We start from the raw sequence: 89,359 nt of genomic DNA on the forward strand, positions 1-89,359 counted from the left end.
CGCCCCTTCGCTCCTGGTCGCCGCGACGGCCGCGACCGCCCATGCCGAGACCGCCCGCGGGGTCGCCGCACCCGCCTGTGCCCGGGCGACGCTCGGCTACGACGCCCACGCCCTGCCGCCGATCGCGAGCAGCGTCGTCCTCGTCACCGTCACGAACAAGAGCGGCGCCGCCTGCACCGTCGACCGGTTCCCCACCGTGACCTTCGCCGGTCTGGACGGCGCGGCTCGGCCGGTGCCGCCCACCCAGAGCGGCCCGCACCTGCTCCCGGCCAAGGGCCGCCTGTACGCGGCGCTGCGCACCGATGACCGCGGCGGCTCGGCCCGTTACGTCCCGAGCCTGGCCGTCGCCGCCAACCCCGCTCACCCCGGCACCCGGTTCACCGCGGCCGCCATCGGCGCTCCCGCACCCGGCATCGCGGTGTCCGACCCCGTCACCACCCTGTGGAAGAAGACCGTGGACGAGGCGGTCGCGGCGCTCCCGGACGACCCTTCCTGACCCGGGTACCCGGTACGCGGTGCCCAGGGCGGTCCGGACCCGGCCCCGGGAGCCTTCGGCGGGAACGCCCGGACGGGGCGGGGCCCGCGTACGCTGCGGGGGTTCGCGAAGTCGTGGAAGGGGGGACCGGCATGTCCTTGCGCAAGGGTGCCAACGTACCGGTGGACAGTGCCCGGGTGCGGGTGGAGCTGGGCTGGCGGGGCGGGCCCGGGGCGCCCGAAGTGGACGTGTCGGCGCTGTTGTTGACGACGGCGGGCAAGGTGCGGTCGGACGAGGACTTCGTCTTCTACAACCACCTCGTGCATCACAGCGGCGCGGTGCGCCACGAGGGAAGGCGCCAGGACGGCGCGGGCGTGCTCGAAACGGTCTCGGTGACGCTGTCGGCGGTGGAGCAGGAGATCGGGACCGTGGTGCTCGCGGCGTCCACCGACGCCACGTTCGGTCAGGTGTCGGGGCTGTTCGTGCGGGTGCTGGACGCGGAGAGCGGGGTCGAGACGGCGCGGTTCGACCCCACGGGTGCCACCTCGGAGACGGCGTTCGTGCTCGGCGAGCTGTATCGGCGCGGCGGAGCGTGGAAGTTCCGGGCGGTGGGGCAGGGTTACGCCTCCGGGCTGGCGGGGCTCGCCACCGATTTCGGCATCACCGTCGACGAGCCGGCGGCGCCGCCGGCACCCGTACCCGTATCCGCGCCCGTGTCCGTGCCCGTCCCCGCTCCCACACCCGCCCCGCAGGTGCCGCCCGCCCCGCGGCCGGTGCGGCTGTCGAAGATCACGTTGACGAAGGCCGCGCCCACGGTGTCGCTGACCAAGCAGGGGGCCACCTCGGGCGCCATGCGGGTCAACCTCTCGTGGAGCGCCGCCCGGCCGCCGCGCGGCTGGATGAACAAGGGCAAGGGCGCCGTCCGGCTGGAGGACGTCGATCTCGACCTCTCCTGCCTGTGGGAACTGCAGAACGGCACGACGGGGATCGTCCACCCCATCGAGGACCAGTACGGCTCCTTCGACCAGCCGCCGTACGTCCGGCTGGACCAGGACGACCGGACCGGACGGAGCGAGACCGGCGAGAACCTCCTGATCAACCTCGATCACGCGGCCGCCATCAAGCGCCTCTTGGTGTTCGTCGTCATCTACGACGGGGCCACCAGCTTCGCGGGGCTGCACGGGGTCGCCACCCTCTTCCCGCCCGCCGGTCCGCCGATCGAGGTGCTCCTGGACGAGTGCACCGTCGTCTCGCCCGTCGCCGCCATCGCCCTGATCGAGAACGTGGGCGGAGAGCTCATCGTCCGGCGCGAGGCGAAGTACATCCAGCCCGCGCCCGGCGTCTTCAAGCAGCAGGCCGCGGACCTGGAGTACGGCTGGGGCATGTCCTGGCACGCGGCCGGCAAGGACTGAGGACCGACGGGAACCGACCGGGCGGACCGGCCCCACCAGGCGTTCGGCCCGCCCGTGTGCGCCCGTTCGGGGTGCCCGGTATCGTCCCTTACGTGCGATCCGCCCGATCCACGGCCCTGCCGGCGACGGCGGCCGCCGCGGCTGCCCTGGTCCTGCTGACGGGGACCAGCCCCGGGCCCGCCGGCGCCGCAGCCGTGGCACCCGATGTCCGGGCACCCGCCGAACGGTTCGTGCCGGGTGCCTGTCCCGAGACCACCGAGCCGGTGGCCGCGCTCGACCACGCGCGGTGCGGCTTCCTGGAGGTCCCGGAGAACCGCTCGCACCCCGGGCGCACCATCCGTCTCCCCGTCGCGGTGATCCCCGCCGCGTCGGGGAAGCCCGCGCCTGACCCGCTGGTGTACATGGCGGGCGGTCCCGGGGGCGATGCCTTCGACGACATCCCCTTCCTCGTCGACGCGGGCCTGAACCGCGACCGCGACCTGATCGTCATGGCCCAGCGCGGGAACCTCCACGCACAGCCGAACCTCGCCTGCCCCGAGATGGACCGGTCCTCGGCGGGGGCCGTCGGCCTGCGGTACGACGACCCGTCCGCCCGGCGCCTCCTGGTGGACGCGGCGAAGCAGTGCCGCGCCCGGCTCGCGGCCGCCGGCATCGACCTGAGCGCCTACAACACCGGGGAGAACGCGGCGGACTTCGCCGCCCTGCGCACCGCGCTCGGCATCCGCCAGTGGAACGTCTACGCGTACTCCTACGGCACGAACCTCGCCCTCACCTACCTGCGCGAGCACCCCTCCGGCGTCCGCGCGATGGCGCTCGACTCGGTCACCCCTCCGCAGACGGTGACCCTGCCCTGGACGTGGAGCAGCGCCCGGGAGGGGATCGACACGATCCTGCGGGCCTGCGCGGCGGAGCCCGCCTGCGGGAGCCGCTACCCGGACGTGGCGCGCACCCTCACGGAGCAGGTGCGGAAGCTGGAGGCGCATCCCCTGACACTCGACGCGGCGGCGCCGGGCGGCGGGAAGCCCGTGAAGGTGGTCCTCGACGGCGGCACGCTGGTGAACCTGCTGGTCGCCAACTCCGTCCCGGCCGCCGACGTCCCGGCGGCGCTCGACGAGCTCGCCCGCGGGCATCCGGAGCGGTTCGCGCGGGCGCGCGCGGCCGACGCCCGTCCCGCCGTCGGCCGCACCGCCCACGGTCTGACGGAGTCGGTGGCGTGCGGCGAATGGGTGCCGGGGCACGGGCAGTCGGAGGTGCTGGCGGCGGGGCACAAGGCCTTCCCCGGCTGGCCGGACACCGTCCTGGCCCAGGCGCCGCAACTCCCGTTCCAGTACGACGTGTGCCGGGTCTGGAAGGTTCCCGACCGCAGCGCCGCCCAGCGCCTGGCGGCCTCCGGCCCGGTGCCGACGCTCCTCGTCTCGGGGACGTTCGACGCGAAGACCGGGGCGAGTTGGGGGGCCCGCACGGCGGACGGGCTGTCCCGCTCGACCGTCGTACGGATCCCCGGGATCGGGCACTTCGTCGTCCCGCAGTCACCGTGCGCGCAGCGCGTGCTGGCCTCCTTCCTCGCCCGCCCCACCTCGCCCGACACCGGCTGCGTGGCGGACCTGAAGCCGAAACCCTTCACGATCGTCCCGAAGTGACCGGGAGGTCCCCGATGGCACCCCACGTCCTGCCCCGCCGCTCTCGCCGCACCGGACGCCGCCTGCGAGCCGTCCCGGCCGGGATGGCGGCCGGGCTCCTCGTCACGGGGCTCGTCGCGGTACCCGCCCACGGCGCGGCCGGCGGCCTCGCGGGCGGGGCGCCCACCGGCACCGCCGCCCGGGCGGCGGGCGACGCCCGCTATACGCCCGGCCCCTGCCCGAAGACGCCGGAGCCGATCGCCGCCCTCAAGGGCGCCCGCTGCGGCACGCTCACGGTGCCCGAGAAGCGTGGCACGCCCGGCGGCCGGATGATCAGCCTCGGTGTCGCGGTCGTCCCGGCGGCCTCGGGCCGGGCGAAGCCGGATCCGGTGGTGTGGTTCGCCGGCGGCCCCGGTGACGACGCGGTCGGGGAGGCGCAGATGGCGATCGACGGGGGCCTGAACCGCGACCGGGACGTCATCTTCATGTCGCAGCGCGGAACCTACTCGGCCGATCCGGTGCTGACCTGCCCCGTCGTCGACGCGTTCAACGCGCGCGCGGTGGGCCTCGTCTACGACGCCCCGTCCACCGGACGCCTGCACGTCGACGCCACCCGGACGTGCCGGGACCAGCTGGCGGCCGGCGGGGCCGACCTCGCCGCGTACGACAGCACCGAGAGCGCCGCCGACTACGCCGACCTGCGCCTCGCGCTGGGCCTGAAGCAGTGGAACGTGTTCGGCATCTCCTACGGTACGGACCTGGCGCTGATCTACCTGCGCGACCATCCGGAGGGGATCAGGTCCGTCGGCCTCGACGGCGTCCTGCCGCCGTCCACGGCGGGGACCGCGCTCACCTGGTCCAGCGCCCGCGAAGGGTTCGACGGCCTGTTCCGGGCGTGCGCCGAGCAGCCCGCGTGCGCGCGCCGGTACCCGAACCTGTCGGCCACCTTCGACCGGCTCGTGCGGCAGCTGGAGGCCCGGCCGGTCACCACCACCGTCAAGGTCCCTGGCCACGCGGCGCCGGTCAAGGTCGTGCTGGACGGCGGGACGCTGGTGAACTGGCTGACCTCGGCCACCCATCTGGCCGTCGGCGTGCCCCGTTCCCTCGACGAGCTGGCCCACGGCCGCCCGCAGCGGATCGCCGAGCAGTGGGCGGGCGGCAAGGTCAGCCCGCAGGCCGTGGGACGGATCGCCCACGGACTCGCGTACGGCGTGTTCTGCCGGGAGTGGGTGCCCTTCGAGAGCCCGGACGACGCGGTCCGGGCGGGCCGGGAGGCGTTCCCCACCTTCCCCCGTTCGGTCCTGGAGCAGCCTCCGCAGCTGACGTTCCTCACCGCGGACTGCGCCGCCTGGCGGGTTCCCCCCGCACCGCGCTCCGTCCGCGACGTCACCCGCAGTGACGTCCCCACCCTCGTGATGTCGGCCGGGTTCGACGCCCAGACCGGGGCGCGCAACGGACCGTACGTCGCCCGTACGCTCAGCCGGGCCACGGTGGTGACCATCCCCTACGTCGCCCACGTGGCGTTCGCCGCATCGCCCTGCGCGCAGGAGATCACCCGGTCCTTCCTCGACGCGCCGACCGCTCCGCGGACGGGATGCGTCGGCGGTCTGCGGCCGCCGGAGTTCGACACGGGGCCCACGACCTGACGGGGCCCGGGCCCGGCGGGGGTCCGGCGCTCGGCGTGCCGGACCGGCCGGGTCCCGGCAGGCTGGAGACATGGCGGACCAGACGGAGATCGTGGTTCATCCCGTGTCGCCGAAGGGCGGACGGAAGGTCACCGTGCACGCGCTGGGGGTGGACGCCGACCTCGGTCGCGCCCACTCGCCGGCCGACGTGTCGGAGTTCCTGCGGCGGGCGGGCCTGGAGGACGTGGACCTGTCCGAGGACGGGCCCATCCGCTGGGAGGGCGGCGGCCCCGAGGTGTGGCGGCGCGCCGCGACCTAGGCCGGCGGCGCGCGGGCGCGCTGCGACCCTCCCGTGGGGAGGCCGGGAGGGTCGCCGCGCCCGGGGGGGGCCGGCGAGGGCCACGGTAGACCCGACGGGCCCGGCGGCGATAGGCATATGACAGCGACATCCCGGAGCCGCCCGGCCGTGCGGGCCGGTCCTCCCGGTCCGGCGACCGCTCCGGCGACCGGTCCGGCGACCGGCCGGGTGACCTCGCGGCCGCGTACGGCGGCGTCGGACCGGCCCCCGGGCGAGGATGCACAGGTCCGTTTCCCGATTTCCCGCGGTTGGAGTCCTCCGTGCTCGAACGCAAGCGCCTCAAGGGCCGTACCCAGGTCACCTTCATCCTTCCCGAGCACACCCCGGACGGACCGGTCAGCGTCGTCGGCGACTTCAACCACTGGAACCCGGCGGCCCACCCGCTGGAGCCGCGCGGTGACGGCACCCGCGCCGCGACCGTGGCCCTGCCCGCCCACAGCGCGCACTCCTTCCGCTACCTGGCGGCCGGTGACTACTGGTTCAACGACGAGCACGCCGACAGCCACGACGGCAGCAACAGCCGCCTGCACACCTGACCCGCGCATGCCGGGGCCCGGCGTCCCCGGCATCCCCGGCATCCCCGGCGGACGGTTCCGCATGGCGGCGGCGGGCCCGGGCAGACGGTGACGTACGGTCCCGGGTCTGCGCGCGGGACAGCACGACGAGGAAGCGATGGGTGGCCGCATGCGAAGCGTGGGCGTGGAGGAAGAACTGCTGCTGGCGGACGCGGACAGCGGGGAGCCCCTGGCCGTGTCGGGAGCCGTGCTCGCCGCGGCGGACCGGGCCGACGCCGCCGGTGAGGGGCCCGGGGCGGCCGGCGAGGGCCACACGTTCGAGGCGGAGCTCCAGGAGGAGCAGGTCGAGTTCGCCACGAAGCCGGTGTCGGACATGGGCGAGCTCCAGAAGGAGATCGTCCGGTGGCGGGCCGAGGCCGCCCGGCACGCCGCGACGGCGGGCGCCGTGGTGGCGGCGCTCGGTACCTCCCCGCTGCCCGTCCGGCCCTCCATGTCCCCGGGCCACCGCTATGACTGGGTGGCCCGCCAGTTCGGTATGACCGCCCAGGAGCAGCTGACCTGCGGGTGCCACGTCCACGTGTCGGTCGCCTCGGACGAGGAGGGTGTCGCCGTCCTGGACCGGATGCGGCCCTGGCTGCCCGTGCTGACCGCGATGAGCGCGAATTCGCCGTTCTGGCAGGGGGAGGACACCCGCTACGGCAGTTACCGCAGCCGGGTGTGGAACCGGCTGCCCGCGGCCGGTCCCGTGGACGTGTTCGGCTCCGCGGCCCGCTACCACGCCGAGGTCGGGGCCATGGTGGATTCGGGGGTGCTGCGCGACAAGGGCATGGTCTGGTTCGACGCCCGGCTTTCGGCCACCTATCCCACGGTGGAGGTCCGGGTCGCGGACGTCTGCCTGGACGCTTCGACGCCCGTTCTGCTGGCCGCGCTGGTACGGGGCCTGGTGGAGACCTCGGCCCGGTCCTGGAAGGCCGGCGTGGCCGCGCCGCGGGTCAGCACCAGCATGCTGCGGCTCGCGTCGTGGCAGGCGGGCCGGTCGGGACTGGACGGTCCGCTGCTGCACCCCGAGACGATGCGCGCCACCTCGCCGGAGGCCGCCGTCGAAGCGCTGCTGCGGCACGTGGGCGACGCCCTGGCCGACTCCGGCGACGAGCACCTGGCCCGCACTCAGGCCGCCCGGCTGCTGGAGCTGGGCAACGGCGCGCGTGTGCAGCGGGAGCTGCTGCGGTCGGAGGGGGACCTGGCCTCGGTCGTCCGGCACTGTGCGCGCAGGACCACGGACGGCGCCGACCGGGTCGGCTGACCGCCCCGTCGGCCGCCCGTCGGCCGCCCGTCGGCCGGACCGCCCCCGCCGCCTTCCGCTACCGGCCCCTGACGTCCCACGGGGGCGCGGTGGCGGTGGGTCCGTAGAGCTCGTAGTAGTCCTGGAGCAGCCCGGACTCCTCCAGGACGGCATCGGCCCACGAGGGGTCCAGGCCGGGCGGGGCCTGTCCGGCGGCGACGGCGACGGCTCCGGTGAGCATGCCCGCGTAGACGAGGTCGGAGTGCAGGTTGCTGATGCTGTCCGTCTCGTGGAAGTTGACGGGCCGGCCGCCCGCCAGCACGGTGACGTCGACGCCGCCGGGGAGCGTGTGGGTACGGGACGAGGGGCGGGCCACCGGCCCCGACGTGCGGTCCCGCGCGGCGAGGGCTTCGAGGGCGGGGAGGTCGAACTCGATGTCGCGGCTGCTGACGCTCGCGAGGTAGGCCGGGCGCCTGAGGGCTTCGAACTCGCGGGTCGACATGCTGGTGCGTCCGGTGGCTCCGAAGACGAGCAGGGGTTCGTGCCGGGTCAGCAGGGTGCTCAGGTCGCGGGAGGTGACGTAGCCGCTCTCGTGGGCGTTGATCAGCTGGAGGATGTCGGCGTCGTGGACGGCGACCCGCATGCGGCGCTGGGTGAGGAGCGCGGCGATGTGGGCGCCCACGTTGCCGTGGCCGATCACCAGCGCGGGCTGCCCTTCCGTCTTGAGGACGGGGAGCAGTTCCAGGGCCGTGGCGACGGCCTTCTCGGCTATCCAGTACGACTCGATGCGCCCCTTGAGGCGGGACTGGGCCACCGAGAACACCGGGAAGGGCAGCTCGCCCTCACGGCCCCGGAGTTTGTAGATCCCGGACATGGTCTGTTCCACCACCCCGGTCCACTCCCCCGCGGCGGCGCCGGCACCGGGCCGCGTACGGGCCTGGTCCAGCAGCGCGGGCGCGACGTAGCCCCCGTCGTCCAGGGCCAGGCAGCGCAGCCCCTTGCGGCGGGCGCGGTCGGTGTGGTCGCCGACGGCCCGGGGGTCGGTGGCGTCCACCACGCGGACGCCCTGCTCCTCCAGGTGGCCGTGGACGCGGTGGCGCCACTGGTACGCGTAGTCCTTGCGCAGGACCGTCATCGCGTCGAGCGGCGCCCCCAGTTCGGCGAGGCAGCGCACGAGGTGGACGAGGTCGGTCAGGAAGTGTCCGGTGACCAGCACCGCGGAGCCGGCGAGCGGCTGGGCGTGGCGCAGCCGCGCGACGGCGGCGTTCATGAGCGGGAGCTCCCCCGCGACCCGGTCGGTCTCCGGCGCGGAGAGGGCCTGGCGGTGCCAGACGTCGGCCCAGTGGTCCAGTGAGGCGGCCGGCGGCTGCGTCGTGCCACGGCCCGACAGGCGCAGGTTCAGGCGCAGCAGGGAGGTTCCCGTGCCTTCGTGGCGCATGTCGGTGGAGACGAACATGGCCGCGTGCAGGCCCGGTTCGAGCCGTGCGGTGAGTTCGCCGCCGGAGTGTCCCAGCACGGCGTCCGGTCCGGCGGCGGCGCACAGGCGGCGGGCGGCGGCGCGCAGCAGCCGGGGGCCGTCGGCGGGATCGGCGGTGACCTCGACGGCCGTCGCCGTGAAGGAGACCAGGCCGTCGGCGGGCCACGGCGCGTGCGGGACCGGAGGTCTGACGGTGGTGACGGTATTGAATTCCCGGTCCATTTCGAAATTCCTATCCGTATTCCCTGACGGCGACTATCGGCCTGTCCGAGAATACGGTCGGCGTGAAAAATGCCGCGGCATTATCGCTGGAATCTTCCTGGAATTCCTCTGGAACCCGGGGCGCGAGGAAATCCCGAGGGGCGCTCGATGGACGACGATGGCGTGGACCGCGTAAACCGCGTGGACCTCACGTAAACCCACCGTCCGGAGGAGAACACCGTGCCCACGGCGCAGCATTGGATCGACGCACTCGGCCTGGAACCGCACGTGGAGGGCGGGTACTTCCGGCGGACCTTCCAGTCCGACCACCGCCCTCCGATCGCGACGCCCCACGGCGACCGCTACACCCTCACGTCCATCCACTACCTGCTCACGCACTGGTCGCCGGTCGGGCACTGGCATCTGAACCGGTCCGACATCCTGCACTTCCACCACCACGGCGATCCGGTGACCTACCACCTGATCCACCCCGACGGCCGCCACACCACCGCCGTCCTCGGCCAGGATCCCGGGCGGGGGGAACTGCTCACCCTCGCCGTCCCCGGGGGCGTATGGAAGGCCTCCCACCTCAGCGCCGGGGACCACGGACTGATCAGCGAGGCGGTCGCCCCCGGTTTCGACTTCGCGGACATGACCCTCGGCCGGATCGACGCCCTGACGGCGCGCTTCCCCGAGCACGCCGAACTGTTCCGCCGCTTCTGCGGCCCGGCGGAGCCCTCCGGCACCGACGCCCCTCGCTGACCGACGCCGCACGCCTCGCGCCACCGCCGCCCGTCGGCCGTGGCCGCGGCCGCGGCCGATCAGTGGTCCGGCGCCCAGAAGGCCGTCAGGCGGCCCGCGCCGGGGGTCAGGCCGTCCCAGCCGCCCGGGAGGTCCACCACCACGACCCCGGAGGTCGGGAAGCCCTCCCCGAGCCGCTCCCGCAGCTTGCGCGGGCCCGACCCGCACAGCGCCGAGGCCAGCTCGTGGATGCCGGGATTGTGTCCGACCAGGGCCACGCACCCGAGGCCCCCCGCACTCTCCGCCAGTACGGTGACCAGCGCGTTCGGCGTCGCCGCGTAGAGCCGGCCGTCGTGCACGGCGGGGGGCGGCTCGGCCAGTTCCGGAACCAGCAGCTGCCAGGTCTGCCGCGTGCGGCGCGCCGGGGAGCAGAGCGCCAGGGCGGGCGCGTAACCGGACTGCGCCAGCCACCGGCCCGTCCGGTGCGCGTCGGCCCGGCCGCGCTCGCTCAGCGGCCGCTCGGCGTCCTCGGCGGGGTCCCCCTTGGGCACCGCCTTGGCGTGCCGCACCAGCAGCAGCCGGCAGCCGAGGTCCCCTCCGGTGGCCGGGGAGGTCGGGTGTGGCGCGGGGCCCGGGGTCATCGCCGTCTCCTTCGCCGCGGGGTACGCGTACACGGCCATGGTGCGGCGGCCCGGGAAGGTGTGCACCCCCACACCGGGCGCGGGGCGTGTGCCAACCTGTCGGGACGGCCCGTGAGCGAAGGGAAGTCCCGACCGTGGTGCATGTACTGGGCAGCAGGATCCTCTTGACTCCGACCGATCCCGAGCGGTCGCGCGCCTTCTACGGCGACACCCTCGGCCTCCCCGTCTACCGCGAGTTCGGGACCGGCCCGGAGCGCGGGACGGTGTACTTCCTCGGCGGCGGCTTCCTGGAGGTGTCGGGGCGCGCCGAGGAGCCGCCCGCGCCGGGGATGCGGCTGTGGGTGCAGGTCGCCGACGTGCGGGCGGCGTACGAGGAGCTGAGCGGCCGGGGTGCGCAGGTGCTGCGGCCTCCGGTGCGCGAGCCCTGGGGGCTGATCGAGATGTGGGTCGCCGACCCGGACGGCGTACGGATCGCCGTCGTGGAGGTACCGGCGGACCACCCCCTGCGCTACCGCCCCTGAGCCGCGCCGGGGCGCCCGCGCCCGGATGCCCGCGCCCGCCGCCGGCGGGCGCCCGGGGTCGCGGCGGCCGGATGCGGGTGATCCACTGGTCGGCATGGACGCGGACGCGGCGCACTCCCGGGCGGGAGCAGGGTGAGCGCGCAGCGGCCCGGCCGGCGGCGGGGGTGGCTCTTTCCCGAGGGGCATCCCCAGGCGCGTCTGGGGCCGCTCCTGCTGGTGCTCACGTTCGCCAGCGGCCTGGTCGACTCGGTGAGCTTCCTGGGGCTCGGGCAGGTGTTCGTGGCGAACATGACCGGCAACGTGGTGTTCCTCGGCTTCGCGCTGGCCGGTGCGGGCGGGCTGTCCGCCGCCGGGTCCGCGACGGCCCTGGCCTCGTTCCTGGGCGGGGCCGTGGCGGGCGGGCGCTGGCGGTGCGCGCACCCGGTCCGGCTGTTCGCGCCGCTGGTGGCCGGGCAGGCGGCCCTGGTCGGGGTGGGCCTGGCGGCCCTGGCCGGGGGACTGGGGCGGTACGCGGTCCTGGTGCCGCTGGCGGCCGGAATGGGTCTGCAGAACGCGGTGGTGCACCGGCTCGCGCTGCCGGACCTGACCACCACCGTGGTCACCCGCACGCTGACGGGGCTGGCCGCGGATCCCTGGCGGCCGGCCGGGATGCGGCGCGGGCTCTCGGTGGTGGTGCTCGCCTGCGGGGCGCTGGCCGGGGGGCTGCTGCACACGGGGGCGGGGCCCGGGTGGGTACTGGCCCTCGTACTGGTGCTGCTGGCGGGGGTGGCCGCGGCGGCGGGACGGCAGGGAGGGCGGGCCGGCGGACCGCAGCCTGACGTGCCCCCGCCCTCCCCGGATTCCGGTCAGCCGTAGGTGACCGACACCCGGTCGAAGCCCAGTGACCGCAGCAGGCCCTCCAGCATCAGCGTGGTGTTCTTCTCGGCGCGCTGGGTCAGTCCGCTGTCCCGGGCCGCCGTGCCGATGTGCTCCACCGCGAGCTTCTGCACCGCCTGTTCGCCCGCCGGGTTGCCCGAGAAGAGGTCGCCGAGCCGGTCCAGCAGTCCGCGCTCCTTGGAGACGGCGTACGAGCGCGCCGGATCCAGGGCGGGAGCGCCGAGGGCGGCGTGCGGAAGGCGCAGGACCGCTTCGGTGCGGTCGGCGTTGACCGATACGGCCCGCTCGTCGAGACCGCCCAGTTCCACGTACGCGGAGACCGAACCGGCGCCGACGTACAGGGTCCGCGTGCCGCGCACGGCGTCCGGCAGGAAGGGGGCGTCGTGCTCCAGGTCGACCACGACCTGGTAGTCGCCCGCCGCGCCCTCGAAACGGCTCATGTCGCGCAGGGCCTTCAGCACGGCCGGGCCGGTCCGGTCGTGGGTTCGCGTTCCGAACAGGTCGCCCAGGGCGGGCAGGGCGAAGAGCCGGCCGGCGAGGACCAGCAGGGCGGCCAGGACCACGAGCGCCGCGAGGGCCCGGGCCACCCGCCGCCCGGTCCGGCGCGTACGGCCGGTCCGCCCGCCGGCGCCGGGTCCGGTGGCCGGCCCGGTGTCGTTCGCTTGGATGTCCATGGTGAGCGGATGCCCCGTCAGTTCATGGTCACCCCTTGCCTTTCGGGGGTGGTGAGGGCCAGCCGGGGCAGGGCCTCGGGGTGCTTCTCCGTCAGCCAGGTGATCAGCCCCTCGCGCACGGCGCAGCGTACGGTCCACACGTCGGAGGCGTCCTTCGCGGTCACGACGGCCCGGACCACGATGGTGGAGGGGGTGGTCTCGGTGACGGCGAGGTCCCAGCCCCGGCCGTCCCATTCGGGACAGCCGAGCAGGATCTCGTGGAGCCGCTCGCGCATCAGGGCGACGGGGGCGCTGTGGTCGCAGTGCAGGAAGACGGAGCCGGTCATCTGGGCGCCGCCCCGCGACCAGTTCTCGAAGGGGCGGTTGGTGAAGTAGGAGACGGGCATGGTGATGCGGCGTTCGTCCCAGGTGCGGACGGCGAGGAAGGTGAGGGTGATCTCCTCCACCACGCCCCACTCCCCCGACACCACGACGGTGTCGCCGATGCGCACCATGTCGCCGAAGGCGATCTGGAAGCCCGCGAAGATGTTGCCGAGGGTCGACTGGGCCGCGATGCCGGCGACGATGCCGATGAGTCCGGCGGAGGCCAGCACGGAGGTGCCGAGGGCCCGGAAGCCGGGGAAGGTCAGCAGCATCCCGGCCAGGGCGAGGACGGCCACGGCGGCGGTCACCACGCGCATGATCAGGCTGGCCTGCGTACGGACCCGGCGCACTCGGGCCGGGTCGCGGGTGCCCGTCGCGTAACGGGCGTACGCGGACTCGACGATGGCGGAGGAGGTGTGCACCACGAGCCAGGCCCCGGCCCCGATGAGGGCGAGGGACAGGACGTGGGCGATTCCGGCGCGGTGCTCGGTCAGGGGCGGCCAGTCGATCCCGCCGTGCGCGGCCCGGAGCAGCCCGGAGAGCAGGGCGGCGATCAGGACGATCTGCAGGGAACGGCGGCAGCGGCGCAGCAGTTGCCACAGCGGGGTCTCGGGGTGCCGCGCGTCGGCCCTGCGCAGGAGGAGGTCGGCGGCCCATCCGGCGGCGAGGGCGAGCAGGACGGAACCGGTCAGGGCGGTCAGCAGTCGGACGACGGTGTTCATGTCTCCTCGGGGGTGTCGTGGGCACGGACCGTGCGCGTCCGCCTTCCGGGCAGCGTGCCGCGCCCCCGCGGGGGCCTGCCGACGGGGCCACGGGCCCCGGGCGGGCGCCACGGGGGGCGCGTCGCGCGTGCCGGGCGGGAGGGCCGTTACGGGCGGGGCGGGGCGGTATTGTGCGCGGTGCGCTCCTCGTCGCGCAGCACCGGGGTGATCTTGGCGGCGTGCAGGGTGAGCCGCTGGATGCGCGTCTCGTGGTTCGACGCGGTGGTGCTGGCGCCGTGCAGGCCCGCCGGGACCGCGTCGGCCAGTTCCCAGGTGGTGACGACCGCCCGGCCGGTGGCGTCCGGCTCGTCCAGGGTCACGCGCCGGGGGCGGCCCCGCTCTTCACCGAGGGCCCAGGCGGCGGCGCGCGGGGTGTCGGTCAGGACACAGCCGGTGAGCGTCACGGTGAGCTCCTGACCGGGGAGGCCGCCGTCCCCCTGGGGGCCGAGCCCCTGGACTTCTTCGCAGGTGAAGCGTTCTCCGTCGACGGTGATTCCGAACTGGGCGGGATGCGTGCTGAAGTGGTCCATGGGCCCGCGCCTGCCCGGGGCCCGGCACCGTATGCGGCGGGTCCGGTCAGTCGTGGCGGTCGTCCGGGTGCCGGTGGGCCCACGGGTGGCGCAGCCGGATCCAGATGTCCCGCGCCTGCCGGCCGGCCGCGCTGCGGCTGTGGGCGACCAGGCGGCCGGCCTCGGCCGGGGTTTCGACCATGGGTCCGGAGCCGCGCAGCGGCTTGCCCGCCGTCTCGTGCAGGAACAGCGTGGACACGAAGCCGATGACCCCGGCCGCCATCAGGTAGTACGCCGGGACCATGTCGTTTCCCGTCAGCTCCACGAGGGCGGAGGTGACCAGCGGTGTCGTACCGCCGAACAGGGAGACGGAGATGTTGAAGGCGATGGAGAGCGCGGCGTAGCGCAGCCGGGTGGGGAAGAGGGCGGGCAGGGTGGAGGCGGCCGTGCCCGCGAAGCAGACGAGCAGCAGGCCGAGGACGGCGCAGCCCACGGCGGGCAGCAGGACGCCGCCCGCCCGGATGAGCAGGAACGCCGGGATCGCCAGCACGACGAGGGCGACGCTGCCGGCCAGGAAGACCGGCCTGCGGCCCCAGCGGTCCGAGGTGTGACCGACGGTCGTGATGGTCAGGACGACGAGCAGCATGGTGCCCAGCACCAGCAATTGGGCCGTGGTGTCGTTCTGCCCGAGGGTGATGGTCATGTATGTCGGCAGGTACGAGGTCACCATGTAGTTGGTGACGTTGTACAGCAGGACGAGGCCCATGCAGATGAGCACCGCGTGCCAGTGCCGGGTGAAGATCTCCTTGAGGTTCCCGCGGGCCGTGGCCGGTGCTTCGGCGGCCGTGTTCCCGGCCGCGCCGTCCTGGGCCCCGCCCTCGGCGGCGGCGTAGGCGGCCTCCTTCTTGAAGGCCGGGGTCTCCTCCAGTTTCAGCCGCATGTAGAGGCCGATGAGTCCGAGCGGGCCCGCGAGGAAGAAGGGGATGCGCCAGCCCCAGTCCTGGAGGCCCTGCTCGCCGAGGGTGAGCGTGAGGACCGTGACGAGGCCCGAGCCCAGGGCGTAGCCGACGAAGGTGCCGAAGTCGAGCCAGCTGCCGAGGAATCCGCGCCGCCGGTCGGGTGCGTACTCGGCGATGTAGGTGGTGGCTCCGGCGTACTCGCCGCCGGTGGAGAAGCCCTGGACCAGCCGGCACACGAGGAGCAGCAGCGGCGCCAGGAAGCCGACCGACGCGTAGGTGGGGAGGAAGCCGACCGCGAAGGTGCTTGCCGCCATCATGATCATCGTCGCGGCGAGCACCTTCTGACGGCCGATCCGGTCGCCGAGGGGGCCGAACACCAGCCCGCCGAGCGGGCGCACCAGGAAGGCCGCGGCGAAGGTGGCGAAGGTGGAGACGACCTGGGCGCCCGGGGAGCTCGACGGGAAGAAGACCTTGCCCATGGTCCCGGCGAGGTAGGCGTACACGCCGAAGTCGAACCATTCCATGGTGTTGCCGAGCGCCGCGGCGGTCACCGCGCGGCGCACCTGGGGCTGGTCGGCGACCGTCACGTCCGCGCTGCTCAGCGCCCGCTTGCGGCGGCGCAACAGCGTGCGCAGCATCCGGTCGGTGCTGGCGTGCCCGCTGCGCGGCCCGGGCGGGCGGCGAGTGGGTCCTGGCATGGTGACGGCCTCTCTGCCGGGGGCTCCGCTGCGCCGGTGACCTCCCATGTTCCGGTTCCGTACGCGATTCGGCACATCGGCTCGTCCGTCCGGGTGGGCGTAGGGTCCCCGGGCGACCCGACGGCGCCGCGAGGTGCGGCGCCGGGACACCCCCTAGGCTCGCGGCATGGATCATGGGGACACCGGGGCGGCCGGGAGTCGGCCCGGCCGGGCCGAGGACGCCGGGAACACCGCCGCCGGAGGGACCGCCGCCGAACAGGCCGCCGCGGCCGCCGCGCGGCTGAAGGAGCGGCTGTACGCGACCATCACGATGATCTCCGTGGTGATCGGCCTGGCCGTGTCGGAGCACGCCGACGCCATCGGCACCACGGCCACGGTGCTCACCGCCGCCGTCGGGCTGTGGCTGGCGAGCCTGGTGGCCGACCAGCAGGCCCACCGGGTGGTCCACGGACGGCTCGCCACGGGCGCGGAGCTGCGGCGCATGCTGTGGGTCGGGAGCCCCCTGCTGCTGTCCGCCGTCGGGCCGCTGATCCTGATCGGCTCGTCCGCGCTCGGCGTGATGGAGCTGCGGACCGCCCTGTACGCCGCGGCCGGGGTGAACGTCGCCAGCCTGTTCGCCTGGGGGTGGTACGGCGGCGTCCGCATGGGCAGCGGTCCGGCGGTCGCCCTGCTGGCCGGCGCCCTCGACGCGGCGATCGGCCTGGCCGTGGCCCTGGTCAAGGCCGCCGCCGGGCACTGAGGTCCGACCCTTTCGGGGATCATTCGTCGTTCACCGAATCAATGGGGCATCCTGGTGGCATGAACGACGTACATCCAGGAGCCATCGGGGCCCCCGCCGACGAGCCCGCCCCCGCGGCCCGGCTGGCCGCCTTCGCCGCCGCCCTGGCCGATGAGACGCGGGCCGCGATCTGCATGACGCTGCTGGAGGGCCGCGCCTGGACGGCGGGTGAGCTGGCCCGGAGCACCGCCGTGGCGCCCTCCACCGTCAGCGGCCATCTGACCCGGCTGCTCGACGCGGGGATCTGCGTCACCGAGCGGCAGGGCCGGCACAGCTACGTACGCATCGCCGACGCGGCCACCGCCCGCCTGGTCGACGAACTCGCTTCGTACGCGGTCCCGGACCGGGACGGGGCCCACTCCGTACCCGTCGTCGCCGCGCCGGACCCGCTCGCGCGCGCCCGGACCTGCTACGACCATTTCGCCGGCCGGCTCGGCATGGCGGTGACCGACGCGATGGGCAGGCGCGGGCTGCTCCGCACGGAGGGCGTGTTCGAGCTGACGGAGGACGGCCGGGCCTGGTGCGTCGCCGCCGGGGTCGCTCTGACCGGTCACGGGCGCAGGCCGCCGGCCAGTTCCTGCCTGGACTGGACCGAGCGGCGCCGCCACCTGGGCGGCCTCGCCGGGGCGCGGCTGTGCGCGCGGGCGCTGGAGGAGCAGTGGGTGGTGCGCCCGGCGGGCGGCGGACGGGCCCTGGAGGTGACGGCGGCCGGGGAGCGGGCCTTCGAGGACTTGCTGGGGATCACCCCCGAAGCGTGGCGATGAGTACCGAGGCCGCAATCCAAAGCCGATCAACATTTCGGTCGACACCGAAATGTTTCGGCCCTAGGGTGGAGCCATGACGTTCCGCCCGAGTCTCCTCCCGCCCGGCGTACTCACGGTCGGCGCCGTTTCCTTCACGGTGCTCTCCTGGGCCTCCGCCTTCGTCTCCATCCGCAGCGCCGGGGCAGCCTTCTCCCCCGGCGCCCTGGCCCTCGGCCGGCTGCTCGCCGCCTCGCTGGTGCTGGCCGTCCTGCTCCTCGTACGCCGCCAGGGCCTGCCCCCGCGCGAGGCGTGGCGGGGCATCCTGGTCTCCGGTGTCGTGTGGTTCTGCGGCTACACGGTCGCGCTGAACTGGGGCGAGCGGCTGGTCGACGCGGGCACGGCCTCCCTGCTCGTGAACACCGGCCCCATCCTGATGGCGCTCCTCGCGGCCCGCCTGCTCGGCGAGGCGCTGCCGCCGCGGCTGCTCGCGGGCATGGCCGTCTCCTTCACCGGGGCCGTGGTCGTGGGCCTGTCCATGTCCTCGGGGGACAGCGGCTCCACCTCGGTGCTCGGCGTCGTGCTCTGCCTGCTCGCGGCCGTGGCCTACGCGAGCGGCGTCATCGCCCAGAAGCCGGCGCTCTCCCACGGCAGCCCCTTGCAGATCACCGCGTACAGCTGCCTGGTCGGCACCGTGGCCTGCCTGCCCTTCGCGGGGCAGCTGTTCGAAGAACTGCCCGCGGCGCCGCTGTCCGCGACCCTCAACATGGTCTACCTGGGCGTGGTCCCGACCGCCCTCGCCTTCACGACGTGGACGTACGCGCTGGCGCGCATGCCCGCGGGCAGGCTCGGCGCGACCACGTACGCCGTTCCGGCCATCGTCGTCCTGCTGAGCTGGGCCCTGCTGGGCGAGGTGCCGGCCTGGCTGACCCTGCTCGGCGGGGTGCTCTGCCTGGCCGGGGTGGCGGTGTCGCGGTACGCGCCGCGCTCCCCCCGCAGTGGCTCGACGACCGCCCCTTCCCACGAAAGGCTCACCTCATGAAGATCCTCACGGTCGGCGCGGGCGCCGTAGGCGGCTTCTTCGGCGCCCGGCTCGCCGCCGCGGGCGAGGACGTCTCGTTCCTGGTGCGGCCGGCCCGGGCGAAGGTGCTCCGGGCCCGCGGCCTGCGCGTCGAGGGCCAGGGCGAGACGCTCCGCCTCACGCCGCGCCTGGTGACGGCCGAGGCCCCGGGCGGACCGTACGACCTGGTCCTGCTCTCCGTGAAGGCGACCGCCCTGCACACGGCCCTGGCGGACATCGCGCCGGCCGTCGGTCCGGACACCGCCGTGGTGCCCCTGCTCAACGGGATCGCCCATCTCGACGCGCTCGTCACCCGCCTGGGGGCCCCGGCGGTCCTGGGCGGGGTCGCGAAGGTGGTCACCACGCTGAACGCGGAGGGCGACATCCTCCGCATGGCCCCGCCCGCGGTCGTGCTGACCGGCGAGGTCGACGCCCGTCCCTCCGCCCGCGTGGACGCGATCCGCGCGGTGCTGGCCGGGGCGGGCATCGATGCGCCGGCGACCGAGGACATCGTGGCGGCCATGTGGCACAAGTGGGTGTTCATCTCCACCCTGGTCGCGCTGACCTGCCTGATGCGCGGCACGGTCGGGGAGGTGAACGCCGTCCCCGGCGGCGCGGAGCTCGGGACGGCCCTGCTCGCCGAGGCCGCGGCGGTGGCGGAGGCCGCCGGGCACCCGGTTCCCGAGGGTGAGCGCGCCTTCACCGAGGCGACCGTCACGACGCCCGGCTCCCCCCTGACACCGTCCCTCTACCGCGACCTCGTCGCGGGGGCGCCCACGGAAGCCGACCACGTCCTGACCGACCTCACCGGCCGCGCCCGCGCGCTGGGGGTGGCCACCCCCCTGCTGGACCTCGCCGCGCTGCACCTGCGCGTCCACGAGGGGCGGCTGGCGGCCGGCCGCTGAGGGGCGGGGCGAGGGGCCGGGGCGGGAGGGGCGGTCAGCCGGCGGTGTCGATGCCCGTGACGACCGCGGGCCCCAGCGGGGCGTCCTTCTCGGCGAGACCCGATTCGGCGAGGGCGGAGGCCGCGATGCGCAGTGCGGCACCCTCCGCCCGGCTCCGGTCCGCCGCCTCGACTTCGAGGCGCAGGCAGAACGTGCCGTCCTCGTTGACGGTCAGCAGGCCCAGCTCCTCCACCTCCCGGAGGTCCGAACGGGCGGGGTCCTGCCGGCGCAGCCGCCGCGCCAGCTCGTCCCGCACGGCGTCGGGCACGTCCGTCAGGAACGTGCCGGGCACGGTGATCACGTAGGCGGTCACGAAGGCCTCCTCGAAGGTCGGCTCGGCCGGGCACCGCGCCGCGGCCGTACGGAGCGCCTGCCCGCAATCCCGGCTTCGACACGGAGGGACACCGCCCGGCAGCCGGCCGTGGGGTGCGTGGCGGTCCCGGCCGCTACGGTGGCGGCATGGAACAGCGGATCAGCCTGGTCACCCTGGGGGTCACGGACCTCGCCCGCGCCAAGGCCTTCTACGCGGCGTTGGGGTGGCGGGGCACCGAGGTCGAGGAGACCGTCTTCCACCAGGCGGGCGGCATGGCCCTGGTGCTGTGGGACCGGGGGAAACTGGCGGCGGACTGCGGACTGCCCGAGGCCCCGGGCCCGGCCGGCTTCGGCGGGATCGCCCTGGCCCAGAACGTCCGTACGGACGCCGAGGTGGACGCCGTCCTCGACGCGGCCGTCCGGGCCGGCGGCCGCGTCACCCGGCCGGCCGCCGTCAACGCGATCGGCTTCTACTCGGGGGTCTTCACCGACCCCGACGGCCACGCCTGGGAGATCGCGCACAACCCCGGTTTCACGCTGGCCGGGGACGGCTCCCTGATCCTGCCCGACTTCGAGACCGGGTGAGGTGACGGCCCGTCGGGCGGCCGTACGCCGGAGGGCGTCAATCCGGCGGACGGGGGCAGACGCGCCGTATGACTCCGTATCCGTTCACCTCCCAGGCCCTCACCGCGGCGCCCGGCCCCGCCTGGATCCACCTGGTCGTGATGGCCTTCGCGCTCCTGGTCCTCGTCCGCTCCCTGGCCCGGCACCGCTAGCGGCTATCCGGCGCGCACCGACTCCAGTACCCGCACGCCCAGTTCCAGCGCCTCGTCCGGTTCGCGGACGCACCGCTGGAGGTCGATGAAGCAGCTGTCCGCGCCGGTGTCCCGGATCCCCGCGAGGACCTTCGCGATCCGTTCGTACGAGGTGCCCGGCTCGGCGTTGAACCGGATGTTCCGTCGCAGCGCGCCGGGATCGCGGCCGGCCTCCTCGGCGGCCCGTACGGCCGTCGCCCAGAGCCCGCCGAGCACCTCGGGCGGCAGGACCGTGCCGACCCAGCCGTCCGCCCGGCGCCCGATCCGGCGCATCGCGGCCGCCGAGAAGCCGCCCAAGTAGACGGGCGGGTGGGGGCGCTGGAAGGGGCGCAGGCCCACGTGGGTGCGCGGGATGCGCCAGTGGGGCCCCGCGTGCTCGAACTCCTCCTGGGTCCACAGGCCCAGGACGATGTCGAGGATCTCTTCGAGCCGCTCGCCCCGCCGGGTGAACTCGGCGTTCACGGCGGTGTATTCGTCGCGCAGCCAGCCGATGCCGAACCCCGCGTCCAGCCGGCCGCCGCTCACCCGGTCCAGCGAGGTGAGGCTGCGGGCCAGCAACAGGGGCGGGTACCAAGGGGCGTTGAGGGTGCTCGTGCCGAGCCGGGCGCGGGTGGTCGCGGCGGCGGCGACGGTCAGGACCGTGAGCGGGTCGAGGAAGGTCCGGTACTCGGGCGGGTACGGGTCCTGCTCCGTATGGCCGGGGTAGAGGTCGCTGGGCTCCACGGGGGCCAGCGAGCGGTCCCCCACCCAGAGCGAGTCGAACCCGGCGCCCTCCGCGTCGCGCGCGAACCCGGCGATGCGGTCCGCCCGCGCATGGGTTCCGTACTGGGGCAATGCGATGCCGATCTCCATGCCCCCATCGTGGGCACGGGGCGGCCCGGGGACCCAAGGGCTCCACACGTGACACGAGTCACACGTGCTCCCCGCCCCGGGGGCCGGACCGAATGCGGCGGAACACGCCGTAGGTCAGGTGAATGCCCGTCGGGAGGGGCATCCAGGCGGTGTGATGCCGGGGTTCGACTTTCCGTCATCGACCTTGGAGTGACATGCGCATTCGTACCGCGATCGCCGCCACCGTTCTCGCCGCGGCCGGCATCCTGGGCGCCTCCGGTGCCGCCGTCGCCGATGCCCACGCCGAGGGTGCCGCCATCGGCTCCCCCGGCGTCCTCTCCGGCAACGTCATCCAGGTACCGATCCACGTCCCGATCAACCTGTGCGGCAACAGCATCAACGTGATCGGCCTGCTGAACCCGGCGGCCGGCAACACCTGCATCAACACCTGATCCCCGCGGGGCCGTACCGGCCCGCGCGTCCCGCCCGCCCGGGGAGCGACGGCCTCGTGCCGCCCCGGGCGGGAGCGCCGGGTCCCGGCGGTGGGCGGTCAGCGGTGCAGCTGCCGCATCCAGTCCTGCGGGACCCGGTCGCCGGGGCCCGGCACCGGCTGGTCGGCCGGGTGGGAGGCCGGGGGCGCGAGGGCCGGGCCGGACTCGTACAGCTCGTCGGTGCCGTAGTTCCAGAACCAGTCCTCGCCCGGTTCGAAGCTCTGCACCAGGGGGTGGCCGCTGGACTTCCAGTGCGCAGTGGCGTGCTGGGCCGGGGAGGAGTCGCAGCAGCCGATGTGGCCGCACTGGGCGCAGCGCCGCAGGTGGAACCACCAGCCGCCCGTCGCCTCGCAGTCGCCGCAGCCGGGTCCGTCGGGCGCTGCGCCGGGGTCGATTCCGCTGATCTCGCTCATACGGGCTCCTCGGGATGGTGGGGGGCGGTTCGCGCGGTGTCAGTCGCTGTCGGCGTCGGCGTCGCGGTCCGAGTCGGCGTCGGCGTCCGGGTCGGGGTCGGTCAGCGGCAGCAGGACCTGGAAGCGGGTGTCGCCCGGTGCGGACTCGACCTGGAGGCTGCCGTGGTGCTTGTTGACGACGATCCGCCAGGAGATGTCCAGGCCGAGACCGGTGCCCTCGCCGACCGGTTTGGTGGTGAAGAACGGGTCGAAGATGCGGCTGCGGATGTCCGCCGGGATGCCGGGTCCGGTGTCGCGGAACTCCACCAGCAGCCGGTCCCCTTCGCGGGCCGTGCGGACGGTCAGGGTGCCCTCGCCACCGGTGCTCTCGATGGCGAAGACGGCGTTGTCGACGAGGTTGGTCCACACCTGGTTGAGTTCGGCCGGGTAGGCGGGCACGGCCGGCAGCGTGCGGTCGTAGTCCTTGACCAGCCGGATCCGGGGGCCGATCTTGCCGGACAGCATCAGCAGCGTGCTGTCGAGGAGTTCGTGGACGTCGACGGACCGGTGCGGGGCGCGGTCGAGCTGTGAGTACTGCTTGGCGGCGTCCACGAGGTGGGAGATCCGGGTGGTGGAGTCGTCGATCTCGTCCATCAGCAGCTCGGTCTCGACCGTGTAGTTGAGCCAGCCGATGGCGCCGGGGAGGATGTCCTCGGCCACGGTCGCGGCGACCTGCTCCAGCCAGTCCGTGTCCAGTCCGGCCTGGACGAAGGTCGGCGCGATGCGCCAGCCCTCGGCGATGCCGTGGTCGTCGAGCCAGTCGGTGAGCCGGTCCTCGCGGTCGGAGGCCTCCAGGGGGCTCAGCACCGGCGCCTTGGCGACGCGTTCGGCCGTCCGCTCCTGGATCTCGATGAGTTCGGCGAGCGCCTCGCGGGAGTAGGGGCCCTGGGCGATGACGGCCAGCTTGTGGCGCATCTTGCCCACCCGTTCCCGCAGGGTCGCGGTGGCGCGGACGGCCGCCGCGGCCGGGTTGTTGAGTTCGTGGGTGAGCCCGGCGGACAACGAGCCGAGGGCCAGCAGCCGTTCGCGCTGTCCGATGGCCCGCTGGGTGTTCTTCGAGCCGAAGAAGAGCCCTTCCAGCAGGTGCGCGGCCATCGGGAACCATTCCCGCATGACGTCGGCGAACGACTGGGCGGGCAGGACGAAGAACCGGGTCCACTCGGTCACCCGCATGGAGTTGGTGTACACCTGCGGCACCCGGTCGCCCAGGTAGGCCTGCATGGCACCGGAGTACACGCCGCGCTGCGAGGTGCGGCCGACCTCCACGTCGTCGACGCCGACCCGGCGGGACAGGACGACGGTGCCCTCGATCATCACGTAGAAGCAGGTGGCCGGGTCCCCCTCGGTGTACACCGGCCCGGCTTCGAACCGCTCCACCCGCCCCTCGGCGCAGAGCCGTCCGAGCTGTTCCGGGGAGAGCTTCTCGAACAGGAACAGCGAGGCGATCTCCTGCGGGCTGCACGGCATGACCTGGCCGCTCATGACTGCTCCAGGTACCGGTGGACGAGCATGACTGCCATGGCTCCCTCTCCGACGGCCGACGCGACGCGCTTCGCGGACTGGGCCCGGGCGTCACCCGCCACGAACACTCCGGGGATGTTGGTCTCCAGGTGGTAGGGCGGCCGGTCCAGTTCCCAGGCGGCCGGCGGCCGCCCGTCCGGGGTGAGGTCCGGTCCGGCCAGGATGAAGCCGTGCGCGTCGCGCAGCACGGTGCCGTCCAGCCAGTCGGTCAGCGGGGCCGCGCCGATGAAGACGAACATCCACTGGGCGTCGACGAGTTCGGTCGTGCCGCTGTCCACGTCGCGCAGTGTCAGCTGCTCCAGGTGCCCGTCGCCGTGGGCGGCGTCGATCACGGTCCGGGTCCGGACGGTGATGTTGGGGGCTTCCTCGATCTGCTGGAGGAGGTAGTACGACATCGACGCCCGCAGGGACTCGCCGCGTACGAGCAGCGTCACCGATTTGGCGCCCCGCGCCAGGTACATCGCGGCCTGTCCGGCGGAGTTGGCGCCGCCCACGATGTACACGTCCTGGCCCTGGCAGGAGGCGGCCTCGGTGAGGGAGGAGCCGTAGTACACCCCGCAGCCGGTGAGGTCGTCGCAGCCCGGGGCGTGGAGCTGGCGGTAGGAGACGCCGGTCGCCAGGATGACGCTGTGGGCGGCGATGGCCGTGCCGTCGGAGAAGCGGACGACGCGGGCCGCGCCGTTGACCTCCAGCCCCGTGACCTCGCGGGCGGTGAGGATCTCGGCGCCGAACCGGCCGGCCTGGCGGCGGGCGCGGTCGGTGAGCTGGGCGCCGGACACGCCGTCGGGGAAGCCCAGGTAGTTCTCGATGCGGGAGCTCTGTCCGGCCTGCCCGCCGGTGGCCGAGCGCTCGACCAGTACGGTCCGCAGCCCTTCGGAGGCCCCGTAGACGGCCGAGCCGAGTCCGGCGGGGCCGCCGCCGATCACGACGAGGTCGTAGAAGTCGGCGGCCGGTGTCGTGGCGAGGCCGACGTGGGCGGCCAGCTCGGGCGCCTCCGGTTCGACCAGGACGGCGCCCTCGGGGGTGATCACCAGGGGCAGCCGCCGGCCGTCGGCCCCAGCCGCCTCCAGCAGCCGTTGTCCCTCGGGTTCGTCGGAGGAGTACCAGCGGTAGGGCACCTGGTTGCGGGCGAGGAACTCCCGTACGGCGGAGGAACGCGCCGACCAGCGGTGTCCGACCACCTTGGTCGCGGGGACGGGCCGGTAGTCGCTGGAGCGCCAGGCCGTGAGCAGGTCGTCCACGACCGGGTAGAGCTTCTCCTCCGGCGGGTCCCACGGCTTGAGGAGGTAGTGGTCGAGGTCGACGACGTTGATGGCGTCGATCGCCGCGTCGGTGTCGGCGTACGCGGTCAGCAGGACGCGCCGCGCGCCCGGGTACACGTTCAGTGCCTGTTCGAGGAACTCGATGCCGTTCATCTGCGGCATGCGGTAGTCGGCCAGGATGACGGCGACGAGGTCGCCGCGCAGTTTGAGCTCGCGCAGCGCCTCCAGCGCGGACTCGCCGGATTCGGCGCGCACGATCCGGTACGAGGCCCCGTAGCGGCGGCGAAGGTCCCGGGCGACGGCGCGGGAGACCCCCGGGTCGTCGTCCACGGTCAGGATGACGGTCCGTGCTGTGTCGGCGACCTCTGCCATACGACTCCCACCCGAGCGGCGGCGCCCCGGAGTGGTGGGACGGCGAGCCGCCCGGCGCCGGTTCCCGCCCATCGTATGTTCGATCGTCCGGGTCCGCTCCGGGACCCGGCAGCCCGCGCACGCCCGGTGCGCGGGCCGTCGCGCGCGGTCAGCGGTGCTCGTGCGGCGGCGGGGCCGTCCGGCTGGGTCTCGACCAGAAGCGGCGCGTCGAGCGCGTCCACGAGATCCTCGCCGCCCACCCCGGCCACCACTGGATGCGGTCCGATCGCCGAGCGGATCCGGGAGGCGACCGGCATGGACGCGCTCACCGTGCTCGGCGGGGTCGGCTCGGGGGCCTCGACCGGCGCCCTGGCCCGCTACCTGCGCGAGGGCGGCGGCCGCGGTGCGGGCGCGCCGGACGTCGAACCGGTCGGCGTCCAGCCGTACGGGAGCGTCACCTGCTGCGCCGGCACGCGGTCTTCGCGGGGCTGTCGGCCGGGGCCGCGTACCTCGCGGCCGGGCACGAACGCGAGCGCGCGCCGGGGCGGACCGTCCTCTTCATCGCCGCCGACACCGGCCACCGCTACGCGGACGCCGTCCACGCCCGGTCCGCGAGGCCGCTCCGGTCGCGGACCGCGACCGGAGCCGGCTGGCCCTGCCGTGGTCGCGGATGGCCTGGGACCGCGCCCCGGGCGCGAGGCCGCTCACGCGCGGGCCGGCCGCGGCGGCTCCGTAACGGGCGGCCGGGGCGCGGGCAAGGCGCGGGTGGGAGGGAGCCGACGCACGCGCCGCCAGGACCCGCGACAGCGGGGTCCTGGCGGCGGGTGACGGCCGGCCCGTCGTCCCGGGAGCAGGTCAGCGCGCCGCTACTGCGGCGGCGGCGGAGGCGGCGTCGTGCCGCCCTGCCCCTCGTTGCGCAGCTGCTCCTTGAGCCTCTCCTGGGCCATGTCGACCTGGCTGCTGTACTTGCCCTGGGTCTTCCCGTCCACGAAGTCGCCCGCCTTGTCGACGCCCTGGCCGGCCTGCTCCTCGTGGCCCTTCAGCATCTGCTTGAGCTTGTCCATCATCGACATGGTGATCCCTTTCACAGTGATCCGACACCTCCAGCATCGCGGGCCGTCCCACAAACCGCATCCGCGCGTCGCGGGCGCGTATTCCCGCCGGTTCGGGGGCCGTGCGGCGCGGACGGGCACCCTCACCGCCCCCTCGGGCCGCATACCCACCGCTGGGGTGCACAGTCGTTTACCTTGGGGGTGAACATTTGTGCACCCCCGTGTGTCCCGCTCTCCTCCCGTGTCTGGAGCAGCATGCCCCCCGCGATACCCGCACCCGGTCCGGCCCCCGACACCGCGCCCGCGCCCCCACCCGGCTCCCGCTCCCCGCGCCCCCGGCTCGTCATGCCCGTCCTCGCCTTCTGCGGCATGATCGTCGCCGTCATGCAGACCCTCGTGGTCCCGCTGCTGCCGCACGTCCCCGACCTGACGGGGGCGAGCCCCGGCGCCGCCGGCTGGCTGGTCACCATCACCCTCCTGACCGGCGCGGTCTTCACCCCGGTGCTCGGCCGCGTCGGCGACATGTACGGCAAACGGCGGGTCCTGGTCGCCTCGCTGGGAGTGCTCACCGCGGGCTCCGTCCTGTGCGGGATCAGCTCCGACATCGGCGTGCTGATCACCGGCCGGGCCCTCCAGGGCGCCGCGCTCGCGGTGATCCCCCTGGGCATCAGCATCATCCGCGACGAGCTCCCCGCCGACCGGGTGCTGTCGGCGATCGCGCTCATGAGCTCGACGCTCGGCATCGGGGCGGCGATCGGCCTGCCGGTGGCGGCCGTGGTCATCGAGAACTTCGACTGGCACACCATGTTCTGGGCGTCGGCCGCCCTCGGGCTGCTCGACCTGCTGCTGGTGCTGTGGATCGTCCCCGAGTCCGCGGTCCGCTCGCGCGGGCGCTTCGACCTCCCGGGGACGCTCGGGCTGGCCGGCACGCTCGTCGGGCTGCTGCTCGCGATCACCCGGGGCTCGGACTGGGGCTGGAGCTCCGCGCGCACGCTCGGGCTGCTCGGCGCCTCCCTGGCCGTGGGCCTGCTCTGGGGCTGGTTCGAACTGCGCACCCCCTCCCCCATGGTCGACCTGCGGGTCTCCGCCCGGCCCGCCGTCCTGCTCACCAACGTGGCGGCCCTGCTGATCGGTTTCGCCTTCTACGCGAACTCCCTGGTCACCGGCCAGATGGTGCAGGAGCCCACCAGCACGGGGTACGGGCTCGGCGCGTCCATCGTGGTGAGCGGGCTGTGCCTGTTGCCGGGTGGTCTGGCCATGGTGGCCCTCTCCCCCGTCTCGGCCCGGATCTCCGCCGCCTACGGGCCGCGGACCGCGCTCGCGCTGGCGGCCGTCGTCATGGCCGCCGGCTACGTGGTCCGCTTCTTCACCAGCCACAGCCTCTGGCTGATCGTGGCCGGAGCCACCGTGGTGGCCTCCGGCACCGCCATCGCGTACTCGGCGCTGCCCGCCCTGGTCATGCGGGCCGTGCCGGTGAGCGAGACGGCGGCGGCCAACGGGCTCAACACCCTCATGCGTTCCGTCGGCCAGGCCTGTTGCAGTGCCGTGGTCGCCGCCGTGCTGGCCCATGTGACCTTCGTGGCCGGGGGCCGCAGCGCCCCGACCCTGCACGCGTACCTGCTGATCTTCCTGATCGCCGGGGGGACGGCGCTGGCCGCCCTCGTGGCCACGCTGTTCCTGCCGTCCGACCGCACCGGGCGCGGCCGCGGCCCCCTGCGCGGGCGCGCCTGCGGGGGCGGTACGGTCACCGTGTCAGCGACCGTGACCGCCGCCCGGGAGAGCGCATGAGCACCAGCGGGGAACCCGTCACCGCCCCGTCCGGCACGGCCGCCGGGGCGGAGGCGGAAGCCGGTTCCGGACGCGAGGCCATCGTGCGCGCCGCCCGCCGGGCGTTCACGCTGCGGCCGTACGCCGAGGTCACGATGCGCGGCATCGCGGCCGCCGCCGGGGTGAGCCCGTCGCTGATCGTCAAGCGTTTCGGCAGCAAGGAGGCCCTGTTCAACACGGTCGCCGACTTCGGGGCGGCCGCCGACGAACTGTTCGCCGCCCCGCCGCCGGTGCTCGGGCGGCACCTGGTCCTGACGATGGTCGAGCTGCGCGACCGGTTCCGCGGCGACCCGCTGCTGCGGGTCGTGTTCTCCCTGGGCATCGAGGACGAGCGCACCCTGCTGCGGGACCGGTTCCGCGAGCAGGTCACCGACCGGCTGGCCGCCACCCTGAGCGGCCCCGACGCCCTGCTGCGCGCCGAGCTGATCGCCGGCCAGCTGCTGGGCCTCGGCGCCACCCTGAGCCTGCACCGCCCCGACGGCGCCGGGGCCCGCGCGAGCGCCGACCGGCTCGCGGACCTGTACGCACCCGGGCTCCAGCTGCTCATCGACGGGCCCGGGGCGCCGGACACCCCTTAGCGGCCGCGCTGGATCTCGAAGTGGTCGATGCGCTGCCCCGTCTCGGCGAGGGCGCTGACCTTCAGCTTCGGGGAGCGGCCGGTCTCCACCTCGACCGCGAGGAAGGAGTAGTTGGTGTACCGGACCCGGGACCACTCGACGGTCTCGGTCGCCTTCGTGCCGCCCTTGACCCAGTGGTAGGTGTCGACGCTGTCGCGGTCCGCGACGTGGCCCTCGTACGAATCGGGTACGGGGAAGCTGTACAGCGAGCGGCCCGCCGCGCCGGCGGTGACGTAGACGATGCCGTCGCGGGTCGGGTCGGTGCGCTCGCCGATCGGGACCTTGCGGCCGACCTTGTTGCCCTTGATGGCGTCGGTGCGCTCGTACACGTGGTTGTGGCCGTTGATGACCAGGTCCACCGTGTGCTTCTCGAACAGCGGGACCCACGCCTCGCGGACGCCGCCCTCGGAGGCGTGCGCGCTGGTGGTGGAGAACGCGCAGTGGTGGAAGAACACCACGATGAAGTCGACGTCGCGGTTGTGCCGCAGCTCGCCGAGGCGCCGGTCCAGCCAGGCGGTCTGCTTGCCGCCGCTGATGTCGAAGTTGGCGGGGATCTCGTACGAGACGTCGTTCGCGTCGAGCGCGACGACGCCGACGTTGCCGTGCACGAAGGAGTAGACGCCGGGCTGGTTGACCGGGTCCGGGCCGTTGTCGGGCAGGGACCAGCGGGCGTTCTGGCCGCCGTAGCCCTGCGGCGAGTACCAGGCCTCCATGTCGTGGTTGCCGGTCGTCACCATCCACGGGACGGTCTTGGCCACGGATTCGGTCTGGGCGAGGAACTGGTCCCAGGTGCGGGCGTCGTAGGTGTCGCCACTGCCGCCCGAGCCGGAGGAGTCGGCGTAGCAGATGTCGCCCGCGTGCAGGTGGAAGGCCGGGTTCTGGGCCATCAGCACCGCGTCGTTGCCCAGCGCGTGGTAGCTCACGCCCTGGTCGCCGAAGGCGGTGAAGGTGAAGTTCTCGGCGCGCGCGGGGGCCGTGGTGAAGGTGCCGAGCGTGCCCGCGTTGCGGTGGTCGGCGGGGTCGAAGCCGTCGTGGCCGACGCCGTAGTAGTACGTCTGGCCGGGCCGCAGCCGGTCCAGGCCCACGTGCAGGTAGAACTGCTCGGCGCCCGCGATCTTGCCGCCGTTCAGGACGGGGGTGGTGAGGTGGCGCACCTCGGCGTCGATCTTCCGGCTCAGCGCCCAGGGGCTGGTGCCGATGCGCAGGTAGGGCTTCCGCACCGCGAAGGGCACCTGCCAGGAGACCCGCATCTGGGTCTTGGGGTCGGCGCCGTACTGCAGGTGACGGGCGAACGGCGCGGTCAGGGAGCCGTCGACGCCGCGGCGTTCGGCGGAGGTGCGCACCACGGCCGGGGCCGCGTACGCGGGCGAGGCGGTCCCCGCGCCGAGCCCGGCCCCGGCGACGGCCGCGGTCACCGCGCCGGCCCGCAGGGCGCCGCGCCGGGTGAACCGGGCGCGCAGGTAGTCGTGCTGCTCCGCCATGCTCATGCGGGAGGCGAGCTTCTGGGGGATACCGAAATCGGGAAGGTCCATGACGCGAAACATCCTCTGTTCGGGCGAAGCGGATCCCACCGCCGGGTGAACGAGGGGGATACGAACCCCCATGTGACTCCCAGAAATCTTCGCGAGCGGCCCGCGGATCGTGGAGGTGACAGGCCGTAGGACGGCGTACGGACCCCACCCGGCCGCACAGGGGGCGTTTTCCGCCAGATCCTCCGTTCCGCGCCCGGCGCCGGGCGTGATCAGTAGCGTGGACCGGGCTAGAGGTCACGGCGCCGGGCGGGTACCGGCGCCGGGCACGGACGTGTGACGTGAGGGAGCGGGCGCCGATGGCGAATGTGGAAGTGTCCCTGAAGGAGATCATGACCTCGGTCGAGGGCGCGCTGGGAGCCGCTCTCGTCGACTACACCAGCGGGATGGCGCTGGGGACCCTCGGCGGGGGCAAGGACCTCGACCTGGGGGTCGCCGCCGCGGCCAACACCGATGTGATCCGGGCGAAGGTCCGCACCCTGGAGATGCTGGGACTGCAGGACGGGATCGAGGACCTGCTGATCACGCTCGGCACCCAGTACCACCTCATCCGCCTGCTGGGGGGCAACGGCATGCAGAGCCTGTTCCTGTACCTCGTCCTGGACAGGAAGAACTCCAACCTGGCCATGGCCCGCCACCAGCTCAAGCGCATCGAGGCGGCACTGGAGCTGTAGCCGCGGTCCTCCGGGCCCACGCATGCCCACGAGTTGCAGACTTCTGCAACTGGGCACATCCGAAACTGGCCGAACCCGGGCAGGCGTGGGCCCCGCGGACGCGATGATGGGCGAGGCGGCTCCCGGACCGGAACTCCGGTGCCGGGAGGCACGGTCGAGGGCGATGGCGGGAGCATGCGGCGTGGGAATGCAGGTACCCCTGTACCAGGCGAAGGCCGAGTTCTTCCGCATGCTCGGGCACCCCGTCCGCATCCGGGTACTGGAGCTGCTGCAGAACGGTCCCCGGCCCGTGCGCGAACTCCTCGCCGAGATCGACATAGAGCCGTCCAACCTCTCCCAGCAGCTGGCGGTGCTGCGCCGGTCGGGCATCGTCGTCTCCATCCGCGAGGGCTCGACGGTGAGCTACGCGCTCGCCGGCGGCGACGTCGCCGAGCTGCTGCGGGCGGCCCGTCGCATCCTGACCGAACTCCTGGCCGGCCAGAGCGAGCTCCTCGCCGAGCTCCGGCAGGGCGAGCCCCGGAGCGCGTGGACGGGCCCGGGCGGGTGACCGGCAGCGCGGGCCGGCGCCCCGGGGGCCGGGAGCACGCCGGCGATTTCCGCTGACCCGCCCGGTGCGGGGAGGGGGGCGGGCAGGCGGGGAACCGGGCGGCCCGTCAGCCCTCGCGGTCCATGACGCGGCGGGCCGCCTCGGCCTCCGCCGCGGGCGGGGACAGTTCGTCGAGGGTGTCGAGCTCGTCGTCAGACGCCAGCTCGCGTTCCCAGGCGGCCGCGAGCCGCTCCCGCTCCTCGCGCGGTCTGCCGGCGACGGCCTCCCGGTGGTCCGGGTCCAGAGCCGCGAGGAAACGTCCGACCGCGTCCATCGGCATGCCGTACTCCTTGTCGCCGTGCGGGAAGGGCGGCGGTCACCGCGCCGCCGTGCCCGGCCCAGGATCGCGAACCCGGCCCCCCGCGGCCGCCCGACACGGCGCGCCACCACCCGAATGCGGGCAGCGGCCCGTCAGTTCCGCACCAGCAGCGCCACCGCGCCCAGGACGACCGCCAGGAGGAGCGCGAGGACCCCGTGCACGGGCCGGTGCTCGCGCAGGACCGGCAGGGCGCGGTCCAGCGCGAAGCGGCCCGGGCCGGTGAGGGCGAGGGTGACGGCCGCGGCGATGATCAGGGCCTCGAACTCGACGCCCGTCAGCCCGAACACGGCGCCGGTCCACTTCACGGCGATGGCGTTGATCATGACGCCGACGACGGCCGCGGCAGCCAGCGGCGTGAGCAGCCCGAGGACCAGCCCCAGACCGCCCAGCACCTCGGTCAGGCCCGCGAGCGTCGCCATGGTCCGCCCCGCCGGATAGCCCGCCCCGCTGAAGAACGCCCCCGTGCCCGTGATGCCGGGGCCGTTGAACCACCCGAACAGTTTCTGGGTGCCGTGGACGGCCATGATCGCGCCGAGTACGAGGCGCAGCACCGGCAGGCCCACGTCGTAGGAGGTGGTGCTCTCGGTGGTGAAGCGGGGTCCAGCGGGGTACCGGGTCGGGGCCATCGGATCACTTCCTGTCGGGGGCGCGGGGAGGGGCGGTCAGGGTGACGCGGTGTGCGGGGACGGGGACGGGGACGGGGACGGCGGCGGCGGGGGCGGCGGGGGCGAAGGCGGGGGTCGCCTTGCCTGCGCGGTGCGGTGGCCCGCGCGGGCCGAGGGGGCCGGGTCGTCGTCGGGGTGCAGGCCGAGCATGTCGATCAGCAGCAGGAGGCCGGCGGGGTCGGTGGCGTGCGCGGCGACCGTGCGGCGGGCAGCCTCACGGTCGCCCGCTCCGGCCGGTGCCAGGAGGGACGGGTCGTCACAGCCGAAAGGGTCCTTCATGCCCCGATGCGATCAGCTGCGCGGCCGGGGCGCAGCCCGGCCTGCTCCACCCGGCCCCGGCGCCGCGGGGCGCGTCAGTCGCCGTTCGCGGAGAAGTGCTGGTAGTCGGGCTCGGCCCAGCGGGCGCCCCAGGACCAGCCGGCCTCCTCGAAAGCGCTGGTCAGCACGGATCCCGGGGTGATCATGCCGGGGCCGGGGCGGTCGCGGTCCAGGTGACTCCGGCCGTTCGGCGGGTAAGTCGTGCCGTGGCGGTCGACGTACGGGTTCTCGACGGGGTTGATGTCGATGGCGTCGCCCCAGGCGTGCCGCGACCTGCGTTCGGCGTCGCCGGTGACCTGGCGGCAGTTGAAGGCGGAGGTGTTGTCGTCGGCCATGGCCCGTTCGTCGCTGCCGCCGTACTCGGCCGTCACCCGCATCCGGCGGATCGGGAAGCGGGCCTCGAAGGCCTTCGCGAACACGCGGAGCAGGGGTTCCACCGCGTCGCGGTGGACGATGAGCTCCCCCTGGTGGACCCTGCCGTCGAAGCCCCAGTGCTTCATCCGGACGAGTCGCAGCAGGTCCGGGGGGACGGGGCAGTCGGGCCGGTAGCCGACGCCCAGCTTCGCGGCCGGGACGGCCGAGACCTCGGCGGCCAGCTCCGCCACCGGGTTCCCCGGCGGGACCGCCCGGAACCCGGGTGCGGCTGCCTCCGGTACGCCGCAGGACGACGTGGACACGCAGATCGCGGCGGTGAGGGCCACGGCTGCGAGGCGGTAGCGCACCGCTCCACCGTAGGCCGGTCGGGCGCACCCGGCACGGCGGAGCGGCGGGGCCGGGATCAGCCCCGGTCGGGGGAGAACGTCACCGGAAGGCTCAGCGGGCCGCGAAGGCCGCCGGGACGCCAGCGGATCTCCTCCGGCGGGACGGCGAGCGCGAGCCCGGGGAGCCGGTCCAGGGCGGTGCCGATGGCGATCTGCCCCTCCAGCCGGGCCAGCGGCGCGCCCAGGCAGTAGTGGATGCCGTGGCCGAACGCCAGGTGGGTGTTGTCCCGCCGGGTGATGTCCAGCCGGTCGGCGTCGGGGAAGCGGGCCGGATCGCGGTCGGCGATGGCCGAGGCGATCAGCACGGTCGCGCCGCGCGGGATGCGCACGCCGGCGATGTCGAGGTCCTCGCGGGCGAAGCGGGCGATGCCCGGGCTGACGGGGCCGTCGTAGCGCAGGAACTCCTCGATCGCGCCGGGCAGCAGTCCGGGGTCGGAGCGCAGCCGGTCGAGCTGGGCGGGGTGGGCCAGGAGCATGGCGATGCCGCCCGCGATCAGGTTGACGGTGGTGATGTAGCCGGCGGCCAGCAGCAGGAAGACCATGGCGATCAGCTCGTCCTCGGTCAGCCGCTGCTCCTGGTCACGGGCGGTGATCAGGCCGCTGAGCAGGTCGTCGCCGGGGTCGGCCCGTTTGGCCCGGATGAGGTCGCCCACGTAGCCGCGCATGTGCTGCCACGCCTCGTTGACGACGGCGGGGTCCGGGGGCTGTGCGCCGCGCATGATCATGCGGTCGGTCCAGCGCTGGAAGTCGTGGCGGTCGTCGACGGGGACCCCGAGCAGTTCGCTGATCACCGTGACCGGGAGCGGCAGGGCGAAGTCCTCGACGAGGTCGGCGCGGCCGGCCGCCACGATCTCGTCGAGGAGCCCGTCGGTGACGGCCTGGATCCGGGGCCGCAGGCCGGCGACCCGGTGGGCGGTGAACGCCTTGGAGACCAGGCGGCGCAGCCGGGTGTGGTCGGGCGGGTCGCTGCGCAGCATGTTGCCGAGCATGGACTCGCGTTCGGTGCCGGGCAGCTGTTGCAGGAGCCGGGTGTCGGAGGCGTCGCGCACGTCGCTGCTGAGCCGGGAGTCGGAGAGGGCCGCGAGCCCGTCCTCGTAGCGGGTGACGACCCAGGCCTCCAGTCCGCCCGCGATGACGGCACGGCGCACGGGGCCGTCCTCGCGCAGTTGCCGGTAGAGCGGGAAGGGGTCGGCGACGAAGGCCGGATCGGCGTAGGGCAGAAGGACCGGCCGCTCAGTCATGTCGCCTCCAGGCGTACGTCTGCGTCGCCCCGCCGGGACGGACAGCGGGGACACCCAGGTCCAATTCTTACCGAATGCCGGTTTCGGTTCCCGTCCGCCGCGTCTCCGCGTCCGCGTCGCCGGTGGCGCCCCCTCCCCGGCGCGCGGTCCGTCCAGCGCGTAACGAACTTGTTCGTAACGAACATGTTCGTTACGCTCGTCGCATGACATCGAGCACCCCCGCGCGCCGCAGCCGCCGCGAGCGCCCCGCCAAGCCCGCGCTCACCCTCGACGGCATCGTCGCCACCGCGGTCGCCCTCATGGAGACCGAGGGGCTGCAACGCGTCACGATGCGGCGCCTGGCCCAGGAGCTCGACACCGGGCCGGCCTCGCTGTACGTGTACGTCGCCAACACCGCCGAACTGCACGCGGCCATCCTGGAGGAGCTGCTCGGCGCCGTGGACCTGAGTGCGGTGACCGACGAGGGCGACTGGCGGGACCGGCTCGCCGCCGTACTCGGCTCGTACACGGCCGTCCTGTTCGCCCACCCCAGCCTGGGGCTCGCCGCGCTGACGGCCCGCCCCTCGGGCCCGAACTACCTGGCCCTGGTCGAGGGGCTCCTCGCCCTCCTCCACGAGGGCGCGGTCCCCGACGCCCAGGCGGCCTGGGGCGTGGACGTGCTGCTCCAGGTGGCCACCGCCACCGCCGCCGAGCAGTCCACGCGCGACCGCGACCCCGGCGCCGGGGACGACCACGACGCCCTCGCCACCAGGCTGCTGGGCGCCGACCCCGCCACCCACCCGCGCATCGCGGCGATCGGCGGCGACCTGGTCTCCGGCACTCCCGAGGAGCGCCTGGACTGGGTCTTCCGCGCCGTCATCAACGGCGCGCGGGCCACGGCGCGCACCGAACGGCCCGTCACCTCCACCCGGGGACCCGCCGCCCCGTGACCCCGCCGGAAGCGGCCGCCGCCCCGGTACCGAAGCCCGTCCCCCGAGTCGATTCGAGGATTCCGTGCACACCACCCACCACCCCATCGCCGTCATCGGCGCCGGACTCGGCGGCCTGACACTGGCCCGCGTCCTGCACGTGAACGGCATAGCGGCCGCCGTCTTCGATCTGGACGCCTCCGCCGACGCCCGCGCCCAGGGCGGGATGCTCGACATCCACGAGGAGTCCGGTCAGGCCGCCCTGCGCGCGGCCCGGCTCCACGACGGGTTCCGGGCCCGGGTCCATCCCGGCGGCCAGGCCGTGCGCGTGCTGGACCGGCACGCCCGCGTCCTGCACGAGGAGGCCGACGACAGCACCGGCGGCCGCCCCGAGATCGACCGCGGGCAGCTGCGCGACCTGCTCCTCGGCTCGCTCCCCGCCGGCACCGTGCGCTGGGGCGCGAAGGCCGTCGGGGCCCGGCCGCTGGGAGGGGGTCGGCACGAGGTGACCCTCGCCGACGGCAGCGGCTTCACCACCGGCCTGCTGATCGGCGCCGACGGCGCCTGGTCGCGGATCCGGCCGTTGCTGTCGGACGCGACCCCCTCGTACACCGGGATCTCCTTCGTCGAACTGGACCTCGTCGACGCCGACACGCGCCACCCCGAGTGCGCCGAGCTGATCGGCGGCGGCATGTTCTTCGCCCTCGGGGACCACAAGGGCTTCCTCGCGCACCGCGAGGCCGACGGCGGCCTGCACGTCTACACCGCTCTGCGTACCCCCGAATCCACCCTGTCCGCCGTCGACTTCACGGACGCGCGGGCGGCGAAGGCCGCGGTCCTGGAGCACTTCGCGGACTGGGCGCCCGCGTTGCGCCGGCTGGTCACCGAGGCGGACGGGCCGCTGGTGCCGCGCCCGATCCACGCGCTCGCCGAGGGCCACCGCTGGGAACGGGTTCCGGGCGTGACCCTGCTCGGCGACGCGGCGCACCTGATGTCACCGTTCGCCGGGGAGGGCGCCAATCTCGCGATGATCGACGGCGCGGACCTCGGGGAGTGCCTGGCCGCCCACCCGGGCGACACCGAGGCGGCCCTGACGGCCTACGAGGCACGCCTGTTCCCGCGCGCCGAGGAGAAGGCGCGGGAATCCGCGCGGGGTCTGGAGGCCCTTTTCCACGATCACGCGCCGCAGCCGCTGCTCGACCTGTTCGCACCGGCCGGCTGACGGCCCGCGCATCCGGCCCTCCCGGTCAGCCGACGGTCTGGTCCCCGTCGGGGACGTCCTCGACCGTCACGAGGGCGCGGGGCCGGCCGAGTCCCGCCGCCACCGCTCCGGCGAGACCGTCGAAGTCCCGGCCCTCGGGGACGGGCACCTGCTCGCCCTCCCCGTACCCCTCGATCGCCTTGACGAAGTAGCCGGGAGCCCAGGCACCGACGGCCCCCCTGACCTCGATCGCGGTCACGGGGCGGTCACCGACGCGGTCCCTCAGGGCGGTGAGGATCGCGTCGGACCGCAGTTCCCCGGGCACCTGGAACAGGCTCGCGTGCGCTCCGACCAGGCCGCCGTCCCGCAGGCGCACGGTCACCGTGAGGCAGCTGGTCACGCTCGGGTAGATGATCACGCCGCCGGGCGCGGCCTCGCCGATCCGCCCCTCGGTGACCGTCACCGCCCCGGCCGCCGCGGGCGCGGCGCCCGTACGCGGTCCCGTAGGGGCGGGTCCGGAGGCCCGGGCCTCGGTGACGGGGCCGAGCGGGAGCGCGAGCAGCGCCGCCGCCAGCAGGGCGCCGGCCACGACGGCCCTCCTGCCGGAGGGCCGGACGGCTCGGGTCGTACGCGTCGTACGCGTCGTACGCGTCCTACGGGGAAGCGGCTGCCGCGCTGACACGATGGTTCTCACTCCTGCGGTCGAGGCCGGGCCGACCGCCCGTCACCAAGGCCCACCCTAGGGGACCCTGACCGCCGACCACCGACCACCGGCTGCCGACCGCAGGTCCCCGGGCACGTGCCCGCGCCGCATCAGCGGGTGGCGAGCAGCTGGAGCGTGTCGATCACGCGGTTCGAGAAGCCCCACTCGTTGTCGTACCAGGCGACCACCTTGATGTGGCGGCCCTCGACGCGGGTCAGGGCCGAATCGAAGATCGAGGAGGCCGGGTTGCCCGTGATGTCGGAGGAGACGAGCGGGTCGTCGGAGTACTCCAGCACTCCGGCGAGCGGCCCCTGCGCCGCGGTGCGGTAGGCCTCCAGTACGTCCTCGCGGGTCACGTCGCGGGCGACGGTCGTGTTGAGCTCGACGATCGAACCCACCGGGACCGGCACGCGGATCGAGTCGCCGGACAGCTTGCCCGCGAGGTTCGGCAGGACGAGGCCGATCGCCTTCGCGGCGCCCGTCGAGGTCGGCACGATGTTGACGGCGGCGGCGCGGGCGCGGCGGGGGTCGCGGTGCGGGCCGTCCTGGAGGTTCTGCTCCTGCGTGTAGGCGTGCACGGTCGTCATGAAGCCGTGCTCGATGCCCGCCAGGTCGTCGAGCACCGCGGCCAGCGGGGCGAGCGCGTTGGTCGTGCAGGAGGCGTTCGAGACGATGGTGTGCAGCGCCGGGTCGTAGGCGTCGGTGTTGACCCCGTAGGCGAGGGTGACGTCCGCGCCGTCCGCCGGTGCGCTGACCAGGACCTTCTTGGCACCCGCGTCGATGTGGGCGCGGGCGGCCTTGGCCGAGGTGAAGCGGCCCGTCGCCTCCAGCACGATGTCGACGCCGAGCTCCGCCCACGGCAGCCGCTCCGGCTCGCGCTCGGCGAGCACCTTGATGCGGTGGCCGTCCACGACGAGGACGTCCCCGTCGACGCTCACCGGACGGCCGAGCCGGCCCGACGTTGTGTCGTACGCGAGCAGCCGCGCGAGGGTGGCGGGCTCCGTGAGGTCGTTGACCGCGACAACCTCCAGGCCGCTGTCGCGCTCCAGCAGCGCGCGCAGCACGTTGCGTCCGATGCGGCCGAATCCGTTGATGGCGATGCGGGTCATGAGGATTGTCCTTTCGGGTGCGTTCGCCTTCAGCTTCGCGCGCCGCGGCCGCCGGTGACAGCGGCGGGATCGCCATGGTCCGCAAGGATCCCGCCATCCCCTCCCGGGAGCCCCCGCACCAGGAACCCCGGATGCCGGGGGGGGTACGGGCTACTCGCCGCGGGTGAAGGTGCGCCGGTACTCGGTCGGCGTCGTCCCGAGGATGTGCTGGAAGTGCAGCCGCAGGTTCGATCCGGTCCCCAAGCCGACGTCGTCGGCGATCTGCTCGACCCCCCGCTCCGAGCGTTCGAGCAGCTCACGGGCCATGTCCACGCGGGCCCGCATGATCCACTGCATCGGCGTGTATCCCGTGTCCTCGGCAAAACGGCGCGAGAACGTGCGCGGCGACACGGCCGCGTGCCGGGCGAGCACCTCCAGGGTGAGGGGCTCACCGAGGCGGCGCAGCGCCCATTCGCGGGTGGCGGCGAACCGCTCGCCGAGCGCCTCGGGGACACTGCGCGGCACGTACTGCGCCTGGCCGCCGCTGCGGTAGGGGGCGGCCACCAGGCGCCGGGCCGTGTGGTTCGACGCGGCCACGCCGAGGTCGCCGCGCAGGATGTGCAGGCACAGGTCGATGCCCGAGGCGGCGCCTGCCGAGGTCAGCACGCTGCCCTCGTCCACGAACAGGACGTTCTCGTCGACCCGGACGAGCGGGCGTTTCGCCGCGAGGGCCCGCGCGTAGTGCCAGTGCGTCGTGGCGCGCTTGCCGTCGAGCAGGCCGGTGGCGGCGAGCGCGAAGGCGCCGGTGGAGATGGCGGCGAGCCGCGCGCCCCGTACGTGGGCGGCGATCAGTGCCTCGACGACGGCCCGCGGCGGGTCTTCGCGGTCGGGGAAGCGGTAGCCGGGGACGAAGACGATGTCGGCCCACTCCAGGGCCTCCAGACCATGGCCGACGTGGTACGACAGTCCGTCGCCGCCGGTCACGAGGCCGGGCGCCGCACCGCACACCCGTACCTCGTACGGCACGCTCGCGCGGGTGGTGAACACCTGCGCGGGAATGCCGACGTCGAGGGGCTTGGCTCCTTCGAGGACGAGGACGGCGACATGACGCAGGCGGGGGGCTGGCACGGGAGAGAGCGTACGCGGCGCGGGTGCGCGGCCCCCGGCGGGTGGCTCCGCGCGCGCGGAGCGCCGTCGTCCCCGCACATACGTCGTCCCCTGCACATACAAGGAAGAGTTACGGACATATCCGCATTTGGTAAAACACGACGCGTGCAGCGGCCGGCAGGCGCGTCCGGGGCGCCACAGTGTGGCTGCCCGGCAGCACGCCGGGCACCGTTCGGAGCCCGTCCGGCTTTCACGAGCCGGCCGGTGCTGTCTGTTGAAGGGGTCATCTCCATGTCTGCTTCTCTCACCACCCGCCGGGCCGTCACCGCGTTCCTGGCCGCAGGCGTCCTGCTCGGCTCGGCGGCCCTGCCCGCCGCCGCCGCCGACCACGGCCGCGACCACGGGCGTGCGCACTCCGCCGTCACCATCGGCAGCGTCCAGTACGACAGCCCCGGCCGCGACGCCCGCTCCAACAACTCCCTCAACGGCGAGTGGGTCGAGGTGAAGAACACCGGGAAGCACGCCGTCAACCTGCGCGGCTACACCCTGACCGACCGTGAGGGCAACCGTTACCGCTTCGGCGACTTCAAGCTGGCGGGCCACTCCGCCGTCAAGGTCCACACCGGCAAGGGCCGCAACACCCAGCGCGACGTCTACCAGGGCCGCCGCATGCAGATCTGGGACAAGCAGGACACCGCCACCCTGCGCGACGCCCGCAACAAGGTCATCTCCACCGACTCCTGGGGCCGTGGCGGGCACCACAGCCGCGGCTGATCCGGAACCGGCGGCTCCACCGACGACGACGTTGGGGCCGCCCCGTCTGCGGCGCGTCACGGCCATCCGGCCGCGGCGCGCCGCAGGCGCGTGCGGGGCCCGGCGGCTCAGGTGCCGAGGAGCCGCAGGGAGGCCCAGAGGGCGGTGACGGCGGCGGCGAGGGCTGCCGGGGTGGTGAGCAGACCGAGGCGGGTGAACTCGCCGAGGGAGACGCGTTCGTCGTGCTCGTGCACGATGCGCCGCCACAGCAGCGTGGCCAGCGAGCCGACGTAGCTCAGGTTCGGGCCGATGTTCACGCCGATCAGTACGGCGAGGACGGGTCCGGGACCGGCCGGCGCGGCGACCGGGAGCAGGGCCAGGACGGCGGGCAGGTTGTTGATCAGGTTCGCCAGCAGCGCGGCGACCCCCGCGACAGCCAGCAGGGCCGGCAGCGAGCCGCCCGGGGGCAGGACGTTCGCGAGGCCGTCGCCGAGGCCGTGGTCCACGACGGCCCGTACGACGATGCCCAGCGCGAGGACGAACAGGCAGAACCCGGGCGCGGCGGAGAGGACCAGCCGTCGGGGCGTCGTCTCGCGGCGGTACAGCGCGCGGCAGGCGAGGACGAGGGTGCCGGCGAGGGCGGCCCAGGCGGGGCTGGCCCCGGCGAAGGAGGCCACCGCGAACCCGGCGAGGGTCAGCGCGAGGACCACCAGCGGGAAGCGGGGCACGGAGGGGGGCGAGGGGGTGTCCAGGGCCCCCGGCGGCTGGACGGGCTCGGCCAGGTCGCTCCGGAAGAACCGGCGGAAGGCCGCGTACTCGACTCCGATCGCGGCCAGCCAGGGCAGCGTCATCAGGGCCGCGAAGCGGGTGAAGGACAGGCCGCTGGCGGTGAAGGCCAGCAGGTTGGTCAGGTTGGAGACCGGCAGGAGCAGGGAGGCGGTGTTCGCCAGGTGCGCGGTGGCGTACACGTGCGGCCGGGGCCGGGCGCCGAGGCGGGCGGCGGTGGCGAACACGACCGGGGTCAGCAGCACCACCGTCGCGTCCAGGCTCAGGGTGGCGGTGACCACGGCGGCGACCGCGAACACCCCGCCCAGCAGGGTGCCGGGACTGCGCCCGCACCGGCGGGCCACCGCGTCGCCGGCCGCCCGGAACAGCCCTTCGTCGGCGCACAGCTGGGCCAGCGCCAGGATCACGGCGAGGAATCCGACGACGGGCAGCAGTTCCCGGGTCTGTTCCCACGCGGCACGCGGGGACACCGCCCCGAGCGCCACCAGCAGCCCGGCGGCCGGTACGGCGGCCACCGCCTCCGGCAGCCCGCGCGGCCGGACGACGGCGAACGCCAGCACGCCCAGCAGCACGACGAGGGACGAAGACTCGGCTATGACGGTACTCAGCGTGCACTCCCGCGACGAAACCCACCCGGCCGGACGACGGCCACGAACCTCCCCAGGATGACACCCGCGCCGCCCGGACCCCGCCTTCGGCTCCGTCCGTCGCGGCCGGGCACGCGGGTGACCGCTCGGGCAGATGTGCCCGTGGGGGCGGGCGCGCCCGCCGGGCTATGGTGACGCGCCGTCCGCCGTCCGCCGTCCGGCAGGGCCGGTCGGCGGCGGTTCACGGTTCGGTCCGGCGTCGGAGGAGGCCGCACATGGCCAGTGCGTTTCAGGAGCGGAAGCTCAAGGGGATGTTCGCCGCGTTCGACGCGGACGGGGACGGCTACCTGCGCGAGGAAGATTTCACGGCGCTGGTGGCCCGCTGGAGCCGGCTGCCCGGCGTGGACCCCGGTACGCCGCTGCGCGCGCGGGTGGAGACGCTCCTGATGGGCTGGTGGGCGGCGCTGCTGGAGGCCGGGGACGCGAACGGCGACGGAACGGTCGACCTGGGCGAGCTGCTCGCGCTCGTCGACCGGCTGCCCGCCATGACGGCGGAGGTCACCGCCACCGCCGACACCGTCTTCGACGCGGTGGACGCCAACGGGGACGGCCGCATCTCCCCCGAGGAGCACCACAGGCTCGTCGAGACCTGGACCGGGCGCTCCGTCGATACGACGGGCGTCTTCGAACTCCTCGACCCGAACGGCGACGGCCACCTCGGCCGCGAGGAGTTCGCGCTGCTGTGGCAGCAGTTCTGGACCAGCGACGACCCGGCGGATCCGGGCAACTGGCTCTGCGGCCGCTTCGACGGCTGACGTCCGTACGTGTGCCCCCGCATCCGCCGGTACGCGGATGCGGGGGCACACGGGCATCGGGGGTCCGCGGCCCGGCGGGGGCGGACCGCTACTGCGCCGCCGTGGCCGAGGGGATGTCGACGCGGGCGGCGCGGTGGGCCGGCCAGAGCGAGGCGAGCAGGGCCCCGGCCACGGCGACGAGCGCGCCCAGCGCCAGCCGGCCCCAGGGCACGACCAGCGTGTAGCCCGCGACGCTCTCCTGGAGGGTCCGCCCGAGGGCCCAGCCCAGGAAGACGCCCAGGACCGTGCCGAGGGCCGCGCCGAGCGCGCCGAGCAGGAGGGCCTCCAGGCGGATCATCCGGTTCACGCCCGCGCGGTCCACCCCGAGGGCGCGCAGCGTGCCGATCTCCTTGCGGCGTTCCAGGACGGACATCGCGAGGGTGTTGGCGATGCCCAGCGCGGCGATGAGCAGGGCGAGGCTCAGCAGGGCGTAGAAGACGTTCAGCTGTTCGCCGATGCTCCCGCTGTCCTCGGCACGGAGCGCGGCCTCGTCGAGGACGGCCAGGGCGGGGTTGTCGCCGAGGGCGCGGGTGATTCCGGCGAGGGCGGCCCCGCTCGGGCCGCCGTCCGTGGCGACGAGGACGGCGGCGGTGTTCGGTGCCTCGTCGTAGCGGGCGACGAGGGAGTCGGGGGCGGTGATGGTGGGCAGCAGGTTGCTCTGCTCGTCGGCCCGGTAGACGGCGCCGATGGTGACGCTGCCGCGCCGGCCGTCCGGCCGCTCCAGGGGCAGGGTCTGGCCGAGGTGCCAGCCGGCGGCCGCCGCCTTGAAGTCGGCCACGGCGATCCGGCCCTGGGCGAGGGAGTCGAGCGAGCCCTCGGTCACCTCGTAGCGCAGCAGCCGGCCGATGGTGGCGGGGTCGACGCCGGTCAGCACGGACGGCGCGCCGCCCAGCCGGTAGCCGGTGGACTGGTTGAGCGGGCTGGAGGCGGCGCCGGGCAGCGTCTTGAGGAGCTCCGCGGTGGCGGGCGTCATCCGCATGGCGCCGTCGGCGGGCTTGACCAGGTAGTCGGCGGCGAAGTCGTGGGTGGTCGCACGGTCGAGGTACTGCGACGCGGAGGCCCCGAGGACGGACAGGCCCGACGCGAGGGTGAGGGCGATGGCGAGCGCCGCCGCGGTGGCGCCCGTACGGCGGGGGTCGCGGAGGGTGTTGCGCGCGGCGAGGTTGCCGTGCACGGGGTGGAGGCGGGTGAGCAGCGGCCGGACCAGGGCGACGAACGGCCGGGCCAGCAGCGGGATGAGGACGATCGTCCCGGTCAGGGTGAGGGCCGCGCCGGCCCCGATGACGGTGCGGGCGTCCTTCCCCGTGGTGAGGGCCCCGTACACCGCGGCGGCCAGGCCGGTGAGCAGCAGGGCGGCGCCGATGCCGGTGCGCGGGGTGCCGGTGCGGGCGGGCGCCGCGGGTTCGGCGGCGCCGAGGGCGGCGACGGGCGGGATGGTCATGGCCCGGCGGACGGGCAGCCACGCGGCGATCACGGGCAGGGCGGTGCCCACGAGCAGGGACGTGAGCACGGTGCCCGGGGTGAGGACCAGCGGGGCGGCCGGGGCGTCGGCGGGGCCGAAGAGCGTGCCGAGCAGGGCGGCCACCCCGGTGCCGGCGGCGAGGCCGGCCGCGGAGGCGAGGGCGCCGACGAGGAGGGACTCGGTCAGCAGGATCCGGCGCACCTGACGGCGGGAGGCGCCGACGGCCCGCAGCAGGGCGAGCTCCCTGGTGCGCCGGGCGACGAGCATGGTGAAGGTGTTGGAGATGAGGAAGGTGGCGACGAACAGGGCGACGGCGGCGAAGCCCACCAGGATCTGGCTCATGGTGTCGCTGTCGTGGGTGGCGAGGTTCGCCTGGATCCGGGCGAGCTGGGCGCCGGTGGCCGCGCCGGTGCCAGGGGGCAGGACCGGTTCGACGCGGCCGAGGAGCTGCTGTGCGCCGGTGCCGGGGGCGGCGGTCAGCTCGAGGTTCGCGTAGCGGCCGGGCTGGAGGAAGAGCCGTTGGGCGGTGGCGTCGGTGAACAGCGTCAGGCTGCCCCCGGCGGGCAGCTTGGTGCCGTCGGCGCGGAAGATCCCGCTGAGGGTGTACGGCGCCGCGCCCCGGTTCGTTCCGATGCGTACGGTGTCGCCGACGCGGTAGCCGCCGTGGGCCGCGGTGGTCTCGTCCAGGGCCACGGCGTCGTCGCGGGCCGGGCCGGAGCCCTGGAGGAAGCGGTAGGCGGGGTCCTTGCCGGTCGCGCCGGGGGCGAAGTTGCCGCCCCGGTGGGAGGGGCCGTGGCCGATCAGCCGGCCGTCGCGGCCGGCGACGGCCGCGAAGCCGTCGACCCGGCCGGTGGCGGCGGCGACGCCGGGGACTGCGGCCAGGGCGGGTACGGCGGCGGCGTCGACCCCGGCCGGTCCGGTGGCGCCCGCGGGGCCGGCGTTGCCGCCGGCGCGGGAGTCGTCGGGGAAGACGCTGACGGCGATGCGCTCGTAGCCGCCGGTCGCCCGGGCGGTGGCGGCGCGGCCCGCGCTGTCGCCGTAGACGAGGCTGCCGGAGATGAAGGTGACCCCGAGCATGACCGCGAAGGCGGTCAGCAGCAGGCGGGCCTTGTGCGCGGACACGTTGCGCAGGGCGGTACGGAACATGGGGATGCGGGTCCTGGGGGGAGACGGGCTCGGGGGACCGAGCGGGCGGACGGGGTCGCGGGTCAGCTGGTGCGTGCGCGGGTGTCGAACGCCTTCATCCGGTCCAGGACCCGGTCCGGCGTGGGCCGGGTCATCTCGTCGACCAGGCGTCCGTCGGAGAGGAACACCACGCGGTCGGCGTACCCGGCGGCGACGGGGTCGTGGGTGACCATGACCACGGTCTGGCCGAGCTCGCGCACCGAGTCGCGCAGGAAGCCGAGGACCTCGGCGCCGGAGCGGGAGTCGAGGTTGCCGGTGGGCTCGTCGCCGAAGACGATCGCGGGACGGGAGACGAGCGCGCGGGCCACCGCGACGCGCTGCTGCTGGCCGCCGGACAACTGTCCGGGCCGGTGGCCGAGGCGCTCCGCGAGGCCGACCCGGGCGATCACGTGGTCCAGCCACTCGCGGTCGGGGCGGCGTCCGGCGATGTCCATCGGCAGGGTGATGTTCTCCAGCGCGGTCAGCGTCGGCAGCAGGTTGAACGCCTGGAAGACGAAGCCGATCCGGTCGCGGCGCAGGGCGGTGAGCTGCCGGTCGTCGAGGGTGCCCAGTTCGGTGGTGCCGATGCGGACGGAGCCGGAGCCGAAGGAGTCGAGCCCGGCGGCGCAGTGCATCAGGGTGGATTTGCCGCAGCCGGAGGGACCCATGATCGCGGTGAACTCGCCCTCCCGGAAGTCGATGCTGACCCGGTCCAGGGCCACGACGCGGGTGTCGCCGCTGCCGTAGACCTTCGTCAGCTCGGTGGTGGCGGCGGCCGCGGTGCCCGTCGTCGGGTACGTCGGGCGGGGGTCCAGGGGGTCGGCGGTCACGGGGGCTCCTCTTCGGGTGCGGGGCGGTGCACTTCGAAGGGTGTCCGGGGAAGGTATCGGCGCCCGGTCCGCCGTGTATCGGTTGCCGCGCCGCTGCGCGGCGGTCGTGTAGGACTTCGGGCGGCGGGCGCCGGCCGACGGGCGGCGGACCGCGCTCAGGCGGGCAGGCGCAGGGTGGCGACGGCTCCGCCGTCCGGGGCGTTGGCCAGGTGCAGTTCGGCGCCGAGGACCCGTGCCTGGGCCAGGGCGATGGTCAGGCCCAGCCCGTGGCCGGAGCCGCGTTCCGCCGCGCCGGTGTGGAAGCGGCGCGGGCCGCCGCGGAGCAGGTCGTCGGGGAAGCCGGGGCCGTGGTCGCGGACGACGACGGTACGGCCCTCTACGGTGACCTGGACCGGGGCGCCGCCGTGCCGGTGGGCGTTGACGACGAGGTTGCCGACGATCCGCTCCAGGCGCCGCGGGTCGGTCTCCACGGTGGCCGGCGTGGGGCCGTCCGCCGCGCCGGTGGTGACCGCGGTGGGCAGTCCGGTGCGCGTCACGGCCTCGGCGACGACCGCGCCGAGCGGCACCCGGTCGCGTACGGGCCGTTCGGCGCCGGCGTCCAGCCGGGAGATCTCCAGCAGGTCCTCGACCAGGCCGCGCAGGTCGCGCACGCGGGCCCGCAGCAGGTCCTCCACCTCGCCGGGCGGCAGCAGGTCGACGGCGGCGAGCAGTCCGCCGACGGGGGTGCGCAGCTCGTGGGCCACGTCCGCGGTGAACCGCCGCTCGGTGCGCAGCCGTCGGCCGAGGCTGTCGGCCATGAGGTCGACGGTGGCGGCGATGTCGGCGACCTCGTCGCCGCCCTTGGTGGGGCCGGTGCGGGCGTCGAGGTCTCCGGCGGAGATCCGCCGGGCGGTCTCGGAGACCCGCAGCAGCCGGCGGGCGAGCAGGCCCGCTCCGCAGACGGCGGCCGGGGTGGCCGCCGCGAGGGCGATCAGGGAGGCCACGGCCATGGTCACGTCGAGCTGGTAGAGGTCGTGCAGGCGCGGGCCCATGGGGACGTAGTAGGCCAGGGTCGGGCTGTCGGGGCCGTCGGTGCGCTGGGCCGCCCAGACCCCCGGAGTCGCTCCGTAGGCGTCGGTCCGTGCGTCGTAGGCGGTGTGCCGGTCGCCGTCGGCCGGGCGGCGCAGGGCGGCGGGCAGGCCCGCCGGATCGAGCTGGGCTCCGTCGGTGAGGGCGCCGGTGCGCCGGTAGACGTCCATGGCCGCGTACAGGCTGTTGGCGGCTTCCGCTTCGGCGCGGCCGCGGATGTCGCGGGCGGTCCATACGTGGACGAGTACGCCGACCGCGGCCGCGACCAGGCAGGCGGTGGCCGCGGCCAGCGCGGCGATCTTCCAGCGCAGGGGGACGCGGACGGGGGCCGCCCGGCCGGGGCGGGGGAACGGGCGCACCGCTGTCAGCGCCTGAACTTGTAGCCGAAGCCGCGGACCGTCTCGATCCGGTCGCGGCCCAGCTTGCCGCGCAAGCGCTGCACGCACAGGTCCACCACGCGGCTGTCGCCGTCCCAGCCGTAGTCCCAGACCTCGCGGAGCAGGGTGTGCCGGTCCAGCACGATGCCGGGGTGGGCGGCGAACTCCAGCAGCAGCTTCAGTTCGGTCGGGGTCAGGGCCACCGGGCTCCCGGCGCGGGAGACCTCCAGGCCGGCGGTGTCGATGCTCAGGTCCCCGAAGACGAGGCGCTCGGCGCCGGACGGCGCCGGCCCGTCCTGCGCCACCCCGGTCCGCCCGTAGGTCGCCCGGCGCAGCAGCGAGCGGATGCGCGCCACGAGCACGTACGTGTCGACGGGCTTGACCACGTAGTCGTCCGCGCCCGCTTCCAGCCCGGCCACGACGTCGAGCCCGTCGCCGCGGGCGGACATCATCAGCACGGGCACGAGGCTGCTCTCGCGGACCCGGCGGCACAGGCCGATCCCGTCGAGGCCGGGCAGCATCACGTCCAGGATGAGCAGGTCGAAGGGCTCGTCGCGGAAGAGCTCCAGCCCGGACAGCCCGTCCGACGCGGTCCGCATCCCGTAGCCGTAGCGTTCGAGGGCGACGGTGAAGGACCGGCGCATCAGGTCGTCGTCCTCGACCAGCAGCACGCGCACGGGGCGCGGCGCGGTCGGATCCGGGGCGGACGGGGGCACGGGCAGGCGGTTCCTGTTCTTCGGTCGTTCGCGGGTCACCCGGACCGGCGACCCGCAAGGAACGATAGGCCAGACCCCACCCGCCCCGCCGGACCCGCACCCCGCCCCGGACCGCCCCCGGCCCGCCCCACTCCCAGGTCAGCCCGCCCGGCGCCCCCTCGGCTCCGGCCCCGATCGATGCCCGGCCGAGCGCCCCCTGATACCCACCCGATACAAACGCGCCCCTCCCGGCGGGAGGATCCCTAGCCGGTGGCCGGGTACGCGGACTGGAAGGCGAGGCGGGCGTGGGCCCCGTCGGCGAGCGCGGTGAGGGCGTCGTCGAGCGCCAGGAACGCGGCCCACGGCTCCGTTCCCGAGGCCGCCGCCAGGCGGGCCGTCAGACGGTCTTCCAGATCGGCCACGCGCTTGCCCTTCCAGACCTTGTCGGCCGTGCTCACCAACAGGTCCTCCACGGTGACGGCCGGGTCGGCCCATCCGGCGTGGGTGGCGGCGAAGCGGGCCAGCCGCGGTGGGAACCCGTGCGCCAGCAGCAGGTCGCGGCCGGCCGGTTCGTGGGCCGAGCCGGGGCCGCTGAGTTCGGCGGGGTGCAGGACCTTGCCGATGTCGTGCGTGGCCGCCCCGAACAGCACCGCCTCCCGGTCGAAGGCCAGGGCCGGGCACCGGGCCGCGGCCCAGTCCGCCAGCCGGTGGGCCACGTCGTGGACGGCGCGCAGGTGGGCGGCCAGCCGGGGCGGGGCGGCGAGGGTGCGCAGCAGGTGCGGGACGGGGTCGGGCAAGGGGCGCAGCGCGGGATCGGTGACGGCGGTCAGGGCGTGGGCGAGAGCAGTGGCGGCGGGCATCGCGCCATCCTAGAAGGGCAGTTGCGGCGCGGAGTTCGACGAGGGGGGGTCCCGGCCATGAGGAGCGGCCGGGCGTCGCGTGGCCGCCCGGGCTGGGCCGGCGCGGTCCCACCGCTTGTTGGGCCGTGTGGGTGTGGTGCGATACGTACGGGGTCGCCGCATAGCCGCCGCATTGCCGTCGTTGGGCGCAGCTTGTCCGGCATTGGAGTGAAACGCCGTTTCCCGTGACCTCCACGTGACGTTGAACCGGCCGACGCGCACCTTTCCCGGCGCGCAATCCGGATCTTTAGGAGTAGTCATGCGTATGCGCTCTGCCCTCACCGCTTCCGTCCTGGCCGCGGGCATCCTGCTGGGCGGCGCCGGCGCCGCCCTGGCCGACGACGGCGTCGAGCTGGGCTCCGCCAGCCTCGGCCACGCGGGCTTCGCGTCCACCAGCGCGTCGGTCGCCGCCATCCCGGCCGCGTTCGGCCCCGTCTACACCTCGAACGCCACCAAGGAAGGCGAGAAGGAGTGGGCGGAGTTCGCTCACCTCGGCGCCAACTGATCCACCGGGTAGCCCCGTGCGGGGGCGGTCGACATCCACGTCGACCGCCCCCGCAGCCGTCGGCGCCGGCGCCCGGCGCCTCATGTCGCGTCCGGCCCGGCCCCCGCACCGGCCCTGGCCAGGGCGAACACCCCGGCGCAGATCAGGGCCAGGCCGAGCAGCTGCGGCAGCAGCCACCAATGGGCGCGCAGGTGCTCCTCGTACAGCAGCACCCCCAGCGCGACGCTGACGCCCGCGTCGCCGAGCGTCAGCGCGGGCTGTGAAGCGACCAGCGGGCCGCCCTGCATCGCGTGTTCCAGCAGCAGCAGGGCGCAGATGCCGCTCGCTCCGAAGGCGTACGTCTCCCAGGTCGTCAGGAAGGCCACGACTCCGCGCTCCTGGAGGACGTGCACGGCCGATTTCATCAGGGCGGCGGTGAGCGCGTAGCAGACGGCGGTGGCCGCGCCCAGGCAGCCGGCCCGCATCCGCCCGGGCGGCCGGCGCAGTCCGGCGACGGCCAGGGCGGCAGTCGCGCCGGCGCAGGCCGCCAGGGCCAGGGCCCACCGGTCGAGCGGCACGTGCGTCCGGTTTCCCGCGGGTGAGGCGGCCACGAGCAGGATCCCGAGCCCGGCCACCACCCCCGCCACCGCGGTCCACACCGCCCCGGGCAGCCGGTTGCGCGTGACCAGCGAGGCGATCAGCAGGGCCAGGGGCAGCTCCAGTACGAACAGGGGCTGGACGAGGGCCAGCGCGCCGGTCGCCAGCGCCGCGGCCTGCCCCACCCCGGCCGCGATCACCGCGAGGATCCCGCCGACCCACAGCGGCCGCCGCAGCAGGTCCAGGACGAGCCCGAGACGGAACCGGTCGCTCTGCGGCACGGTGAGCGAGGCCCGCCGCTGCAGGACGGTCGCGAGGGCGTTGCTGAGCGCCGCGAACAGCGCGAAGAGGACCGGCACGACGAAGCCCATGCCCCGATCCTCACCGCCCCCGCCGCCGCGCCCCGCCGTGACACCGCCGGGCGGCGGGCGGAGGGCGGCCTTTCCCCCGTCCGGGTCCACGGCCGGGCCCGTGGGCCGTCGAGTCAGGCCAGGTACGGGGCGACGAGTTCGGCGAAGGCCTCCGGGGTGAGGACGGTGACGCCCAGCTCCCGCGCCTTGACGGCCTTCGAGCTCGGCTTCCCGCCCGGCGCCGGCGCGCAGACCAGGTAGCCGGTCCTGCTGGTGACTCCGCTGCCCGCCCTGCCGCCGGCCCGCTCGATCAGGGCGTTCATCTGGGAACGCCCCAGCTCGGCCAGCGGGCCGCTCATCTTCCCGGTGACGACCACGGTCAGGCCCACCAGCGGCCCCTCCTCGCCGGTCCGCTCCGGCTGCTCCCGCGGCTCCGTCATGTTCACTCCGGCGGCGGCGAGTTTGTCGATGACCGGGCCGAGCAGGGCGACCTGCTCGACGATGACCGGGGCCTTCTCCGCGCCGATGCCCTCTACTTCCCGCAGCGCGGCGGCGTCGGCGGCCCGGACGGCGTCCATGGTGGCGAAGTGCGCGGCGATGCGGCGCGACATGCTGCGCCCGGTGCCGAGCACGCCCAGGGCGCAGAACACGCGGCTGAGGGGGCGGGACCTGGCGGCCGCGATCTGCTCGGCGAGCTTCGCACCGCGCTTGGCGCTGCCGGAGGCGGCGGTGAGCTGCTCCTCGGTGAGGGTGAACAGGTCGGCGACGTCGGACACCTCGCCGGAGTCGATCAGGGCCTTGACGTACGTCCTGCCCAGGCCATCGATGTCGAGCATGTCGCGCCCGGCGGCGTACTCGATCAGGGCGGGCAGCGCACAGGCCGTTCCCTTGGCGCAGCGCCAGCGCTCCTGGCCCTTGTCGATCGCGCCGTCGCAGCGCGGGCAGGTCGTGGGCAGCGGTACCTCGGCCGCTCCGGCGGGGCGGTGGGCGACGACGGCGGCCTGGACGCGGGGAATGATGTCGCCGGCCTTGTAGACCGTGACGGTGTCCCCGAGGTGGAGGTCGCGGCGGCGGATGTCGGCGGGGTTGTGGAGGGTGGCCCGGGTGACGGTGGACCCGTCGATGTCCACCGGTTCGAGGATCGCCGTGGGGGCGAGGACGCCGGTGCGGCCCACGTCCCACACCACGTCCTTGAGGACGGTCTGCCGCTCCACGGCCGGGAGCTTGAAGGCGATGGCCCAGTGCGGGAACCGGCTGCCGGCTCCGGCCGCGGCCGCTTCCGCGGGGTCGTTCGTCTTGATGACGACCCCGTCGATGCCGAACGGCAGGACGGGGCGCAGCGCGGCGATCTCGTCGACCTTGCGCTGCGCCTCGGCGAGGGTCGCGACGACGTGCAGGCCGGCAGGGGTCTCGGCGGTGGTGCGGACCCCGGCCGCGGCGACGGCGGCCAGGGTCTCGGCGTGCGTGGCGGTGGCGGGTATGAAGCCCGCGCCGTCGAGGTCGAGCGCGCCGTACGCCCAGAAGGTCATGGCGAGGCGGTAGGGACGGTCCTTCGCCCGCAGGGTGCCGGCGGTGCCGTTGCGCGGGTTGGCGAAGACCTGGGCGCCGTGGGCGGCCCGGACCTCGTTGGCGGTCTCGAACTGCTGCTGGGTGAAGAGGACCTCGCCCCGGACCTCGAAGGTGGCGGGTACGGGGAGCTGCTCGGGCAGGCCCTCGATGGTCCCGATGACATGGCTGACGTCCTCGCCGTGGGTGCCGTTGCCGCGGGTGACGATCTGCTCCAGCCGCCCGGCGCGGTAGCGGGCCGCGATGGCGGCGCCGTCCAGCTTGGGCTCCACGGTGAATCCGCCGGCGCTCTCGTGGCCGAGGCGGCGCTGGAGGGAGGCACCCCACGCGGTGAGGCCCGCCGGGTCGAAGACGTTGTCCAGGCTGAGCAGCCGGGTGGTGTGCGCGACGTCCCCGGCGGGGGCGGCGCCGTCCCCGACGAGTCCGGTCGGGGAGTCCGGCCCGGCCTCGCCGGGGTGGGCCCGCTCCCAGTCCAGCACGGCGAGCCGGAGCCGGTCGTAGGTGGCGTCGTCCACGGGGCTGTCGCCGTCGCCGTAGTACGCCCGCGAGGCGTCGCGCAGGCGGGTGAGGGCCGCCCGGTACGCCTCGGGACCGGCCACGGCGGGCATGGCGGACCTGGTGGGCATGGCGGACAGCGCCTCTTCGGCGGAAAGGATCGTCATGACACTGATCCTCTCCCACGGGTCTGACAACGCCCCGGCCCGCGACGGGCGGTGGCCCGGGCGCCCCGGGGTTCGGGGCTCCCGGGGCCCGGCCGGTCAGTTCTTGACCGGCCACTCCAGCGGTTCCTTGGTGAAGCCGCGCATCAGCTCGACCGCCGCGGCCTTCTGGTTCGCGGGGATGAGGAACGCGGTGCAGATCTGCTCCGACTGACCGGGCGTGAGCTTCTTCGTGCTGAACTCGCCCGGGCAGTCCGGCCACTTCGCGGAACCCATGAACACGATGAGGGCCTTGGTGCGCCGGCCCGCGTCCGTCCGCAGCGCCAGGTTGTCGTCCATGTCGCCGATTTCCATCGCCGGGCCGCTCTTGTGGGCGAGCGTCGACCAGACGAAGACCGGTATCTGCGGGCCGTCCTTGTCGTCCTTCTCCAGCCCCGAGTTGTCCATGTCGGTCTGGGTTCCGGTCACCACGCGGGTGGGGGTGACCGTGAACTTGCCGCCCTGGGAGGTCGTCCTGTTGCTGTCCTGGAGGGGGCTACTCTCCCCCAGGGCGTACGTCTTCCTGTCCGCGCTCGGCGAGGGGCTCTTCCCCTTCGCCGCCGCCGACACCGCGGCGCCGGGGTTACAGCCCGTCAGAGCCGCCACCAGCGCCGCCGTACCCATCGTCGCCGGAACAGCACTCATCCACCTGCGCACGTTCTTGCCCACTTCCCCGTTGCTTCCCCGTTGTTGCTTCACACCCGGCCCGCCCGGCAGCCTTCCGCCGGGCCGGCCCTCCTCCCCCGCCCGGCGGGGGAACGATCAGGAAGGATACGTCGTGGCGGGACCCTCCCGATCCACCGCACGGCCCCGACCAGCGGGTATGCGCGTCCGCGGGCGTTCCCGTCCCCTCGGGCCCGCGGTTCAGTCCTCGTCGTCGAGGAGCCCGAAGCCCTCCGCGAACCCCTCCAGGAACTCGCGCCGCGCCGGGTCGATTTCGGCCCGCGCCATCTCTTCGAGCAGGGACGTCAGCTCGGCGCGCTGGTCCTCCGAGAGCAGGCCCAGCAGACCGGCCGCGTTCTCCAGGACCGTGACGGCGTCGTCCGGATGCATCTGTTCGTCTTCGGTGCCCTCGATGAACCACAGGGCGTCGGCCAGGGCCTCGGCGAGGGCGCGGGTCAAAGACGGGTAAGCGGATGTCAACAGGTCCCCCAGCAGGTCGATTACGTACTCCGGCCATCCCACCACGGCGCACTGACAGCGCCTTCGGCGGGCCCCCGTCCGTCCGCTCAGGCGGGCGCGGGCGCTCCGGCGAGGAAGGCGGCCGCCGTACGCACGAAGCGGGCCGGGTCGTCCAGCCAGGGGTAGTGGCCCGCTCCGGACTGCACGACGAGGGTGGCGTCCGGGAAGAGTTCCGCGAACGCGGTGACCGTCTCGGGCGGGCTGTTGAGGTCGAACTCCCCGGCGAGCAGGAGCACGGGCGCCGCCAGGCCGGCGAGGGCGCGTCGGGTGCCGTCGGGGTCGAAGGCGCCCTCCGCGCCGAAGCGTGCGACGACCTCCCCGTCGGCGGGGCGCCCGGCGGCGTGCTGTGCGCGGGCCGCCGCGTCCCAACGGCCGCAGAAGAAGGGGGCGATGGCGTCCCAGTCGCCACCCGTGCCGGCGGTGATCGCCTCCAGGGCGGCGAAGGCCTGCGGGAACCAGGGCTCACCCGCCCGGCGCAGGGCGAGTTCGCGCCGCGCCCGCGCCGGGACGTCGATGCCGACCGCCCGGGTGCCGGGGCCGACCAGGGCGAGTCTGCCGATGCGCTCGGGGTACCGGGCGGCGTAGCGCGCGGCGAGGTTCGCGCCGGCGGAGTGGGCCAGTACGTCGGAGCGGGCGAGCCCGAGGTGTGCGCGCAGGGCCTCGACGTCGTCGGCCTGGCGGTCGCAGCGGTAGCTCGCGGGGTCTGCGGGAACGGCGGAGCGGCCGGTGCCGCGCAGGTCCAGGAAGACGAGCCGGCGGTGGGCGGAGAGGCCGCCGAGGTCGCCGAGGTAGCGGGAGTCGGTGGGGCCTCCGGGGAGGCAGAGCAGCGGTTCGCCGTCACCGGTCTCGCGGTAGGTGAGCCGGGTTCCGTCGGGTGCGGTGAAGGTGGGCATGCCGTGGATCATGACAGCTATAACCAGGTTGTACAACCAGGTTGTACAACCAGGTTGTACAACCAGGTTATGGCGAGCGCGGAGACCGGTGTATAACCGAGTCATGACAGGCGAGGAGCAGACACGGCAGGGCCCCGGAACGCTGACCGAGGAACAGGCGCGGCGCATGTTCGCGGACATGAACGAGGTCATCCGGGCGGGCGAGGAGATGCGCGGACTGCGCACGGAGATGATCGGGGTGGTGGCCGGCCTGGGCTGGACCCAGGACAGGATCGCCCGGCTCACCGGGATGAGCCAGCCCGCCGTTTCCAAGCAGCTGACCAGGCACCGGGCGGACGAGGTGCCGCCGCCCGTGGAACTCTCCCTCGACCAGTACGACGTGCCGTGGCTGGAGGGCCGCCTGTGGGGCCTCGCCGAGGAGCTCGCGGAGGCCTTCCCGGGCGCCGCCCGCTGCGCCGGTCACGTGGACGCCCTCGCCCGGGGCAGGAAGCGGTTCACACCCCGTACCGTCGACGCGCTGCGCCGCCTCGTGGAGGAGGACCTGGCCCTGCACCGGGCGGAGTTGCCCCGCGGCTGCCGTGAGGCCTACGACCGGATCAGCCGGGGGCTCGACGTACCGCCGAAGGCCGCGCCCGCCGACGGTCCCGCCGGTTCGGCGTCCGTACGGCGCGCCCTGGCGCACCGGATCCAGCGCGACCGGCTCGGCGACGGCGCCTGACGCTCACTCCCCGCGCAGCGCACTCCCCCAGCGGGGCCGGCTGACCAGGATGCCGCCGTCCACGGGCAGGGTCACGCCCGTGATCCAGGCGGCGTCCCGGGAGGCCAGGAAGGCGACGGCGGCCGCGATGTCCCGGGGCAGGCCGACCCGGCCGAGCGGGTACTGGGTCGCGGCGGCCGCCAGGAGATCCTCGCGGCCCGCCCAGGCATCGGTCCGTACGGTGCCGGGCGCGATCAGGTTGACCCGGACTCCGCGCGGCGCCGCGTGCCCGGCGAGGGTGCGGGTCAGGGAGGCCAGGCCCGCCTTGGCCGCACTGTAGGCGTGGTTCCCGAAGTCCTGCTCGCCGTTGACCGAGCCGATGCCGACGATCGCGCCCCTGCGGTCGGGCGCGGCGGCCAGGTGCGGGAGGGCGGCCCGGGCGCAGCGGTAGGCGCCGGTGAGGGTGATGTCGAGGTCCCGCTGCCACTCTTCGTCGGATTCGTCCTCGAACAGGGCGGCGTCCGGGTGACAGGCGTAGGCGTTGTTCACCAGTACGTCGAGCGTGCCGAACTCCCGGACGGCATGGGCCACGGCCGCCTCGACGGAGGCCCGGTCGCCGACGTCGCAGACCAGCGCCAGCGCCTCGCCCCCCGACTCCCGGATGCCGGCCGCCGCCTTCTGCGCCCGGTCCCCGTCCACGTCGGTGACGAGGACCCGCGCGCCCTCCCCCGCCAGCCGTCGGGCGGTGGCCTCGCCGATGCCGCGGCCCGCACCGGTGACCAGTACGCCGTACCCCGCGAAGCGCCTCATGCGCGGCTCCCTACCCGGTCACGGCCCGGTCCGAACCGGGTCCGGGGTCACTGGTCGCGGGCCGCCGGGAGCCTCAGACGTAGACGAGGGGGCAGCCGCGGCGCAGCGCGTGCCGGGCGGCGCACACGAAGAACGCGACGTGGAAGGCGGCGTCGAGGTCCTCGCCCCAGGGGCCCGGCAGGGCCTCGGCCCGCCGCGCCGCCGCGCCGTTCAGGAACCAGTTGGTCAGGCCGAGCCGCTCACGTACCGTCAGCGCCTCCTGCGGGAGGCCGATGGCCGCGGCGAGCCGCTCCGCGAGGGCCAGCACCTGCGGAGCGCCCGCGATGACGGTCTCGTCCGCGTAGTTCGAACCGACGGGCAGCCGCACCTCCTCGTCGAGGGCGAGCGGCACCAGCACCGACCAGCCGCAGAGGGTCTCCTCCTCCCGCGGTGTCAGGTGGGTCCGGCACAGGGCGGCGAAGCCGTCCATGGAGACGGCCGACTTCTCCTCGAACCCGGTCCCCGGACCGCCGCCGGGATCCGGCTCCGGGGGGACGGGACCGCAGGGCGGCAGACCCCGCCGGCGCAACTCCTCGTCCAGGCCCGAGGCGACCGCGCCGAGGTCCCCCTCGTCCGTGCCGTACCACTGCCGCGCACCGACGCTCACCAGATACACACCCATGGCGGGCAGATTAGGCCCCGCCACTGACACCGGTCCCGGATCGGAGGCCCGACGGGACTGCGGTCGCGCCCGGCGGGCAGGCCGGGCAGGTGATGACGAAAGGCCCCGGCCTCCATGAGGAAGCCGGGGCCTTGATCGAGCGCTGGGCAGGCCTTGCACCTGCATCCCCCCACGGGAAGTGGGGTGTCTTTCCTTGGACCACCAACGCCGGTCCCACCGCCGTGTCACACGGCCGCGAGAACAAGATCAATCTAACACGTCGCGGCAGCCCTCGTCACATCCGCCACCGGCCGGCCCGTCAGCCGCCACCACCGCGCCAGATGTTGTCGAAGGCGGCGTCCTCGATGGCGCGCCGCTGCCGTACGGACCCCAGCTCCACCAGCGCGTCGTTGACGGCGGCGAGGACGGTCGCCACGGAGTCGTCGCTCAGGTCCGGGGCGTCCTCGGTCCGTTCGGCGTGCACCCCCAGGGCCTCCGCGAGCAGGGCGAGGACCGGCTCGTCCGAGGCCCGGCGGTCCGCGGCCCGGCGGCGGGCGGCCGAATCGGCCGGGGCCAGCCGGCCGGCCCGGAACGAGATGCCGCGAGGGCGTTCCCGGACGAGCTCACCGTCCGCTTCCATCGCCGTCCGGTACGTCTCGGACAGGCCGCGGCCCCTGCGCCACAGCCAGTCGGAGACCGGTTCGCGGGGGTCCTTCCGGTCGAGCGCGGCGGCCGCCTCCGCCAGGAGGGGGTCGGCCGGGGACGACGGGTCGCCGGGCACGATCAGCTCGCCGTCCAGTGCGGCGGCGCCGGCGCCGAGGAGGTCGATCAGCTCGGCGCCCGCGAGCGCCAGCGACAGGTCGCCCTGTTCGACAGGGCGGTCCGACGCCGTGTCCATGGTGACGATCAGCAAGTCCCGCGGTGTCGTCATGAAGGCTCCACGTCCCGTCCGTTCGCATTCCGTGCGTCCCTGAGCGCCCGAGCTTACGGAGCGGGGAGGGCCCCCGCATCCGCTTTCGGCCCCGGGCCGGGCCGGTGTCGCCGCCCGCTCCCGCGCGCCGGGGCCGGGCCGTTTCGCCGGGCGCGTGCGGAAGCGGGCGGATGCGGGCGGGTGCGTCACGGATCCGGCCGATCAACGGAGGCTTCAAGCCGCCGCCGCGCGGGGCCGCATGCCGCGCCGTCCGCCGGGGCAGGGCTGATCGCCGTGCGGGCGGCGAGGGCCCCCGCCGCCGGGGGAACTCCGCGCTGCCACGGGCGCGCGTACGGGATGCCGGTGAACAGGGGCGAGGACGTGAGGCGGCATGCGCGCATTCGACGACACCGAGATCGAGGAGTTCCTCGCGCTCTCCAGCCGCCTGACCGGCTTCGGCCCCGGCGAACTGCGGGAGGGCGCGCCGCCGGCCGAGCTGCTGGCCGTACTGCTGGAGGAGGTCGGCGCCGGCGCCTGGCGGCGGCTGGCCGCGGAGCCCGACGCTCCCGACCCCGAACTCCGGGCGGCGGCCGAGACCCTGATCCGGCTCTGGTACACGGGCAGCCTGCCGGAGCGCTCCGGGCGCGGCGGCCCCGCCTCGTCGCCGGTGTCGGCCCGCGCCCACGCCGGAGCGCTGGTGTGGCGGGCCGTCGGCGTGCCCGCGCCGGGCACCTCCGCGCCGGGGTTCGGGAGCTGGTCCGGCCCGGTGGGCTCCGGCGACGCGGGACGGGAGGCGCGGCGGTGACCGGCCCGGACCGCTACGACGTGATCGTGGTCGGGGCCGGGATCGCCGGGTCCCTCGTCGCCCGGCACCTGGGCGGGCTCGGCCGCCGCGTCCTGGTGCTGGAGGCGGGGGTGCGCGCGGACGGCGCGCCGCACACCGCGCAGGACGCCGCCCCCTGGCCCGAGGTCACCGATGTGTCGGGCACCGAGGGCGGTTACCGCGCCGACGGCTACTTCGTCCAGCGCGGGGAGCTCCCGTACGCCAGCGGGTACGTCCGGGTGAACGGCGGTACCGGAAACGTGTGGACCGGGCTCACGCCGCGCATGCTGCCCGAGGACTTCGACACCGAGCTCTTCGGCTACGGCCGCAGCTGGCCGATGGGCTACGCGGACCTGGAGCCGTACTACCGGGCGGCCGAGCAGGCGATCGGCGTGTCGGCCGATGTCGACGAGCAGCGCGCCGGGGTGGGCCTGCCGTTCCCCGAGGACTACGTCTTCCCCATGCGGGCCCTGCCCCGCAGCCGTGTCGACGAGGTGCTGGCCGGGCGGCTGGACGGCCGGCGGATCACCGAGCCGGGCGTCGCGGAGCCGGTGGAGCTGCGGGTGGTGGGCACCCCGCAGGGCCGCAACGGAGTCCCGGACCCCCGGTACGGGGGCGGGGCGGGCTACGTGCCCCTCGGCGCGGGCGGCCGTCCCGCGCCGGACAGCCGCTGCGTGGGCAGCGCGACCTGTATCCCGCACTGCCCCTCGCACGCCAAGTACACCCCCCTGAAGACGCAGGCGGGCTGGGGCCCCACGGTCGTGCTCCGGGACCGGGCGGTGGTCAGCCGGGTCCTGGCCGGTCCGGGGGGACGGGCGACCGGCGTCGAGTACCTGGCGTACGCGGGGGACGGCGCGGCCGGCGGGACGGGCCCGGGGGCCGTGACGGGCCACACGGTGCACGCCGACGTGGTGGTGCTGGCCGCGCACGCGATCGAGAACGCCAAGCTGCTGCTGATGTCCGGGCTCGCGAACCGCAGCGGGCAGGTGGGGCGCAACCTGATGGACCATCCGGTGCTGCTGACCTGGGGGCTGCTGCCCGAGCAGGTGGGTCCGTACCGGGGGCCGGGTTCCACCTCGGGCCTCGAAGGCTTCCGGGCCGGTCCGGCGCGCCGGCTGCGGGCGCCGTTCAGGATCGAGATCGGCAACTGGGGCTGGGTGTGGGCGAAGGGGCCGGTGGACACGGACGTCGCCGAGCTGGTCCGGGGGGCTGGGCCGGGGCGGCCCGGGCTGCGCGGAGCCGCGCTGCGCGCGGCGCTGGCCGACCGGATCGGGCGGCAGTTCACGCTGCAGTTCGAGATGGAGCAGAGCGCCGACCCGGCCAACCGGGTGACGATCGACCCGCGGCTGCGGGACCGGCTCGGCCTGCCGCGCCCGGTGCTGACCTACGGCCTGTCCGCGCACGTCAAGGACGGGATCGCGGCGGCCAGGGCGGTGTCCGACCGGATCTTCGCGCTGCTGGGCGCCGAGGACCACACCTCCTTCGGGGCCGCGGGCTGGCCCGGCCGCTTCGAGCACCGCGGCCGGACCTACGGCTACCGCGGCGCCGGTCACGCCGCCGGCACCCACGTCATGGGCTCCGGCCCGGACACCTCCGTCGTCGACACGTGGCAGCGCTGCTGGGACCACCCCGGTCTGTACGCGGTGGGCTGCGGCAGCATGCCGTCGGTGGCGACCTCCAACCCGACGCTGACCATGGCCGCGCTGGCGCTGCGCAGTGCCGGGCGGATCGAGGCCGAACTGGCCGCGCGCGACCGGCCGGTGACCTTGACCTCCACCCGCGAACCCCTGCGCTCCGGCGAGCGCGGGCCCGTCCGAACCGTCCGATCCTCCGGAGCCCCCTCATGAGCCCCATGCCCCTGCCCCCCGTCGCCGCCCCGTACCAGCTCCCCTTCCACTACGGGGCGTTGCACCAGATCGGGCTGGACTACCTCGTCGATCCGGACCCGGTGCGGGAGGTGCTGGCGAAGCGGCATCCGGCCCTGAGCGCGGCGGAGTTCGACGGGCGGTGCCTGGTCTCGCTGAACTACCAGCTGTACTTCGCCCAGTACGGGACCGGTGGCGGGATCACGCAGGAGATCGAGGTCAGCATCGTCGCGTACCCGGCGTCGGCCGCGGACCGGCTGCCGGAGGTGGACTACCGGCAGTACGCGCAGGGGTACGACCAGACCAAGCTGCTCGGCATCGCCCGCCTGCACGTGCTGTGCGACAACGCGCTGGCCATCGACGCGGGACGCAGGCTGTTCGCGGAGCCGAAGTACCCGGGGTGGTTCGAGGCGCGGATGCCTTCGCCCAACGGCCCGGCGGGCGAGACCTGGCAGGTGGACTGCCGCGCGGCAGAGGCGGGCCGGGACGGCGGCATCGTCCCTCGTGACGCCGCGTTGTTCTCGTTCACCGCCCGGCTGGACGGGCTGGCCCCGGTCCCGGCGAACAACACCCCGATCACCGGCTACGGAACCGACCCGGCCGGGCGCGCGCTCGCCGGTCCCATGAACGTCCACCACCCCTACCGGTGGTACGACCTCGCCGGCCCGGCGGCCGGGCGCTCGCTGCTGACGGTGCACGACCCGGCCACGGACGTCGGCGAAGACCTGCTGGGCCTGGTCGGGGACGTGCCCGCGGCCGGGGCGTGGACCTTCCAGTCGCCGCCCGTCGCGGCGCACAACCGGCCCTACTACCTCGCCTGAGGCGGGCCGCGGGGGAGGGGCCCGAGGGGGCGTGCGGGGCGTCGTGCAAGATCAGGGGCCTGCACATCACTCCCTGGGGGATTACATGAGACGTTCCGTACCCGCGGCCCTGGCCGTGCTGCTCACGCTCGCCACGACGGCGGGCTGCGCCGGGCAGGCCGCGAAGCCGGGCGCGGGCCCGGCGACGCCCGGGCCCGTGAGGAGCGGCACGGCGGCCCCCGTCAAGGCGCCCGCCCTGACCGAGGACGAGGCGCGGGGCATCGTCAAGGACCTCGCAGCGAAGGTGGAGGCCGACAGCTTCGACGCCGGGTACTGGAAGGGGATCACCGAGGGCCCCCTGCTGGAGCAGCAGCTCGCCGTCGTGGCGACCGGCGAGAAGTACGGGACCGAGCGGGAGCCGGGTCCCACCAACTCCCCCGCGACCGATCCGGCCGTGCACACGTGGACCACCGGCAAGGACGACGGCAGCGACCGCTGGATCCTCGGCGCCCACGAGGTCCCCGCTCACACGGTCGGCGACGAGAAGAAGGAGACCGTCCTGCGCTGGTCGCTCTTCCACCAGGACCGGGCGGGCGCCCCCTGGCACGCGACCTTCCTGGCCCGCGCGCCCGAGCCGACGGCGCTGCCCCGCGTCGCGGTCGGCCCGGACGGCCGGGCCGTCACCGGCGGGGACACCCGGGGCCTCGCCGCCGACCCGGCGACCGTCTGCGGGCGCTACGGCGACTACCTGCACACCGACCTCGGCGCGGGCGGGGTGAAGTGGAGCCAGGACATCACCGACCTGCGGGAGTCCTACGCACAGGGGCTCGCGGCCCAGCGCAAGGCGCTCGGCAAGCCGGGCAAGCTCGAAGCCGGCGTCGAGGTCGCCCGCGCCCCGCACGGGCCGGTGTGGCGCACCGCCGACGGCGGGGCGCTCGTGGCCTGCACCGCCGTCAGCAAGCTGTACACGGAGCTCGGTCCGGGGCGCTCGGAGACCTTCAGCGCGAGCGGCTGGGCCGGTACGACGGGGATCCCCTGGGCCTCGTACACCCAGCGGATCATGGGGCTGACGGTGCTGGCGGTTCCGGCCGGGGGCTCGGGCGAGGTCTCCGTCGCGGCGCAGTCCAACCTGCCGTACTCCTTCGAGGGGACGAAGTTCACCGGCTGAGCGAAAGGAACGCCCACGATGACCCTTCCGGCCGACATGACCCTTCCGGCCGACCGTGTCAGCGCCGCCCTGCGCCTCCTGGAGGCGACGGGCGCCGCGGGGAGCGGGCACCCGGGCGGCACGCTCGGGGCCCATCTGCTGCGGGTGCGAGGGCGCCTGGAGGGCTGGCAGGCGCGTCCCGCGCTCCAGCTCGCGGGGCTGTGCCACGCCTTCTACGGGACGGACGGCTTCGCCGTGGCGCCGCTGCCGGCGGGAGAGCGGTCGCGGCTGGTGGAGGCCATCGGCGCGGAGGCCGAAGCCATCGTGTACTTCTACGCGAGCTGCGACCGCGCGGCGTCCTACCCTGCCCTCGACGCGGCGGAGCCGGTCTTCCACGACCGGTTCACCGGCCGCCGGTTCGTCCCCGCCGCGCAGCGGCGCCGGGACTTCGCGGAGCTCACCGCGGCCAACGAGCTGGACATCGCGTCCGTCGACGGGGCGTTCCGCGCCGCGCACGGAGCGGGGCTGCTGGCGCTGTTCACGCGGCTGCGGCCGCTGCTGAGCGCGGCGGCGTGGCGGGATTGCGTGCACGTGCTCGCCGCTCCCCCGGCCGGCTGAACCGGGAGGGGCTGCCGTAGCCCACGCGGTGGGTGTCCGGCGGCTCCGGCCTCTCGCCGGACCGACCCGGGGCCGACCGGACCGGCCCGGGGCCTCAAGCCCCGGGCCGGCGGGACCGCCGGTTCAGGAAACGCCCGGGGGCTGGGTGGCCTCCCTCAGGGCGGCGATGGCGTGCAGGGTTCCGCCGGTGCGGCCGGCGAGCTGTCCCCGGGGCGTGTGGACGCTCCAGAGGCTGCCCGTGTCCGGCTCGGCCTTGCCGACGGGGAAGGGGCGGGTGATGTCGGTGATGTCCTGGATGACGACCGCGTCGTCGCACCGTCTGGCGCTGTACCTGCGGCCCATGCACTTGAAGACCCAGGGGTTCGCAGTGATCTCGCCGAGTCCCAGGGCGCGCGTGTCCTGATCGGGCTTGGCGCCGGGAAACAGACCCAGCATTACGCCTCCATTACGCTGTGTGTCTGACGTGAATCCCATAGTAGCCACACCGCCGTGTCCGGCACCTCACCGGACCACCGGGCTCCAGCCCGCCTCCCCCGGGGCTCCCCCGGGCCTCCCGCCGACCCCTAGGCTTCGTCCGTGACCAGGGCGGAGTTGAGCCGACGGCGGGTCGCCGCCGGGTGGCTCGGGGCGGGGATGGCGGCGCTGACCGGGTGCGGGGCGGCCGCCGGGCCGCGGCGCCGGCTGCGGCTGGCGACGGGGCCCGAGGGCGGTCCGTACAACGCTTTCGGCCGGGCCCTGGCGCGGGCCGTCGGCGCGAGCGACACCGGCCTGGAGATCGTGCCGGTGAGCACCTCCGCGAGCGTGGACAACCTGCGCGAGCTCGCCGGCGGATCCGTCGAACTGGCGCTGGCCATGGCGGACGTCGCCGAGGACGCGGTGCTGGGGCGCGAGCCGTTCGCCCGTCCCGCGGCGGTGACGGCGCTCGCGCGGACCTACGTCAATCACACCCACCTCCTCGTCCCGGCAGACGGCCCCGTGCGGTCGGTGGCCGGTCTCGCCGGACGGCCCGTCGCGGTGGGCGCGGCGGGCTCGGGGGTGCAGGTGGTGGCGGGCCGGGTCCTGCGGGCGGCCGGCCTCGGGCCGGGACCCTCCGCCGTACGGGACCGGCAGCTGGGCCTGGGCGCCTCCGTGGCGGCGCTGCGCGAGGGAGCCGTCGACGCGCTGTTCTGGTCGGGGGGCGTGCCCACTGCGGCCCTGACGGAGGCGGCGCGCGAGGTACCGGTGCGCTTCCTCCCGCTGGACGGGTACGTGGGCCCGCTGCGGGAGGCCTTCGGCCCCGTCTACACGGCGGTCACCCTGCCGCCGCCGGTCTACGGGCTGACCGAGCCGGTGGGGACCATCGGGGTCGGCAACTTCCTGCTGGCGGGGGACGGTGTCCCCGAGGACGCGGTGCGCGCCCTGCTCGCGGTGGTGTTCGACCGGTGGCGGGACCTGCTGCGCGAGGTGACGGCGGGGGTGCGGCTGGAGCCCCGGTTCGCGATCTCCACCGGGAGCGTCCCCCTGCACCCGGGCGCGGCCCGGTACTACCGGTCGGTCTACGGCTGAGCGGCCGGGGCGCCGGGAGCGGGCAGCCGTAGCTCGACGACGAGGCCGTGCGGGGTGTTGCCGCGGACGCCGAGGCTGCCGCCGCTGCCGCGGGCGATCTCTTCCGCGATGGCCAGTCCGAGTCCGCTGCCGGGTACGTTCTGGTGCTCGGGGCAGCGCGCGAACCGCCGCAGCAGCAGCGGGAGGTGCTCCCGGGCCACGCCCGGGCCGTCGTCGCGGACCCGTACGACGGCCTCTCCGCCGGGGCCGCGCACGGCGTGGACCTCGACGCGGCCGTCGCCGGGGACGAACTTGACGGCGTTGTCGAGGAGCGAGTCCAGGATCCGGGCCGCCGCGTCGGGCAGGGCGCGGGCCCGCAGGTCCCCGGGCGGCCCGGTGAGGGTCAGGGTGAGGCCCGCGGCTCGGAAGACCGGCGTCCAGGCCGTGACCCGGTCCCGGACGGCGCGCCCCACGTCCTGGTCCGTCGGCGCGGCCGTGGCGGCTTCCAGCCGGGCCAGGGCGAGCAGGCCGTCGAGCAGTTCCTCCAGGCGTTCGGCCTCGTCGAGGGCGCGGGCGTGGTCGTCCAGCCCCGGTCCGGGGGCCACGTACGGTTCGATGTTCTCCAGCTGGAGCACCAAGGTGGCCAGCGGGTTGCGCAGTTGGTGGGAGGCGTCGGCGACGAAGTCGCGCTGGCGGCCGATGGAGTCGGCCACGGCCTGGGCCATCGTGTTGAACCGCTGCCGCAGCCTGCGCAGTTCGGGCGGTCCGGTGTCGGAGGCGGCCCGCGCCCGCAGGCTCCCGGCGGTCAGTCCCGCCACGGCCCGGTCCAGGTCGAGGAGCGGGCGCATCAGCCAGCGCGTGATGCCCGCCGCGACGAGGGCCGCCGCGGCGAAGGCGGCGACCGCCCCGGCGGCGATGAGCGACCAGCGGACGGTGACGTCCCGGCGGGCGGCGTCCGTGCGTACGGTCAGCAGGACCGCCCCGCTGACCCGCTCGTCGCGGCCCACCGGTTCGGCGAGCACGACCGTGCGCGGGCCCCAGGGGCGCACGGTGGGCAGCCGGTCGGTGGAGCGGCCGGTCAGGGCCCGGCGGCGGGCCTCCTGCGCCGGGCCCCCGGGGCCGGCGGGCGCCGCGCCGGCCCGGCCGACCGTCGTGCCCGCCGTGTCGACCACGACGACGCCGGCTCCGTACAGCTGGGCGTAGCGGCTGATCTCGGCGTCCAGTTCCGACCGGTCGGCGCGGGAGCGGACGCGGTCGGCGAGATCGGCGAAGCGGACGGCCTCCGAGCGGCGTTGCAGGAGCAGGTGTTCGGTCCGTCCGCGCGCGTAGGCGTCGGCGAGGGGGACGCAGAGCAGCAGCGCCGCGGCCCCCATGAGCACCATCAGCACCACGAGGAGCCTGCGCCTCACGGTGCGCCGTCGCGGTCGGCGTCCCGGTCGTCGGGTGGTACCGGGTGGCCCAGTTGGTAGCCGAACCCGCGGACGGTGCGGACCAGGCCGGGGCGGCCGGTCTTGGACCTGATGCCCGCCACGTGGACGTCCAGCGAGCGGGAGGCCGCGAGCAGGACGTCGCCCCAGATCCGGTCCAGGATCTCCGCGCGGGAGTGCACCTCGCCGGGGCGGGCGGCGAGCAAGGCGAGCACGTCGAACTCGCGCCGTGTCAGACGGACTTCCTCCCCGGCCGCGGTGACCGTACGGGCGGCCGGGTCGATCTCGACGTCCCCGGCCCGCACGGTCCGGCCGCCGCCGGGCAGCTCCGGGCCGGTCTCCGGGTGGGCCCCGTCGCGGTCGGTACGGCGGTCCGTGCGGCGGTCCGTGCGGCGGCGCACGGTGTCGATGCGGGCCATCAGTTCGGCGGTCCGGAACGGCTTGACGACGTAGTCGTCGGCGCCCGCCCGCAGTGCCTGGACGACGTCGCGCTCCTCGCAGCGGGCGGTCACCACGATCAGCGGCGCGTCGCAGAGCGCGCGCAGCCGGCGGAGCAGTTCGAGGCCGTCCAGATCGGGCAGCCCCAGGTCGAGCAGGACGAACTCGGCCTCGTGGACGTGCCGCAGGGCGTCCAAGGCCCGGGCCGCCCGGCGGACGGTGTGGCCGCGCCGGGCGAGGGCGGTGCCCAGGGCCTGGGCCATCCGGTCGTCGTCCTCGACGAGCAGCGCGTGCATGGGCGGGTCCTCGTGAGCCGTGGCCCGGGGCGGGTGCCCCCGGCGGGGTGGCCGCGGGCGGGGGCGGCCCGCAACGGGTGACCCCCGACCGGGGACAGCAGCTTACGGGCGCCGCCGGCCCCGGTCACCGGGGCGGGTCAGCGCGTGCCCGAGGCGTCGGCTCCGGCGGCCGTCCGCGGCTCCGGGCCCGCACCGCGCCCGGTTTCCGCCTCTGCCGAGGCCTCTGCCGCCGCCTGCGCCTGCGCCTCGGCGGGGCTGAGCGTGGCGTGGCGGGTGTCGGGCATCAGGACGTAGGTGACGAGGGAGACCAGCGCGCAGCCGGAGACGTACCAGAAGAACATCTTCTCGTGGCCGCCGTTCTTGAACCACAGCGCCACGTATTCGGCGGTGCCGCCGAAGAGCGCGTTGGCGACGGCGTACGGCAGGGCGACGCCCAGGGCCCGCACGCGGGTCGGGAACAGCTCCGCCTTCACGGCCGCGTTGATCGAGGTGTAGCCGGTGACGATCACCAGGGCCAGCAGGGAGAGCCCGAGGGCGGACCAGTACGAGGTCGCCGAGCCGAGGGCGGTCATGATCGGGTACGTCCCCACCGTGCAGCCGACGGCGAAGGTGATCAGCAGCGGGCGGCGGCCGATCCGGTCGGACAGCATCCCGGCGAAGGGCTGGAGCACGGCGAAGAGGATCAGCGCGGTGAAACTGACCAGGGTGGCCGTCGTCTTGGCCATGCCCGCGCTGCCGACGAGGTACTTGGTGAGGTAGGTGGTGTACGTGTAGTAGGCGACGGTGCCGCCGAGGGTCAGCGCCATGACCAGTCCGGCCTGCCGCCGGTGCTGCCACAAGGCCGCCAGCGTGCCGCGCCTGCTGTCGTCGCGGGCGCCGCCCCCGCCGCCGCCGGCCGCGGACAGCTCCTGGGTGAACGCGTCGGTCTCCTGGAGCCGGCGCCGCAGCCAGAACACGACGCCCGCGAACAGCGCTCCGAAGACGAACGGGATGCGCCAGCCCCAGCTCTCCAGCTGGGCGGTGGTCAGCGTGTGCTGGAGGGTGATGAGGATGCCCAAGCCGAGCAGCTGACCGCAGGTCATCGACACGTACTGGAAGGAGGAGCCGAGGCCGCGCCGGCCGGGGGCCGAGGCTTCGGTGAGGTAGGTCGCGCTGGCCGCGTACTCGCCGCCGATGCTCAGCCCCTGGAGCAGGCGGGCGAGCAGCAGGACCAGGGCACCGAAGTAGCCTGCCTGGCCGTAGGTCGGGGCCACGGCGATCAGCAGGGCGGCGGCCGACATCATGGTGACGGTGAGCGTCAGGGCGCTCTTGCGTCCGTGCCGGTCGGCGGCGCGGCCGAGGATCCAGCCGCCGACCGGGCGCATCAGGAAGCCGACGGCGAAGATGGCGGCCGTGTTCATGAGCTGCGTGGTCGGGTTGTCGCCGGGGAAGAAGGAGTCGGCGAAGTAGATGGCGAAGCTGGCGTAGACGAACCAGTCGTACCACTCCACGAGGTTGCCGAGCGATCCCCCGATGAGGGCGGTGCGCCGCTTCCGGCGTTCCTCGCGGGACGGGGATTTCGGCGCGACGGTGGGCGCGGACATGGCGGCTCCAGCGGGAAGTCCCTGGTGGGAGGCGGGAAGGGCCCCGGAGTGGGGGTCCCCAGAGCATGCGGCGGCGTTCCCGGCCGGACAAGGTCCGCCCCGCAGATCTAACGTTCCGCTAAGGAAGCCGCGACGGGAGGCGGCCTCGGCCTGACGTCCCGTTCAGCACGCCCGTTCCGGTGATCATCGCGTGGGCCGGCTTGACGCCCCGGTGTCCTTCGGCGCGGCCCCGCACGCCTCCCGGCGCGATCCGGCGCGCAAGCCCCCGTCACGACCGGAGACGGAGCACCGCCGGCGGCCGCATAATCTCCGGCACGGGCGGAGAGACGGGGGCGCAGCGGCTCCCCCGCCCGCATCGGACCCTCCAGCGAACTCGGGGACTGACTTGATAACTCATCTCTTCCGGCGCGCCCGTGCGGCATGCGCCGTGACCATCGCGGCCGGGGCCCTGCTCACGGTGTCCGTGCCCGCCCAGGCGGCCGCCTCACCGCCCGTCACCGCCGCCGGCGCGTTCTTGCTGGACGCCGCCGACGGGGCCACGCTCACCTCCAAGAACCCCGACACCCAACGCCAGATGGCGAGCACCACGAAGATCATGACGGCCACCGTGGTGACCACGCTGCCCGGCCTGAACCTCGACCGGAAGGTCACCGTCAAGCAGGAGTACCTGGACTACGTCTACCGGGAGGGTGCGAGTTCGGCGCAGCTGAAGGCGGGCGCCACCCCGACGGTCCGTCAGCTGCTGTACGCGATGATGCTGCCCTCGGGCTGCGACGCGGCGTACGCGCTCGCGGACACCTTCGGTTCGGGCACGACCATCGCGGCCCGCAAGGCGGACTTCATCGCGAAGATGAACGCCAAGGCGAAGGCGCTGGGCATGACCAACACCGTGTACGACACCTTCGACGGCATCTCGCCGACCGGCAGGAACCTCACCACCCCGCGCGACCTCGCGAAGCTCACGCGGGCCGCCATGACCAACTCCCTGTTCCAGTCGGTCGTCAAGACCACCTCCTACAGCTCCGGCGGCACCTCGGCCCTCGCCACCTGGAGCAACAGCAACCTGCTCATCCAGCCGCGTCCCACCGGCTACGGCTATCCCGGCGCGATCGGCGTCAAGACCGGCACCGGCACGGCGGCGGGCAAGTGCCTCGTCTTCTCCGTGAGCCGGGGCGGCAAGACGGTCATCGGCGTCCTGCTGGGCGACGAGGAACGGTACGTGGACTCCATGGCGCTCTCCGACTGGGCCCTCGGCCCGGCGTCGGGCTCCAAGACGGCCCTCCAGCGCGGCAGCAAGGACCCGATCCCGGACGTCCGGGACTGACCCGGGGCGGGGCGGGCCCGGACCTCATCCGTCCGGGTCCGCCCCGCGCCGTCCGGCCGCCTCGCTCGGACCTGTCGCGGCGCGTGCGTAGCGCCGGGCCAAGTGCGCGAACGCGTCCTTCAGTTCGGGCGGTCCGATGACCTCCATCTCGGCGTCGTAGGCGCCGAAGGCGGCGGCCAGGCCGGGCCAGGACCACGAGCCGAGGGTCAGCCGGCAGCGGTCCGGTCCGAGTTCCTCGACGGTCCCGTCCCGGGTGTAACGGGCGACGGTGGCCGCCGCGAGGTGGAGGACCACCTCGCCCCGGCAGGGCCAGCCGCCGCGGCCGTCGGCGCCGCCGGGACCCCGGAACCGGTCGGCGACGAACGCGGCCACGTCCCCTCCGGGCAGCTCGCGCGGGGCGAACCGGGGCCCGGTGGGGGTGCGCGGGGTGATCCGGTCGGCGCGGAAGATGCGCCAGTCGTCGCGGTCGAGGTCCCAGCCGACGAGGTACCAGCGTCCGGTCCTGGTGACGAGGTGGTGCGGCTGCACCCGGCGCGGCGGGGCGACGGCGAGCGCGCCGTCGGCCCCGGGCGGGGCGGGCGCGGCGGACCGGGCGGTCTTGGCGGACGGGCCCGGGGGATAGTCGAAGCGCAGCTCCTCGCGGGCGTGGATCGCGGCGCTCAGCGCGACGAGCACGCCACTGTCGACCTGGGGGTCCGGCCCGGACGCGGGCCGCTCCATGGCGGTGACCCGGAACGTGTCGATCCGCCGGCGCAGCCGGCCCGGCATGACCTGGCGGACGGTGTTCAGCGCACGCGCCGCCGCCTCCTCGATGCCGGCGCCGCTGGTGGTGGCGGCCGTCTGGAGCGCGACGGCGAGGGCGACGGCCTGCTCGTCGTCGAACAGCAGCGGGGGCAGTTCCGTACCCGCGTCGAGCCGGTAGCCGCCCTCGGGGCCGCGCATGGCCGCGATGGGGTAGCCGAGCTCGCGCAGCCGGTCGACGTCGCGGCGCACCGTGCGCGCGCTGACGTCGAGCCGTTCGGCGAGGAGCGCGCCCGGCCAGTCACGGCGCGCCTGGAGGAGGGAGAGCAGCGACAGCAGCCGCGCTGAGGTCTTCGGCACACGTCCATGGTGCCTCGGAATGCGGACAGGTGCTGACCTCTACTGCTGCGAGTCCCGTCCCGGGCCTGGCGCGGGGCCGGCGCCGCCGGTTGACCAAGCCGCCCTACCTCTCGGTAACTTGATCCCGCACGGGGCCTCGACGACGGGAGTACGACGGTGGCGGATCACTCGATGGACGGCTTCACCCGGGGCACCTTCACCCATGACGGCGTACGGCGGCGGGTACTGCGGCGCGGCACCGGGCCGGCGGTGATCATCATGGCCGAGATCCCGGGCATCACCCCCAAGGTGCTGCGCTTCGCCGAACGCGTGGCCGGCACCGGCTGTACGGCCGTGCTCCCGGTGCTGTTCGGCAAGCCCGGCCGGGACCCGGATCCCGCCGCCCACGGCTGGACGGGCGCCGCCCGGACCCTGGCCTCCGCGCTCTGGGAGGTCTGCGTGAGCCGGGAGTTCACCCTGCTGGCCACCGGGCGCAGCTCGCGCGTGGTGGGGTGGCTGCGCGCGCTGGCCGCCGCCGAGCACGAGCGCTGCGGCGGCCCCGGCGTCGGCGCCGTCGGCATGTGCCTGACCGGCGGCTTCGCCCTCGCCATGGCCACCGACGAGCGCCTCCTGGCCCCCGTCCTGTCCCAGCCCTCGCTGCCCCTGGCCTGTACGGCGGGCCGCGCGGGCGGGATCGACATCGGCGCCGACGAGCTGGCGGTCGTCCGCCGCCGCTGCGAACGCGACGGGCTGCGGGTGATGGGGCTGCGGTTCCGCGGCGACCGGCTGGTCCCCGCAGACCGGTTCGCCTTCCTGCGGCGCGAACTCGGCGACGCCTTCGTCGCCGTGGAGCTGGACGACGACGCGGCGAATCCGGAGAGCGTCATGCGCCCGCACTCCGTCCTGACCGAACACCTGGTCGACGAAACCGGCCAGCCCACCCGCGAAGCGCTCGACTCGGTGCTCGACTTGTTCCGCACCCGGCTCCTCACGCAACAGCCGGGCACACCGTCTTGATCCGGCCACTGCGCGGGGGCTGACGCGGCGGCGGGGAAGTGCCACGATGATCGGTGCTTCAACAAAGTGCCGGTGCGTGCGCCCCGGAGCAGTGACGGCGCACGCACCGGCAGCCCTACGCCGTGAAAGGGCCGGCCCCACATGAGCGTTACACCGTACGTAGCGTCCTTAGGCAGTGATCAGGGCATGAGCGACGATGCGGAAGTGAGCCTCTATTACCACCGCAAGACGCAGGAGATCCTGCACAAGTACGGCCCGGGGCCACGCGTCCACTTCCACGTGGGACTGTTCCCCGACGGGATCCTGCCAACGGCCACCGTCTCGCAACGGGCGCTCGCGCAGCGCATCGTCGCCTCTCAGGAGCTGATAGTCGAGCACGCGGCCCGGTCCTGGGGCGCGTACGAGAAGCCACCCCGCCGGGTCCTGGACATCGGCTGCGGCCTGGGCGGCACCTCCCTGTACTGGGCGCAGGCCCACGGCGCCTCGGTCACCGGCCTCACCGTCGCCGCCGAACACGTCCGGCTGATAGCCCACTTCGCCCGGCAGGCCGGCGTCGGCCGCCGCGTCAGCCCGGTCCTGGGCGATGTGCACGAACTGGCCGACACCCACGCCTACGACGCCGCCTACGCGAACGAGAGCAGCGGCTACACCGACCGCCACCGGCTGTTCGAGGTCGTCGCCAAGGCACTGCGGCCGGGTGGCTGGTTCGGGATCCAGGAGCACTTCGTGCGCCGCCCCGAATGGCTCGACTTCATCGACGGCTACTACAAGACGCGGCTCGGCACCCGCGACGAGTACCTCGCGGCGGCCGAAGCGGCCGGCTTCGCGCTGGAGTCGGACGAGGACGTCACCGACTCGGTGGCCGAGTTCTGGATGCAGTCCATGGCCTGGAACACCGCCGAACTCGACCGGCTGCGCGCGGGCGGCGCCCCCGTGGCCTGGAGCCCCCAGCGGCTCGGGGAGTCGACGGTCACGCACGGCAAGTTCTTCCGCCTCTGGCGCGATCACGCCGTGGAGACGCGGCTGTTGCTCTTCCGCGTCGGCGGGGCCCGGTGAGCGCGGCGGCACGGCCCCGCCCCTCCCGCCTCGGGGAGCGGCTGCCCGCCTTCTACTGCCCCCTGCCGCGCGACCTCGTCCACCCCGAGGCGAAGGAGGTGGAGGCCCGGGCCGTCGCGTGGCTGGACTCCTTCGGCCTGTACCCCGATCCCGTCGAGCGGGCCTGGGGGCTGGCCACGCACAGCGCCGACTTCTCCTGCCGCGTCATCCCCGAGGGGGACGCGGAGGCGGTCCTGCTGTTCACCCAGTGGAACTACTGGGCCAACGCCGTCGACGACTGGCAGGACTCGGGCGCGGCCGAGGTCCGTACGGCCGCCGTCGCGGAGCACGGCGTACGGCTGCTGCGGACCCTCGAAAACCCGGCCGCGGCCGTCCTGCCCGACGGTCCCGTGACCCGGGCGCTGACCGACCTGGTGGACCGTACGCACGCCCTGCTGACCCCCTTCGAGCTGCGCAGATTCATCGAGGGGACCCGGGACTGGCTGCTCGGCGCGGCCTGGCAGGCGGCCCGGGCGGAGGCCGGGGGCATGCCGGGGCCCAACGAGTTCGCAGCCATGGGCGGGCTGGCGAACGGCACCCGCTTCTCCCTGACCTGGTCGGACGTGGCCCGCGGGGTCCGCCTGCCCGCGGACGTCCTCTACTCCCCCGCACTCCAGGCTCTGACCGATGCGGCGGGCTTCGTCGTCAGCGCGGACAACGACCTCTTCTCCTACGACAAGGACGACCACCTGGAGCCCCCGGAGCTGAACTGGGTGAACGTCATCGCCCGCGCGGAGGGCTGCCCGCCGGCCGGGGCCGTCCCCTCGGCGGTGGCCCTGCGGGACAGGGTGATGAGCCTGTTCCTCCGCCTGCGGGAACGGCTCCGGGAGGGAGCCGGCCCGGAACTGGCCCGCCATCTGGAGGGGCTGGGCCAGTACGTCGCTGGCTCCATCGCCTGGCAGAGCCGAGCGCCCCGGTACGCGAGCCCGCGCAACCGGCACGCCCTGCCCGACCCGGAGGCACGGTTCGAGCTCCGGTACGCCGACACCCCGAGCGATCCTTCGACGCGGCCGCCGGCCCTGCCCGCGCTCGCCCGGTGGTGGCAGCAGGCCGACGCCTGAACGCGGCGGCGGGGCCCCGGACGGCGTCCCGGGGCCCCGCACGGGCGGTACGCGTCTCAGAGCCGGCCGAGCAGGCGGCGCCACCAGCCGGTGCGGCGCCGCTCCCCCGCCGGCGCGGGCCGCACGGACGGCCGCGGCGGCGGGATCTGCACGTGCCCCGGGTGGCCGGCGGGCTGCTCGGGGTCCGGGTAGGCGGCCGGCTCGGCGCCCTGCGCCGGGCGCGGGGTGAACCGTACGGGCAGGGACAGCAGGTGGCGCGACATCAGGGTGCCGCGCCAGCGCAGCTCGCTCGCGTCGACGGCCAGCTGGAGGTCGGGCAGCCGGTCCAGCAGCACCTCGATGCCGGTGTCCGCGATGGCGCGTCCGATGTCCTGGCCGGGGCACTCGTGCGGTCCGCTGCTGAAGGCGAGGTGCGAGCGGTTCCCGCGCACGGAGGTGTCGGGATCGGGCCGGATCTGCGGGTCGACGTTGCCCGCGGCCAGGCCGAGCAGCAGCATGTCGCCGGCCTTCACCTGCTTGCCGCCGAGCAGGGCGTCCCCGGTGGCCCACCGTCCGATGATCGTGTTGATCGGCGGGTCGTCCCACAGCACCTGTTCGAGGGCGTCCGGCAGGGTCATGTGGCCGCCGGAGAGGCTCGCGCGGAAGCGCTGGTCGGTCAGCACGGTGCGCAGGGTGTTGGCGATGAGGTTCGCGGTGGTCTCGTACGCGGCGATCAGGACGACGCGCAGGTGCATGAGCACCTCCGTGTCGGTCAGTGCCGCCGGGTGCTCCAGCAGCCAGGAGGCGAGGTCCCGGGCGGGTTGCGCCTTGCGGTCCCGGACCAGCTGTTCGAGGGTGGCGGTGACGTAGCGGTCGCTCTGCAGGGCGGTCTCGGTGCCCTGGAGCATGTCGCGCGCCGCCTTGACCAGCCGGGGCCCGTGTTCGTCGGGGGCGCCGACGAGCTGGGTCATCACCAGCATGGGGAGCTGGTCGGAGAACGCGGAGACGAGGTCCGCGTGGCCGTCGCCGGTGATGCGGTCGACGAGCTGGTTCGCGAAGCGGGTGACGTAGCGGCGGATGCCCCGCTTGTCGAAGCGCTCCAGGGACTCCACGACGGCCCCGCGCAGCCGTTCGTGGACGGGGCCGTCGGTGAAGTTGCAGACCGGGACCCAGGAGACCATCGGGCCGAGGGGGGTGTCGGCGGGTACCCGGCCCTCCTTCAGGTCGCGCCAGCCGCGCGGGTCGCGGGCGAACCGCGACGGGGTGCGGGCCACGTCCAGGTTCTCCCGGTGGCCGAGGACCAGCCAGGCCGGGAGGTCTCCGCTGACGAGGACGGGCGCCACCGGCCCGTGCTCGGCCCGCAGCTTCTCGTACAGCCCCATCGGGTCGGCTTCCGCCTCGGGGCCGTGGAGCCGGTACAGGCCGCCCGTGCCGGCCGTGTGGGCCGGGCACTGGGGCGGCGGGGTCGGGTCGGGATTCACATTGCCTCCGGGGTGGCTGCCTGGGAGTGCAGGTAGCGCATGAGGGTCAGCAGGACATCGCGGGAGGAGTCCCGCCTGCGGGCGTCGCAGACGAGGATCGGTACGGAGGGCGGCAGGTCCAGGGCCTGGCGCAGCTCTTCCATCGGGTGGTCGGGCGCGCCGGGGAAGGAGTTGACGGCGACGACGAAGGGCACGCCCCGTTCCTCCAGCCGCCCGATGACGTCGAAACTGATTTCCAGCCGGCGGGTGTCGAGGAGGACGACGGCCCCGAGCGCGCCCTCGAAGAGGCCGCGCCACAGGAACCAGAAGCGTTCCTGGCCGGGCGTTCCGAACAGGTAGAGCACGAGTTCGTCGTTGATGCTGATGCGGCCGAAGTCCATGGCCACGGTGGTGGTGGTCTTGCGCGCCACACCGCGCGTGTCGTCGACCCCGATGCCCGCCCGGGTCATGGTCTCCTCGGTCGTCAGCGGTTTGATCTCGCTGACGGCCCCGACCATCGTCGTCTTGCCCACGCCGAAGCCGCCGACGATGACGACCTTGACGGCGGCGGCCGCCGACTGCGGGAGTATGTCCGCGCTCCGGGGCCCGGCGAGCGGGTCAGAGCTTTTGAAGTCCATCGATCACTGCCTCGATCAGAGCAAGGTCGGGTAGGTGGGCGGCGGGGACGGGCGGGCGGACGTGCACGCGCTTGGCCGCGAGCAGGTCTCCGACGAGGACGGTGACGGCGCTGACGGGCAGATGGGCGTACGCGGCGATCTCGGCCACCGACAGCGGCGCCTGGCACATCCGCAGGATCGCGGCCTGCTCGGGCTGCATCTCGGGCCTGGCCGCCACCTTGGCCACGACCAGGGTGACCAGGTCGAGGTGGGCGGCGGTGGACGGCTCGCTGCGCCCGCCGGTGATCACGTAGAGCCGTTCGGGGCTGCTGTCCTCCCAGCTGGCGGGGGGCTCACTCACGCGGGCTGTCCGTCGTGCCGGGGCGGGCTGCTGAGGTGGTCCCCCATCCGGGTCACCAGGCCCCGCATCTGTGCGCCCATGAGGCCCGCGTCCACTCCCTCGTCGGCGAGGACGGCCAGGTAGGACCCGTCGCCCGCGGCCATGAGGTAGAAGAACCCGCCGTCCATCTCGATGACGACCAGGCGCATCCTGCCCTTGGAGTGCGGCAGTTCCGAAGCCACGGCTCCGGCGAGGCTCTGCAGTCCCGCGCAGGCCGCCGCGAGGCGGTCGGCGGTGTCGGTCTCGGCTCCGTACTGGGCCACGCACAGGCCGTCGGCGGACAGCACGATCACGTGCCGCGTCTGTGGCACTCCGGCAGCCAGGTCCTTGAGCATCCAGTCCATGCTGCTTCGCTGTGTCATCACTGCTTACATCCCCTTGGTCACTGGATCGGACGCGTCCTCGCCGTCGGGGCCGCCCTGGCCCGACGCGCCGGACAATCCGCTGTGGAAGGCCTCCAGCCACATGCCGGGGCCCTCGTCCGCCGCGGACCGCGGCGCCACGACGGGCGGGGCGTCGGAGCTGGTGGCACGGTCCTTCCGGCGTCGCTGCGGGAGGCCGGTGGCGGTCCGGTCCGTGACCGGCGCGTCCTCGTACGAGGCGTCGCGGGCGGGCCTGGTCACCGGGGCCGGCGGCCGGACGGCGGGCGCCTGGGCCTGCTTCGGCCGGGCCGCGGGCGGGGGTGCGGAGGCGCCGGCCGCGAGGTGGTCGACGGGGTGCTCGCGCGGCGCGGGGGCCACGGCCCGCGGGCCCGAGGAGGAACCGATGCCGTGGGCGAGGCCGGTCGCGGCGGCCGCGGTGGTGATCAGGTGCTGGGGGACGATGACCACCGCGCGCACGCCGCCGTAGGCGGAGGAGCGCAGGGAGACCTGGAGTCCGTAGGACTGGGCCAGCCGGCCGACGACCGCGAGGCCGAGGCGCGGGGTCTCCCCCAGGTCGTTGAGGTCGATCCCGGTCTGCGCCTGGGCGAGCATCCTCTCGGCCCGCTTGCGGGCCTCCTCGCTCATGCTGAGGCCGCCGTCCTCGATCTCGACGGCGATGCCCGACTGGACCTCGACGGCGGTCAGGTGGACCCGGGTGTGCGGCGGCGAGTAGCGGGTGGCGTTGTCCAGCAGTTCGGCGAGGATGTGGATGAGCGGCTCCACGACCGGGCCGAGGACCGCGACCTCGGAGACCGAGTGGAGTTCCACGCGCTGGTAGTCGATGATCCTCGACATCGCTCCGCGCAGGACGCTGTACAGCGTGACGGCCCTGCTCCACTGGCGTCCGGGGCGGGCGCCGCCGAGGACGGAGATGGAGTCGGCGAGCCGGCCGATGAGGGCGGTGCCGTGGTCCAGGCGCAGCAGGTCGCCGAAGACGTCGGGGTTGCGGCCGTGCCGGTCCTCCATCTCCCGCATTTCGTGGGCCTGCTGGTGGACGATGGCCTGGACGCGGCGGGCGATGTTGACGAAGGCCCGCTGGGCGGAGTCGCGGAGGTTCTCCTCGTTGTCGACCGCGTCGATCACGCGGGCCAGCACGGTCTGGAGTGCGGATCTGAACCGCGGGGTCAGGGCGGCGTCGTTGCCCCACCGGTTGCCCTGGCCGCCGCGGCCGCCCAGGGAGGTCAGGACCTCCTCGGGCAGTTCGCCCTTGCGCAGGCGTTCGATGGCCTCGGCGAGCACCACCTCGGCGAGGCGGACGGCTTCGGCCTCCTGGCGGGACAGGGCGTGCCGCAGGGCGATGACGTCGTTCTGCCGCGCTTCGAGCGCGCGGCCGCGCCGCAGCGCCTCGACGACGGCCGCGGCGGTACAGGCGGCCCCGACGGCGACCCAGGCGATGCGGACCGGATCCCAGGGGGACACCAGGGCTCCGAGCACGCACACGGCGGCCACGACCGCGATGGCGGGCAGCGGCCACCTTATTCCCGGCTCCGTGGGGGAGGCTTCGGGTGGAAAGTTCTGTTGCGCCATCAAGTTCCTCGAACCATCGAAAGAGGGGATCTTATGACCGGTGGGCGGGAGCATAACGTCGCCCAACTCGCGGTTTCGGAACTTTCGTTGGAGTTCATCGGACCGGAGGATCCACTACGCGCCATTGACGGCGGCGCAGTTCCGCCGTCAACGGCCGCGTTCGGCACGAACTTCCGCGAAAACGGTGGTCCACGGCATGCCGGCTCGTACACACGCCATGGAATTCGAACGCATTCCCATACGATTTCGGCCTCGGGTCGAAAATCGGGCAGTGGCATCCGGGAACGGGCCGTGCTAAAGGGCGCCCCACGGCGCGGGCGGGGGCGCGGTCAGGCCCGTCCGAACCGGTCGCGCTCGGAACCGCGATGGCGCCCCGCCGGGGCCTGACGGGCGGGTACGGCGCGCCCCGCGCGCGCCCACTCCCGTAGGAGGCGGTCGTAGATCGGTGTGCCGGACTGCGCCTGGTGCTCCCCCGCCGGCCGCGGGACCCCTGCTGTCGCCGGAGCGACGAACCTCGTCTCCTTCATGCAGGCACAACGATTCTGCCGGTGCCCGCGTGGCGCATGGTGTCCGAATCGTCATCATCCGCCTGTGCATGCACCTGTGCATACAATGGCCGAATGATCTTCATCGTGGTGAAATTCGCCGTCAAGCCCGAACACGCCGACCAATGGCCCGAGAAGGTCGCGGAGTTCACCCGCGCCACCCGCGCCGAGCCCGGGAACCTGTGGTTCGAATGGTCGCGCAGCCTGGAGGAACCCGACACCTACGTGCTGGTCGAGGCCTTCCAGGACGACGCGGCCGAGGCGCACGTGACCTCCGGACACTTCCGAGCCGCCCTGGAGACCATGCGCCCGCTGGTCACCCGTACGCCCGAGATCGTCAGCACCACCATCGAGGGCGCGACGGGCTGGAGCCGGATGGGCGAGCTCCAGATCGACTGAGCGGCGCCCGCCAACTCGCGCTGCCGAGCCTCCCGTTGGCCCTGCGGGGTCATCGGGTAGCTTTCGGGGAAATGATTCCGAGGCTACGGGGCTGACGCGGTGGAACTGAGGGGGAGCGGGGCCGAGCCGCTGGAGGCGGAGGATCCGCGTCGCATCGGGCCGGTTCCGCTGGCGGGCCGGCTCGGGGCCGGCGGCATGGGGCGGGTCTACCTCGGGGTGCACGAGGGCCGTTACGTCGCCGTCAAACAGCTGCTGGCCTCCGTGGTCGGCGAGGACGCGGACTTCCTGCGCCGGTTCGGGCACGAGCTGGACAACCTCGCCCGGCTGCCGGCGGAGGTCACCGCTTTGCTGCTGGCGAGCGACCGCACGGCGCGCCCGCCGTGGTTCGCCACCACCTACGTCCCCGGCCTCACCCTGCGGGAAGCCCTCGACCTCAACGGCAGCCCGCTGCCCGCGGAGGCACTGTGGCTGCTGCTGCGGGAGGCCGCGGCGGGGCTGGCGGCGGTGCACGCCCTCGACATGGTGCACCGCGACCTGAAGCCGTCCAACGTCATGCTGACCCTCGACGGACTCACCCTCATCGACTTCGGGGTCGCCCGGGCCGCCGAGCAGAGCCAGCTCACCAGGACCGGCATGGTCGTGGGCACGCCCGCCTACATGGCACCCGAGCAGGCCTCGGGCAAGAAGCGGGTGGGCGGCCCGGCCGACGTGTTCGCGCTCGGCTCCGTCCTCGCGTACGCGGCGTGCGGCCGGCCCCCCTTCGGCGACGAGTCGGGGCACGGCGTGCTGTACCGGATCGTGCACGAGGAGCCCGATCTGGAACCGCTGCGCGCGCTGGACCCGGAACTCGCCGACGTGGTCGCGGAGTGCCTCGACAAGGATCCCGAGGGCCGGCCGACCGCGGCGGAGCTCCTCGAACGCGCCGCGGGCCGCGGCCCGTCCGGCTCCCCGCTGTGGCCGGCGGCCGTCACCGAGCGCCTCGCCGAGCGGGCCGCCTTCGCCGCGAACGTCCAGGACGTCGACGTCCCCACGCTCCCCCTCGGCGCCGGAGGGGCGGCGGCCGGGGCGGAGCCGGCGAAGGGGCCCGGGGCGGCGGTTCCGCCCGGCGCGGCGGAGCCGTCGGGGGCCGGGACGCGGCCGGAGCGGCCCGAACAGCGGCGCCGCACCCGGGTCCTGCTCGCCGTCCTCCCCGTCGTGGTGGTGGCGGGCGGTACGACGCTCGCCATCCAGCACCTGCCGTTCGGGACCTCCCCGGAGGCCGGGGCGCAGCATTCCCCGGCCGCCTCGGCTCCGGCGCAGCCGGGTCCGGCGGCGCCCGGTGCGGGAAGTGCCGGCCCGTCGGCGCCGGCGCCCTCCGGACAGGCCTCCTCCCCCGTCCCGAGCCCGGTCGGCGGCCAGGGCGGTACGGGGGCTCCCCCGGCCGCGGGGGCCGGCCAGGGGGCCGACGCCGGCCACGGCAACGGGGGCGCGGGCAACCCGGGCGGGGCCAACGGCGGCGCACAGAACGGTTCCGGCGGCCCGGCGAGCTCCGGGAACCCGGGCGGCACGGGCAGCACCCACCCCGCCGGAGGCGGCCAGGTGACGCCCGGGCAGCCCCCCGCTCCCCCGCAGTCCGGCACCTCCCGCTACCGCAACGGCAACGACGGGAGCTGCATCACGCAGGTCTACGGCTCCTCGGACTCGGGCAGCTGCTCGGACTCCTCCGCGCGGTGGACCGTCCGCAGCACCGGCGACGGCGGCTTCAAGCTGGCCAACGAGCAGTCGGGCCAGTGCCTGTACGCCAACATGCTGGGCCAGGCCGTCTTCGTGGGCGACTGCGCCCAGGACAACGGCCGCGTCTGGCGGGCCGGTTCGGACGGCAGCCTGCGCAGCGTGGACAACGGCGGCTGCCTCGACCTGGGCATGAACGCGGGCCTGGTGACGTCCTCGTGCGCCGGGAAGGCCTCCCAGCGCTGGACCCGGCAGACCTGAACCGATAGCCCCGTCTCGGTCCCCCCGGCCATGGCCGCCGTCCGTGGGGCTAAGATGACCGCAGGGCCCGGGTACCGCATCCCCCGTCGGTATCCGGGCCCTTCACGACTGCACGCGCACGGCTTCGTGCGGTAGGCGGAGGGGCCCCGGGATCACCCGGGGCCCCTCCGTCGTGCGGGCCCGCCCCGCCCCACCCCCGTGGAGGCAGAACGGGCCCGGTCAGGGACGCCCGGTCACGCGGTGAACGCGGGCGGTCGCACGGGCTGGGGAAGCCCCCGCGCGAGGTGCTTGGCCACGTCGATGACCGTGCGGTCGGCCAGGTAGGGACCGATGATCTGGACGGCCAGCGGCAGCCCGGCGGCGGTCCGCCCGGCCGGCATGACGAGCGCCGGGAGCCGGGCGGGGCCGGCCAGGTTGAGCCAGGCCGTCTGGTCGAAGTACGAGCGCTTCTCCCCGTCGACGGTGATGAACCGGCTGGGGACCGGTACGTCGGTCTGGTCCTCGACGGCCGCCGTCGGGGTGGCCGGGGTGATCAGGACGTCGTGGGTGGCGAAGTAGTCGGCCCACCGGCCGCGCAGCTGCTCGCGGTCCTCGTTCGCGCGCAGCCAGTCCCGGTGCCGCATGGTGCGCGAGTGCAGGAAGAGTCCGCCGGGGGCGCCGGCGGGGGTCTTGTCGGCGGCCGCTATGTCGTCGGCGAACCCGGCGTCGGTGGCGGTGGCGCTCGCGGTGGCGTACATCAGGCGCTGGAAGAGCGCGTCGCTGTCGGCGAGGCGCACGGGCCGGGTGGCACCGTCGACGGTGGCACCGGCCGACCGCAGGAGTCCGGCGACCTTGTCCAGGAGCCGGCGGGTGTCCTCGTCGACGTGGCAGTACGGATCGTCCTGCCACAGGCCGACGCGGTAGTCGGCGAGGCGGCGGCGTCCGGGCGCGGGGAGGTCGACCCGCCAGGCGGGGGCGTCGGCGGGGGCCGGGGCGGCGAGCACGTCCAGGAGGAGGTCGAGGTCCTCCGCGTCACGGGCGATCGGGCCGATGCTGAGCATGTCGGAGCTGGTGAGCCAGCCGGGCGGCCGGGGGACGTGGCCGCGGGTGGGGACGATCCCGCCGCTGGTGCGCAGGGCGTACACCCCGCAGTAGGCGGCCGGGAGGCGCAGCGAGCCGGCGAGGTCGGAGCCGACTTCGAGGGCGCTGAGGCCCGCGGCGACGGCGGCGGCCGGTCCGCCGGAGGAGCCGCCCGCGGTCCTGGTGGCGTCGTACGGGTTCTTCGTGCGGCCGAAGAGCGGGTTGGAGGTCTGGATGTCCTGGCACATGACGGGGACGTTGGTCTTGCCGACGACGACGGCGCCGGCCGCGCGCAGGAGCGCCACGCTGTCCGCGTCTCGGCCGGGGACGTGGCCGGCGAGGTCGGGTGAGCCGCAGGTGGTGAGCAGGCCCTTGGTTTCGAGGGCGTCCTTGAGGGTGAGGGGCAGCCCGTGGAGGGCGCCGAGCGGTTTGCCGGTGGCGGCGAGGTGGCGGTCGGCGGCGTCGGCGGCCGCGCGGGCGCCGGCGGCGTCGAGGGTGGCGACGGCGCCGAGTGCGGGGTTGGCCCGCTCGATGTGGCGGAGGTACTGCTCCAGCAGGGCGCGGCTGGTGACGGTGCGCCGGCGCAGCGCGGCGAGCTGTTCGCGGGCCGGCGCCAGGTGCAGGTCCTCGCCCGGGGGCTGCTTCGTACCGGCGCCCGAGCCGGAGCCGGCGCGGGCGGCCGCGGGCGTGGTGGTCATGGCGAAGGCGGCGGCGACGGCCGTGCAGGCGACGATCAGGGTGCGTCGGAGGATCACGGGCGGGCTCCTGAGGTGGTGGCGCGGGGGTCGGGTGCCTCGCGGCGCGCGGGGGTGGGCGGGGTGAAGTAGGAGGCGACGCGCTGGAGGTGGAGCAGCTCGTCCTCGGTGGTGTCCAGGTCCAGTTCCGCGTCGGCGTACTCGGCGGGGGCGGCGACGGGGGCGTCCGCCCGGTGCCGGACGAGGGCGGCGCGGATCTGGTCGGCGGTGACGGCGGCGACGAGCGCGGCGCCGGTCAGGCCTTCGGCGCGGCGCAGCTCCTCGGCGTGGTGCCGGGCCTCGGGGTCGAGGTAGCGGCGCATCAGCTTCTGGCCCTGGCGGATCTCGACGCGGCGGCGCAGCAGCGGGAAGTGGGCGCTGCGGCCCCGCAGGAGGTCCCGGCGCTGGGGGGCGGGGCGGCGCAGGGTGATGCCGGGGTCGGCCTGGTCGAGTGCGGACCACAGCGGGGCGAGGCGGCGGTAGCGCAGGTGCGCGGTGGTCCAGTCGAGGGCGCCGGTGGTGCGCCGGGCGAGGGTGGGGATGAGGTACCCGATCTGGGTGAGGGTGGCTCCGATGTCCCCGCACGCCCACGCGAAGCCGTTGAGTCCGTCGACGCCGAAGCCGGTCTCGGCTCCGACGACGGCGGCGATGCGGATGCCGCTGTAGCCGAGGGTGATGACGGCGCCGACGGTGACCAGGCGCAGGCTGAAGGCGATGGAGCGGTTGGTGGCGGTGCGGGCGTACTTCCAGCAGGACCGGGCGAGGTAGACCTCGGCGGCGCTGTACGTGCCGAAGTACAGCAGGACGTACGCCTGGAAGAACGGGTCGTTGGCGTAGTAGAGGGAGAAGTCGGTGGGCCGGGTGGTGGCCGGGGTGAGCAGGACGAACAGCAGCGCCATGGCGGCGATGACCCCGGCGGCCGCGACGAGCAGCAGGCGGCTGCGGCGGCGGGCCTCGGCGGGCGGTTTCGCCCAGTGCGCGAGGACGGTGGCCTGGAGGGCGAAGACGAGGATCACGCAGCCCTGGGCGATCGGCACGACGATGTTGGGGACGCCGAGGGCTCCGTCGAGGCGCACCCAGACGGGGGTGAGGGAGACGGCGTAGCTGATCGCGGAGAAGCCGTAGGTGAACGCCAGGGCGACCAGGGCCGGGTCGCGGCGGCCCTTGAACAGGTCGCGCAGCAGGATGAGGAAGCCGGTGCCGGCGATGGCCAGGCACAGGGGGTGAAGGACGTCTTTCACGGTTCCGTATCCGGTCAGCGCAGCAGGGTGCGGGTGATGGGGTCGGCTTCCCGGTGATCCGTGGCGCGGGAGGTGCCGAGGCGCTCTTGCAGGAGGGATCCGAGGAGTTCGGCCTCGAACTCCTCGGGCTCGTTGTAGCGGGTGCGGCCGAGGACGAGCTGGACGGTGGCGGGGTCTATGTCGGTGATCAGGCCGCCGAGGTCGCCGGTCGCGAGGGGGGCGGCGCCCCGGTGGCGCTTGAGCATGTGGCCGAACTCGTGGCCGACGATGATCTCGGCGTGGGCCCGGCTGATGGCGGTGTCGTAGAAGACGTAGTCCGTCTCGGCCGTGGCGAGCCACAGCCCGCAGGGCGAGGCGGCGTCCAGGGAGTCGGGATCGGCCGGGTCCGAGGTGAAGGGCATGAGCCGGATCGAGCGGTCCAGGCGCTCCTCCATGAACGGGACGAGGTCCAGGACGCTGTCGACCGCGGGCAGGTCGAGGCCGTCCACGAACTCCCGGCTGCGCCGCTCGGCTTCGTCGGCCTCGCGGTCGGCGCCCCGGCGGGCGCCGCGGTCACGACGGCTGAACCACATGGAGCCTCCTCCTGTCGGCGTGACGCCGGACACCGGTCACGGCAGGTCCCTTTCGGGATCGGCGGGCAGGCCTTCCTCCTTGCGCACGGCTTCGAGGGCGGCCAGGACCTTGCGCTGGCCCGCGGCGGAGACCCCCATGGCGCGGAGGGCGATCTGCTCGACCCCGTTCTCCTTCAGCCTGCGCAGGATCTCGAACTGGGTCGCGATCTTCCGCGTGACCTCGTCCTCGACGAAGTAGGCGGCCTCCACACCGAAGAACCGGGCGAGGAGGGGCACCATGGTGATGGTCGGTGTCCGCTTGCCCGCGCGCAGGTAGCTGATGTGGGAGCGGGTGTAACTGTCGTCGCCGTAGGAGGAGATGGTGCGGGCCACGTGTGCGTTGGTGTACTCCTCCGCTCCCGGAGGGCGCACCCGGTCGAACAGGAAGTTGAGGCGGTCGCTGAAGGCGGCACCCGGTCCCGGGACCGGGACGGGGCCCGGCCGTGGTGCGTCCGGTCCGTCGGGGGTGCCTTCCGATTCCGCCACCGCTGCTACTCCCTCTCCTCAGGCGTAACTATAGTTGACGCCCGTGCTGCGTAACTATAGTTGACGGTCCGGCATGCGGAAGTCCGGTGGGGTGCCGGTCGGCCGCGCGCGGCCTTCTGATACTTCTACGGCCCATGAACGAGATCACCCGAAGACGAGCCTTCGGCCTCGCCGCCGGAGCCGCCGCCGTCGCGGGGCTGACGGGCTGCGACAAGGCCGCGAGCCCCTCCTCCTCCCCGTCCGCCCCGCCCCCGGCCACGGCGTCCGGCCCGGCCCTGTCCATACCCGGCGGCGCCATCGACGAGGTCTACGAGGGCCGCCGCATCCAGATCTCCATGGAAGCGGGCGGGAAGCACAACGGCCACCCCATGCCGGGGCTGCCCACCATCAAGATCGACGGCAAAGAGCTGCACCTGATGCGCAATGCCGACAACAGCTGGGTGACCGTCGTCCACCACTACGAGACGTTCCCCGATCCCGTCTCGGCCGCCCGGGCCGCCGTGCGCGACCTCCAGGGTGCGAACCTCCTCCCCTTCGCCCCCGCAGAAGGCACGTCATGACCGTCCGCAAGAACCAGGCGACGCTGACCTCCGAGGAGAAGCGCGCCCTCACCAACGCGCTCCTGGAGCTGAAGCGCACCGGCGTCTACGACCGGTACGTGGCCGCCCACAACAACTTCCTGCTGAGCGACAGCGACTTCGGCGACCGGGTCGGTCACCGCTCCCCCTCCTTCCTGCCCTGGCACCGGCGGTTCCTGCTCGACTTCGAGGCGGCCCTGCAGAAGGTCGACCCGAAGGTCTCGCTCCCGTACTGGGACTGGACGGTGGACCGCACCCCCGCCTCCTCCCTCTGGGCGGCGGACTTCCTCGGCGGCACCAACCGGGCCCGCGACGGGCAGGTGCTCGACGGACCCTTCGCCCGCGCGGGGGGCAACTGGGCCATCACGGCCGGCGTGGACGGGCGCGACTTCCTGCGCCGGACCCTCGGCGCGGGCGGGGCCCAGCTGCCGACCAAGGCCGAGGTCAACGCCGTGCTCGCCATGACGGTGTACGACACCGCCCCGTGGAACAGCGCCTCGGACGGCTTCCGCAACCACCTGGAGGGCTGGCGCGGCGCCAACCTGCACAACCGGGTGCACGTGTGGGTGGGCGGCCACATGGCCAGCGCCGCCTCGCCGAACGACCCCGTGTTCTGGATGCACCATGCCTTCATCGACATGCTGTGGGCCGAGTGGCAGCGGCGGAACCCGAAGTCCGGGTACCAGCCCGCCGCGCGCACGCCGAACGTGGTCGACCTGCACGGCGCCATGCGGCCGTGGAACAACGTGACCCCGGCCGACATGCTGGACCACCGCAAGTACTACACCTTCGACACCGAAACGCCCGGCGCCAAGGGGTAGGGCGGACGGCCCGGGCGACGGCGGACGGCGGACGGCCCGGGACGGCGTGGTGTTGATCACCCCGGGCCGTCGGCGCCGCGGGGAACCGCCCGGCGCCGAATCGACTCTTCCGTGTCGCATGACGATTTTGGCGACATTGTTGGGGTCTGGAGTGATCGAGTGAAGTCCCGTTCCAAGGTTCTGGTGCCCGTCACCTTCCTGCTGGCCGCGTCCCTGGCGGTGGCGGGGTGCTCCAGTGGGCCGACGGAGGCGTCGTTCGACGGCAAGGCCCCCGCGAAGCCGCCGAAGAGCGCACCGGGCGGGGCGAGCGCGACGCCGGCCGCGCCGGACAACGTCCAGATGCCCACCAACGTCCGCAAGTGGAACCTGCAGCGCGAGCTGAGCGACGGCACGCAGGTCATGTGGACCACGCTCAAGGGCCCGAAGTCGGGCTTCGAGGGGCGGGTGTGGGCCTGGGTGCCCAAGCAGTACAAGGAGAAGAAGTACCAGAACAGCGCCTTCCCGGTGCTGACGGCGCTGCCGGGTGCCTCGGGCTATCCGACGAACTACTGGTTCGGCTCGGACTTCAAGCTCCAGGAGCGGATCGCCCAGCAGATCGAGGAGGGCAAGTCGCTGCCGTTCATCGTGATGATGCCGGTGCTGAACGCGAAGCTGGACCAGTACTGGGACGGCAGCGACATCCCCAACCAGCCGAAGATGGGCACGTGGATGTCCGACGACGTGCCGGACCTGGCGCGCGAGAACTTCCGCACCTACAAGGACCCGAAGGGGTGGGGCTTCTTCGGGTCCTCGGCGGGCGGCTACGTCGGCATGAAGATGGTGCTCCAGTACCCCGACCGGTTCAGCACGGCGGTCGCCGGCGGGCCCGACACCGCCCCCGACTCGCCGTTCTGGAAGGGCTTCGAGGAGCAGCGGCTCGCCAACGACCCCGCCCGGCTCGCGGACGCGCTCGCCAAGCGCAACGGCCCGAAGGTCCACCTGTCGTTCCTGCTCGGCGACAAGGAGGAGGGGGCGAAGGTGAAGGCCTTCAAGGAGAAGATCGGCAAGGGCCCGATCGAGACCGATCTGCACATCATCCCCAACGCCGGGCACGACGGCTACAAGTACGCCGACGGCCTGTTCCAGGGACCCCTGGAGTGGATCAGCAAGCGGATGATCGGGCCCGTTCCCGCCCCGTGACTCACGGGGCCCGCGTGAGTCACGGAGCCCGCTCACCGGCCACCGCGGACGGCAGGGCGGCCTCCTCGGCGGCCGGGCGGGGCCGGCGCTGCCACCAGTGGTGGCGGCGCGGGTGCACGGCGCGGCTCGCGCGGCGGCCGAGGAAGAGGTAGCCGAGGAGCGCGCCGGTGGTGTTGAGGATGACGTCGTCCACGTCGAAGGCCCGCCCCGTGACGAGCGCGCCCTGGACCAGTTCCACGAGGGTCATCACGACGGCGGTCGTCAGCGCCACCCGCAGCAGGCCGCGGGTCTGCGGCACGAGGACCGGCAGCAGGATCCCGAACGGGACACCGAGCAGCAGGTTTCCGCCGAGCTGCTTGACGGCGTCCTTCACGGACGCGCCGTCGAGGTAGGCGCCGATCGACGCGCCGGGGTGGACGTTGCTGTGCACGAGCGCGGCGGAGGCCGCGGACGGCTCCAGGGTGACCCGGGCCAGGGCGATGCTGAACAGGACCGTTCCGGCGAACGCGGCCAGCATCGCGAGGGCCCGGACGACCGGATGAGCGGGCCGGGCAGGCCGTACGGGCTCGGCGGCCGGGGTCGGCGCCGTCCCCCGGCGCCACCACACCGCTCGGGGCGGGGACGGGGTCGACGCGGCAGGCGGGGTCTCGGGCGGGGCCGACGGCCGGGGCGGCGCCGGGGTCCGGGGCGACGGCGGCGCGGACTGCCGTTTCGCAGCCGGCGCCGACGGCTCCTTCCGTAGCCCGCGCAGCCAGGCGGGACGCCTGGTCACGGTGGGGGCGGAGGTCTTTCGCTCGTCCACGGGTCACTCCCTCGGCGGCCGTTCCGGCGGGGCGTGCGCCCCGGGGCTGTGCGTGTACCCCGGGACGGGGCCTCCACACGGTCCGTGCCGGGGTGTCACCACAGCGGCCGCCAGGGCCGGTTCACCACCAGCGCGGCGGGCCCGCACACATCCGGTGGCGGGTGCGGACCGGCCCTAGGGCGTGTCCGCAATGTAGGTCGGTCGTTGCTCCGTTCGTGGTGCGACGTCATGAGGTGACTGATCAGGCCTGGGATGTGATCGGGCCGTT

92 protein-coding genes (1 of these 92 only partly in view) are annotated in these 89,359 nt (G+C 74.4%); 42 read left to right on the forward strand and 50 right to left on the reverse strand.

Annotated features, from left to right (window positions below; translation table 11 throughout):
- From ACFYYT_RS30395 to ACFYYT_RS30425, 7 genes are all read left to right on the forward strand, one after another.
- Positions 1-496, forward strand: partial view of a DUF4232 domain-containing protein gene (locus tag ACFYYT_RS30395; protein WP_351823306.1) — the 3' portion only. 35 nt of this gene lie to the left of the window's left edge; 496 of the gene's 531 nt are visible here — the last part of the coding sequence; the start codon falls outside the window, past its left edge; it ends in the stop codon at positions 494-496.
- 131 nt (positions 497-627) lie between these two features.
- Positions 628-1,887 (forward strand): TerD family protein, encoded by a 1,260-nt coding sequence (locus tag ACFYYT_RS30400; protein ID WP_351823309.1) that lies wholly within the window; start codon positions 628-630, stop codon positions 1,885-1,887.
- Between the two features lie 401 nt (positions 1,888-2,288).
- On the forward strand, positions 2,289-3,527 hold the full coding sequence (locus tag ACFYYT_RS30405; RefSeq protein ID WP_388610004.1) for an alpha/beta fold hydrolase: 1,239 nt from the start codon (positions 2,289-2,291) through the stop codon (positions 3,525-3,527).
- A 14-nt stretch (positions 3,528-3,541) separates the two neighbouring features.
- The gene (locus tag ACFYYT_RS30410) at positions 3,542-5,152 is read left to right on the forward strand and encodes an alpha/beta fold hydrolase (RefSeq protein ID WP_351823315.1); all 1,611 of its coding nucleotides are present in this window, start codon (positions 3,542-3,544) and stop codon (positions 5,150-5,152) included.
- Between the two features lie 70 nt (positions 5,153-5,222).
- Complete coding sequence (locus tag ACFYYT_RS30415) at positions 5,223-5,450, forward strand: hypothetical protein (protein ID WP_351823318.1); 228 nt, start codon at positions 5,223-5,225, stop codon at positions 5,448-5,450.
- A 299-nt stretch (positions 5,451-5,749) separates the two neighbouring features.
- Complete coding sequence (locus ACFYYT_RS30420) at positions 5,750-6,025, forward strand: isoamylase early set domain-containing protein (protein ID WP_351823321.1); 276 nt, start codon at positions 5,750-5,752, stop codon at positions 6,023-6,025.
- Between the two features lie 148 nt (positions 6,026-6,173).
- Positions 6,174-7,307: a glutamate--cysteine ligase gene (locus tag ACFYYT_RS30425; RefSeq protein ID WP_351823324.1), complete on the forward strand. Its 1,134-nt coding sequence runs from the start codon at positions 6,174-6,176 to the stop codon at positions 7,305-7,307.
- Between the two features lie 58 nt (positions 7,308-7,365).
- On the opposite strand, the gene ACFYYT_RS30430 is transcribed toward ACFYYT_RS30425, so the two are convergent.
- Positions 7,366-8,985 carry a hypothetical protein gene (locus tag ACFYYT_RS30430; RefSeq protein WP_351823327.1) on the reverse strand — a complete coding sequence of 540 codons (1,620 nt, stop codon included), beginning with the start codon at positions 8,983-8,985 and terminating at the stop codon, positions 7,366-7,368.
- A gap of 219 nt (positions 8,986-9,204) precedes the next feature.
- Between ACFYYT_RS30430 and ACFYYT_RS30435 the strand changes: the two genes are divergently transcribed.
- Positions 9,205-9,726, forward strand: a complete 522-nt coding sequence (locus tag ACFYYT_RS30435; protein ID WP_351823330.1) for a cupin domain-containing protein — start codon at positions 9,205-9,207, stop codon at positions 9,724-9,726.
- 59 nt (positions 9,727-9,785) lie between these two features.
- Here ACFYYT_RS30435 and ACFYYT_RS30440 read toward each other — a convergent pair whose 3' ends face one another.
- Positions 9,786-10,412 carry a histidine phosphatase family protein gene (locus ACFYYT_RS30440; protein WP_351823333.1) on the reverse strand — a complete coding sequence of 209 codons (627 nt, stop codon included), beginning with the start codon at positions 10,410-10,412 and terminating at the stop codon, positions 9,786-9,788.
- A 68-nt stretch (positions 10,413-10,480) separates the two neighbouring features.
- Between ACFYYT_RS30440 and ACFYYT_RS30445 the strand changes: the two genes are divergently transcribed.
- On the forward strand, positions 10,481-10,867 hold the full coding sequence (locus ACFYYT_RS30445; RefSeq protein WP_351823336.1) for a glyoxalase superfamily protein: 387 nt from the start codon (positions 10,481-10,483) through the stop codon (positions 10,865-10,867).
- Between the two features lie 216 nt (positions 10,868-11,083).
- Complete coding sequence (locus tag ACFYYT_RS30450) at positions 11,084-11,722, forward strand: YoaK family protein (protein ID WP_351823339.1); 639 nt, start codon at positions 11,084-11,086, stop codon at positions 11,720-11,722.
- Here the strand turns inward: ACFYYT_RS30450 and ACFYYT_RS30455 are convergent.
- From ACFYYT_RS30455 to proP, 4 genes are all read right to left on the reverse strand, one after another.
- Entirely contained in the window at positions 11,713-12,417 is a 705-nt protein-coding gene (locus ACFYYT_RS30455; protein ID WP_351823342.1) for a DUF4230 domain-containing protein, read from the reverse strand. The two genes, ACFYYT_RS30450 and ACFYYT_RS30455, sit on opposite strands and share 10 nt — an antisense overlap.
- A 17-nt stretch (positions 12,418-12,434) precedes the next feature.
- Positions 12,435-13,502, reverse strand: a complete 1,068-nt coding sequence (locus ACFYYT_RS30460; RefSeq protein ID WP_351823345.1) for a mechanosensitive ion channel domain-containing protein — start codon at positions 13,500-13,502, stop codon at positions 12,435-12,437.
- Positions 13,503-13,648: 146 nt separating this feature from the next.
- Positions 13,649-14,071: a hypothetical protein gene (locus tag ACFYYT_RS30465; RefSeq protein WP_351823348.1), complete on the reverse strand. Its 423-nt coding sequence runs from the start codon at positions 14,069-14,071 to the stop codon at positions 13,649-13,651.
- A 46-nt stretch (positions 14,072-14,117) separates the two neighbouring features.
- A complete protein-coding gene (proP, locus tag ACFYYT_RS30470) occupies positions 14,118-15,647 on the reverse strand; it encodes a glycine betaine/L-proline transporter ProP (protein ID WP_351823435.1) in 1,530 nt (509 codons plus the stop codon).
- A 226-nt stretch (positions 15,648-15,873) separates the two neighbouring features.
- Between proP and ACFYYT_RS30475 the strand changes: the two genes are divergently transcribed.
- The 4 genes from ACFYYT_RS30475 to ACFYYT_RS30490 all read left to right on the forward strand — a co-directional run bounded on the left by ACFYYT_RS30475 (position 15,874) and on the right by ACFYYT_RS30490 (position 19,190).
- Positions 15,874-16,446, forward strand: a complete 573-nt coding sequence (locus ACFYYT_RS30475) for a hypothetical protein (protein ID WP_351823351.1) — start codon at positions 15,874-15,876, stop codon at positions 16,444-16,446.
- Between the two features lie 59 nt (positions 16,447-16,505).
- Positions 16,506-17,249, forward strand: coding sequence for a winged helix-turn-helix domain-containing protein (locus ACFYYT_RS30480; RefSeq protein ID WP_351823354.1), 744 nt, complete (start codon positions 16,506-16,508; stop codon positions 17,247-17,249).
- 73 nt (positions 17,250-17,322) lie between these two features.
- Positions 17,323-18,267 (forward strand): DMT family transporter, encoded by a 945-nt coding sequence (locus tag ACFYYT_RS30485; RefSeq protein ID WP_351823357.1) that lies wholly within the window; start codon positions 17,323-17,325, stop codon positions 18,265-18,267.
- Positions 18,264-19,190 carry a 2-dehydropantoate 2-reductase gene (locus ACFYYT_RS30490; RefSeq protein WP_351823360.1) on the forward strand — a complete coding sequence of 309 codons (927 nt, stop codon included), beginning with the start codon at positions 18,264-18,266 and terminating at the stop codon, positions 19,188-19,190. The genes ACFYYT_RS30485 and ACFYYT_RS30490 overlap by 4 nt, the downstream gene beginning before the upstream one ends.
- Before the next feature lie 34 nt (positions 19,191-19,224).
- Here ACFYYT_RS30490 and ACFYYT_RS30495 read toward each other — a convergent pair whose 3' ends face one another.
- Positions 19,225-19,542: a hypothetical protein gene (locus tag ACFYYT_RS30495; protein ID WP_351823363.1), complete on the reverse strand. Its 318-nt coding sequence runs from the start codon at positions 19,540-19,542 to the stop codon at positions 19,225-19,227.
- A gap of 146 nt (positions 19,543-19,688) precedes the next feature.
- Here ACFYYT_RS30495 and ACFYYT_RS30500 point away from each other — a divergent pair, with 146 nt between their 5' ends.
- The gene (locus ACFYYT_RS30500; RefSeq protein WP_351823366.1) at positions 19,689-20,126 is read left to right on the forward strand and encodes a VOC family protein; all 438 of its coding nucleotides are present in this window, start codon (positions 19,689-19,691) and stop codon (positions 20,124-20,126) included.
- 68 nt (positions 20,127-20,194) lie between these two features.
- Positions 20,195-20,317: a hypothetical protein gene (locus tag ACFYYT_RS30505; RefSeq protein WP_351823369.1), complete on the forward strand. Its 123-nt coding sequence runs from the start codon at positions 20,195-20,197 to the stop codon at positions 20,315-20,317.
- 3 nt (positions 20,318-20,320) lie between these two features.
- On the opposite strand, the gene ACFYYT_RS30510 is transcribed toward ACFYYT_RS30505, so the two are convergent.
- Complete coding sequence (locus ACFYYT_RS30510; RefSeq protein ID WP_351823372.1) at positions 20,321-21,208, reverse strand: TIGR03619 family F420-dependent LLM class oxidoreductase; 888 nt, start codon at positions 21,206-21,208, stop codon at positions 20,321-20,323.
- 194 nt (positions 21,209-21,402) lie between these two features.
- Between ACFYYT_RS30510 and ACFYYT_RS30515 the strand changes: the two genes are divergently transcribed.
- Positions 21,403-21,639 carry a chaplin gene (locus ACFYYT_RS30515; protein WP_351823375.1) on the forward strand — a complete coding sequence of 79 codons (237 nt, stop codon included), beginning with the start codon at positions 21,403-21,405 and terminating at the stop codon, positions 21,637-21,639.
- Between the two features lie 98 nt (positions 21,640-21,737).
- Here the strand turns inward: ACFYYT_RS30515 and ACFYYT_RS30520 are convergent, their stop codons facing one another.
- The 4 genes from ACFYYT_RS30520 to ACFYYT_RS30535 form a co-directional block, all read right to left on the reverse strand.
- Positions 21,738-22,091 carry a UBP-type zinc finger domain-containing protein gene (locus tag ACFYYT_RS30520; protein WP_351823378.1) on the reverse strand — a complete coding sequence of 118 codons (354 nt, stop codon included), beginning with the start codon at positions 22,089-22,091 and terminating at the stop codon, positions 21,738-21,740.
- Between the two features lie 39 nt (positions 22,092-22,130).
- Positions 22,131-23,612 carry an ATP-binding protein gene (locus ACFYYT_RS30525; protein ID WP_351823381.1) on the reverse strand — a complete coding sequence of 494 codons (1,482 nt, stop codon included), beginning with the start codon at positions 23,610-23,612 and terminating at the stop codon, positions 22,131-22,133.
- The gene (locus ACFYYT_RS30530) at positions 23,609-25,285 is read right to left on the reverse strand and encodes an FAD-dependent oxidoreductase (protein WP_351823384.1); all 1,677 of its coding nucleotides are present in this window, start codon (positions 25,283-25,285) and stop codon (positions 23,609-23,611) included. Before ACFYYT_RS30530 ends, ACFYYT_RS30525 begins: the two co-directional genes overlap by 4 nt.
- 845 nt (positions 25,286-26,130) lie before the next feature.
- Positions 26,131-26,337 (reverse strand): antitoxin, encoded by a 207-nt coding sequence (locus ACFYYT_RS30535; RefSeq protein ID WP_351823387.1) that lies wholly within the window; start codon positions 26,335-26,337, stop codon positions 26,131-26,133.
- 234 nt (positions 26,338-26,571) lie between these two features.
- On the opposite strand from ACFYYT_RS30535, the gene ACFYYT_RS30540 reads away from it, so the two are divergent.
- Complete coding sequence (locus ACFYYT_RS30540) at positions 26,572-28,104, forward strand: MFS transporter (protein WP_351823390.1); 1,533 nt, start codon at positions 26,572-26,574, stop codon at positions 28,102-28,104.
- Positions 28,101-28,721 (forward strand): TetR family transcriptional regulator, encoded by a 621-nt coding sequence (locus ACFYYT_RS30545; RefSeq protein WP_351823392.1) that lies wholly within the window; start codon positions 28,101-28,103, stop codon positions 28,719-28,721. Before ACFYYT_RS30540 ends, ACFYYT_RS30545 begins: the two co-directional genes overlap by 4 nt.
- On the opposite strand, the gene ACFYYT_RS30550 is transcribed toward ACFYYT_RS30545, so the two are convergent.
- Complete coding sequence (locus ACFYYT_RS30550; protein WP_351823395.1) at positions 28,718-30,292, reverse strand: metallophosphoesterase family protein; 1,575 nt, start codon at positions 30,290-30,292, stop codon at positions 28,718-28,720. The two genes, ACFYYT_RS30545 and ACFYYT_RS30550, sit on opposite strands and share 4 nt — an antisense overlap.
- Before the next feature lie 296 nt (positions 30,293-30,588).
- Between ACFYYT_RS30550 and ACFYYT_RS30555 the strand changes: the two genes are divergently transcribed.
- Both ACFYYT_RS30555 and ACFYYT_RS30560 read left to right on the forward strand, forming a co-directional pair.
- The gene (locus ACFYYT_RS30555) at positions 30,589-30,963 is read left to right on the forward strand and encodes a hypothetical protein (protein ID WP_351823396.1); all 375 of its coding nucleotides are present in this window, start codon (positions 30,589-30,591) and stop codon (positions 30,961-30,963) included.
- Between the two features lie 187 nt (positions 30,964-31,150).
- Positions 31,151-31,510: a metalloregulator ArsR/SmtB family transcription factor gene (locus tag ACFYYT_RS30560; RefSeq protein ID WP_351823438.1), complete on the forward strand. Its 360-nt coding sequence runs from the start codon at positions 31,151-31,153 to the stop codon at positions 31,508-31,510.
- Between the two features lie 106 nt (positions 31,511-31,616).
- On the opposite strand, the gene ACFYYT_RS30565 is transcribed toward ACFYYT_RS30560, so the two are convergent.
- From ACFYYT_RS30565 to ACFYYT_RS30585, 5 genes are all read right to left on the reverse strand, one after another.
- Positions 31,617-31,829 carry a hypothetical protein gene (locus ACFYYT_RS30565; protein WP_351823399.1) on the reverse strand — a complete coding sequence of 71 codons (213 nt, stop codon included), beginning with the start codon at positions 31,827-31,829 and terminating at the stop codon, positions 31,617-31,619.
- 131 nt (positions 31,830-31,960) lie between these two features.
- Positions 31,961-32,494 carry a DoxX family protein gene (locus ACFYYT_RS30570; protein ID WP_351823401.1) on the reverse strand — a complete coding sequence of 178 codons (534 nt, stop codon included), beginning with the start codon at positions 32,492-32,494 and terminating at the stop codon, positions 31,961-31,963.
- 36 nt (positions 32,495-32,530) lie between these two features.
- A complete protein-coding gene (locus ACFYYT_RS30575) occupies positions 32,531-32,812 on the reverse strand; it encodes a hypothetical protein (protein WP_351823404.1) in 282 nt (93 codons plus the stop codon).
- A 74-nt stretch (positions 32,813-32,886) separates the two neighbouring features.
- On the reverse strand, positions 32,887-33,573 hold the full coding sequence (locus ACFYYT_RS30580) for a M15 family metallopeptidase (RefSeq protein WP_351823407.1): 687 nt from the start codon (positions 33,571-33,573) through the stop codon (positions 32,887-32,889).
- A 56-nt stretch (positions 33,574-33,629) separates the two neighbouring features.
- Positions 33,630-34,853, reverse strand: coding sequence for a cytochrome P450 (locus ACFYYT_RS30585; RefSeq protein WP_351823410.1), 1,224 nt, complete (start codon positions 34,851-34,853; stop codon positions 33,630-33,632).
- A gap of 203 nt (positions 34,854-35,056) precedes the next feature.
- On the opposite strand from ACFYYT_RS30585, the gene ACFYYT_RS30590 reads away from it, so the two are divergent.
- Both ACFYYT_RS30590 and ACFYYT_RS30595 read left to right on the forward strand, forming a co-directional pair.
- On the forward strand, positions 35,057-35,782 hold the full coding sequence (locus ACFYYT_RS30590; protein ID WP_351823412.1) for a TetR/AcrR family transcriptional regulator: 726 nt from the start codon (positions 35,057-35,059) through the stop codon (positions 35,780-35,782).
- A 64-nt stretch (positions 35,783-35,846) separates the two neighbouring features.
- Positions 35,847-36,983 carry an NAD(P)/FAD-dependent oxidoreductase gene (locus tag ACFYYT_RS30595; RefSeq protein ID WP_351823415.1) on the forward strand — a complete coding sequence of 379 codons (1,137 nt, stop codon included), beginning with the start codon at positions 35,847-35,849 and terminating at the stop codon, positions 36,981-36,983.
- Between the two features lie 25 nt (positions 36,984-37,008).
- Here ACFYYT_RS30595 and ACFYYT_RS30600 read toward each other — a convergent pair whose 3' ends face one another.
- The 3 genes from ACFYYT_RS30600 to ACFYYT_RS30610 all read right to left on the reverse strand — a co-directional run bounded on the left by ACFYYT_RS30600 (position 37,009) and on the right by ACFYYT_RS30610 (position 39,881).
- The gene (locus tag ACFYYT_RS30600; protein WP_351823417.1) at positions 37,009-37,551 is read right to left on the reverse strand and encodes a hypothetical protein; all 543 of its coding nucleotides are present in this window, start codon (positions 37,549-37,551) and stop codon (positions 37,009-37,011) included.
- Between the two features lie 224 nt (positions 37,552-37,775).
- On the reverse strand, positions 37,776-38,774 hold the full coding sequence (gene gap / locus ACFYYT_RS30605) for a type I glyceraldehyde-3-phosphate dehydrogenase (RefSeq protein WP_351823420.1): 999 nt from the start codon (positions 38,772-38,774) through the stop codon (positions 37,776-37,778).
- Between the two features lie 150 nt (positions 38,775-38,924).
- A complete protein-coding gene (locus ACFYYT_RS30610) occupies positions 38,925-39,881 on the reverse strand; it encodes a helix-turn-helix domain-containing protein (RefSeq protein ID WP_351823423.1) in 957 nt (318 codons plus the stop codon).
- 270 nt (positions 39,882-40,151) lie between these two features.
- On the opposite strand from ACFYYT_RS30610, the gene ACFYYT_RS30615 reads away from it, so the two are divergent.
- Positions 40,152-40,634, forward strand: coding sequence for a lamin tail domain-containing protein (locus ACFYYT_RS30615; protein ID WP_351823426.1), 483 nt, complete (start codon positions 40,152-40,154; stop codon positions 40,632-40,634).
- 107 nt (positions 40,635-40,741) lie between these two features.
- Here ACFYYT_RS30615 and ACFYYT_RS30620 read toward each other — a convergent pair whose 3' ends face one another.
- Positions 40,742-42,007, reverse strand: a complete 1,266-nt coding sequence (locus ACFYYT_RS30620; protein WP_351823441.1) for an SLC13 family permease — start codon at positions 42,005-42,007, stop codon at positions 40,742-40,744.
- Between the two features lie 254 nt (positions 42,008-42,261).
- Here ACFYYT_RS30620 and ACFYYT_RS30625 point away from each other — a divergent pair, with 254 nt between their 5' ends.
- Positions 42,262-42,801 (forward strand): EF-hand domain-containing protein, encoded by a 540-nt coding sequence (locus ACFYYT_RS30625; protein ID WP_351823429.1) that lies wholly within the window; start codon positions 42,262-42,264, stop codon positions 42,799-42,801.
- Positions 42,802-42,889: 88 nt separating this feature from the next.
- Here ACFYYT_RS30625 and ACFYYT_RS30630 read toward each other — a convergent pair whose 3' ends face one another.
- The 5 genes from ACFYYT_RS30630 to ACFYYT_RS30650 form a co-directional block, all read right to left on the reverse strand.
- Positions 42,890-45,448 (reverse strand): ABC transporter permease, encoded by a 2,559-nt coding sequence (locus ACFYYT_RS30630; protein ID WP_388609972.1) that lies wholly within the window; start codon positions 45,446-45,448, stop codon positions 42,890-42,892.
- Between the two features lie 62 nt (positions 45,449-45,510).
- Positions 45,511-46,281: an ABC transporter ATP-binding protein gene (locus ACFYYT_RS30635; protein ID WP_351826315.1), complete on the reverse strand. Its 771-nt coding sequence runs from the start codon at positions 46,279-46,281 to the stop codon at positions 45,511-45,513.
- A 170-nt stretch (positions 46,282-46,451) separates the two neighbouring features.
- A complete protein-coding gene (locus ACFYYT_RS30640; RefSeq protein ID WP_351826313.1) occupies positions 46,452-47,723 on the reverse strand; it encodes a HAMP domain-containing sensor histidine kinase in 1,272 nt (423 codons plus the stop codon).
- Between the two features lie 5 nt (positions 47,724-47,728).
- Positions 47,729-48,385: a two-component system response regulator CseB gene (gene cseB / locus ACFYYT_RS30645; RefSeq protein WP_385364621.1), complete on the reverse strand. Its 657-nt coding sequence runs from the start codon at positions 48,383-48,385 to the stop codon at positions 47,729-47,731.
- A gap of 314 nt (positions 48,386-48,699) precedes the next feature.
- Positions 48,700-49,296: an HD domain-containing protein gene (locus ACFYYT_RS30650; protein WP_351826311.1), complete on the reverse strand. Its 597-nt coding sequence runs from the start codon at positions 49,294-49,296 to the stop codon at positions 48,700-48,702.
- 298 nt (positions 49,297-49,594) lie between these two features.
- Here ACFYYT_RS30650 and ACFYYT_RS30655 point away from each other — a divergent pair, with 298 nt between their 5' ends.
- A complete protein-coding gene (locus tag ACFYYT_RS30655) occupies positions 49,595-49,840 on the forward strand; it encodes a hypothetical protein (protein WP_351826310.1) in 246 nt (81 codons plus the stop codon).
- An 80-nt stretch (positions 49,841-49,920) separates the two neighbouring features.
- Here ACFYYT_RS30655 and ACFYYT_RS30660 read toward each other — a convergent pair whose 3' ends face one another.
- The 5 genes from ACFYYT_RS30660 to ACFYYT_RS30680 all read right to left on the reverse strand — a co-directional run bounded on the left by ACFYYT_RS30660 (position 49,921) and on the right by ACFYYT_RS30680 (position 55,105).
- Positions 49,921-50,787: a DMT family transporter gene (locus tag ACFYYT_RS30660; protein ID WP_351826309.1), complete on the reverse strand. Its 867-nt coding sequence runs from the start codon at positions 50,785-50,787 to the stop codon at positions 49,921-49,923.
- A gap of 113 nt (positions 50,788-50,900) precedes the next feature.
- The gene (gene ligA / locus ACFYYT_RS30665; protein ID WP_351826314.1) at positions 50,901-52,958 is read right to left on the reverse strand and encodes an NAD-dependent DNA ligase LigA; all 2,058 of its coding nucleotides are present in this window, start codon (positions 52,956-52,958) and stop codon (positions 50,901-50,903) included.
- A gap of 132 nt (positions 52,959-53,090) precedes the next feature.
- Positions 53,091-53,675 carry a hypothetical protein gene (locus ACFYYT_RS30670; RefSeq protein WP_351826308.1) on the reverse strand — a complete coding sequence of 195 codons (585 nt, stop codon included), beginning with the start codon at positions 53,673-53,675 and terminating at the stop codon, positions 53,091-53,093.
- Positions 53,676-53,894: 219 nt separating this feature from the next.
- The gene (locus ACFYYT_RS30675; protein WP_351826307.1) at positions 53,895-54,218 is read right to left on the reverse strand and encodes a hypothetical protein; all 324 of its coding nucleotides are present in this window, start codon (positions 54,216-54,218) and stop codon (positions 53,895-53,897) included.
- A gap of 41 nt (positions 54,219-54,259) precedes the next feature.
- The gene (locus ACFYYT_RS30680; protein ID WP_351826306.1) at positions 54,260-55,105 is read right to left on the reverse strand and encodes an alpha/beta hydrolase; all 846 of its coding nucleotides are present in this window, start codon (positions 55,103-55,105) and stop codon (positions 54,260-54,262) included.
- Positions 55,106-55,208: 103 nt separating this feature from the next.
- On the opposite strand from ACFYYT_RS30680, the gene ACFYYT_RS30685 reads away from it, so the two are divergent.
- Positions 55,209-55,823: a sigma-70 family RNA polymerase sigma factor gene (locus ACFYYT_RS30685; protein WP_351826305.1), complete on the forward strand. Its 615-nt coding sequence runs from the start codon at positions 55,209-55,211 to the stop codon at positions 55,821-55,823.
- A gap of 3 nt (positions 55,824-55,826) precedes the next feature.
- On the opposite strand, the gene ACFYYT_RS30690 is transcribed toward ACFYYT_RS30685, so the two are convergent.
- The 3 genes from ACFYYT_RS30690 to ACFYYT_RS30700 all read right to left on the reverse strand — a co-directional run bounded on the left by ACFYYT_RS30690 (position 55,827) and on the right by ACFYYT_RS30700 (position 58,183).
- Entirely contained in the window at positions 55,827-56,612 is a 786-nt protein-coding gene (locus tag ACFYYT_RS30690; RefSeq protein ID WP_351826304.1) for an SDR family NAD(P)-dependent oxidoreductase, read from the reverse strand.
- Between the two features lie 73 nt (positions 56,613-56,685).
- Positions 56,686-57,273 (reverse strand): hypothetical protein, encoded by a 588-nt coding sequence (locus ACFYYT_RS30695; protein WP_351826303.1) that lies wholly within the window; start codon positions 57,271-57,273, stop codon positions 56,686-56,688.
- A gap of 298 nt (positions 57,274-57,571) precedes the next feature.
- A complete protein-coding gene (locus ACFYYT_RS30700) occupies positions 57,572-58,183 on the reverse strand; it encodes a GPP34 family phosphoprotein (RefSeq protein ID WP_351826302.1) in 612 nt (203 codons plus the stop codon).
- 370 nt (positions 58,184-58,553) lie between these two features.
- On the opposite strand from ACFYYT_RS30700, the gene ACFYYT_RS30705 reads away from it, so the two are divergent.
- The 5 genes from ACFYYT_RS30705 (at position 58,554) to ACFYYT_RS30725 (ending at position 63,415) form a co-directional block, all read left to right on the forward strand.
- Positions 58,554-58,967 (forward strand): hypothetical protein, encoded by a 414-nt coding sequence (locus tag ACFYYT_RS30705; protein ID WP_351826301.1) that lies wholly within the window; start codon positions 58,554-58,556, stop codon positions 58,965-58,967.
- The gene (locus tag ACFYYT_RS30710) at positions 58,964-60,832 is read left to right on the forward strand and encodes a GMC family oxidoreductase (protein WP_351826300.1); all 1,869 of its coding nucleotides are present in this window, start codon (positions 58,964-58,966) and stop codon (positions 60,830-60,832) included. The genes ACFYYT_RS30705 and ACFYYT_RS30710 overlap by 4 nt, the downstream gene beginning before the upstream one ends.
- Positions 60,829-61,671 carry a hypothetical protein gene (locus ACFYYT_RS30715; RefSeq protein WP_351826299.1) on the forward strand — a complete coding sequence of 281 codons (843 nt, stop codon included), beginning with the start codon at positions 60,829-60,831 and terminating at the stop codon, positions 61,669-61,671. The genes ACFYYT_RS30710 and ACFYYT_RS30715 overlap by 4 nt, the downstream gene beginning before the upstream one ends.
- Positions 61,672-61,756: 85 nt before the next feature.
- Positions 61,757-62,818: a hypothetical protein gene (locus ACFYYT_RS30720; RefSeq protein WP_351826298.1), complete on the forward strand. Its 1,062-nt coding sequence runs from the start codon at positions 61,757-61,759 to the stop codon at positions 62,816-62,818.
- An 18-nt stretch (positions 62,819-62,836) separates the two neighbouring features.
- On the forward strand, positions 62,837-63,415 hold the full coding sequence (locus ACFYYT_RS30725) for a DUF6817 domain-containing protein (RefSeq protein WP_351826297.1): 579 nt from the start codon (positions 62,837-62,839) through the stop codon (positions 63,413-63,415).
- Between the two features lie 123 nt (positions 63,416-63,538).
- Here the strand turns inward: ACFYYT_RS30725 and ACFYYT_RS30730 are convergent, their stop codons facing one another.
- Positions 63,539-63,850, reverse strand: a complete 312-nt coding sequence (locus tag ACFYYT_RS30730; RefSeq protein ID WP_351826296.1) for a hypothetical protein — start codon at positions 63,848-63,850, stop codon at positions 63,539-63,541.
- 141 nt (positions 63,851-63,991) lie between these two features.
- Between ACFYYT_RS30730 and ACFYYT_RS30735 the strand changes: the two genes are divergently transcribed.
- Entirely contained in the window at positions 63,992-64,960 is a 969-nt protein-coding gene (locus tag ACFYYT_RS30735) for a TAXI family TRAP transporter solute-binding subunit (RefSeq protein WP_351826295.1), read from the forward strand.
- Here the strand turns inward: ACFYYT_RS30735 and ACFYYT_RS30740 are convergent.
- The 3 genes from ACFYYT_RS30740 to ACFYYT_RS30750 form a co-directional block, all read right to left on the reverse strand.
- Complete coding sequence (locus tag ACFYYT_RS30740; RefSeq protein ID WP_351826294.1) at positions 64,951-66,348, reverse strand: HAMP domain-containing sensor histidine kinase; 1,398 nt, start codon at positions 66,346-66,348, stop codon at positions 64,951-64,953. The two genes, ACFYYT_RS30735 and ACFYYT_RS30740, sit on opposite strands and share 10 nt — an antisense overlap.
- Positions 66,345-67,100 (reverse strand): response regulator transcription factor, encoded by a 756-nt coding sequence (locus ACFYYT_RS30745; protein ID WP_351826293.1) that lies wholly within the window; start codon positions 67,098-67,100, stop codon positions 66,345-66,347. The genes ACFYYT_RS30740 and ACFYYT_RS30745 overlap by 4 nt, the downstream gene beginning before the upstream one ends.
- Before the next feature lie 137 nt (positions 67,101-67,237).
- A complete protein-coding gene (locus ACFYYT_RS30750; protein ID WP_351826292.1) occupies positions 67,238-68,683 on the reverse strand; it encodes an MFS transporter in 1,446 nt (481 codons plus the stop codon).
- A gap of 433 nt (positions 68,684-69,116) precedes the next feature.
- Between ACFYYT_RS30750 and ACFYYT_RS30755 the strand changes: the two genes are divergently transcribed.
- The gene (locus ACFYYT_RS30755; protein WP_388610011.1) at positions 69,117-70,007 is read left to right on the forward strand and encodes a D-alanyl-D-alanine carboxypeptidase family protein; all 891 of its coding nucleotides are present in this window, start codon (positions 69,117-69,119) and stop codon (positions 70,005-70,007) included.
- Positions 70,008-70,031: 24 nt separating this feature from the next.
- Here the strand turns inward: ACFYYT_RS30755 and ACFYYT_RS30760 are convergent, their stop codons facing one another.
- Positions 70,032-71,108, reverse strand: coding sequence for a WYL domain-containing protein (locus ACFYYT_RS30760; protein WP_351826290.1), 1,077 nt, complete (start codon positions 71,106-71,108; stop codon positions 70,032-70,034).
- A 156-nt stretch (positions 71,109-71,264) separates the two neighbouring features.
- Here ACFYYT_RS30760 and ACFYYT_RS30765 point away from each other — a divergent pair, with 156 nt between their 5' ends.
- The 3 genes from ACFYYT_RS30765 (at position 71,265) to ACFYYT_RS30775 (ending at position 74,260) form a co-directional block, all read left to right on the forward strand.
- On the forward strand, positions 71,265-72,104 hold the full coding sequence (locus tag ACFYYT_RS30765; RefSeq protein WP_351826289.1) for a dienelactone hydrolase family protein: 840 nt from the start codon (positions 71,265-71,267) through the stop codon (positions 72,102-72,104).
- Between the two features lie 186 nt (positions 72,105-72,290).
- The gene (locus ACFYYT_RS30770; RefSeq protein ID WP_351826288.1) at positions 72,291-73,160 is read left to right on the forward strand and encodes a methyltransferase domain-containing protein; all 870 of its coding nucleotides are present in this window, start codon (positions 72,291-72,293) and stop codon (positions 73,158-73,160) included.
- The gene (locus tag ACFYYT_RS30775) at positions 73,157-74,260 is read left to right on the forward strand and encodes a hypothetical protein (protein WP_351826287.1); all 1,104 of its coding nucleotides are present in this window, start codon (positions 73,157-73,159) and stop codon (positions 74,258-74,260) included. Before ACFYYT_RS30770 ends, ACFYYT_RS30775 begins: the two co-directional genes overlap by 4 nt.
- Before the next feature lie 56 nt (positions 74,261-74,316).
- Here the strand turns inward: ACFYYT_RS30775 and ACFYYT_RS30780 are convergent, their stop codons facing one another.
- Genes ACFYYT_RS30780 through ACFYYT_RS30800 form a run of 5 tightly spaced genes read right to left on the reverse strand, consistent with a single transcriptional unit; the run spans position 74,317 to position 78,665 of the window.
- On the reverse strand, positions 74,317-75,720 hold the full coding sequence (locus tag ACFYYT_RS30780; RefSeq protein ID WP_351826286.1) for a cytochrome P450: 1,404 nt from the start codon (positions 75,718-75,720) through the stop codon (positions 74,317-74,319).
- A complete protein-coding gene (locus ACFYYT_RS30785) occupies positions 75,717-76,337 on the reverse strand; it encodes an ATP/GTP-binding protein (RefSeq protein WP_351826285.1) in 621 nt (206 codons plus the stop codon). Before ACFYYT_RS30785 ends, ACFYYT_RS30780 begins: the two co-directional genes overlap by 4 nt.
- Positions 76,318-76,677, reverse strand: coding sequence for a DUF742 domain-containing protein (locus ACFYYT_RS30790; RefSeq protein ID WP_351826284.1), 360 nt, complete (start codon positions 76,675-76,677; stop codon positions 76,318-76,320). Before ACFYYT_RS30790 ends, ACFYYT_RS30785 begins: the two co-directional genes overlap by 20 nt.
- Positions 76,674-77,078 (reverse strand): roadblock/LC7 domain-containing protein, encoded by a 405-nt coding sequence (locus ACFYYT_RS30795; protein ID WP_351826283.1) that lies wholly within the window; start codon positions 77,076-77,078, stop codon positions 76,674-76,676. The genes ACFYYT_RS30790 and ACFYYT_RS30795 overlap by 4 nt, the downstream gene beginning before the upstream one ends.
- Positions 77,079-77,084: 6 nt before the next feature.
- Positions 77,085-78,665, reverse strand: coding sequence for an ATP-binding protein (locus tag ACFYYT_RS30800; RefSeq protein ID WP_351826282.1), 1,581 nt, complete (start codon positions 78,663-78,665; stop codon positions 77,085-77,087).
- 620 nt (positions 78,666-79,285) lie between these two features.
- Between ACFYYT_RS30800 and ACFYYT_RS30805 the strand changes: the two genes are divergently transcribed.
- Together ACFYYT_RS30805 and ACFYYT_RS30810 are read left to right on the forward strand one after the other, a co-directional pair.
- The gene (locus tag ACFYYT_RS30805; RefSeq protein WP_351826281.1) at positions 79,286-79,609 is read left to right on the forward strand and encodes a putative quinol monooxygenase; all 324 of its coding nucleotides are present in this window, start codon (positions 79,286-79,288) and stop codon (positions 79,607-79,609) included.
- Positions 79,610-79,708: 99 nt separating this feature from the next.
- Positions 79,709-81,580 carry a protein kinase gene (locus ACFYYT_RS30810; RefSeq protein WP_351826280.1) on the forward strand — a complete coding sequence of 624 codons (1,872 nt, stop codon included), beginning with the start codon at positions 79,709-79,711 and terminating at the stop codon, positions 81,578-81,580.
- A 233-nt stretch (positions 81,581-81,813) separates the two neighbouring features.
- Here ACFYYT_RS30810 and ACFYYT_RS30815 read toward each other — a convergent pair whose 3' ends face one another.
- From ACFYYT_RS30815 to ACFYYT_RS30830, 4 genes are read right to left on the reverse strand one after another with little or no spacing between them, the layout of a single operon-like run.
- The gene (locus ACFYYT_RS30815; protein WP_351826279.1) at positions 81,814-83,394 is read right to left on the reverse strand and encodes an amidase family protein; all 1,581 of its coding nucleotides are present in this window, start codon (positions 83,392-83,394) and stop codon (positions 81,814-81,816) included.
- The gene (locus tag ACFYYT_RS30820; RefSeq protein ID WP_351826278.1) at positions 83,391-84,614 is read right to left on the reverse strand and encodes an MAB_1171c family putative transporter; all 1,224 of its coding nucleotides are present in this window, start codon (positions 84,612-84,614) and stop codon (positions 83,391-83,393) included. Before ACFYYT_RS30820 ends, ACFYYT_RS30815 begins: the two co-directional genes overlap by 4 nt.
- A 14-nt stretch (positions 84,615-84,628) precedes the next feature.
- The gene (locus ACFYYT_RS30825) at positions 84,629-85,186 is read right to left on the reverse strand and encodes a hypothetical protein (protein ID WP_351826277.1); all 558 of its coding nucleotides are present in this window, start codon (positions 85,184-85,186) and stop codon (positions 84,629-84,631) included.
- A gap of 36 nt (positions 85,187-85,222) precedes the next feature.
- Positions 85,223-85,711 carry a helix-turn-helix transcriptional regulator gene (locus ACFYYT_RS30830; RefSeq protein ID WP_351826276.1) on the reverse strand — a complete coding sequence of 163 codons (489 nt, stop codon included), beginning with the start codon at positions 85,709-85,711 and terminating at the stop codon, positions 85,223-85,225.
- A gap of 134 nt (positions 85,712-85,845) precedes the next feature.
- Between ACFYYT_RS30830 and ACFYYT_RS30835 the strand changes: the two genes are divergently transcribed.
- The 3 genes from ACFYYT_RS30835 (at position 85,846) to ACFYYT_RS30845 (ending at position 88,289) form a co-directional block, all read left to right on the forward strand.
- Entirely contained in the window at positions 85,846-86,271 is a 426-nt protein-coding gene (locus ACFYYT_RS30835) for a tyrosinase family oxidase copper chaperone (protein WP_351826275.1), read from the forward strand.
- Complete coding sequence (locus ACFYYT_RS30840; RefSeq protein ID WP_351826274.1) at positions 86,268-87,110, forward strand: tyrosinase family protein; 843 nt, start codon at positions 86,268-86,270, stop codon at positions 87,108-87,110. Before ACFYYT_RS30835 ends, ACFYYT_RS30840 begins: the two co-directional genes overlap by 4 nt.
- A gap of 159 nt (positions 87,111-87,269) precedes the next feature.
- Positions 87,270-88,289 (forward strand): alpha/beta hydrolase-fold protein, encoded by a 1,020-nt coding sequence (locus tag ACFYYT_RS30845; protein ID WP_351826273.1) that lies wholly within the window; start codon positions 87,270-87,272, stop codon positions 88,287-88,289.
- A gap of 19 nt (positions 88,290-88,308) precedes the next feature.
- On the opposite strand, the gene ACFYYT_RS30850 is transcribed toward ACFYYT_RS30845, so the two are convergent.
- Positions 88,309-89,091 carry a VanZ family protein gene (locus ACFYYT_RS30850; RefSeq protein WP_351826272.1) on the reverse strand — a complete coding sequence of 261 codons (783 nt, stop codon included), beginning with the start codon at positions 89,089-89,091 and terminating at the stop codon, positions 88,309-88,311.
- Positions 89,092-89,359: the final 268 nt, after the last annotated feature.

It is taken from the genome of Streptomyces sp. NPDC002032 (assembly GCF_042890765.1).
Taxonomy (GTDB): Bacteria; Actinomycetota; Actinomycetes; order Streptomycetales; family Streptomycetaceae; genus Streptomyces.

Coding starts and splice junctions, on each gene's coding strand:
- ACFYYT_RS30400 (WP_351823309.1), top strand. CDS start 628: ATGTCCTTGCGCAAGGGTGCCAACGTACCGGTGGACAGTGCCCGGGTG.
- ACFYYT_RS30405 (WP_388610004.1), top strand. CDS start 2,289: ATGGCGGGCGGTCCCGGGGGCGATGCCTTCGACGACATCCCCTTCCTC.
- ACFYYT_RS30410 (WP_351823315.1), top strand. CDS start 3,542: ATGGCACCCCACGTCCTGCCCCGCCGCTCTCGCCGCACCGGACGCCGC.
- ACFYYT_RS30415 (WP_351823318.1), top strand. CDS start 5,223: ATGGCGGACCAGACGGAGATCGTGGTTCATCCCGTGTCGCCGAAGGGC.
- ACFYYT_RS30425 (WP_351823324.1), top strand. CDS start 6,174: ATGCGAAGCGTGGGCGTGGAGGAAGAACTGCTGCTGGCGGACGCGGAC.
- ACFYYT_RS30430 (WP_351823327.1), bottom strand. CDS start 8,985: ATGGACCGGGAATTCAATACCGTCACCACCGTCAGACCTCCGGTCCCG.
- ACFYYT_RS30455 (WP_351823342.1), bottom strand. CDS start 12,417: ATGGACATCCAAGCGAACGACACCGGGCCGGCCACCGGACCCGGCGCC.
- ACFYYT_RS30460 (WP_351823345.1), bottom strand. CDS start 13,502: ATGAACACCGTCGTCCGACTGCTGACCGCCCTGACCGGTTCCGTCCTG.
- ACFYYT_RS30465 (WP_351823348.1), bottom strand. CDS start 14,071: ATGGACCACTTCAGCACGCATCCCGCCCAGTTCGGAATCACCGTCGAC.
- proP (WP_351823435.1), bottom strand. CDS start 15,647: ATGCTGCGCACGCTGTTGCGCCGCCGCAAGCGGGCGCTGAGCAGCGCG.
- ACFYYT_RS30475 (WP_351823351.1), top strand. CDS start 15,874: ATGGATCATGGGGACACCGGGGCGGCCGGGAGTCGGCCCGGCCGGGCC.
- ACFYYT_RS30480 (WP_351823354.1), top strand. CDS start 16,506: ATGAACGACGTACATCCAGGAGCCATCGGGGCCCCCGCCGACGAGCCC.
- ACFYYT_RS30485 (WP_351823357.1), top strand. CDS start 17,323: ATGACGTTCCGCCCGAGTCTCCTCCCGCCCGGCGTACTCACGGTCGGC.
- ACFYYT_RS30490 (WP_351823360.1), top strand. CDS start 18,264: ATGAAGATCCTCACGGTCGGCGCGGGCGCCGTAGGCGGCTTCTTCGGC.
- ACFYYT_RS30500 (WP_351823366.1), top strand. CDS start 19,689: ATGGAACAGCGGATCAGCCTGGTCACCCTGGGGGTCACGGACCTCGCC.
- ACFYYT_RS30505 (WP_351823369.1), top strand. CDS start 20,195: ATGACTCCGTATCCGTTCACCTCCCAGGCCCTCACCGCGGCGCCCGGC.
- ACFYYT_RS30510 (WP_351823372.1), bottom strand. CDS start 21,208: ATGGAGATCGGCATCGCATTGCCCCAGTACGGAACCCATGCGCGGGCG.
- ACFYYT_RS30515 (WP_351823375.1), top strand. CDS start 21,403: ATGCGCATTCGTACCGCGATCGCCGCCACCGTTCTCGCCGCGGCCGGC.
- ACFYYT_RS30520 (WP_351823378.1), bottom strand. CDS start 22,091: ATGAGCGAGATCAGCGGAATCGACCCCGGCGCAGCGCCCGACGGACCC.
- ACFYYT_RS30525 (WP_351823381.1), bottom strand. CDS start 23,612: ATGAGCGGCCAGGTCATGCCGTGCAGCCCGCAGGAGATCGCCTCGCTG.
- ACFYYT_RS30530 (WP_351823384.1), bottom strand. CDS start 25,285: ATGGCAGAGGTCGCCGACACAGCACGGACCGTCATCCTGACCGTGGAC.
- ACFYYT_RS30535 (WP_351823387.1), bottom strand. CDS start 26,337: ATGTCGATGATGGACAAGCTCAAGCAGATGCTGAAGGGCCACGAGGAG.
- ACFYYT_RS30540 (WP_351823390.1), top strand. CDS start 26,572: ATGCCCCCCGCGATACCCGCACCCGGTCCGGCCCCCGACACCGCGCCC.
- ACFYYT_RS30545 (WP_351823392.1), top strand. CDS start 28,101: ATGAGCACCAGCGGGGAACCCGTCACCGCCCCGTCCGGCACGGCCGCC.
- ACFYYT_RS30550 (WP_351823395.1), bottom strand. CDS start 30,292: ATGGACCTTCCCGATTTCGGTATCCCCCAGAAGCTCGCCTCCCGCATG.
- ACFYYT_RS30555 (WP_351823396.1), top strand. CDS start 30,589: ATGGCGAATGTGGAAGTGTCCCTGAAGGAGATCATGACCTCGGTCGAG.
- ACFYYT_RS30560 (WP_351823438.1), top strand. CDS start 31,151: ATGCAGGTACCCCTGTACCAGGCGAAGGCCGAGTTCTTCCGCATGCTC.
- ACFYYT_RS30565 (WP_351823399.1), bottom strand. CDS start 31,829: ATGCCGATGGACGCGGTCGGACGTTTCCTCGCGGCTCTGGACCCGGAC.
- ACFYYT_RS30570 (WP_351823401.1), bottom strand. CDS start 32,494: ATGGCCCCGACCCGGTACCCCGCTGGACCCCGCTTCACCACCGAGAGC.
- ACFYYT_RS30575 (WP_351823404.1), bottom strand. CDS start 32,812: ATGAAGGACCCTTTCGGCTGTGACGACCCGTCCCTCCTGGCACCGGCC.
- ACFYYT_RS30585 (WP_351823410.1), bottom strand. CDS start 34,853: ATGACTGAGCGGCCGGTCCTTCTGCCCTACGCCGATCCGGCCTTCGTC.
- ACFYYT_RS30590 (WP_351823412.1), top strand. CDS start 35,057: ATGACATCGAGCACCCCCGCGCGCCGCAGCCGCCGCGAGCGCCCCGCC.
- gap (WP_351823420.1), bottom strand. CDS start 38,774: ATGACCCGCATCGCCATCAACGGATTCGGCCGCATCGGACGCAACGTG.
- ACFYYT_RS30615 (WP_351823426.1), top strand. CDS start 40,152: ATGTCTGCTTCTCTCACCACCCGCCGGGCCGTCACCGCGTTCCTGGCC.
- ACFYYT_RS30625 (WP_351823429.1), top strand. CDS start 42,262: ATGGCCAGTGCGTTTCAGGAGCGGAAGCTCAAGGGGATGTTCGCCGCG.
- ACFYYT_RS30630 (WP_388609972.1), bottom strand. CDS start 45,448: ATGTTCCGTACCGCCCTGCGCAACGTGTCCGCGCACAAGGCCCGCCTG.
- cseB (WP_385364621.1), bottom strand. CDS start 48,385: ATGCGCCGGTCCTTCACCGTCGCCCTCGAACGCTACGGCTACGGGATG.
- ACFYYT_RS30650 (WP_351826311.1), bottom strand. CDS start 49,296: ATGCCCGCCGCCACTGCTCTCGCCCACGCCCTGACCGCCGTCACCGAT.
- ACFYYT_RS30655 (WP_351826310.1), top strand. CDS start 49,595: ATGCGTATGCGCTCTGCCCTCACCGCTTCCGTCCTGGCCGCGGGCATC.
- ACFYYT_RS30660 (WP_351826309.1), bottom strand. CDS start 50,787: ATGGGCTTCGTCGTGCCGGTCCTCTTCGCGCTGTTCGCGGCGCTCAGC.
- ligA (WP_351826314.1), bottom strand. CDS start 52,958: ATGCCCACCAGGTCCGCCATGCCCGCCGTGGCCGGTCCCGAGGCGTAC.
- ACFYYT_RS30670 (WP_351826308.1), bottom strand. CDS start 53,675: ATGAGTGCTGTTCCGGCGACGATGGGTACGGCGGCGCTGGTGGCGGCT.
- ACFYYT_RS30680 (WP_351826306.1), bottom strand. CDS start 55,105: ATGCCCACCTTCACCGCACCCGACGGAACCCGGCTCACCTACCGCGAG.
- ACFYYT_RS30685 (WP_351826305.1), top strand. CDS start 55,209: ATGACAGGCGAGGAGCAGACACGGCAGGGCCCCGGAACGCTGACCGAG.
- ACFYYT_RS30690 (WP_351826304.1), bottom strand. CDS start 56,612: ATGAGGCGCTTCGCGGGGTACGGCGTACTGGTCACCGGTGCGGGCCGC.
- ACFYYT_RS30695 (WP_351826303.1), bottom strand. CDS start 57,273: ATGGGTGTGTATCTGGTGAGCGTCGGTGCGCGGCAGTGGTACGGCACG.
- ACFYYT_RS30700 (WP_351826302.1), bottom strand. CDS start 58,183: ATGACGACACCGCGGGACTTGCTGATCGTCACCATGGACACGGCGTCG.
- ACFYYT_RS30705 (WP_351826301.1), top strand. CDS start 58,554: ATGCGCGCATTCGACGACACCGAGATCGAGGAGTTCCTCGCGCTCTCC.
- ACFYYT_RS30715 (WP_351826299.1), top strand. CDS start 60,829: ATGAGCCCCATGCCCCTGCCCCCCGTCGCCGCCCCGTACCAGCTCCCC.
- ACFYYT_RS30720 (WP_351826298.1), top strand. CDS start 61,757: ATGAGACGTTCCGTACCCGCGGCCCTGGCCGTGCTGCTCACGCTCGCC.
- ACFYYT_RS30725 (WP_351826297.1), top strand. CDS start 62,837: ATGACCCTTCCGGCCGACATGACCCTTCCGGCCGACCGTGTCAGCGCC.
- ACFYYT_RS30730 (WP_351826296.1), bottom strand. CDS start 63,850: ATGCTGGGTCTGTTTCCCGGCGCCAAGCCCGATCAGGACACGCGCGCC.
- ACFYYT_RS30745 (WP_351826293.1), bottom strand. CDS start 67,100: ATGCACGCGCTGCTCGTCGAGGACGACGACCGGATGGCCCAGGCCCTG.
- ACFYYT_RS30750 (WP_351826292.1), bottom strand. CDS start 68,683: ATGTCCGCGCCCACCGTCGCGCCGAAATCCCCGTCCCGCGAGGAACGC.
- ACFYYT_RS30770 (WP_351826288.1), top strand. CDS start 72,291: ATGAGCGACGATGCGGAAGTGAGCCTCTATTACCACCGCAAGACGCAG.
- ACFYYT_RS30785 (WP_351826285.1), bottom strand. CDS start 76,337: ATGGACTTCAAAAGCTCTGACCCGCTCGCCGGGCCCCGGAGCGCGGAC.
- ACFYYT_RS30795 (WP_351826283.1), bottom strand. CDS start 77,078: ATGACACAGCGAAGCAGCATGGACTGGATGCTCAAGGACCTGGCTGCC.
- ACFYYT_RS30800 (WP_351826282.1), bottom strand. CDS start 78,665: ATGGCGCAACAGAACTTTCCACCCGAAGCCTCCCCCACGGAGCCGGGA.
- ACFYYT_RS30805 (WP_351826281.1), top strand. CDS start 79,286: ATGATCTTCATCGTGGTGAAATTCGCCGTCAAGCCCGAACACGCCGAC.
- ACFYYT_RS30825 (WP_351826277.1), bottom strand. CDS start 85,186: ATGTGGTTCAGCCGTCGTGACCGCGGCGCCCGCCGGGGCGCCGACCGC.
- ACFYYT_RS30835 (WP_351826275.1), top strand. CDS start 85,846: ATGAACGAGATCACCCGAAGACGAGCCTTCGGCCTCGCCGCCGGAGCC.
- ACFYYT_RS30840 (WP_351826274.1), top strand. CDS start 86,268: ATGACCGTCCGCAAGAACCAGGCGACGCTGACCTCCGAGGAGAAGCGC.